General features: G+C 66.1%; 101 protein-coding genes, 1 tRNA gene and 1 pseudogene (2 of these 103 only partly in view). 56 read left to right on the top strand and 47 right to left on the bottom strand.

Going from position 1 to position 114376, the window contains the following annotated elements:
- From glpD to DYI37_RS10500, 6 genes are all read right to left on the bottom strand, one after another.
- Positions 1-1492, bottom strand: partial view of a glycerol-3-phosphate dehydrogenase gene (glpD, locus tag DYI37_RS10525; RefSeq protein ID WP_116683191.1) — the 5' portion only. The gene continues 14 nt to the left of window position 1, outside the view; 1492 of the gene's 1506 nt are visible here — the first part of the coding sequence; its start codon is at positions 1490-1492; its stop codon lies off the left edge, out of view.
- An 80-nt stretch (positions 1493-1572) separates the two neighbouring features.
- Entirely contained in the window at positions 1573-2382 is an 810-nt protein-coding gene (locus DYI37_RS10520; protein ID WP_116683190.1) for a DeoR/GlpR family DNA-binding transcription regulator, read from the bottom strand.
- Positions 2383-2487: 105 nt separating this feature from the next.
- Entirely contained in the window at positions 2488-3798 is a 1311-nt protein-coding gene (gene xylA, locus DYI37_RS10515) for a xylose isomerase (protein WP_199520136.1), read from the bottom strand.
- A 23-nt stretch (positions 3799-3821) separates the two neighbouring features.
- Positions 3822-5528, bottom strand: a complete 1707-nt coding sequence (locus DYI37_RS10510) for an FG-GAP-like repeat-containing protein (protein ID WP_245413869.1) — start codon at positions 5526-5528, stop codon at positions 3822-3824.
- Entirely contained in the window at positions 5525-6955 is a 1431-nt protein-coding gene (locus DYI37_RS10505) for a di-heme oxidoredictase family protein (RefSeq protein WP_199520135.1), read from the bottom strand. The genes DYI37_RS10510 and DYI37_RS10505 overlap by 4 nt, the downstream gene beginning before the upstream one ends.
- Positions 6956-6987: 32 nt before the next feature.
- Positions 6988-8244: an ROK family protein gene (locus DYI37_RS10500; RefSeq protein WP_116683188.1), complete on the bottom strand. Its 1257-nt coding sequence runs from the start codon at positions 8242-8244 to the stop codon at positions 6988-6990.
- A gap of 188 nt (positions 8245-8432) precedes the next feature.
- Here DYI37_RS10500 and xylF point away from each other — a divergent pair, with 188 nt between their 5' ends.
- The 3 genes from xylF (at position 8433) to DYI37_RS10485 (ending at position 11763) form a co-directional block, all read left to right on the top strand.
- On the top strand, positions 8433-9473 hold the full coding sequence (gene xylF / locus DYI37_RS10495) for a D-xylose ABC transporter substrate-binding protein (RefSeq protein ID WP_116683187.1): 1041 nt from the start codon (positions 8433-8435) through the stop codon (positions 9471-9473).
- A 137-nt stretch (positions 9474-9610) separates the two neighbouring features.
- Positions 9611-10924 (top strand): sugar ABC transporter permease, encoded by a 1314-nt coding sequence (locus DYI37_RS10490; RefSeq protein WP_116683186.1) that lies wholly within the window; start codon positions 9611-9613, stop codon positions 10922-10924.
- Between the two features lie 86 nt (positions 10925-11010).
- On the top strand, positions 11011-11763 hold the full coding sequence (locus DYI37_RS10485) for an ATP-binding cassette domain-containing protein (RefSeq protein ID WP_116683490.1): 753 nt from the start codon (positions 11011-11013) through the stop codon (positions 11761-11763).
- A gap of 160 nt (positions 11764-11923) precedes the next feature.
- On the opposite strand, the gene DYI37_RS10480 is transcribed toward DYI37_RS10485, so the two are convergent.
- The 7 genes from DYI37_RS10480 to DYI37_RS10450 all read right to left on the bottom strand — a co-directional run bounded on the left by DYI37_RS10480 (position 11924) and on the right by DYI37_RS10450 (position 18296).
- Positions 11924-12976 carry an HD domain-containing phosphohydrolase gene (locus DYI37_RS10480; protein WP_245413868.1) on the bottom strand — a complete coding sequence of 351 codons (1053 nt, stop codon included), beginning with the start codon at positions 12974-12976 and terminating at the stop codon, positions 11924-11926.
- Positions 12977-13174: 198 nt separating this feature from the next.
- Positions 13175-13864 (bottom strand): ABC transporter ATP-binding protein, encoded by a 690-nt coding sequence (locus DYI37_RS10475; protein WP_199520134.1) that lies wholly within the window; start codon positions 13862-13864, stop codon positions 13175-13177.
- Complete coding sequence (locus DYI37_RS10470) at positions 13861-14613, bottom strand: ABC transporter ATP-binding protein (RefSeq protein ID WP_116683184.1); 753 nt, start codon at positions 14611-14613, stop codon at positions 13861-13863. The genes DYI37_RS10475 and DYI37_RS10470 overlap by 4 nt, the downstream gene beginning before the upstream one ends.
- Positions 14606-15601, bottom strand: coding sequence for a branched-chain amino acid ABC transporter permease (locus DYI37_RS10465; RefSeq protein ID WP_116683183.1), 996 nt, complete (start codon positions 15599-15601; stop codon positions 14606-14608). Before DYI37_RS10465 ends, DYI37_RS10470 begins: the two co-directional genes overlap by 8 nt.
- Positions 15594-16514 carry a branched-chain amino acid ABC transporter permease gene (locus DYI37_RS10460; protein WP_116683182.1) on the bottom strand — a complete coding sequence of 307 codons (921 nt, stop codon included), beginning with the start codon at positions 16512-16514 and terminating at the stop codon, positions 15594-15596. Before DYI37_RS10460 ends, DYI37_RS10465 begins: the two co-directional genes overlap by 8 nt.
- A 13-nt stretch (positions 16515-16527) precedes the next feature.
- Entirely contained in the window at positions 16528-17664 is a 1137-nt protein-coding gene (locus DYI37_RS10455; protein WP_116683181.1) for an ABC transporter substrate-binding protein, read from the bottom strand.
- 152 nt (positions 17665-17816) lie between these two features.
- Positions 17817-18296 (bottom strand): Lrp/AsnC family transcriptional regulator, encoded by a 480-nt coding sequence (locus tag DYI37_RS10450; RefSeq protein WP_116683180.1) that lies wholly within the window; start codon positions 18294-18296, stop codon positions 17817-17819.
- 142 nt (positions 18297-18438) lie between these two features.
- On the opposite strand from DYI37_RS10450, the gene ald reads away from it, so the two are divergent.
- On the top strand, positions 18439-19554 hold the full coding sequence (ald, locus tag DYI37_RS10445; protein WP_116683179.1) for an alanine dehydrogenase: 1116 nt from the start codon (positions 18439-18441) through the stop codon (positions 19552-19554).
- Between the two features lie 21 nt (positions 19555-19575).
- Here the strand turns inward: ald and DYI37_RS10440 are convergent, their stop codons facing one another.
- Positions 19576-20400 (bottom strand): alpha/beta hydrolase, encoded by an 825-nt coding sequence (locus tag DYI37_RS10440; protein WP_116683178.1) that lies wholly within the window; start codon positions 20398-20400, stop codon positions 19576-19578.
- 426 nt (positions 20401-20826) lie between these two features.
- Here DYI37_RS10440 and DYI37_RS10435 point away from each other — a divergent pair, with 426 nt between their 5' ends.
- Together DYI37_RS10435 and DYI37_RS10430 are read left to right on the top strand one after the other, a co-directional pair.
- Positions 20827-22401, top strand: a complete 1575-nt coding sequence (locus tag DYI37_RS10435; protein WP_116683488.1) for a Re/Si-specific NAD(P)(+) transhydrogenase subunit alpha — start codon at positions 20827-20829, stop codon at positions 22399-22401.
- A gap of 19 nt (positions 22402-22420) precedes the next feature.
- Positions 22421-23857: an NAD(P)(+) transhydrogenase (Re/Si-specific) subunit beta gene (locus tag DYI37_RS10430; protein WP_116683177.1), complete on the top strand. Its 1437-nt coding sequence runs from the start codon at positions 22421-22423 to the stop codon at positions 23855-23857.
- Positions 23858-24073: 216 nt separating this feature from the next.
- On the opposite strand, the gene galE is transcribed toward DYI37_RS10430, so the two are convergent.
- Positions 24074-25060, bottom strand: a complete 987-nt coding sequence (gene galE / locus DYI37_RS10425) for a UDP-glucose 4-epimerase GalE (RefSeq protein ID WP_116683176.1) — start codon at positions 25058-25060, stop codon at positions 24074-24076.
- 505 nt (positions 25061-25565) lie between these two features.
- On the opposite strand from galE, the gene DYI37_RS10420 reads away from it, so the two are divergent.
- The 8 genes from DYI37_RS10420 to DYI37_RS10385 are packed head-to-tail and all read left to right on the top strand — an operon-like array spanning position 25566 to position 36221.
- Positions 25566-27842: a polysaccharide deacetylase family protein gene (locus DYI37_RS10420; protein WP_116683175.1), complete on the top strand. Its 2277-nt coding sequence runs from the start codon at positions 25566-25568 to the stop codon at positions 27840-27842.
- On the top strand, positions 27842-29221 hold the full coding sequence (locus DYI37_RS10415) for a tetratricopeptide repeat protein (protein WP_116683174.1): 1380 nt from the start codon (positions 27842-27844) through the stop codon (positions 29219-29221). The genes DYI37_RS10420 and DYI37_RS10415 overlap by 1 nt, the downstream gene beginning before the upstream one ends.
- The gene (locus DYI37_RS10410) at positions 29218-30261 is read left to right on the top strand and encodes a hypothetical protein (protein ID WP_116683173.1); all 1044 of its coding nucleotides are present in this window, start codon (positions 29218-29220) and stop codon (positions 30259-30261) included. Before DYI37_RS10415 ends, DYI37_RS10410 begins: the two co-directional genes overlap by 4 nt.
- Positions 30258-30956: a YybS family protein gene (locus DYI37_RS10405; protein WP_116683172.1), complete on the top strand. Its 699-nt coding sequence runs from the start codon at positions 30258-30260 to the stop codon at positions 30954-30956. Before DYI37_RS10410 ends, DYI37_RS10405 begins: the two co-directional genes overlap by 4 nt.
- A gap of 4 nt (positions 30957-30960) precedes the next feature.
- Positions 30961-32460, top strand: coding sequence for a GT4 family glycosyltransferase PelF (gene pelF, locus DYI37_RS10400; protein WP_199520133.1), 1500 nt, complete (start codon positions 30961-30963; stop codon positions 32458-32460).
- Positions 32460-33932 carry an exopolysaccharide Pel transporter PelG gene (gene pelG, locus DYI37_RS10395; protein WP_116683170.1) on the top strand — a complete coding sequence of 491 codons (1473 nt, stop codon included), beginning with the start codon at positions 32460-32462 and terminating at the stop codon, positions 33930-33932. The genes pelF and pelG overlap by 1 nt, the downstream gene beginning before the upstream one ends.
- The gene (locus tag DYI37_RS10390; RefSeq protein WP_116683169.1) at positions 33929-35272 is read left to right on the top strand and encodes a polysaccharide biosynthesis/export family protein; all 1344 of its coding nucleotides are present in this window, start codon (positions 33929-33931) and stop codon (positions 35270-35272) included. The genes pelG and DYI37_RS10390 overlap by 4 nt, the downstream gene beginning before the upstream one ends.
- A 34-nt stretch (positions 35273-35306) precedes the next feature.
- Positions 35307-36221: a glycoside hydrolase family 191 protein gene (locus DYI37_RS10385; RefSeq protein WP_158555140.1), complete on the top strand. Its 915-nt coding sequence runs from the start codon at positions 35307-35309 to the stop codon at positions 36219-36221.
- A 36-nt stretch (positions 36222-36257) separates the two neighbouring features.
- Here DYI37_RS10385 and DYI37_RS10380 read toward each other — a convergent pair whose 3' ends face one another.
- The 10 genes from DYI37_RS10380 to DYI37_RS10335 all read right to left on the bottom strand — a co-directional run bounded on the left by DYI37_RS10380 (position 36258) and on the right by DYI37_RS10335 (position 47175).
- The gene (locus DYI37_RS10380; RefSeq protein WP_116683167.1) at positions 36258-37607 is read right to left on the bottom strand and encodes a cation:proton antiporter; all 1350 of its coding nucleotides are present in this window, start codon (positions 37605-37607) and stop codon (positions 36258-36260) included.
- Between the two features lie 287 nt (positions 37608-37894).
- Complete coding sequence (locus tag DYI37_RS10375; protein WP_116683166.1) at positions 37895-38623, bottom strand: SDR family oxidoreductase; 729 nt, start codon at positions 38621-38623, stop codon at positions 37895-37897.
- A gap of 97 nt (positions 38624-38720) precedes the next feature.
- On the bottom strand, positions 38721-39449 hold the full coding sequence (locus DYI37_RS10370; RefSeq protein WP_116683165.1) for an SDR family oxidoreductase: 729 nt from the start codon (positions 39447-39449) through the stop codon (positions 38721-38723).
- A gap of 106 nt (positions 39450-39555) precedes the next feature.
- Positions 39556-41214: an FGGY-family carbohydrate kinase gene (locus DYI37_RS10365; RefSeq protein WP_116683164.1), complete on the bottom strand. Its 1659-nt coding sequence runs from the start codon at positions 41212-41214 to the stop codon at positions 39556-39558.
- 8 nt (positions 41215-41222) lie between these two features.
- The gene (locus DYI37_RS10360) at positions 41223-42188 is read right to left on the bottom strand and encodes an ABC transporter permease (RefSeq protein WP_116683163.1); all 966 of its coding nucleotides are present in this window, start codon (positions 42186-42188) and stop codon (positions 41223-41225) included.
- Complete coding sequence (locus DYI37_RS10355) at positions 42178-43680, bottom strand: sugar ABC transporter ATP-binding protein (protein WP_116683487.1); 1503 nt, start codon at positions 43678-43680, stop codon at positions 42178-42180. Before DYI37_RS10355 ends, DYI37_RS10360 begins: the two co-directional genes overlap by 11 nt.
- Positions 43681-43812: 132 nt before the next feature.
- A complete protein-coding gene (locus DYI37_RS10350; RefSeq protein ID WP_116683162.1) occupies positions 43813-44742 on the bottom strand; it encodes an ABC transporter substrate-binding protein in 930 nt (309 codons plus the stop codon).
- Between the two features lie 79 nt (positions 44743-44821).
- A complete protein-coding gene (locus DYI37_RS10345; protein WP_116683161.1) occupies positions 44822-45706 on the bottom strand; it encodes an AraC family transcriptional regulator in 885 nt (294 codons plus the stop codon).
- 26 nt (positions 45707-45732) lie between these two features.
- The gene (locus tag DYI37_RS10340) at positions 45733-46122 is read right to left on the bottom strand and encodes a hypothetical protein (protein WP_147307910.1); all 390 of its coding nucleotides are present in this window, start codon (positions 46120-46122) and stop codon (positions 45733-45735) included.
- Between the two features lie 9 nt (positions 46123-46131).
- The gene (locus DYI37_RS10335; protein WP_116683486.1) at positions 46132-47175 is read right to left on the bottom strand and encodes an NAD(P)-dependent alcohol dehydrogenase; all 1044 of its coding nucleotides are present in this window, start codon (positions 47173-47175) and stop codon (positions 46132-46134) included.
- 346 nt (positions 47176-47521) lie between these two features.
- Between DYI37_RS10335 and DYI37_RS10330 the strand changes: the two genes are divergently transcribed.
- The 5 genes from DYI37_RS10330 to DYI37_RS10310 all read left to right on the top strand — a co-directional run bounded on the left by DYI37_RS10330 (position 47522) and on the right by DYI37_RS10310 (position 53245).
- Positions 47522-48970 carry a sensor histidine kinase gene (locus DYI37_RS10330; protein WP_158555139.1) on the top strand — a complete coding sequence of 483 codons (1449 nt, stop codon included), beginning with the start codon at positions 47522-47524 and terminating at the stop codon, positions 48968-48970.
- The gene (locus DYI37_RS10325; protein ID WP_116683158.1) at positions 48967-49356 is read left to right on the top strand and encodes a response regulator; all 390 of its coding nucleotides are present in this window, start codon (positions 48967-48969) and stop codon (positions 49354-49356) included. The genes DYI37_RS10330 and DYI37_RS10325 overlap by 4 nt, the downstream gene beginning before the upstream one ends.
- 167 nt (positions 49357-49523) lie before the next feature.
- Positions 49524-50744, top strand: a complete 1221-nt coding sequence (locus DYI37_RS10320) for an ABC transporter substrate-binding protein (protein WP_116683157.1) — start codon at positions 49524-49526, stop codon at positions 50742-50744.
- Positions 50745-50867: 123 nt separating this feature from the next.
- Complete coding sequence (locus DYI37_RS10315; RefSeq protein ID WP_245413866.1) at positions 50868-52583, top strand: ABC transporter permease; 1716 nt, start codon at positions 50868-50870, stop codon at positions 52581-52583.
- Positions 52580-53245, top strand: a complete 666-nt coding sequence (locus tag DYI37_RS10310; protein WP_116683155.1) for an ATP-binding cassette domain-containing protein — start codon at positions 52580-52582, stop codon at positions 53243-53245. Before DYI37_RS10315 ends, DYI37_RS10310 begins: the two co-directional genes overlap by 4 nt.
- A 42-nt stretch (positions 53246-53287) precedes the next feature.
- On the opposite strand, the gene DYI37_RS10305 is transcribed toward DYI37_RS10310, so the two are convergent.
- A complete protein-coding gene (locus DYI37_RS10305) occupies positions 53288-54724 on the bottom strand; it encodes a PepSY-associated TM helix domain-containing protein (RefSeq protein ID WP_116683154.1) in 1437 nt (478 codons plus the stop codon).
- Positions 54725-54862: 138 nt separating this feature from the next.
- The gene (locus DYI37_RS10300) at positions 54863-55267 is read right to left on the bottom strand and encodes a hypothetical protein (RefSeq protein WP_147307909.1); all 405 of its coding nucleotides are present in this window, start codon (positions 55265-55267) and stop codon (positions 54863-54865) included.
- A 183-nt stretch (positions 55268-55450) separates the two neighbouring features.
- Here DYI37_RS10300 and hglS point away from each other — a divergent pair, with 183 nt between their 5' ends.
- Positions 55451-56830 carry a 2-oxoadipate dioxygenase/decarboxylase HglS gene (gene hglS, locus DYI37_RS10295; RefSeq protein ID WP_116683152.1) on the top strand — a complete coding sequence of 460 codons (1380 nt, stop codon included), beginning with the start codon at positions 55451-55453 and terminating at the stop codon, positions 56828-56830.
- 121 nt (positions 56831-56951) lie between these two features.
- Here the strand turns inward: hglS and DYI37_RS10290 are convergent, their stop codons facing one another.
- The 9 genes from DYI37_RS10290 to DYI37_RS10250 form a co-directional block, all read right to left on the bottom strand.
- On the bottom strand, positions 56952-58016 hold the full coding sequence (locus tag DYI37_RS10290; protein ID WP_116683151.1) for an ABC transporter ATP-binding protein: 1065 nt from the start codon (positions 58014-58016) through the stop codon (positions 56952-56954).
- Positions 58013-58867 (bottom strand): ABC transporter permease, encoded by an 855-nt coding sequence (locus DYI37_RS10285; protein WP_116683150.1) that lies wholly within the window; start codon positions 58865-58867, stop codon positions 58013-58015. Before DYI37_RS10285 ends, DYI37_RS10290 begins: the two co-directional genes overlap by 4 nt.
- Positions 58864-59775, bottom strand: coding sequence for an ABC transporter permease (locus DYI37_RS10280; RefSeq protein WP_116683149.1), 912 nt, complete (start codon positions 59773-59775; stop codon positions 58864-58866). Before DYI37_RS10280 ends, DYI37_RS10285 begins: the two co-directional genes overlap by 4 nt.
- Before the next feature lie 96 nt (positions 59776-59871).
- The gene (locus tag DYI37_RS10275) at positions 59872-60993 is read right to left on the bottom strand and encodes an ABC transporter substrate-binding protein (protein WP_116683148.1); all 1122 of its coding nucleotides are present in this window, start codon (positions 60991-60993) and stop codon (positions 59872-59874) included.
- A 295-nt stretch (positions 60994-61288) separates the two neighbouring features.
- Positions 61289-62110 (bottom strand): class I SAM-dependent methyltransferase, encoded by an 822-nt coding sequence (locus DYI37_RS10270; protein WP_116683147.1) that lies wholly within the window; start codon positions 62108-62110, stop codon positions 61289-61291.
- 142 nt (positions 62111-62252) lie between these two features.
- Positions 62253-62792, bottom strand: coding sequence for a cytochrome b (locus DYI37_RS10265; protein WP_116683146.1), 540 nt, complete (start codon positions 62790-62792; stop codon positions 62253-62255).
- Positions 62793-62964: 172 nt separating this feature from the next.
- On the bottom strand, positions 62965-64536 hold the full coding sequence (locus DYI37_RS10260) for a peptidoglycan D,D-transpeptidase FtsI family protein (protein WP_158555138.1): 1572 nt from the start codon (positions 64534-64536) through the stop codon (positions 62965-62967).
- Between the two features lie 212 nt (positions 64537-64748).
- Positions 64749-65279, bottom strand: a complete 531-nt coding sequence (locus DYI37_RS10255) for an antibiotic biosynthesis monooxygenase (RefSeq protein WP_116683144.1) — start codon at positions 65277-65279, stop codon at positions 64749-64751.
- Between the two features lies 1 nt (position 65280).
- Positions 65281-65580 (bottom strand): DUF3861 domain-containing protein, encoded by a 300-nt coding sequence (locus DYI37_RS10250; RefSeq protein ID WP_158555137.1) that lies wholly within the window; start codon positions 65578-65580, stop codon positions 65281-65283.
- Between the two features lie 79 nt (positions 65581-65659).
- On the opposite strand from DYI37_RS10250, the gene DYI37_RS10245 reads away from it, so the two are divergent.
- On the top strand, positions 65660-66103 hold the full coding sequence (locus DYI37_RS10245; RefSeq protein WP_158555136.1) for a MarR family winged helix-turn-helix transcriptional regulator: 444 nt from the start codon (positions 65660-65662) through the stop codon (positions 66101-66103).
- Between the two features lie 141 nt (positions 66104-66244).
- Here the strand turns inward: DYI37_RS10245 and DYI37_RS10240 are convergent, their stop codons facing one another.
- The gene (locus tag DYI37_RS10240) at positions 66245-67108 is read right to left on the bottom strand and encodes a LysR family transcriptional regulator (RefSeq protein WP_158555135.1); all 864 of its coding nucleotides are present in this window, start codon (positions 67106-67108) and stop codon (positions 66245-66247) included.
- A 95-nt stretch (positions 67109-67203) separates the two neighbouring features.
- Between DYI37_RS10240 and DYI37_RS10235 the strand changes: the two genes are divergently transcribed.
- Positions 67204-67722: a phenolic acid decarboxylase gene (locus DYI37_RS10235; RefSeq protein WP_116683141.1), complete on the top strand. Its 519-nt coding sequence runs from the start codon at positions 67204-67206 to the stop codon at positions 67720-67722.
- Between the two features lie 49 nt (positions 67723-67771).
- A complete protein-coding gene (locus DYI37_RS10230) occupies positions 67772-69322 on the top strand; it encodes a carboxylesterase/lipase family protein (RefSeq protein ID WP_116683140.1) in 1551 nt (516 codons plus the stop codon).
- A 198-nt stretch (positions 69323-69520) separates the two neighbouring features.
- On the opposite strand, the gene DYI37_RS10225 is transcribed toward DYI37_RS10230, so the two are convergent.
- A complete protein-coding gene (locus DYI37_RS10225; protein ID WP_116683484.1) occupies positions 69521-69850 on the bottom strand; it encodes an L-rhamnose mutarotase in 330 nt (109 codons plus the stop codon).
- A gap of 172 nt (positions 69851-70022) precedes the next feature.
- On the opposite strand from DYI37_RS10225, the gene DYI37_RS10220 reads away from it, so the two are divergent.
- Both DYI37_RS10220 and DYI37_RS10215 read left to right on the top strand, forming a co-directional pair.
- Positions 70023-71129 carry a mannitol dehydrogenase family protein gene (locus DYI37_RS10220; protein WP_245413865.1) on the top strand — a complete coding sequence of 369 codons (1107 nt, stop codon included), beginning with the start codon at positions 70023-70025 and terminating at the stop codon, positions 71127-71129.
- The gene (locus DYI37_RS10215) at positions 71126-72103 is read left to right on the top strand and encodes an aldo/keto reductase (RefSeq protein WP_116683138.1); all 978 of its coding nucleotides are present in this window, start codon (positions 71126-71128) and stop codon (positions 72101-72103) included. Before DYI37_RS10220 ends, DYI37_RS10215 begins: the two co-directional genes overlap by 4 nt.
- A 22-nt stretch (positions 72104-72125) precedes the next feature.
- Here DYI37_RS10215 and DYI37_RS10210 read toward each other — a convergent pair whose 3' ends face one another.
- Positions 72126-73028, bottom strand: coding sequence for a GntR family transcriptional regulator (locus DYI37_RS10210; protein WP_116683137.1), 903 nt, complete (start codon positions 73026-73028; stop codon positions 72126-72128).
- A gap of 135 nt (positions 73029-73163) precedes the next feature.
- On the opposite strand from DYI37_RS10210, the gene DYI37_RS10205 reads away from it, so the two are divergent.
- The 11 genes and pseudogenes from DYI37_RS10205 (at position 73164) to DYI37_RS10155 (ending at position 84910) form a co-directional block, all read left to right on the top strand.
- Complete coding sequence (locus DYI37_RS10205) at positions 73164-74189, top strand: ABC transporter permease (RefSeq protein WP_116683136.1); 1026 nt, start codon at positions 73164-73166, stop codon at positions 74187-74189.
- 46 nt (positions 74190-74235) lie between these two features.
- The gene (locus tag DYI37_RS10200) at positions 74236-75177 is read left to right on the top strand and encodes an ABC transporter substrate-binding protein (protein WP_116683135.1); all 942 of its coding nucleotides are present in this window, start codon (positions 74236-74238) and stop codon (positions 75175-75177) included.
- A 100-nt stretch (positions 75178-75277) separates the two neighbouring features.
- The gene (locus tag DYI37_RS10195) at positions 75278-76063 is read left to right on the top strand and encodes an ATP-binding cassette domain-containing protein (RefSeq protein ID WP_116683134.1); all 786 of its coding nucleotides are present in this window, start codon (positions 75278-75280) and stop codon (positions 76061-76063) included.
- Positions 76064-76083: 20 nt separating this feature from the next.
- Positions 76084-77070 carry a zinc-binding alcohol dehydrogenase family protein gene (locus DYI37_RS10190; protein ID WP_116683483.1) on the top strand — a complete coding sequence of 329 codons (987 nt, stop codon included), beginning with the start codon at positions 76084-76086 and terminating at the stop codon, positions 77068-77070.
- Positions 77067-78590 (top strand): UxaA family hydrolase, encoded by a 1524-nt coding sequence (locus DYI37_RS10185; RefSeq protein ID WP_116683133.1) that lies wholly within the window; start codon positions 77067-77069, stop codon positions 78588-78590. Before DYI37_RS10190 ends, DYI37_RS10185 begins: the two co-directional genes overlap by 4 nt.
- 110 nt (positions 78591-78700) lie before the next feature.
- Entirely contained in the window at positions 78701-79615 is a 915-nt protein-coding gene (locus DYI37_RS10180; protein WP_116683482.1) for an SMP-30/gluconolactonase/LRE family protein, read from the top strand.
- 140 nt (positions 79616-79755) lie between these two features.
- Positions 79756-80508: an SDR family oxidoreductase gene (locus DYI37_RS10175; RefSeq protein ID WP_116683132.1), complete on the top strand. Its 753-nt coding sequence runs from the start codon at positions 79756-79758 to the stop codon at positions 80506-80508.
- Positions 80509-80530: 22 nt separating this feature from the next.
- Positions 80531-81349: a GntR family transcriptional regulator gene (locus tag DYI37_RS10170; RefSeq protein WP_116683131.1), complete on the top strand. Its 819-nt coding sequence runs from the start codon at positions 80531-80533 to the stop codon at positions 81347-81349.
- Positions 81350-81666: 317 nt separating this feature from the next.
- A complete protein-coding gene (locus tag DYI37_RS10165; protein ID WP_116683130.1) occupies positions 81667-82515 on the top strand; it encodes a fumarylacetoacetate hydrolase family protein in 849 nt (282 codons plus the stop codon).
- Between the two features lie 109 nt (positions 82516-82624).
- Positions 82625-83086, top strand: a pseudogene (locus DYI37_RS10160) (aldolase); the annotation flags it as partial.
- Positions 83087-83290: 204 nt separating this feature from the next.
- On the top strand, positions 83291-84910 hold the full coding sequence (locus tag DYI37_RS10155) for a GMC family oxidoreductase (protein WP_116683128.1): 1620 nt from the start codon (positions 83291-83293) through the stop codon (positions 84908-84910).
- Between the two features lie 181 nt (positions 84911-85091).
- Here the strand turns inward: DYI37_RS10155 and DYI37_RS10150 are convergent, their stop codons facing one another.
- The gene (locus DYI37_RS10150) at positions 85092-85397 is read right to left on the bottom strand and encodes a hypothetical protein (RefSeq protein ID WP_147307907.1); all 306 of its coding nucleotides are present in this window, start codon (positions 85395-85397) and stop codon (positions 85092-85094) included.
- Positions 85398-86253: 856 nt separating this feature from the next.
- Here DYI37_RS10150 and DYI37_RS10145 point away from each other — a divergent pair.
- Positions 86254-87759, top strand: a complete 1506-nt coding sequence (locus DYI37_RS10145) for a nucleobase:cation symporter-2 family protein (RefSeq protein WP_116683126.1) — start codon at positions 86254-86256, stop codon at positions 87757-87759.
- A gap of 114 nt (positions 87760-87873) precedes the next feature.
- On the opposite strand, the gene DYI37_RS10140 is transcribed toward DYI37_RS10145, so the two are convergent.
- The 3 genes from DYI37_RS10140 to DYI37_RS10130 form a co-directional block, all read right to left on the bottom strand.
- Entirely contained in the window at positions 87874-89007 is a 1134-nt protein-coding gene (locus tag DYI37_RS10140) for a GGDEF domain-containing protein (protein ID WP_116683481.1), read from the bottom strand.
- Between the two features lie 456 nt (positions 89008-89463).
- Positions 89464-89538, bottom strand: a tRNA-Gln gene (locus DYI37_RS10135).
- Positions 89539-89754: 216 nt separating this feature from the next.
- The gene (locus DYI37_RS10130) at positions 89755-90219 is read right to left on the bottom strand and encodes a phasin (RefSeq protein ID WP_116683125.1); all 465 of its coding nucleotides are present in this window, start codon (positions 90217-90219) and stop codon (positions 89755-89757) included.
- Positions 90220-90494: 275 nt separating this feature from the next.
- Between DYI37_RS10130 and DYI37_RS10125 the strand changes: the two genes are divergently transcribed.
- The 4 genes from DYI37_RS10125 (at position 90495) to DYI37_RS10110 (ending at position 98597) form a co-directional block, all read left to right on the top strand.
- Entirely contained in the window at positions 90495-94193 is a 3699-nt protein-coding gene (locus DYI37_RS10125; RefSeq protein WP_158555134.1) for a histidine kinase dimerization/phospho-acceptor domain-containing protein, read from the top strand.
- A gap of 300 nt (positions 94194-94493) precedes the next feature.
- A complete protein-coding gene (locus tag DYI37_RS10120) occupies positions 94494-95537 on the top strand; it encodes an extracellular solute-binding protein (protein WP_116683123.1) in 1044 nt (347 codons plus the stop codon).
- Between the two features lie 233 nt (positions 95538-95770).
- Complete coding sequence (locus tag DYI37_RS10115; RefSeq protein ID WP_116683122.1) at positions 95771-97459, top strand: ABC transporter permease; 1689 nt, start codon at positions 95771-95773, stop codon at positions 97457-97459.
- An 85-nt stretch (positions 97460-97544) separates the two neighbouring features.
- The gene (locus tag DYI37_RS10110; RefSeq protein WP_116683121.1) at positions 97545-98597 is read left to right on the top strand and encodes a serine hydrolase domain-containing protein; all 1053 of its coding nucleotides are present in this window, start codon (positions 97545-97547) and stop codon (positions 98595-98597) included.
- Positions 98598-98625: 28 nt separating this feature from the next.
- Here the strand turns inward: DYI37_RS10110 and DYI37_RS10105 are convergent, their stop codons facing one another.
- Together DYI37_RS10105 and DYI37_RS10100 are read right to left on the bottom strand one after the other, a co-directional pair.
- A complete protein-coding gene (locus tag DYI37_RS10105; RefSeq protein ID WP_158555133.1) occupies positions 98626-99219 on the bottom strand; it encodes a TadE/TadG family type IV pilus assembly protein in 594 nt (197 codons plus the stop codon).
- 2 nt (positions 99220-99221) lie between these two features.
- The gene (locus DYI37_RS10100; RefSeq protein WP_116683119.1) at positions 99222-99755 is read right to left on the bottom strand and encodes a TadE/TadG family type IV pilus assembly protein; all 534 of its coding nucleotides are present in this window, start codon (positions 99753-99755) and stop codon (positions 99222-99224) included.
- 433 nt (positions 99756-100188) lie between these two features.
- Between DYI37_RS10100 and rplU the strand changes: the two genes are divergently transcribed.
- The 9 genes from rplU (at position 100189) to DYI37_RS10055 (ending at position 107104) form a co-directional block, all read left to right on the top strand.
- Complete coding sequence (gene rplU / locus DYI37_RS10095) at positions 100189-100491, top strand: 50S ribosomal protein L21 (protein ID WP_116683118.1); 303 nt, start codon at positions 100189-100191, stop codon at positions 100489-100491.
- Between the two features lie 115 nt (positions 100492-100606).
- Positions 100607-100876, top strand: a complete 270-nt coding sequence (rpmA, locus tag DYI37_RS10090) for a 50S ribosomal protein L27 (RefSeq protein ID WP_116683117.1) — start codon at positions 100607-100609, stop codon at positions 100874-100876.
- A gap of 121 nt (positions 100877-100997) precedes the next feature.
- On the top strand, positions 100998-101585 hold the full coding sequence (locus DYI37_RS19985; RefSeq protein WP_342634940.1) for a GNAT family N-acetyltransferase: 588 nt from the start codon (positions 100998-101000) through the stop codon (positions 101583-101585).
- A gap of 4 nt (positions 101586-101589) precedes the next feature.
- A complete protein-coding gene (locus tag DYI37_RS10080; protein WP_116683115.1) occupies positions 101590-102144 on the top strand; it encodes a DUF3833 family protein in 555 nt (184 codons plus the stop codon).
- A gap of 43 nt (positions 102145-102187) precedes the next feature.
- A complete protein-coding gene (obgE, locus tag DYI37_RS10075) occupies positions 102188-103228 on the top strand; it encodes a GTPase ObgE (RefSeq protein WP_116683114.1) in 1041 nt (346 codons plus the stop codon).
- A gap of 10 nt (positions 103229-103238) precedes the next feature.
- The gene (gene proB, locus DYI37_RS10070; RefSeq protein ID WP_116683113.1) at positions 103239-104351 is read left to right on the top strand and encodes a glutamate 5-kinase; all 1113 of its coding nucleotides are present in this window, start codon (positions 103239-103241) and stop codon (positions 104349-104351) included.
- A 115-nt stretch (positions 104352-104466) separates the two neighbouring features.
- A complete protein-coding gene (locus DYI37_RS10065) occupies positions 104467-105042 on the top strand; it encodes an HdeD family acid-resistance protein (protein WP_158555131.1) in 576 nt (191 codons plus the stop codon).
- Positions 105043-105140: 98 nt separating this feature from the next.
- Positions 105141-106454: a glutamate-5-semialdehyde dehydrogenase gene (locus DYI37_RS10060; RefSeq protein WP_116683111.1), complete on the top strand. Its 1314-nt coding sequence runs from the start codon at positions 105141-105143 to the stop codon at positions 106452-106454.
- A gap of 26 nt (positions 106455-106480) precedes the next feature.
- A complete protein-coding gene (locus DYI37_RS10055; protein ID WP_116683110.1) occupies positions 106481-107104 on the top strand; it encodes a nicotinate-nucleotide adenylyltransferase in 624 nt (207 codons plus the stop codon).
- Positions 107105-107270: 166 nt separating this feature from the next.
- Here DYI37_RS10055 and DYI37_RS10050 read toward each other — a convergent pair whose 3' ends face one another.
- Complete coding sequence (locus tag DYI37_RS10050) at positions 107271-107870, bottom strand: GcrA family cell cycle regulator (protein ID WP_116683109.1); 600 nt, start codon at positions 107868-107870, stop codon at positions 107271-107273.
- 420 nt (positions 107871-108290) lie between these two features.
- Between DYI37_RS10050 and DYI37_RS10045 the strand changes: the two genes are divergently transcribed.
- From DYI37_RS10045 to DYI37_RS10035, 3 genes are read left to right on the top strand one after another with little or no spacing between them, the layout of a single operon-like run.
- Complete coding sequence (locus DYI37_RS10045) at positions 108291-109505, top strand: aspartate aminotransferase family protein (RefSeq protein WP_116683480.1); 1215 nt, start codon at positions 108291-108293, stop codon at positions 109503-109505.
- Between the two features lie 31 nt (positions 109506-109536).
- Positions 109537-110481, top strand: coding sequence for an ornithine carbamoyltransferase (gene argF / locus DYI37_RS10040; protein WP_116683108.1), 945 nt, complete (start codon positions 109537-109539; stop codon positions 110479-110481).
- A 4-nt stretch (positions 110482-110485) separates the two neighbouring features.
- Positions 110486-111526, top strand: a complete 1041-nt coding sequence (locus tag DYI37_RS10035) for an Hsp33 family molecular chaperone (RefSeq protein ID WP_116683107.1) — start codon at positions 110486-110488, stop codon at positions 111524-111526.
- Between the two features lie 67 nt (positions 111527-111593).
- On the opposite strand, the gene apaG is transcribed toward DYI37_RS10035, so the two are convergent.
- Complete coding sequence (gene apaG, locus DYI37_RS10030) at positions 111594-111989, bottom strand: Co2+/Mg2+ efflux protein ApaG (RefSeq protein ID WP_116683106.1); 396 nt, start codon at positions 111987-111989, stop codon at positions 111594-111596.
- Between the two features lie 218 nt (positions 111990-112207).
- Here apaG and DYI37_RS10025 point away from each other — a divergent pair, with 218 nt between their 5' ends.
- From DYI37_RS10025 to DYI37_RS19980, 3 genes are all read left to right on the top strand, one after another.
- Positions 112208-112813, top strand: coding sequence for a CDP-alcohol phosphatidyltransferase family protein (locus tag DYI37_RS10025; protein WP_116683105.1), 606 nt, complete (start codon positions 112208-112210; stop codon positions 112811-112813).
- An 80-nt stretch (positions 112814-112893) separates the two neighbouring features.
- On the top strand, positions 112894-113829 hold the full coding sequence (locus tag DYI37_RS10020) for an extensin-like domain-containing protein (RefSeq protein WP_116683104.1): 936 nt from the start codon (positions 112894-112896) through the stop codon (positions 113827-113829).
- Positions 113830-114248: 419 nt separating this feature from the next.
- Positions 114249-114376: the 5' portion of a hypothetical protein gene (locus tag DYI37_RS19980; RefSeq protein WP_158555130.1), read on the top strand. It continues 10 nt past the right edge of the window; 128 of the gene's 138 nt are visible here — the first part of the coding sequence; it begins with the start codon at positions 114249-114251; its stop codon lies beyond the right edge, outside the window.

The following is a 114376-nucleotide window of genomic DNA, read 5'->3' as shown; positions in this document are numbered from 1 at the left end:
CCCTCATGCCTTCTGTCTTTTCGCCCACATAAGTCTCCAGCGCGGCCGCCTCCTCCCTGGAGAAGCGCAGGCCCAGCTTGGAGCGCCGCCACAGGACGTCCTCGGCGTCCCTGGCCCATTCCCGTTCGATCATCCAGTCGACCTCCGATTGGAAGAGGCCGTGGCCGAAATCGCGGCCGAGCGTGCCGGACCCGACGATCGTCAGCGCATCGGTGCCGTAGGAGCGCACCAGGCGCCGCACCGTGCGCTCGCCGAGCGAAGGTGCGGCTTTGCCGATCCGTCTTTCGAGATCGGCGACGCCGTCCACCGGAAAATCGCCGCCCGGCAGCGGCTCGTCCGCCGTCCATTTGGGCTTGGACACGCGCAACTTGTCCTCGATCAGGCCGAGCACTTCCTCGGACAGGACGCGATAGGTGGTGATCTTGCCGCCGAAGCCATTGACGAGGGGCGCCTCGCCCTTCTGCGCTTCCACCTTCAGCACGTAGTCGCGGGTGGTCTCCTGCGCCTTCGAGGCGCCGTCGTCGAACAGCGGCCGCACGCCGGAATAGGTCCAGACGATGTCGTCCCGCGTCACTGTGCGCTTCAGATATTCGCTCGCGGCGTCGAGGAGATAGCGCGTCTCGGCCTCCGAGATCGAAACCTTCGAGGGATCGCCTTCGTAATCCTCGTCGGTGGTGCCGACCAGCGTGAAATCGTCCTCGTAGGGGATCGTGAAGATGATCCGCCCGTCGGCGTTCTGGAAGATATAGGCGCGGTCGTGATCGTAGAGCTTCTTCGTGACGATATGCGAGCCCTGGACGAGGCGGATATGGTTCGCCTCGTTGCGGCCGATGGCGCCGCGAATGACGTCGTCGACCCAGGGGCCGCCCATGTTGACGAGGGCTTTCGCCGTCACGCTCCGCCGCGCGCCGGTGCTGCGGTTCTCCAGCGTGACATGCCAGATCATGCCCTCGCGCCTCGCCTCGACGACCTTGGTGCGAACCATGATGTCGGCGCCGCGCTCGGCCGCGTCCCGGGCGTTCAGCACCACGAGCCGCGCATCGTCGACCCGTGCGTCGGAATATTCGAAACCCTTGCGAAACTCGTCCTTCAGGGGGGCGCCCAGCGGATCCTTCGACAGATCGACGCTGACCGTCTTCTTCAGCTTCTTGCGGCCGCCGATATGGTCGTAGAGGAAGAGGCCGATCCTGAGGATGAAGGCGGGGCGAAGCCCTTCGTGATGGGGCAGGATGAAGCGTAGCGGCCGGATGATGTGCGGGGCGATGGCCCAGAGCTTCTCGCGCTCCTGCAGGGCGTGACGCACGAGACCGAACTCGTAGTGCTCGAGATAGCGCAAGCCGCCATGGATGAGCTTCGTCGACCAGGAGGACGTCCCGGAGGCGAGATCGTTCATCTCGGCAAGGCCGACGGAAAACCCGCGTCCGGCCGCATCGCGCGCGATGCCGCAACCGTTGATTCCGCCGCCAATGATGAAGATGTCGTAGTCCGCCATGGCCTCCCCACCACGATCGGGCACCCCTCGAAGATCATGTCTTCGTTGAAAGGGAAGGTAAAACGAAAGAAAAGCGAGCGTCAAGCGAAATTTCGATCCGCTTCGTCCCGGCTGTGGATCGCCGTATCGTCCCGGTGATTGGTTTCGACGAGACGGGTCTCGCCCTCGGCGCAGACCGCTTCGATCGCCTTCGGCGCATGATCCGTGACGAAGACGTCGACCTGGGAGAGATGCCCGACGCGCACGGGCGCCGAGCGCTCGAATTTCGAGGCGTCGGCGGCGAGAATCACGTGCCGGGCGTTCTCCATGATGGCCTGGGTCACGCGCACCTCACGATAGTCGTAGTCGAGGAGCGAGCCGTCGAGGTCGATCGCCGAGGCGCCGATGACCGCATAATCCACCTTGAACTGCCGGATGAAGTCGACGGCGGTTTCGCCGACGATGCCGCCATCCGAGCGCCGCACGACGCCGCCCGCGATGACGACCTCGATCTCCGGATAGGGCCGCATGAGGCTGGCGACGTTGATATTGTTGGTGATGATCATCAGCTCGCCGCGATTGAGGAGCGCCTGCGCGACGGCTTCCGTGGTCGTGCCGATATTGACGAAGAGGGAGGAGGCGTCGGGGATGAGATCGGCGACGGCGCGCCCGATCGCGTTCTTCTCCTCCACCGCGATGAGGCGCCTCGCATCATAGCCCACGTTTTCGAGGGAGGAGGAAAGAACCGCGCCGCCATGGATGCGCGAGAGCAGCCGGCGCTGGCACAGATCGTTGAGGTCCTTGCGGATCGTTTGAACCGAGACCTGGAAATGGGCGGCGAGACCGTCGACCGAGACGCGTCCGGTCCGTTTCACGGTTTCGAGGATCTCGCTCTGGCGATCCGTCAGCATGGTATGGTCCTCCCCGCTTTCGGTTTTGACGAAAGCGAAAGCCAAGCGCAAGTGCGTGGGAGAACGGGTCGGCCTGCCGGGACGAGCCCGGCAGGCCTTCATCACTCAGCCGACATAGCGATTGACGAGGTTTTCAAGCCGCTCCTGACGGCCCGAGCGCGGCTGGGGGTCGAGATTCTCGGCCTCGACGCGGGCGGCCGCCTGTTCGAGGTCGCCGGAGAGCATGGTCTTCGCGGCCTCGCCGTCCCAGCCCGCATAGCGCTCGGTGAGCGCCTTTTCGAGTTCGCCGTCCTTAAGCATCGCAGCGGCAGCCTTCAGACCCGCCGCGCAGACATCCATGCCGCCCACATGGGAGAGGATCAGGTCCTCCGGGTCGATCGACTGGCGGCGAACCTTGGCGTCGAAATTCGTGCCGCCGGTGCCCAAGCCCCCATTCTTCAGGATCTCGTAATAGGCGAGCGCCACCTCCGGCACGTTGTTCGGGAACTGGTCGGTGTCCCAGCCGGACTGGTAGTCGTTGCGGTTCATGTCGATCGAGCCGAGAATGCCGAGCTGGCGGGCGAGATGCAGCTCGTGCTCGAAGGAATGGCCGGCGAGAATCGCATGGCCCTGCTCGATATTGAGCTTGACCTCGCCCTCGAGGCCGAAATCCTTCAGGAAGCCGTATATCGTGCCGACATCGTAGTCGTACTGGTGCTTGGACGGCTCCTGGGGCTTGGGCTCGATCAGGATCGTGCCGGCAAATCCGATCTTCTTCGCGTATTCGACGACCATCTGCAGGAAGCGACCGTAATGCTGGCGCTCGCGGCCCATATCGGTGTTGAGCAGCGTCTCGTAGCCTTCGCGCCCGCCCCACAACACGTAGTTCTCGCCGCCGAGCCGGTGCGTGGCGTCGATGCAGCTCTTCACGGTCGCGGCGGCATAGGCGAAGACGTCCGGGTCCGGATTGGTCGCTGCGCCCGACATGAAGCGCTTGTGGGTGAACATGTTGGCAGTGCCCCAGAGGCACTTCACGCCGGTCTCTTTCATCTTCGGCTGGACGTAATCGACCCATTCGAAGAGCCGGTCGCGGCTTTCCGCGAAGCTCGCGCCTTCGGGGCGCACGTCGAGGTCGTGCCAGCAGAAATAGGGCGCGCCGAGAATGCGGAACATCTCGAAGGCCGCATCGGCCTTCACGCGCATCGCCTCCATCGTATCCTGCGGATACCACGGACGATCGAAGGTGCGCCCGCCGAACGGGTCGCCGCCCTCCCAGGCGAAGGAATGCCAGTAGGCGACCGCGAAGCGCAGGTGCTCGCGCATGGTCTTGCCGGCGATCACGGCATCCGCGTCGTAGTGGCGGAACGCGAACTCGTTGCGGCTGTCGGGGCCTTCATAGCGGATCGGGGCGATATCGCCGAAGAAATCGGTCATCATGGGTCCTGTTGCGTGGGGTGAAGTCAGGGGGTGGCGGGGTACCAGTAGCGGGCCTCGTCAGCACCGCGATCGATGAGGACGAAGGTGTCGGCGAAGACGCGGTAGGGGTGGCTCCATTCGCCGTCCGGCCACTGGACGCGGATCTGCGCCCGCTCGCCGACGCCGAGACCGAGATGGACGAAGCCGCTGGTGCCCGAGGCGTGGCCTCCGCCGACATGGACCGTGCGCATCAGCGTCTTCGTGCCGACCCGGATCGCGAGCCTGGCGCCGATGGCGTCGACGTTCTCGCCGGTCTGTTTCAGCGCCACCTGAAGGAAGTTGCCGAGCGGGCGCGTGCCGTGCGGCGCGATCGCGCCGGTATTGCGGAAGAGGCTTGCGGGGCCGCCGCGATTGACGACGAGGAGATCGAGCGCGCCGTCGAGATTGAAATCGGCGACGAGCGCGCCGCGCCCCTTGGTGTGCCGGGCAAGGCCAGCCTCCCTGCCGCGTTCGGTGAATATTCCGTCGAAGCCGCCCATCAGCAGATTGTCGGGGTCGAAGGCGGCGAAATCCGGCATCGCCTCCACATTGCCCTTCGCGATGAAGAGATCGAGGTTCATGTCGTTGTTGAAGTCGGCGAACTCGGCATGCCAGCCGGTGGACGGCTTGCCCTCGTCCCCGTCATAGGGCCGGTGAGCGGTCGCGCCGCGATCATAGGCCTCGTCACGATAGGCGGGCAGGTCCTCGATTTCCCGGTCGAGCACCTGAAGCTTGGTATCGCCCATGGAGGTGAGCGCGTATTCCGGCCAGCCGTCGCCGTCGAGATCGGCCTCGGCGATGCCCATTCCCCAGATGGACAGATGCTGCCAGCCATCGGCCTTGCGATAGGGGCGGGCGGGCCGGCCGGGCTCCACGCGCCAGAGCTGCTCCTCACCGCCGCGATAATATTGCCGGTCATTGGTGATGCGCAGCGCCGGCTCGCCGGTGCGGTTCCAGTCGGTAAAAAGCATCGAGAGCGCGCAGTAACCCGGAGAGAGCTTCTGGGGCTCCGAATAGTCGGGCGTCTCGGCGCCCTTCGCCGGGCGCATCAGGAGATTGTCGGAACAGGTGCCCCAGGGCGAGCCGGGCGCTGAACGGTCGACGTAATTGCCGAAGGCGAGCGTCGGGAAGCGGTTGCCGGGCTCGAAGGTCGCGGAGAAGGCCGTCGTCCATTCGCGCCCCGGCTCGATGTTCCAGGCCCGCGTCGCGTCCTCGAACCGGCAGGCATCGAGGCCCCTGAGAACGAGATTGGCGCCGACCCTCAGGAGAACGAGATCCTGCCGCCCGTCCTGATCGATGTCGAGCGCATAGGCGCCGGTGACGTTTTCGAGATCGGCCTTCTCGATGCCGATATCGTCGACGGCCTCGAAGGCGAGACTCCCGCCCGTCTCGGAGAGGTTGCGATAGAGCGTGCCCGCATTCTTGCCGCCGGCGAGAAAGACGTCCTGCCTGCGGTCGCCGTCGCAATCGAAGGCCGCGCCGCCGCCGCCCACGAAGAACTCCCAGGGCCCGTCATAGCTGTGGAGAATGCCCGCCGCCTCGGCCTCCTCGACGAAGAGGGGCGTATCGGCGCCGAAGACGGCCGACGGGCTGCCCGCTTCGGACTGGGCGAGGGCGGCGGATGCGAGGCCGAGCAGGGCGGCGAGCGATCCGGCGATGCGGCAGAGGGGGCGCCGTCCGCGCCCGCGCATCCGTCTCAGTGCCGCGTTCATGGCTCCACCTTCAGCGTCTTCAGCCAAGCGACGAGGGCCGAGCGTTCCTCTTCGGGCAGCTTGCGATAGGCCGTGGCGCTCGCCTTCGCATCGCCGCCATGGGCGAGGATCGCCTCGTCGAGCGTCGTCACGTCGCCGCGATGGCCGTAGGGTGCGGTATCGGCGAGGCCCCAGAGTTCGGCGGTCATGAAGACGTCGCGCTCGACGAAGCGCTGGGCGAGCGTCTCGTTGCCGAAGCGCGGGCTCGCCTGATCGGCGATCCGGTGGCGCTTGAGATCGCCGAACAAGGGCACGAGGACGCGGCCCTTCTCGTCGCGCGGCAGGGCCTTCGCCCATTCCAGAAGGCCGAGATCGTAGATCGCGGGTTCTGCGACATCCTGCGTCCGCAGCGTGCCGGCCGTATCGACGGGGCCCGGATCGGCGAAGGCGAGGCTGTCGAGGGGCAGGGAGGGCTTGTGGCAGGTGGCGCAGCCAAGATCGGCGAACACCGCGCGGCCCGCCTTCGCCGCCTTCCGCCACTCCGGGTCTTCGGGCGCCGTTTCCAGCGGCGCGGGAAGGCTCGCCTGGAACGCGACCATGGCCGAGACCTCGCCCGGGCCGATCTCGTCGGCCATGCCGTCGCCGTCGAAATCGCCGGTTCCCGTCCAGCGGGCGCCGAAGCGCTCGGAGGCCTGCATGCCGTGATGGGAATTCAGCGTGTTCACCGTGAACTGGCGCAGCGAGGTCATCACGCCCTTCTGGCTGAAGGGCCGCAAGACCAGATCGGGATCGATCCCGTCGAGCTCGGAGAAATCGACCGAGCCGTCGGGAAGCGCGGTAATCGATCCGAAGGAGACGCCCTTGGAGGCGAGCGGCGCCGCGACCGGTTCGCCCGATGCGCGCGCCGCCTTCAGCGCTTCGGTGCGCTGGGCTTTGAGATCGGCCGTCATCTCGCGGGCGAGAAGCTCGACGAGGCCCGAGCCGAACAGGTGATTGGTGCCGCGCTCGTTGGAGAACTGCGGATCGATCGTATCGAAATCGGCGCTCTCGAAGCCCTCCGAAACGAAGACGTTTCCGACGAAGCCGCCCGCGCCGCCGGTCGCCGGCTCGTTGTGACAGGAGGAGCAGGCGTTCGCATCGGGCCCCGCGAGCCGCTGGAAGCCGTGCTCGGCGGGCCTTCGGTGCCGGGTCGGAATGATCGCCTGGGTGGAATGGGGCCGGCCCGCCCCGTCGAGCGTGGTGAAGCGGGCCTCGAAGAGGTCGCGGCCGGCCGCGATCAGGGTCTGGAGCGCGTCTGCATCGAGCGTTCCGGCAAGCCTGTCCTGATCGATGCGGTGCTTGACGGCATGTTCCGACCAGGCCGGCCGCTCCATCTCTGCCGAAGAGGCGCCGGGCGATACAGCCATGATGCAGGAGGCGAGGCAGGCGCCCGCGGCAAGCCGGAGCATGAATGCGCCCCTTGAGCGAGATCTCGTTCGGTTCATTCGGCCGCATCCCTCGTTTCGCGCTCGCTGGCTGCGAAGACCTGGTCGAGATCCCCGAGCGCCCGGTTGGTCGCGGCGTCGAAGATCAGCGCATCGGCATCCTCGACCACGGTGAAGGGCACGTCCGCGCCTTCGCCCGCGACCGCACTCTCGGCGATACCGCGCCGAATGGAGGGTTCGAGAAGATCCATGGCGTGAGACCCGGACCCGGTGAAGACCAGCGGCAGCGGGTCGATGAGGGTGAAGACCCGGCCGAGCCCGTAGCCGAGCGCGAGCCCGGCGGTCTCGAACGCGCCTGCGGCCTGTGCCTCGCCGGCGCGTGCCCGGTCGGCGATCGCGTGCATCAGGCTCTCGTCGATCCGCCTTGCGATGATCTCGTCCGGCGGTGCGCCACCCGCCGATCTGAGGATCGCGTAGTCGGCGGCATAGGCTTCCACGCAGCCGCGATTGCCGCAGCGGCACAGCGCCCCGCCGGGATAGTGGTTGATATGGCCGAATTCGGTCGATGCCCGCTGGCGGGCGGTGAACGGATCGCCGGCGACGGCGATCCCCATTCCGACACCGAAGCCGATGAGGATCGTCGCAAGGCCGCTGCGTACCGAGGAGCCGTCCCAGCGGAAGCCCTCGGGCATCAGCGAGCAGTCGTTCTCGACGCCGACCCCGATCCCGGTCCTTGCCTCGATCGCCGGGCCGATCTCGATATTGCGGGTCTTCAGCGCCGGCGACCAGACGATCGATCCGCGTGACGTGTCGACCTTGCCCTGGACCGCGACGACGATCCGGCCGATCCGGCCGATCCGGTCGCAAGAGGCGAGGCGGGCCTCGCTGGCGACGGTTTCGATGAGCGCGGCGATGACGCCCGCGATCGCATCCGCATCGAAACCGGCAATGGAGGTCTCGCGGGTCGCCTCGGCCAGAGAGGTGCCGGCATAATCGGAGAGACGGACGGCGATCTCGCCGACGGCGACACGGGCGGCGATCACGTAAGCGGCCTCGCCGAGGAGGGCGATGCGGCGCTCGGGCCGGCCGCGCCGCCCGACGCGGGCGAGGGGGGCGTCTTCCTCGGCCTCGGGAATCTCGCGCACGAGACCGTTGCGGATGAGGGCGCTGGTGATGGCGGCGGCCGAGGACAGGGAAAGGCCGGTCGCGTCCGCGGCGGCGCGGCGGGTCGTGCGCCGCCTGACGCGCAGGTGCTCGATGACGATCCGGCGATTATGGGCGCGCACGCCTTCCGCGTCGGTTTTCGACAGCATGTCCGGTTCAGATCCTCCCGCCGCGGACCCGACGTTTCCTCCCGTCCGGTTCCGCTCCTCACGCCTATGTTGACAGACATATTTTTTGATGTCACCATTTTTTACGAGGCTTGGAAAAAGTCTTGGTCGAGAGCCGACGGGCTGTCGGCAAGGGAGTTCAGGCGCTTATCGCGCCAGGGAGGAAATCGATGAAGACTTTGAAGATCGCGCTCGCCGGCGCGGTGTTTTCGCTCGGCATGACGGCACTCGCAGCGGCCCAGGACGGCCCGACCGTGGGCGTCTCCTGGTCGAACTTCCAGGAAGAACGCTGGAAGACCGACGAGGCCGCGATCAAGGAGGCTCTCGAGGCCGCCGGCGCCAGCTACATTTCCGCCGATGCGCAGTCCTCGGCCGCCAAGCAGCTGACCGATGTCGAATCCCTGATCAGCCAGGGCGCCGACGCGCTGATCATCCTCGCGCAGGATTCCGCCGCGATCGGCCCCGCCGTTCAGACCGCCGTCAACAACGGCATCCCGGTCGTCGGCTATGATCGCCTGATCGAGAACCCGGACGCGTTCTACATCACCTTCGACAACAAGGAAGTCGGCCGCATCCAGGCCCGCGAAGTCCAGAAGGTGAAGCCGGAAGGCAACTACGCCTTCATCAAGGGCTCGTCCTCCGATCCGAACGCCGACTTCCTGTTCTCCGGCCAGATGGAAGTCCTCAAGGACGCGATCGATTCCGGCAAGATCAAGAATGTCGGCGAGGCCTATACGGATGCCTGGCTTCCGGCGAACGCCCAGCAGAACATGGAACAGATCCTGACCGCCAACAACAACGAGGTCGACGCGGTCGTCGCCTCGAACGACGGCACGGCGGGCGGTGCGATCGCGGCTCTGGAGGCCCAGGGTCTCGCCGGTTCGGTCCCCGTCTCCGGGCAGGACGCCGACCATGCGGCGCTCAACCGCATCGCGCGCGGAACCCAGACAGTCTCGGTCTGGAAGGACTCGCGCGAACTCGGCAAGCGCGCGGCCGAGATCGCTCTCGATCTCGCCAAGGGCACGCAGATGGCCGAGGTCGAGGGTGCGGAGAGCTGGGACAGCCCGGGCGGCATGCAGCTGTCCTCGATCTTCCTGAAGCCCGTCGCGATCACCAAGGACAATCTCCAGACGATCATCGATTCGGGCTGGGTGTCCAAGGACACCGTCTGCCAGGGCGTCGAGCCGGGCTCGGTTCCGGCCTGCAACTGATCCATCCGTGATCATCGCTTGCCGGGACGGTGAAACCCGTCCCGGCAAGCCCCCTTCCGGCAAAGCCGGGAGCGGCCGGTCCGACGCAGCGCGAGAACCCGCCTCGTCTGGCCCTTCGAATTTCCTGGGAGGCGATCATGAGTGACGTGGCATCGGGTGGTGCCGTGCGGCCGAAGACGGCCGGCGGTGGCTCCGGGTTCAAGAATTTCCTGCGCGCGACCGAAATCGACACGCGCATGCTCGGCATGGTCGGCGCGCTGCTGGTCATCTGGGTCGGCTTCCACATCCTGTCGGGCGGCACCTTCCTGACCCCGCGAAACCTGTGGAACCTGTCGGTGCAGACGGCATCGGTCGGCGTGATGGCGACCGGCATGGTGCTCGTCATCGTCACCCGCAATATCGACCTGTCGGTCGGCTCGGTCCTCGGCGTCACCGGCATGATCATGGCGATCGCGCAGACCACCTGGTTCACGCCGATGTTCGGCTTCGACAACCCCATGGTCTGGATCGCGACGATCGGGCTCGGCCTTCTTTCGGGCCTTGCGATCGGCGGTCTCCAGGGCTTCGTCATCGCCTATATGGGCGTGCCCTCCTTCATCGTGACGCTGGGCGGCCTGCTCGTCTGGCGTGGCGCTGCATGGTGGGTCGCCTCGGGCCGCACCATCCCGATCACCGACGACACGTTCAAGATCCTCGGCGGCGGCTCGGACGGCTCCATCGGCGCGACCTGGAGCTGGGTCATCGCGATCGTCGCCATCGCCTTCCTCGCGCTCGCCGCGGTCAATGCCCGGCGCCAGCGCAAGCGGTTCCATTTCCCGGTCAAGCCCATGTGGGCCGAGTATCTGACCTTCGCTCTCTCGGCCGGCGCGGTCGTCGTCGCGACCCTCATCGTCAACGCCTATCTCCTGCCCGGTCCGCTCGCCGCCCGCTATGCCCAGGCGAACGGCATCGCGGTGCCGGAAGGCGGTCTGGCGATCTCCTTCGGCTATGCGGTTCCGGTGCTTCTCTTCATCGGCGTCGGCATCGTCATGACCTTCGTCGCGCGGCGCACCCGCTTCGGCCGCTACGTCTTCGCGATCGGTGGCAACCCGGAAGCCGCAGAGCTTGCCGGCATCAACACCAAGCGCGTCACCATGATGGTCTTTGCCCTCATGGGCATGCTGGCGGCGATCGCGGCCGCGATCTCCACGGCGCGCCTCACCTCCGCCACCAATGCCCAGGGCACGCTCGACGAGCTCTACACCATCGCCGCCGCCGTCATCGGCGGAACCTCGCTCGCGGGCGGCGCCGGCACGATCGCCGGAGCCATGCTCGGCGCGCTGGTCATGCAGAGCCTGCAATCGGGCATGGTTCTGCTCGGCATGGATACGCCGCTTCAGAACATCGTCGTCGGGGCCGTGCTCGTCGTGGCCGTCTGGCTCGACACCGTCTACCGCAAGAGGGCCGCATGATGAGCACCACGATGGACGATATCCGCGACGGCGGCACCACCGGTCATACGGACAACATCGACCGCGCCGGGCCACCCCTCGTCGCGATGGAAGACATCTCGATCTCCTTCGGCGGCATCCATGCCGTCGACGGGGCCTCGCTCGATCTCTATCCGGGGGAGGTCGTCGCTCTGCTCGGCCATAACGGGGCGGGCAAGTCGACGCTGATCAAGATCCTGTCGGGCGCCTACAAGCGCGACAGCGGCGAGATCATGGTGCGCGGCGAGAGGGCGACGATCTCGAACCCGCGCGACGCCAAGGCCTATGGCATCGAGACGATCTACCAGACCCTCGCGCTCGCCGACAATGTGGACGCGGCCGCCAACCTCTTCCTCGGGCGCGAGATCATGACGCCCTTCGGCACGCTCGACGATGCCGCGATGGAGGCCGAGGCTCGCAAGGTGATGGGCCGCCTCAACCCGAACTTCAAGCGCTTCAAGGAGCCGGTCCGGGCCCTGTCCGGCGGCCAGCGCCAGTCAGTTGCGATCGCCAGAGCGATCCTCTTCAACGCCAAGATCCTGATCATGGACGAGCCGACCGCCGCGCTCGGGCCGCAGGAGACCGCGCAGGTCGCGGACCTCATCAAGGAGCTGAAGAAGGAGGAGATCGGCATCTTCCTCATCAGCCACGACATCCACGATGTCTTCGACCTGTCGGATCGCGTGGTGGTGATGAAGAACGGCCAGGTGGTGGGAAGCGCGAAGACGAGCGACGTGACCAAGGACGAAGTCCTCGGCATGATCATTCTCGGCAAGTGCCCCGCCGGCGCAACGCCCGGGCCGGGCGCGATGAAGGACTGAACGCGGCGCCGGCACCGACCCGGCTGGACGACTTGTCTGGCTCCGGTTCGCGGAAGATCCGGCTTCGTTCGAAGGCCGCGACGATCAGGGCCCGATCCCCACGGATCGGGCCTTTCTCTATGCCGGCATCCCGGCAAGGTTATGGCCGCATCTGCCCCGGTCAGGCGACCTTTGCGACCGTCTCGGCGTGCCCGGCATCCATCAGTGGACGGATGCGCGTCCAGGCCGCCACGAAGGCCTCGACGCAGCCGGGATCGAAGTGACTACCGCTGCAGGCGAGAATCTCGTCATAGGCCTTTTCGATCGGCCATGCCGCCTTGTAGGGACGCTCCGAGCACAGGGCGTCGAAGACGTCGGCGAGAGCGACGATGCGCCCTTCGATCGGGATGGCGTCGCCCGCAAGACCCGCCGGATAGCCGTTGCCATCCCATTTCTCGTGATGCGTTTTGGCGACGACGCTCGCGACGTGGACGACTTCGGTCGAGGCCTCCCCGAGGATCGCGGCGCCGATATCGACATGCCTGCGCATGACGGACATCTCTTCGGCGCTCAGCCGCCCCGGTTTCTGAAGGACGGCGTCCGGGATGCCGATCTTGCCGATATCGTGCAGGGGCGCGGCGAGGTAGAGGATGCGCGCACGCTCCTCGCCGAGGCCGAGGGTTTCCGCCAGAATGCGGCAGATCTCGGCGACGCGCGAGACGTGGTCGCCGGTCGTGCCGTCGCGATATTCGATGGCCCGCGCGAGGCGCCAGATGATCTCCTCCTCACGTGCGACGAGGCTCGCCGTCGCCTGCTCGACTTCGGCCGCAAGCTCCCTTGCCCGGTCCGTCTGCTCGCATTGCACCTGTCTGAGGGCGAGCAGGTTGCGCACGCGGGACTGAAGTTCGATCCAGTCGAAGGGCTTGTTGAGAAAGTCCGTGGCCCCGGCCTGGATGGCCTGGCGCTTCAGGGCCGGATCAAGGGTCGCGGCGATCATGATCATCGGCACGTGCCGGTAGGCGGCCCGCTCGCGCAGGGCCGTCAGCACTTCGATGCCGTCGAGTTTCGGCATGATGTAGTCGACGAGGACGAGGTCGAACTGGGACTGGTCACACTCCGTGATGGCCTGCTCCGGATCGAGGCAGATCCTCGTCTCGACGTCGCCGAGTTCCGCGACCTTGCCGGCGATGGCGGACGCGCTCGACCGACTGTCGTCGATGATCAAGACCCTCATGGACATCCTGCAAACCCCTAGGAGCATCCCGATCAGTAGTACATGGAACCGTTTCAACCTCTTTAAAAACACGGTTGCGGGTCGCTGCCGACTATCCTCGAAACGTGCGGAATGGATAGTCGGCTAATCTGACGCAGGGGCGGGATCCTCGCGCCTCGGCGCAGGTCCGCTTCCGAGGAACCCCTCCGGCGATCGGGATCAAAGTCCCAGAAAGCGTTCCTGAAGGCTCCGGTCGAGATCGGCCGGCCGTCCGGTCCAGACCGTGCGGCCATTGGACAGAACCGTGCAGCGATCCGCGACCGGAAGGAGTTCGGCGAGGCTCTTGTCGACGACCACGATGGAGAGGCGTTCGCTCTTCAGGGCTTTGATCGCGGACCAGATCTCCTGGCGGATCAGGGGCGCGAGGCCCTCCGTCGCCTCGTCGAGGACGAGGAGGCGGGGATTGGTCATCAAGGCGCGGCCGATCGCCACCATCTGCTGCTCGCCGCCCGAAAGAAGACCCGCCGACTGGTCGCGCCTCTCGGCAAGGCGCGGAAACAGGGCTTCGACCCGTTCGAGGGTCCATGGCCCCTTGCGGGCCGCAACGAGAAGGTTTTCCCGCACGCTCAGGGCGCGAAAGCAGCGGCGGCCTTCCGGCACGAGGCCGATGCCGAGGCGCGCGATGCGGAAGGACGCCATGCCCGAAATGTCCCGATCCGCGAAGCGAAGGCTTTCGGCCCTTGCCGCGACGAGGCCGCAGACGGCACGGATCGTCGTGGTCTTGCCCATGCCGTTCCGGCCCGCGAGCGCGACGACCTCCCCCTCCTCGACCGAGAGGTCGACGCCGAACAGGGCCTGGCTCGCCCCGTAGAAGGCCGACAGATCACGGACTTCGAGAATTCGGCTCATGCCGATGCCTCGCCGAGATAGGCTTCGCGCACGAGCCGGTCGCTCCGGATCTCGTCGGGCGTGCCGGTCGCGACGATCCTGCCGTAGACGAGGACGGAGATGCGGTCGGCGAGTGCGAAGACGGCGTCCATGTCGTGCTCCACCATGAGGATCGGCGTCTCGTGCCTCAGCTGCGAGAGGAGCGCGGTCAACTCCCGCGACCCCTCGCTTCCCATGCCGGCCATCGGCTCGTCCATCACGAGGGCCTTGGAGCCGAGCGCGAGAACGAGCGCCACTTCGAGCCGGCGGCGCTCGCCATGGGAGAGGCTGGCGGCCGGAATCTCCGCCCTGCCGTCGAGGCCGACCCGGGCAAGCGCCTGCATGGCCGGATCGCGCAGCGAGCGGTCGAGCGCTGTGGGTCTAAAGAAGCGGAAACTCGTGCCCTGACGCGCCTGGACGGCGAGCATCGTGTGGGCGAGGGCGGTGAATTCGGGCAGGATCGTCGAGATCTGGAAGGTGCGGCCGAGGCCGGCGCGGGCCCGCTCGGCCGTGTTCCACCGCGTGATGTCGCGGCCATCGAAGGAGACGCTTCCGGCGTCCGGCATCACCGAGCCGCAGATCTGGCCGATCAGCGTTGACTTGCCGGCCCCGTTCGGGCCGATCAGCGCATGGATCTCGCCGGGCCGAAGATCGAGGCTGACATCGTCGGTGACGGTCAGCCCGCCATAGGACTTCCTCAGGCCGGCGACGCGGAGGATCGGTTCAGCCATGTCCGGCACCCTTCGGTGCAAGAAGGCTCATCAGGCCGCCGCGCCCCATCAGAACCACGAGGAGGAGCGCGAGGCCGAGAAAGAACTGCCAGCGCTCGGTCACGCCGCCGAGGAAATGCTCGAGGAGAACGTAGAGGGTAGCGCCCGCCAGGGGGCCGGCGAGCCGTCCGACACCGCCCAGAACGACGAGGACGATGAGTTCGCCGGACATGTGCCAGGACAGCATCGAGGGGCTGACGAAGCGGTTGAGATCGGCGTAGAGCGCGCCGGCGAGGGCGGTGATCGCACCGGAGATGACGAAGGCGACGAGCTGGATGCGGTCAGGCCTGACGCCGAGGGCGGCGAGGCGGTCCGGGTTCTGCCGCGCCGCCTGGAGGGCCGCGCCGAAGCGTGAGGCCTTAATGATGGCGAAGGCGGCAAGGCCCGCGAGAAGCGCGCCGAAGGCGATCAGGAAGAAGGTCATCGGGCGCATGGTGGCAAGCCCGAAGAAGGGATTGCGCAGGATGAGCGCCATGCCGTCCTCGCCACCATAGCCCGGCCAGGCGATCGCCAGATAGAAGACGAGCTGGGCGAAGGCCAGGGTGATCATGATGAAGGCGACGCCGCTTGTGCGCAGGCTGATCGCCCCGACGACGAGGGCGAAGAGGCCTGCCGCGAGCATCGCGAGGGCCCAGACGCTCGCCATCTGCGCCGATGCGGGCAGGCCGAAGGGCAGCGGCTCTCCCCCCATCGCATGGGAGGCGACGATGCCCGCGACATAGCCTCCGATGCCGAAGAAGGCGGCATGGCCGAGGGAGACGAGCCCGCCGAGGCCGAGGGCGAGATTTAGGCCCGTCGCGGCAAGGCCGAGGATCGCGATGCGCGTTGCGAGCGTGACGTGGAAGGTCTCGCCCGAAAGGTTGGCGAGGAGCGCATAGGCGAGCGGGAAGAGGACGATCGCAAGGCTTGCGAGAAGGCTGCGGACCGGGATGGCATGACGCTCAGGCATGGGAGGCGAACAAACCCTTCGGGCGCAAAGCGAGGATCACCGCCATCACCGCATAGATCAGCATGGAGGCGAGACCGCTTCCCAGAAGTCCCGCATCGGCCGGCGGCAGGAAGAGACCAGCGATGCGCGGCAGGAAGAACCGGCCCGCCGTATCCACGAAACCGATGAGGAGCGCGCCGTAGAAGGCGCCCCTGACGGAGCCGATGCCGCCGATGACGATCACCACGAAGGCGAGAATGAGGACCGGCTCGCCCATGCCCACCTGCACCGATTGAAGGGCGCCGACGGTCGCTCCCGCAAGACCGGCAAGGGCCGCCCCGAGCGCGAAGACGATCGTGTTGAGGCTGCGGATGTCGACGCCGAGCGCGGCGATCATCTCGCGGTCGTTCTCGCCGGCACGGATGCGCATGCCGAGCCGCGTGCGCGCGATGAGGAGGTAGAGCCCGATGGCGACGGCGATGCCGAGGCCGATCACGGCGAGCCTGTAGGCCGGATACTGGACCCCGCCGGGCAGGGCGACCGCCCCCTGGAGGAGCGGCGGGACGTCGAGATAGAGCGGGAACGAGCCGAACAGCCAGCGCGTCCCTTCCGAGAAGATCAGGATGAGGGCGAAGGTCGCGAGCACCTGATCGAGGTGATCGCGGGCATAAAGCCGCCGGATGACGGTCGTCTCGACGAGAGCGCCCGCGACGGCCGCCGCCGCAAGGCTCGCCGCAAGACCCAGCCAGAAGGAGCCGCTCGCCGCCGCCACGGCCGCGCAGGCGAAGGCGCCCACCATGTAGAGGGAGCCGTGCGCCAGATTGATCACGCCCATCACGCCGAAGATCAGCGTCAGTCCGGCCGCCATCAGGAACAGCATGATGCCGAGTTGAAGGCCGTTCAGCGCCTGCTCGATCAGAAGTGGAAGGGACAAGCGGTCGGCCTTGTCACATCTGGCAGTCCGCGGCGTAGGCATCGCCGTGATCGGTGAAGATCGTCTCGACGGTGTGGTTCGTCAGGACGCCGTCCTCCTTCACCACCTCGGTCAGGTAGATGTCCTGGATCGGATGCTGGTTGGTGTTGAAGGAGAACTTGCCGCGCGGCGACTGGATGTCGGCCTTCAGAAGGGCCTGACGGAAGGCCTCTGTATCGGACGGCTCGGCGCTTTCATGGGCCGAGAGGATCAACTGGGCTGCGTCATAGGCCTGGACCGCATAGATCGAGGGAAGCCGGTCGTATTGGGCCTCGAAGGCTTCCACGAACCGCTTGCTGGCGGGATTGTCGAGATTCTTCGCCCACTGGCCGGAATTCTTCACGCCGAGGGCCGCATCGCCGATCGCCGGCAGGACGTCCTGGCTGAACGAGAAGCCGGGGCCGATCACGGGAATTTCCGAACCCGACTGGGCATACTGCTTCATGAAAGCGATGCCCATGCCGCCGGGCAGGAACATGAAGACGCCGTCGGCCCCGGAGGCGCGGATCTGGGCGATCTCGGCTGCGTAATCGGTCTGGCCGAGCTGGGTGTAGATCTCGCCGGCGAGCTCGCCCTTGTAGTAGCGCTTGAACCCGGTCAGCGAATCCTTCCCGGCGGGATAGTTCGGCGCCATGATGACCATGTTCTTGTATTCGCGATTGGCATATTCGCCCATCGCCTCGTGCAGATTGTCGTTCTGATAGGCGGCGTTGAAATAGAGCGGATGGCAGCCCGCGCCGGCAAGCGCTGCGGGGGCGGCATTGGTCGAGACGTAGAACTTGTCCTGCGCGGTGGCGGACGGGGCCACCGCCATCAGGATGTTGGAGAAGACGATCCCCGTCAGAACGTCGACATCCTCGCTCTGGATCATCCTGTCGGCGATCTGCACGGCAAGTTCGGGCTTCTGTCCGTCGTCCTCGACCAGAACCTCGACATCCTTCGCGCCCGACTGTTCGACCGCCAGCATGAACCCGTCGCGCGTATCGATGCCGAGCCCGGCTCCCGGACCCGAAAGGGTCGTGATCAGGCCGATCTTCAGGGGCTCGCTTAAGGCGGCGGTCGAGCCGGCGGCGAGCGCAAGGGCCGTGAGTGCGACGATCTTCAAGGTCATGGATGCGTTCTCTCGTTTGTCGTGGAAAATCGAGACCAGGGGACGGGGCGGGCGGTCGAAATGCGGCGCCCGACGGATGGAGCAGGATTCGCGTGCGCCCGCAAGTGTGCTCGCGCAAGAGCGGGCACCCGGTCCGCCTCCACCCATCGTCCTCACAGGCCGCCCGGCGCGATGGGCGGCACGGTCGCCGAGCGGTCCGTGATCTTGCGCAGCGCGAAGGAGGAATTCATCTTCGCCACATGGGGAAGGGAGGACAGGGCGGTCTTGTGGATGTGCTCGAAGTCCTGAAGATCGCGCGCGGCGACCCGCAGGATGTAGTCGTATTCTCCCGACATCAGGAAGCAGACCAGAACATTGGGACAGCGCCGCACCGCGGCCTCGAATTCGGCCAGCTGCTTCTCGCTCTGGCCCGCGAGCGTGATGTTCACCATCACCGTGACCGGATAGCCGAGCAGCTGGCTCGACAGGCGCGCGCTGTAGCCCTCGATCGCGCCGGTCGTCTCCAGCCGGTCCAGACGCCGGGAGCAGGCCGAGGGTGACAGTCCCACCCGTTCGGCGAGCGCCTGGTTGGAAAGGCGTCCGTCCCGTTGAAGCGCCTGCATGATGGCGAGATCGAAGCGGTCATAGGTCATGTGCGCACGATCCTTGCAGCCCGCCGGCCTCGGCGCAAGATCCTTGCGTTGGAACCGGCGAAAAGCGCTGGAAAAAGCGGGACATTGCGGCGCGAACGCTCTTCAATCCTCCCATGATCAGGGATAGGTGAGGACGTTCCCCATGCGCATCGGTTGCCCCAGGGAGATCAAGAACCACGAATACCGCGTCGGGCTGACGCCGGCCGCTGCCCGCGAATACGTGTCCCACGGCCATAGCGTCGTCGTGGAGACGGGGGCGGGCGCGGGCATCGGCGCCGGCGACGAGGACTATGTCGCGGCCGGTGCCGAGATCGTCGGTGCGGCCGAGGACGTCTTCTCGCGCGCCGACATGGTGGTGAAGGTCAAGGAGCCGCAGCCCGGCGAATGGGCGCAGCTGCGCGAGAACCAGATCCTCTACACCTATCTCCATCTCGCCCCGGACCCGGAGCAGACCAGGGGACTTCTGAATTCCGGCGTCACCGCCGTCGCCTATGAGACGGTGACGGATGCGCGCGGCGGCCTGCCGCTGCTCGCGCCGATGTCGGAGGTCGCGGGCCGGCTCTCCGTGCAGGCCGGCGCCCGGACGCTGGAAAAGGCCTGCGGCGGGCGCGGGGTTCTTCTGGGCGGCGTGCCCGGCGTCGCACCGGGCAAGGTGGCGATCGTCGGAGGCGGCGTCGTCGGCAAGGAAGCCGCCCGGATGGCGGTCGGCCTCGGCGCCGAAGTCACCATTCTCGATCGTTCGATCCCGCGCCTGCGCGAACTCGACGATCTCTTCGAGGGCCGGGTGATGACGCGTTTCTCGACGCCGACCGCCCTCGACGAATGCGTCTTCGCCGCCGACCTCGTGATCGGCGCTGTGCTCATCCCGGGCGCCTCGGCGCCCAAGCTCGTCACGCGCGCGATGCTCTCCTCGATGAAGCCCGGCGCGGTCCTCGTCGATGTCGCGATCGATCAGGGCGGCTGTTTCGAGACCTCCCGTGCCACGACCCATGCCGAACCCACCTTCGAGATCGACGGCATCATCCACTACTGCGTCGCCAACATGCCGGGCGCCGTTCCCGTGACCTCGACCTATGCGCTGAACAACGCGACGCTGCCCTTCGGCCTCGCGCTCGCCGATCACGGCCTCGACGCCTTGCGACGCGACCCGCACCTGATGGCCGGCCTCAACGTCCATCGGGGCCGGATCACCAATCGCGCCGTCGCCGACGCGCTGGGCCAGAGCCATGTCGAGGGAGCTTCGGCCCTTTCGGCCTGAACAGGCTGTCGCGGGGCGCCCTCAGACCCGGCCGATGAGGCGCTCGACGATCGGGCTTTCCGGCCGCTCCAGATCGTCGATCACGTCGAAATGGTGCTTGTCGGGCTCTTCCACGCACTCGGTCGCGGCGCCGAGGCCGCGCCAGATATTGGCGAGGAGACGGCTTTGGCGGACGAATTCGGACGTCTCCCTCGCACCCACCCATGCGGTGATGCGCGTTCCGGGCAGCGGCTCCAGAAGGGCGGGGCTCTCGGCGAGGGCTTCCGCCTCGTCGATCCGCAGATGTTCCTGCCGCGCGGTCCTTCGAAGCGGGCGAAGATCGTGAAGGCCCGAGATCGAGACGACCCCCGCGATCCGGCCGCGTGTCTCGCGCCCGAGCGGCGAGGTGTGGCTCACCATGCGCGAGACGAGATGGCCGCCCGCCGAGTGACCGGCAAGGCGGATCGGGCCGCCGACCATGGCCGCGGCGGTCTCGATGGCGCGGCCGATCTCGGCCGTGATGCCGGCGATGCGGATCTCGGAGCATAGGGTGTATTCGGGAATCGCGACCGCATGGCCGTGGGCGAGCGGCCCTCGTGCCAGATGGGACCAGTAGCTGCGGTCGAGCCCCGTCCAGAAGCCGCCATGGACGAAGACGACGAGTCCCTGCGGGCTCTCCTCCGGCAGGAAAAGGTCGAACCGGTTGCGGGTCCCCGGTCCATAGGGAAGGGCAAGCCGTGCCGATGAGCCCGCCTCGTCACGAAAGTCCGCGGCGGGCTTGGCCCAGCGTTCGGGCCATCTATCGCTCTGCGGGATGGCCGCCCTGTTGTCGTAGAGATCGTCCCACTCGGTCATCCTGATCAGCATCGGATGTCGTCTCCTGTTCGGGCAGCGGTGCCTGGCCTCGACGTTCGCCATATCGAAGGCCGGGCCGGTCTGTCGACGTCTTGCGAAGCGAACGCGCGGGCGGTCTTCTTTCCTTCACGCCTGCCGCGCCGATGGTCCCCGCCGCATGTCATGCGACCGCTAGAGGACCACTCTTCCGATCCTGTTCGATGTCCTGCCGATCCTGACTGCCGCAAGCGTCGTCGCGCCCTGTCCAAAGGCATCGGTCCCGCAGTTCTTCGATTGAATGTTGCGGAGGGATTTCCGGGGTGTTCTATATCGCATGCGGACTGGTCGACTCGCGCTTTGCCCCGTTGCGGAGCGCCGGGCTTGAGGTTTGCTGAACCATGCCGATACTCACGTCGTCCGTCAGACGTCTTCGGCATGGTCTTTGAGGAGGAAAACAGGTTGAAAATCGGCGCACCAAGGGAAACCCACAAGGGCGAGTCGCGGGTGGCGATGACGCCCAAATCCGCGCAGGAGCTCCGCAAGCTCGGCCATGAGTGCCTGATCGAGACCGGCGCCGGCACCAAGGCCGGCTTTACCGACGAGGCGTATCGGGAGGCGGGCGTCACGATCGTCGAGGATGCGGCCAAACTCTACGAAACGGCGGATATCGTCGTGAAGGTGAGGGAGCCGAAGGACGAGGAGATCGAGCGCCTCTCCAAGGGCAAGACCCTGATCTCCTTCTTCTATCCGGGCCAGAACGAGGCGCTTCTGGAGGCGGCCAAGACGTCCGGCGCGACGGTCATCGCCATGGACATGGTGCCGCGCATCTCGCGCGCCCAGAAGATGGATGCCCTGTCCTCCATGGCCAATATCGCCGGCTACCGCGCGGTGATCGAGGCCGGCAGCAATTTCGGCCGCTTCTTCACCGGACAGGTCACGGCGGCGGGCAAGGTGCCGCCGGCCAAGGTCCTCGTCGTCGGCGCGGGAGTCGCGGGCCTTGCGGCCATCGGCACCTCCACATCCCTCGGTGCGATCACCTACGCCTTCGACGTGCGCCCGGAAGTCGCCGAGCAGGTGGAGAGCATGGGCGCCGAGTTCGTCTATCTCGATTTCGCCGAGGAGACGAAGGACGGCGCGGAATCAGGCGGCTACGCCTCGGTGTCGAGCCCCGAATTCCGCGAAGCCCAGCTCGCCAAGTTCCGCGAGCTCGCGCCGGACATGGACATCGTCATCACGACGGCGCTCATTCCGGGCCGCGAGGCGCCGGAGCTCTGGACCCGCGACATGGTCGAGAGCATGAAGCCGGGCTCGGTGATCGTAGATCTCGCCGCCGAGAAGGGCGGCAACTGCAAGCTGACCGTCATGGACGAGAAGATCGTCACCGACAACGGCGTGACGATCGTCGGCTATACCGATTTCCCGAGCCGGATGGCGACCCAGTCCTCCACGCTCTACGCCACCAATATCCGCCACATGATGGCGGACCTGACGCCCGGGAAGGACGGCACGGTCGTCCACGACATGGAGGACGACGTCATCCGTGGCGCGACCGTCACCCATGACGGCGAGATCACCTATCCGCCGCCCAAGCCCAAGGTGAAGGCGATCGCGGCGCAAAAGCCCAAGGAGAAGGTGAAGGAGAAGACGCCGGAGGAGAAGCGGGCCGAGGAAAAGGCCGCCTTCGCGGCCCAGACCAAGTCTCAGGTGACGCTCCTGGCCGTTGGCGGCGGGCTCGTGCTGTTTGCCGGTCTGTTCGCGCCGGCCAGCTTCATGCAGCACCTCATCGTCTTCGTCCTGTCGGTCTTCGTCGGCTTCCAGGTGATCTGGGGCGTCGCCCACAGCCTGCACACGCCGCTGATGGCGGTGACCAACGCCATCTCCTCGATCATCATCCTCGGGGCGCTGATGCAGATCGGGTCCGGATCGGCCTTCGTGATCATCCTCGCCGCACTTGCGGTGTTCCTGGCGGCCATCAACATCTTCGGCGGCTTCCTCGTGACACGGCGCATGCTCGCCATGTTCCAGAAATCCTGACGGCGGGGGGCTTTCAGATATGGCATACGGATTCACGACGGCGGCCTATGTGGTCGCGGCGGTTCTCTTCATCCTCTCCCTCGGCGGGCTTTCGGGCCAGGAAAGCGCCAAGCGGGCGGTCTGGTACGGGATCGTGGGCATGGCGATCGCCGTTCTCGCGACCCTGGTCGGGCCGGGGGCGGGCCTCTGGCCGGTCTCGATCATTCTCATTCTCCTCGGCGCCGCCGTCGGCTATCAGCTGGCGACGCGCGTGCAGATGACGCAGATGCCCGAACTCGTCGCCGCCATGCACAGCCTCGTCGGCCTTGCGGCGGTGCTGGTCGGCTTCATCGCCCATATCGAGCTTCGGCGCGTGGCCGGCATGACGCCAGTCGAGCGCGAGGGGCTCGAGGGGTTCGCCGCGCTCATCGCCCACAAGGACCCGGCCGAACTCGCGATCCTCAGGATCGAACTCTTCCTCGGCATCTTCATCGGCGCGATCACCTTCACCGGCTCGGTCATCGCCTATGGCAAGCTCGCCGGAAAGGTCTCGTCCGCCGCGACGAAGCTGCCCGGCGGCCACTGGCTGAACATCGGGGCCGCCGCGCTCTCGGCGCTCTGCCTGATCTGGTATTTCAATACCGCCGGACTGTTCCCGCTGATCCTGATGACGCTCGCCGCGCTCTTCATCGGCTATCACCTGATCCGCGGCATCGGCGGGGCGGACATGCCCGTCGTCGTCTCCATGCTGAACAGCTATTCGGGCTGGGCGGCGGCGGCGATCGGCTTCTCCCTCGGCAACGATCTCCTCATCACCGTCGGCGCGCTCGTCGGCTCCTCCGGCGCGATCCTGTCCTACATCATGTGCAAGGCGATGAACCGCTCCTTCGTCTCGGTCATCCTCGGCGGCTTCGGCAGCACGGGCGGCGAGCAGATGGCGGTCGAGGGCGAGCAGGTGGCGATCGACGCGTCGGGTGTCGCCAATGCCCTGGAGGATGCCGACAGCATCATCATCATTCCGGGCTACGGCATGGCGGTGGCGCAGGCCCAGCAGGCGGTGAGCCAGCTGGTCACCAAGCTGCGCAACCAGGGCAAGACGGTGCGCTTCGCGATCCACCCCGTCGCCGGGCGTCTGCCGGGACACATGAACGTGCTCCTGGCCGAGGCCAAGGTGCCCTACGACATCGTTCTGGAGATGGACGAGATCAACGACGACTTCAAGGACACGGACGTCGTCATCGTCATCGGCTCCAACGACATCGTGAACCCGGCGGCCCAGGACGATCCCAACAGCCCGATCTCGGGCATGCCGGTGCTCGAATGCTGGAAGGCCAAGCAGGTCTTCGTGTCCAAGCGCGGCCAGGGAACCGGCTATTCGGGCATCGAGAACCCGCTCTTCTTCAAGGACAACACCCGCATGTTCTACGGCGATGCGAAGAAATCGCTGGAAGAGCTTCTCGGCAAGATCGAGGGCTAGCACGACGGACCCGGACCCGGCTTTCGGCCTTCGGGCCTCCGGTTTCGGATCGGGTGATCCGAACGACATGTCCGCGTCCTGATCGAACGCCCCGGGAGGCTTGACGCCACCCGGGGCTTTCTCATGCCCGATGCGGCGCGATCCATGGTGGGGTGGGGCGCGGCGAAGGCGCCGCCGCAAAAGGTCCGTCATCGCCGGACCCGCGCCGTCCTGTCTTCATCCCTGCTTTCGCTGGTCCAGCGCTTTCTGCCAGGCCAGCGCGTGTTTCACGATGAGATCGAGATCGTCGTATCGCGGCGTCCATTCGAGCACGTCCCGCGCGCGGCTTGCATCGGCGACGACGACGGCGGAATCGCCCGCGCGGCGTTCGCGCAGCTCGACCGGCATCGCGCCGGTCTGCCGCTCCACCGCCGCGACCACCTCCTTCACCGTGTAGCCGCGTCCGTATCCGACATTCGCCGTCAGGCTCTTCCCGCCATTTCTCAGATATCGCAGGGCCTGGACATGGGCCTCGATCAGGTCGCTCACATGGATGTAGTCGCGGATCGCCGTGCCGTCGCGCGTCTCGTAGTCCGTGCCGAAGATCGCCATGGACGAACGCTGGCCGAGCGCCGTCTCGCAGGCGACCTTGATGAGATGGGTCGCGCCGGCCGTGGATTGGCCCGTCCTGCCATCCGGATCGGCGCCCGCGACGTTGAAGTAGCGAAGGGCGACATGCTCGAGATCATGGGCGGCCGAGACGTCCCGCAGCATCCATTCCGTCATCAGTTTCGAGCGGCCATAGGGATTGATCGGCTGGGCGGCCGCATCCTCCGTCAGGGTCTCGGCGCTCACCTCCCCGTAGACGGCGGCGGTGGAGGAGAAGATGAAGCGGGGCACCCCATGGGCGACGCAGGCCTCGATCAGGAGGCGGGAGGCGGCCGTGTTGTTGTCGTAGTATTTCAACGGATCCCTGACGGATTCCGGAACGACGACCGAGCCGGCGAAATGAATGACCGCGTCGATCTCGTTCTCCCCCATGATGCGGTCGAGGAGGGACCGGTCGGCGATGTCGCCGCGCTCGAAACGGGCCGCCGGCGGAACGGCCCAGTCGAAACCCGTGACGAGATTGTCCACCACGACCACGTCCTCGCCGAGGGCGAGAAGCGCATGGACCATGTGACTGCCGATATAGCCGGCACCTCCGGTAACGAGAACCGTCATTCAGGGAGACTCCGTTGGAACGGCGGACAGGAAAGGGGCGGCTCGAGCCGGACCCCCGTTTATCAGGCCCTCATATGATGTGAGGGACGGAAGGGGCAATTCCCGTCCCGCTGCTTCCTTCGCCCAATCACGGCCCGGCCCTCTTCGATCTCACGGCAAGCATGCGTGCCGGACTGACGCAACGGTATCGGCATCGGGCTGCTTGGGTCCGCGAAGGACTGCCGCCTCGGTATCGCGGAAGAGCGGACACTGAACCGGCGCAAGACCTTCCGGCACTCGGATCGTCTTCATGAATGCCTTTGTTCGCGAGGTCCAGATTCTGGCGGGCGCGATTCGTCACCCGCCGCGCGAAGACCAGGTTTCGGTGAGAACCAAGCACAAGTGCGGGTTTCCTTCGAATCTGGGGACCGGTTCCCCGCGCCGGTTGTCTCGGCAACCGATCCGTGCGAAAATAGTTATCATCGTGTTAACAATCGTTTTTTTAGTTGCGTAGTGAGTTGTTGGCATGCCCTTCGCCTTTCGTGCGAGTTGCGTTCTCGGGCTGCTTCTGGGCGTTCTCCTGTCTTGCGTCGGCGCCGCGTCGGCCGCACGGGTGGATCGCACGGTCATTGCGCTTTACGACAGCACGCTCGAGCCGACCCCCTCCGATACGCTGATCCACACCAATGCCGAGATGCCCCTGAACCATCTCGGCTTCGTCCTCGACTATTACGACGTCTCGCAGGATCTTCCCTCGCGCGACGCCCTTGGCGAGGCGGACGGGGTGCTGACGATGTTTCCGGGCAATCTGCGGCATCAGTCCGCCTATTTCCGGTGGCTTCGGCAGAACGCGGACGTCATCCGCAAGCTGATCGTGCTCGGAGAGGTGGGCGGCGATCTCACCGACGAGAACCGTGATTCGATCAATGCCCTCTTCGAGCGCATCGGTCTTCGCGTGATGCCGCAATTCGTCGAGCGCGGCACGAGCGCCGAGCGCCTTGCGACGGACGAGACCGTGATCGGCTTCGAAGTCCCGCCCGATCCGATCCTGCCCGCCCATCCGCTCGTCGAGCCGCGCGGCGAGGGGGCCGAGATCGCGCTCTCCTACGAGGTGAACGCGGGGCGCCGTGTGCGCACCGATGCCGTCGTCGCCTTCGGCGAGGGCGGGGCCTATGCCGCGCCGGGCTTCTTTCTCTATTACGACGACGCGCTCAACATGAAGCGATGGATCGTCGATCCCTTCGTCTTCTTCCACCGCGCCCTCGACGTTCCGGTCTTTCCTGTTCCCGATACGACCACCGTCCTCGGCCGGCGCCTCTACTTCAGCCATGTGGACGGCGACGGCTGGAACAGCGTCTCCCAGATCGAGCGCTATCGGGGAACCGATACGAGCGCCGCCGAGGTGATGATCGCGGAACTCTTCGAGGCCTATCCCGACATGCCGGTATCGCTGGGCTTCGTGCTGGGTGACCTCGATCCGGATTTCGGCGCGCGTCCCGACAGCGAAGCTTTGGTTCGGCGCGCCTTCGCTCTGCCCCAGGTGGAGGTGGCCAGCCACAGCCGCACGCATCCCTTCGTATGGGGATTCTTCGAGCATTACGACCGGGCGCGTGAGCTCGAACTCATGGCGAGCGCCCGCGGCGAACAGGCCGAAACCGTCATCGATCGCCTGTCGCGCCTTGCCGGGATCGGGCCGTCGCAGGACGCGGTCGTCGCGGCCTATCACGACCTGCCGCGCGCCTATATGCGCGATCCGTTCGACCTCGAGAACGAGATCGGCGGGGCGCTTGCCGAAACCGAGGCGCTTGCGCCCGAGGGAAAGCCGATCGCCCTCTTCCAGTGGACCGGCAATGCCAAGCCCTTCGAGGCGGCGATCGCCGCGACGCGCGCTGCCGGCGTGCGCAACATCAATGGCGGCGATATCCGCTTCGACGACCAGCGACCCTCGACCGGCTATATCGCTCCGATCTCGCGCTTCGTCGGCGGTGAGCGCCAGATCTACGCGGTGAACGCCAACGAGAACATCTTCACCGATCTGTGGACGGACCGGTTCAGCGGCTTCGTGCAGATGCGCGAGACCTTCGAGCGCACCGGCGCCCCCTTACGCCTCAGGGGCATCAATCTCTATTACCACACCTATTCGGCCGAGCGTGCGGCCTCGCTCGACGCGATCAAGTCCCATCTCGACTGGGTGCGCACGCAGGATGTCATCGCCATCCACGCGTCCCGCTATGCCGCGATCGCCGATGGCTTCTTCTCGACCCGGATCGAGGCGATCGGGCCGATGGAATGGCGGGTGAGCGACCGGGATGGCCTCGACACGCTCCGCTTCGACGCTGCCGGGGACAGGGAGGTCGATATCGCCCGCAGCCGCGGTGTCCTCGGCTCCTCGCGCTTCAACAAGTCTCTCTATGTCGCTCTGGACCCCGCCGAGCGGCAAGCCGTCGTCGCGCTCGCACCTTTCTCTGGGAACGGCGGCGAGCCCTCAGGGCTTGCCGAGGCGAACCTTTCGGAAGGCAGCTGGATCGTGTCCGCCTTCTCGCGAGGCGAGGATGAGATTTCCTTCGATGCGACCGGCTTCGGCCCGGGCGAGTTCGCGTTCCGCGACGTTCCGCAAGGAAGGTACCGGCTGGACGCCACCGGGCCGGCCGGGGCTGCCGAAGATCTCGAAGTCGACGTCGGGGCGGACGGCCTGATGCGGATCGAACTGGATATGGATGCCCGCCAGGACAGCGTTCGGGTCTCGATCGTGCCCCTTTCGGCGCAGGAGCCGGTCCCGTCCGGTGTCGAGGAGCGCGCCTGATGCTCCTCAGGAACACGTTCTGGGCCGGTGCCGGCGTCGGGTTTGCGGCGCTTCTCGCGGTCCTCGTCATCGCGCCGGGCCCGTTCGAGGCGATCTCGATGCTCGATCGCGATCAGCGCGGGGAGGCCGCCGCAGATCTCGGCAATACCATCTTCTCCGATGGCGAGGGCGATGTGCGGTTCGTCGAGAAGCTCGCCGATCTCAACCGGTCCTTCGGCGATGCGAAGATGCAGGAACGGGCGATCGACACGCTCCTCGACGAGGACCCGGACAGCGAGCTGGCGCTGCGCCGGGCGGCCGAGTACCTTTCCCATACGCAGGATATCGACGCCTATATCGAGATCCTGACGCGTCTCGCCGATGTCACGTCGAAGCCCAAGGATGTGGAACTGCTTGCGAGAACCCTGAGGCTCTGGGGCGAATTCGACGCCGAGGAAGAGATTCTGGCCTCCTTCGTCGACGTGCCGCTTTCGCCCGAATTGTCGCTTCGCCAGGCCGAAATCCTCGCGAGGGCAGATCGCGGCGAAGACGCCTATCGCGTCCTCTCCCGCACGGTGGTCAAGAACGGTCCCGAGAAATGGGCGACCCAGAGCCTCCTCTTCGACACCATGCTCGATCTCGGCCGCACGCAGGAGGCGACCCGGGACGCCGAGACATGGGTGCGGGCGGGCCTTTCGGAGGAGCGTCAGGCCGATCTCGCAACACGTCTCGCCAATCAGGGGCTGACCGAGGAGGCCATGGCTCTCGCCGGGGCCGACCGGGCATCGGGAAAGCTGCCGCAAGCCCTTGCCTGGAGCCTCGGTAACCAAGGGCATGTCGACCTTGCGCGCGAGGCGGTCCACGCCTGGATCGATCGCGTGCCTGAGGACAAGGCGATCGACGGATTGCGGCTCTACGGCCGCATCGCCGTCTCGCTCAACAGCATGCGCCCCCTTTACGGCGATCTCTATACGCTCCTTTCCAGCGACCGCCCGGACGACCGCCGCACCGGCACAGATCTTGCGAGCGTCGTCTACGGCCTGCAGGGCTTTGCCGCGATCGCCGGGATCCGCCATCTCCTCGATGCGGAGACGGTGGCGAAGCGGCCGCTCTTCGCCGCCTCGCTCGCAAAGGCCGACGGCCGCGCGAATGCGATCCGCCAATACCTCCAGGCGGTCGACATCGACCACCTGACCAAGGACGAGGCGATCGAATGGCGCAGTCTTGCCGAAGTGTCCCTTACCCCGTCGGAGATCGCGACGATCCTGCGCCAGTCCTTCGCCCGCAACGCACTTCCGCCGCCGCTGGTGCCGGTGCTGCGACAGGCGGCGGAACAGGCCGGTTTCGTCGACCCCATCTTTGATCCTCGCCTGAGAGACGAGCGGAGCCGCCGATCATGAGACAGGCCTCGAACGAGAACGCTCCGAATGGAGCGCTGCCGGCCTCGCCGGGCGATCGGCTGATCGTGCCGACCCGGCATTCGCGTCTGCGCCGCCTGTTCGAACTCGCCTGTGCCGGTGCGATCTGGGCCGGCATAGCCTGGCTTCTGCCGCCGCAGGCCTTAGCTGACAGGACGCTTTTCATCCTCGCGCTGGCCTTCACGGCCGTCTTCAGCGTGGCCTACGGAAAGGCGTTCGCGGCGCTCGCGGTCGCGCTCTTTGCGTCCCTTCTGATCGCATCTGCCCCGCCTGCGCCCTCCACCGGCCTCGATTACTACGACCTCGTCTACGGAAAGCTGATCGATCCGCTGATCCTCGCCGTCTGCGGTCTCTTCCTCGGCGAGATGCGGGACCGCTGGCGCGGGCAGTTCGAGGACGCCGTCAGGCTCGGCGAGTTCAGGGAGCATCAGCGCGACGTCATCGCGGGGCATGCGCGCGAGTTGCGCGAGCATGTGGACCAGCTCGAATTTCATCTTGCGACCACCACCGGGCGGGGCGAGCCTCGCACGCTCGCGGGCTTCGTCGAGACCGTCCGCAGCGGCGGGCCGGTCGCCCCCGCGCTTGCTGAACTCGATTTCGCATCCCTCGGCCTCTCCGAGCCGCTGCTCTACTGGAGCCGGGACGGGCAATGGGTCCAGGCCGGCCCGGGCGCTTCCAGGGCCCTGTCCTCCGCCGTCAGGGCGCGGATCGAGAAGACACACGGCGCCGTCTTCATCGAACAACCGGCCATGTCCGGCGGCCGGCCGGCCCATGTGATCGCCGCGGCGATCCGCCATCCCGAAACGAAGGCGCTGAAGGGCGTACTCGTCTTCGCCGAGTGGGCGCCGGCGCTGCAGCCGCCATCGGCGCGGCGGCTCGCCCAGGTGATCGGCGACGAGATCGGCGAGACGTTCCGCGAGGCGGCGGAACCGGCCAAGGCAACGGCCGCAGACCCGTCCGCGCTGAGAAAGGCGCTCGACATCGCGCTGGCATCCCGTGCCCGGTCTGGACGTGCGGGATGAGCGCTGCCGCGATCGGACGGGCCCGCCGGGGCCGGCGCATCTCCGCACGCTTGACCGCGAGGCGCCTCGGCGTTCGCAGGATCGGCGCGATCGCCGGCTTCGGGCTTCTCGATGCGGTCCTGTGCCTTGCGACCGCTTACGGCGCCCTGCCAGTCGGCCCGGCGATCCTCGTTCATTTCGGGCTCGCCGGACTTCTCTTCGCATATCTTTTGAAGACGAAGGCGGAGGGGGCGATCGCGGCGCTCTCGGCCATCAATCTGGCGGTCATGGCCTTTGCCGGAACGGTTGTGACGCTTCTCCAGATCCTCGTCCTCAGCCGTGCGGCCGCGCCCGCCTCGCGGGCCGAATGGAACAGGGACGCCCGACGCGAGGGAGACGACGACGCGACCCGGCTCTACGAGGCGATCGTCCAGAACCAGGCCTATCAGGGGCGAAAGGCGCCCGAGCGCTTCGATCGCGTGATGTCCGAGGGCTCGATCGCCGATCGCCAATGGGTTCTCGCGCAGATCGTACGCTCCGACCGAACCTATCCGTTCGCCCTCGTGGAGGCGGGCCTGAAAAGCCGGGATATCGCCGTGCGCGCATCCGCTGCGGCCGTCTATGCGCGGCTTCGCGAAAAGACGATCGACAGGCAGAAGGCTAGCGAGGCACAGAAGGCCGGCGAGGCGCCGCGTCCGAAGGATCGCGGAGCGTGACCCCGTGATCCGCCCCTTCGATCTCGAACCCGGCCTCGATGCCGATATCTGCGTCGTCGTGGAGGGCTGCTATCCTCATGTTTCGGGGGGCGTCTCCACCTGGGTCGACTGGCTGTTGCGGAATTCCCCGTCCTACCGGTTCGCGGTCACCTCGATCGTGCCGGGGCATGGGGAGCGGCAGGCGCGCTACGGGTTTCCGCCGAACCTCGTCCGGTTCCGCGAGCTGGAACTGGGGAAGGGGCCGGCGGTGCGCTCGCGCTTCCGCAGGCGGCCCGTCGCCGATATCGAGGACCTGGTCGAGAGACTGACCGGCTTCCTGAAGACCGGGTCTCTGGGCGAGTTCACCCGCCTCGAGGCCCTCGTCAACGATCGCGAGCGGCCCTTGTCCTTCGACGATCTCATGCGCGGCGAGACCGGCTGGGCCTTGTGCGTCGCGACCTATGAACGGCTGATGCCGCACACCGCGTTCAAGGACTTCTTCTGGGCCTATCAGGCGCTGGTCGGCGGGCTCTTTTCCGTTCTGACGACGCCGCTCTCCCATGCGCGGACCTATCATACGATCTCGACCGGTTATGCCGGCCTTCTCGCCGCGCGGGCCGCCCTCAACGGCGCGCCCAACGTGATCCTGACGGAGCACGGCATCTACACGAACGAGCGCCGGATCGAGATCCTGATGTCGGAATGGATCGGCGGCACGATCGACAAGGGGCTCGCCGACGGCGACGGCCGGGACGACGTGCGCGATTTCTGGGTGATGGCCTTCGAATCCTTCGCGCGCGTCTGCTACGAGACCTGCAGCTCGATCACCACTCTCTTCGGCGACAACCAGTCGATGCAGCGCCTTCTCGGGGCCGAGGACGCCCGCCTCCAGGTGATCGCCAACGGCATCGACGTGGAGCGCTTCGTCTCGATCGCGCAGCCGCCCGGGGACGCGCCGCCGACGGTCTCCCTGATCGGCCGCGTCGTGCCGATCAAGGACATCAAGACCTTCCTCCAGGCCTCTCGCCGCATCGCGGATGCGGTCGGCTCCGTCCGCATCCTGATCGGTGGATCGATGGACGAGGATCCGCGCTATGCGTCCGAATGTCAGGCTCTCTCGGCGACGCTCGGTCTTGGAGGGATCGTCCAGTTCCTGGGGCAGGTCGATGTGCGGGACCTCGTCGCCAAGACCCATGTGGCGGTTCTGACGAGCCTCAGCGAGGCGCAGCCGCTGACCGTTCTGGAGGCGGGCGCGGCGGGCCGGCCTTGCGTGACGACCGATGTCGGGGCCTGCCGCGAGATGATCGAGGTGCCCGGCGCGCCCGGCGGCGTCGTCACCGACCTCCTGAATGCCGAACAGATCGCCGATGCGGTCGTCGGGCTCCTCACGGACGAGGCGCGGCGGCTCGCATATGGCCGCAACCTGCAGGAGCGGGTCTGCCGCCTCTACACCTCCGAGCGTTCGGCCGCGCGCTATCACGCCCTCTACGAACCCGCCGCGACGGTGAAGAGGCGGGCGGGCTGATGGCGAATATCGGTTTCGAGCTCCGTTTTCCCTCCCGCGACAGGTCGCTGTCCGGCGCCCTCGCGGACGGTCTCTTCGGGGCGAGCGTCGTCGCGGGGCCCTGGATCCTGACGGTCCTTGCGATGGGCCTCCTGCAGGCGACCCGGCAGGACGACGGGGACGCGTTCGCGCTCCAGTCGATCATCATCTACATCTTCTTCATCACGCTTCTCGCCACCGCCCCGGTGATCGCCCTGTGCGGACGGCTCCTTGCGGACGATCTTTACCGGAACGATCCGAGCGAGATCGCCGATGCCTATGTGACCTGCCTCTTCCTGTCCTGGCTCTCGACGACGGTCATCGCCGCGCTCCTCCTGTTTTCCCGGATGTCCGTAGAGCCGGTCGATATCCTGATAGCGGTCCAGGCCTGCGGTCTGGCATCGCTGATGTGGCCAAGCTTCGCCTTCGCCTCCTCGGTCAAGCGATACGGGCTGATCGGGGCGAGCTTCGCCATCGCGCTCGTCGTCTCGGTCGGCGCCAGTCTGGCATTGCGGGAGGCGGGCTTCGGGGCACCCGTGCAGGCCGTCGGGTTCTCGTTCGGTCTGGCGCTCGGCTCGTCCATCATCGGTGGCTTCCTGTTGAGGGCGTTCGGCGGGGCCTCGGTCGGCGCCCCGCGCATCGGGGCGCGATTGTCGCAGGCATGGCGCGATCACCGGCCGCTGGTTCTCGGGGCCGCCTTCGCGGTGGCGGCGATCTGGATCGATTCCGTCGTGATGTGGCTGGGGCCCCTCGGCATCGCCGCTGCCAACGGACTGGAAACGGCGCCTACCTATGACAGCGCGATGTTCGTCGCGCGGCTCGCAATGGTGCCGGGCCTCGCCTTCAACTTCCTCGCGATCGATCCGGCGAGCTACGGGGCGATCCGCCGGTATCTGCAGGGGATCGAGGAGCGCGACACGCTGGTCGCCATCCAGTCCCGCCTGTCGAATGTCGAGACCCTGATCGATCTCCAGCTTCGCGGGCTCCTCGTCCTCCAGACCGGTCTGACCGGATTGTTCGTGGTCCTCGTGCCGTTCGCCATTCCCTTCGTCGGCCTTGCCCATGTCCAGATCGCGACGCTCCAGTTCGGCATTCTCGGCGCGCTGTTCCACGTGATCTTCTTCGCGGCGACCGCCCTCGTTCTCAACTGCGGTGCGGAGCGGGACTTCATGCGCCTTCAGGTGCTCTTCTTCGTGCTGAACGGAGGCGGAGCCGCCCTCAGCCTCCTCCTGCCGTCCGCATATCTGGGCGTCGGTTATTTTCTGGCCGCGCTCGTCTCGGGTCTCGCATCCCTCTATGTCCTGCAATCGGTCCTCCAGAGGCTGACGCGACTGACCTTCGAGCGGGGGCTGACCCTCGCTTCGGGCGCAAGGAGGCGGGGCGGGACGACGGCGGCTCTCTTGGGCCGCATCCACGCCCTCATCCGGACATTCTCAAAGGAAGGAAGATCATGAAACGCTTCGCCTTTCTCTCCGCGGTCGCAGCGGCCTGCGTCCTCGCGGCCCCCGGCCTCGCCTTGATGCCGCAGGCGCATGCCCAGACTGCCGCATCCTCCTCCGAAAGTGCCAGTGAGGGGGAGGGCGAGGGGCGTGCGGCGGAGGCGGGCGTCGCCTACCACATCGGCGATACCGTCAAGATCAGCTTCTTCGAACAGCTGGCCTCGGGCACCGTTCCGGGCGATGAGGGCGCGCCGGCGGCCTATTACCAGCGTCTGGACCTCACCGGCGACTACCGGGTGCAGGAGGATGGAACGGTCGACATCCCGAGGCTCGGCTCGATTCCCTTCGCGGGCCGGGACCGCGCGGCGGTGCGGGACGACATCCTCGCCGCCTACGAAGATGCGATCGGCCAGTCGGGCGATGTCCATGTGGCGGTCGTCTCCAGCCAGCCGATCTACGTTCTCGGACCCGTGGGCACACCCGGACAGTTCGCCTATTCCTCCGGTCTCATCGTCATCCAGGCGATCGCTCTCGCAGGTGGGCTCGGCGAGGATCGGGTGCCGAACGTCTCGCGGCTGGAAGGCGAGCGCGAGGCCGAGCGGGCCGACGGAGCCATGAGCCGGCTCGCAAGTCTCCTCGCACGGCGCGAGCGCCTCGATGCCGAAAGCTCGGGGCAGCCGCTCGACATCCCTTCCGAGCTGACCGTTCTCGTGGGTCCGGCGAACGCCGCCGAGATGATCGAGCGCGAACGCGCGGCGCAAGGCAGTTCAGACGAGGCGCGCGAGCAGGCGATCGGTTCCTATCGCGACCTCATCGCCGGTCTCGAGCGCGAGCGCGCCGAACTCTCCCGCTCGGCGCAGGAGGCGATGGACCGGGCGCAATCGGGCCGCGCCGATCTCTCCCGGATCGAACAGCCCGATCCCCGGCTGACCGACGAGACCGAGGCCCGCGAATATCGCACCATCATCGCCCAGTCCGAGCAGAGACACGACGATCTCCAGCGCGAATTGCAGCGCCTGTCCCGGGAGATCGACGCCTATCGCAATGCGAGCGACAAGGTCGACGTGGACTATGCGGCCCGCCTGCGTCAGGACCTGTTGCAGGTCAACGACGAGATCGCTCTCGCCCGCGCGGCGATGAAGGGCGCGAGCCGGATGTCGCTTTCCTCCGATCCGGCCGAAACCCGCAAGGCCCTCTCCGACTTCAGGATCGAGATCGTGCGCCGGGACAGCGAGGGGACGCGGACCTTCGAGGCCGAGCCGACGACGGAGCTTTATCCGGGGGATGTTGTGAATCTCGAGCCGCGATCCGAGGAAAGCGCCATGCGCGTCGGCTCCGACGCTGCCAGCCGGTAGCCGGCGACGTATCATGCGGCTCCCGAGGCGAACCATGCTCAAACTTCTCTCGGCGTCCCTCGCCGTCCTCTCCGGCAGGCCCGGATGGGCGAGGGCCGCGCCGAACGGTGAGCGCCGCAGGCTCCTCGACGAGGTCTCGTTCTGGGGATGCCAGTACCAGAACATCGACATCGAGGCGCTTGCCGCCTCGGCGCTCGACCTCATCGTCGTGGAGCCGAGCCTCAGCGACGATCTCGGCCTCTTCATCTCCGCCGAAGAGGTCGAGCGGCTGAAGCGCAAGCCCGATGGGGGGCGAAGGCTCGTCCTCGCCTATCTGTCGATCGGGGAGGCCGATACGAAGCGCTGGTTCTGGCCCGAGCGCTGGCGCCGCGAGGCGCCGGACTGGCTCGGCCCGGAGAATACGGCATGGCCGGGCTCGCACCCCGTGAAATACTGGGACGAGGCCTGGGCGGAGCTTCTCCTCGGCGAAGAGCCGGGTCTTCTGAGGCAGATCCTCGATCGCGGCTATGACGGCGCCCTTCTCGATCGCGTCGACGCATTCGCCGACTGGACCGCGACGGTTCCCGATGCGGACGAGAGGATGGTGTCGCTGGTGCGGGAGATCGGCGAGACGGCGCGCCAAAGGGACGGCGACTTCCTCCTCCTGCCCCAGAACGCCGAGCCGCTCCTGCGCTATCGTGGCTATGTGGACGCGATCGATGCGGTGAACAAGGAATCGCTCCTGACGGGGCTCGAATGCCAGAACTGCCTGAACAGCCCTTCGGACGTCGACTGGAGCCTCGATTATTTTCGTCTCGTCGACAGCGGAGAGATCAAGCGGCTCGCGACGGAGTATGTGAGCGATCCGGCGATGATCCCGTCCCTGTCGCGCGAACTGAACCGCCTCGGCTTCACGCCGTTCTTCGGCGTCCGAGCGCTCGACGCGACGCCGGTCGCTCGCGCGCCCTGATAAGGTAGGACCCAGCGGACGCCACGCCGCGATCTCTCAGTTCGCCCCCCGGCCGCCCGGACCTGCGGCCTCTCCTTCGGCGGTCGCCCGCGATCCCTCTTCGGTCCGCCCGTCGCGATCCTGCGTGCTCTCCTTGGCGGCCACCCGCCGGATCAGCGGCGAGAGGGACATGCCCTGCACGAGGACCGAGAAGACGACGATCGCATAGGTCGCCGTGACGATGATGTCGCGCTCGCCGCCATCAGGAAGCGAAAGCGCGAGCGCCACCGAGATGCCGCCGCGAATGCCGCCCCAGGTCAGCACGGCGACAATGCCGGGCGAGAAATGCTCGCGCAGGCGCACGATCTGGAACGGCAGGTAGACCGATGCGAGGCGCGAGAACAGGAGGAGCGGGATTGCCGCGATCGCGACGAGGACATGGGCCCAGTCGAAGTCGATCACCAGGAATTCGAGCCCGATCAGCATGAACAGGACGGCGTTGAGGATATCGTCGATCAGCGTCCAGAAGCCGTGGAGATAGCGCTGGGTCGTGTCGCTCATGGCATAGGTGACGCCGCGCTCGCCGATGAGGAGGCCGGCGACGACGACGGCGATCGGCCCCGACATGCCGAGGGCATGGGCCGCCGCATAGGTGCCCATCACGAGCCCGATCGAGATCAGCACTTCGACCGGATAGTCGTCGATGGCGAGCATCATGCGATAGGCGACGTAGCCCGTGAGCGCGCCGAAGGCCGCGCCGCCAAGGGCCTCGATGGCGAAATCGCCGAAGGCGACCGCGTAATCGATCCCACCGGCGCCCGAGGAGCCGGTCGCGGCGGCAAGCAGGATCGTGAAGACGACGACCCCGACGCCGTCGTTGAAAAGGGATTCGCCCGCCATGTCGATCTCGAGGCGCTTGGGAACGCCGGTCATGGTCTTCAGGGTCGCCAGCACCGCCACCGGATCGGTCGGCGAAATCAGGGCGCCGAAGACGAGCGCCCAGCTGAAGGCGAGGGGAATGCCGGCGAACTGGCACAGATAATAGAAGCCGGCCCCGCTGATCAGCGTCGAGAGGAGGACGCCGAGGGTCGCCATCAGCCCCACCGAAAGGCTGCGCGACTTCAGCGCCTGCCAGTCCACATGCAGGGCCCCCGCAAAGAGCAGGAAGCCCAGCATGCCTTCCATCAGCGTCTCGTTGAAATCGATCGATCCGACGGTGTCACGGATCTGGCTGGCGAAGGCGAGGCCCGGCACGAGATGGGAGGCGGCGATGACGAGGATCGAGGAGACAAGCGCCAGCACCAGGAGGCCCGCATTGCTGGGCAGGCCGATATAGCGCTTGTTGAGATAGCCGAAGGTGCCGGACAGCACCATCAGGATGGCCGCGAGATCGAACAGCGTCGGCATGGCGGGATATGGCTCCTTGAACGAGACCCGTTCGATCGGCGCCGATGCTTCGCCTGCGGACCGGGCGTGACCCGCTCCATCACGGCCCGCTCGTTTCCACTGAACTGCGCTCCGGCACCTTTCGTGGTTCGCGCCGGCGGGCTCTCCCCTTCGCCGTCGGCCTGCCTTCCCAAATCGGAGCGGCATGGCCGAAGGCAAGGCCCGTGGTCTTCCCGGTCGAAACGAGGCATCGCGTAGGACGCCTCGAACGGGACCGGGTGGGAAAATGGATTACGGGCCGAAGCGCCTCAGATGTCGAAGGCCGAGGGCAGCACGATCACGTCGCGGATGGTGACGGTGCGCTTGCGCGACAGCATGAAGAGGATCGCATCGGACACCTCCTCGGCCTCCATCAGCGCGCCTTCCTTCTTCATGCGCTCCAGGCGCTCGGGCTCCCAGTCGGAGAGAAGCGCCGAGATGACCGGTCCCGGCGAGACCTGGCCGACGCGGATGCCGTGGCCCATCAACTGGCGGCGCATGGTCTGCACGAAGCTGGTGACCGCCCATTTGGAGGCCGAATAGACCGGCTCCACGTGGATCGCGCTGTGGCCCGCGATGGAACAGGTGACGACGATGTCGCCGGTGCCGCGCTCGATCATGTGAGGGGCCACCGCGAGGACGTTCTTCATCACCGTGTTGACGTTGAGATTGACCATCCGGTCGATCGCCTCGGGCGTCGTGTCGACGAGATCGCCGCCGATATAGCTGCCCGCATTGCACAGGAGGATGTCGATGTGATCGACCTTGCCGAGGATCTCCGGCACCATGGCCTTGCAGCTTTCGGCATCGAGGAGATCGGTTTTTTGGATGAGCGCCCGCTCGCGGAGTTCTTCCGACAGGCGGGCGAGGGCGTCCGCGTCGCGGTCGACGAGGACGACCGTCGCGCCGGCATCGAGCAGCGCCTTCGTGCTGGCAAGGCCGATGCCGGATGCGGCTCCGGTCACCGCCGCGATCTGTCCTTGAAGGAATTGCGCCATGTCGTCGTCTCCTGTGGATGGCCGGCGCCCCTTCCGGGCATCCGGCCTCTGGCTATGATCGTGTTCGAAGAAAAGAGCGGTCCGGCGCGGATGCGACTCAGACCGAAAGGAAGCCGCCGTCGACGGCGAGCGAGGAGCCGGTCAGCATGACCGCATCCTCGGACAGGAGAAGCGCGACCGCACGCGCCACGTCCTCGACCTCGGCGAAGCGGCCCACGGGATGGCGGGCCATCATCGGTCCGCTCTTGGCGGGGTCTTCCCAGGCGGCGGCCGCAAGCTCGGTCATGGTCACCGTCGGCGCCAGCGCCATGGCGCGAATGCCGTGGGGCCCGAGTTCCTTCGCCATCACCCGGGTCGCCGCCTCGAGACCGGCCTTGGAGGCCGCGTAGCACAGGTGATCGGGAAAGCCGCGATAGCCGGCGATGGAGGTGATGTTGACGATCGCCCCGCCCCCTCCGGCCGCGATACGGGCCCTCGCAAATTCCTGCGAGCAGATCAGCGCCGATCGCAGATTGATGTCCATCACGGTGTCGTAGCCGTCATCGGTCATGTCGAGGAGGCTCTGAAGGACGTTCGTGCCCGCGCAGTTGACGAGGAAGTCTGAGGGTCCGGCCTCGGCCATCGCCTCGCGGGCAGCTTTGCCGTCCGACAGATCGGCGACGATCGCCCGTCCGCCGCCCATCTCGGCAACCAGCGCATCGAGATCGGACTGCGTCCGGCTGATCGCCACCACCTCGGCGCCGCGCTCTGCCAGAAGCCGCGCCGTCGCACGGCCGATGCCCTTGCCGGCGCCGGTGACGATCACCGATTGTCCGCTGAAATCCATGGGTGTTTCCTTCGTTGTTCGATAGCATGGCGACGGGGGAGGGGACGCGCGTCCCCGGGTTCGCTCGCCGGCGGTCGCGGCCCCGGTTCGAGGAGCCGGTCCGCCTCTAATCGCTTGCGCGGATCTCGCGCGCCGTCTTCTGCAAAGCGAGAAAGGCCCGGTATCGGCGCTCGTGGGTCTCGCGGATCGGTCCGCCGGCGGGCGCATAGCTGCGCCCGACCCTCGACATGGCCGGCATCGCCGCCTCGATCGTCTCGTAGGCGCCGGCTGCGACCGCGCCGAGAATGGCCGAGCCGGAAAGCACGGGTTCCTCGCATTCGACCGCCCTCAACGGAAGGCCGGTCGCGTCGGCGAGAAGCTGGCGGATGAGTTCGTGCTGGCCGGCGCCGCCGCTGATCGCGATCTCCTCGACAGGCGCGCCGTTGGCGGCCTGGGTCTCGACGATCTGGCGAAGCCCGTATCCGAGGCCGCAGATCCCCGCGACATAGAGGGCGAGAAGCGAGGCCGCGTCATGCTCCATGCCGATCCCCGCGACGAGGGCGCGGGCATGGGGGTCGGCGAAGGGCGCGCGATTGCCGAGGAATTCGGGAACCACGTGGACCGCGCCTGCGAGCGTGACGGCGGCCGACGCCTCGCCGGCCTCGCCGAGCGCGCGATCGGCGAGAAGCACGGGAGCGGGCTTGCCTGCCGCCTTCGCCTCGGCCGCGACGTCCGTATAGGCGCGATGCATCGTCACCAGATGATCGATCGCGGCGCCGGCGGCCGACTGTCCGCCCTCGTTCAGCCATGCGCCGGGGACCATCGCCGAATAATAGGGTCCCCAGACCCCCGGCACGAAGGCCGGTTCGCGCGTGGTCGTCATGGTGCAGGAGGAGGTGCCGAACACGTAGGCGAGGCTGCGCGTCGCGTCGCCCGAGCCGCCGGCGGCACCGACGGTGCCGATGCCCCCGGCATGGGCGTCGATGAGGCCGGCGCCGACCGCCGTTCCCGGTTTCAGGCCCAGCCGTTCGGCGGCTTCCTCCGTCAGGCCGCGCCCGAGCGGCGTGCCCGGCTCGACGATCGTGGTGCCGATGCGGGCAAAGTCCTGGTCGGCGAGGTCGCTAAGGCCGATGGCGCGGAAGTAGGACGGATCCCAGCGGCCCTCATGGGCAAGATAGGTCCATTTGCAGGTGACGGTGCAGACCGAGCGCGCGAGGCTGCCGGTCGCCTTCCAGCCGAGAAAATCGCTGAGGTCGAAGAAGGCCTCGGCCGCGTCGTAGACGCTCCGCCGGTTCTCCTTCAGCCAGAGAAGTTTGGGCGTCTGCATTTCCGGCGAGATGCGCCCGCCCACGTAATCCAGAACCGGGTGAGCGAGTTCGTTGATCCGCGCGGCCTGGTCGAGGGCCCGGTGATCCATCCAGACGATGACGTCGCGTTCGGGATGGGCCGCATCGCCGACGGGGAGCGGCGCGCCGCCACGGCCTCGAACGACCAGCGAACAGGTCGCGTCGAAGCCGATGCCCGCGATCGCCTCGCGGTCGATCCCGCTGCGTCTCACCGCCTCGCGCACGCAGAGGCAGACCGCCTCCCAGATCTGTTCGCTCGACTGCTCGACGATGTTGCCGGGCTCGCGATGGATCTCGATATCGGCCTTGGCGGTCGCGACAAGCGTCCCGCCGGCGTCGAACAGGCCGGCCCGCGCCGAGCCTGTGCCCACATCGACGCCGAGAAAGAAGCGCCGGGCCGCGGCGCTGTCGCCGGGATGGGAATGGGTGGTGCTCGTCATGACCGGTCCTATCGCCGTTCGCGGCTGATATAGATGGCGAGGAGGATGATGAGGCCCTTGATGACGTCCTGGAGATAGGGGTTGATGCCGATGAGGTTCAGCCCGTTGTTGATGATGCCGAGGAGGACCGCGCCGATCAGGGTTCCGAGGATGAGGCCGCGTCCGCCGGAGATCGCCGCGCCGCCCAGAACCACCATGGCGATGGCGTCGAGCTCGAAGGCGACGCCCGCGCCCGGCTGGCCGCTCATCAGGCGACCGGAGAGGACGATCGCGGCCATGGCGGCGGTGAAGCCGGAAATGGCGAAGACCATGAGCTTCACGCGCTTGACGTTGACGCCCGACAGATGCGCCGCCGTCTCGTTGCCGCCGATCGCGTAGACATGGCGGCCGAACGAGGTGCGCTGCAGGATCACCCAGGCAAGCGCGTAGAGGACGAGCATGATGATGATCGGCACCGGAATGCCGCCGAGCCGGCCGACGCCGAACCAGGAAATCCAGCCCGGCATGCCGGAGATCGGATAGCCGCCGGAATAGACGAGGCCGAGGCCGCGGGCGATCAGCATGGTGGCGAGCGTCACGATGATCGCCGGCATCTTGCCCCAGGCGGTCAGGAAGCCGTTGAACAGGCCGAACAGGACGCCGACGGCGATCATTCCGAGAAGGCCGATCTCGGCCGGCATTCCCATATTGACCATGATGCCGGCGCCGATGGTGCCGGCGAGCGCCATCACCGCGCCGACCGACAGATCGATGCCGCCCGTCAGGATGACGAAGGTCATGCCGATCGCCAGGATGCCGATGATCGACTGCTGGCGCAGGATGTTGAGGATGTTGTCGAGGCTGAAGAAGTTGTCGCTCGCAAAGCCCATCGCGATGGAGACGATGACGAGGCCGACGAGCGGCAGGATCAGCGGCGAGCGGGTGATCGATTTCAGGAGCGAGCCGGAGGTCTCGGTGGTGGTGTCATGCGACATAGTTGAGCTCTCCAGTCGTCGCCTGTGTCATGATCTTTTCGGAGGTGATGTCGCCTGCCTCGAGCGTCGCGACGATCGCGCCGCTGCGGAAGACGCAGACCCTGTCCGCCATGCCGATGACCTCGGGAAGCTCCGACGAGATCATGATGATGGCGTAGCCGTCCGCGGTGAGATCGCGCATCAGCTGGTAGATTTCGGCCTTCGCGCCGACATCGATGCCGCGCGTCGGCTCGTCGAAGATGAGGATCGGCGTGTCGTGGTTCAGCCAGCGTGCGATGACGACCTTCTGCTGGTTGCCGCCCGACAGCGTATCGCAGGCCGCATGGGCGCTCGGCGCCTTGACCCTGACCGCCTTCATCGCCTTGCGGGTATGGTCGAGTTCACTCTTGAGGTCGATGAACAGCTTCAGCGTCTCGTATTTCCCGTAATTGTTGAGGGAAATGTTCTGAAGGATCGAGAACGAGGTGATCAGCCCCTGTTCCTTGCGGCTTTCCGGCAGGAGGCCGATGCCGCGTGCCAGAGCCTCGCTCGGGCTCGCCGGTGCCTTGTCGACACCGTTGATCGAGGCGTCCACTTTGGCCGCCGGATAGGCGCCGAGAAGCGAGAGCGCGGTCTCGGTGCGGCCGGAGCCGACGAGGCCGGCAAAGCCGAGGATCTCGCCTCGCCGCAGCTGGAACCGGCTGACCGGACCGTTCTTGCGAAGCTGGACCGTTCTCGCATCGACGACGACTTCGGCATCGGGTTGCGCGCGAGGCTTTTCGGGAAAGCTCGCTTCGAGGCGCCGCCCGACCATCATCTCGATCAGTTCGTCGATGCCGATCCCGGCCGTCTCGCGCGTGCCCACATATTCGCCGTCGCGCAGGACCGTGATCCGGTCGCAGATCTCGAAGATCTCCTCGAGGTGGTGGGAGATGAAGACGATCGCGACGCCCTGCTGGCGCAGTTCGCGCATCACCGCGAACAGATGCTCCACCTCGCCGGGGGTGAGCGTCGCGGTCGGCTCGTCGAGGACGAGGATGCGGGCGTCGAGCGCCAGCGCCTTGGCGATCTCGACGAATTGCTGCTGGGCGACGCTGAGGTCGGCGATCGGCCGGTCGAGGGGAACGTCGACGCCAAGACGGCCGAGCACGTCTGCGGCGCGCCGGCGCATCGCCTTGCGGTCGAGAAGGCCGAGGCGCGTCGTCATTTCGCGGGCGAGAAAGATGTTCTCGACGGCGGTCAGATAGGGAATGAGGCTGAATTCCTGGAAGACGATGCCGATGCCGGCCGCGATCGCCTCGTCGTAATGGGAGAAGTCGTGCTGCTTGCCGTCGATCCGGATCGAGCCCTGATCGGCCGAGACGATGCCGCACAGGATCTTCATCATGGTGGACTTGCCGGCGCCGTTCTCGCCGAGAAGCGCGTGCACTTCGCCGGCCCGCACCTCCAGATCGACGCCGTGCAGGACTTCGATCGGACCGAAGGATTTGCGGATATCCGTCATCTGCAGCATGGAACCGGTCTCCACCGCATCGCCTCGCATCTGCTTTTTTTCCGGGGCCCCGAGCATTGCGCGAGGGCCCTTCATGGACGCCCCGCCGGGCCGGAGCCGGGCGGGGCGCTGTTTCACGTGAAGCCTCGCCGCTTACCAGGCGAAGTCTTCGGCGTTCTCGCTGTCGACGACGCGCACGTCGATCGGGATCTCGGACGGAACCACCTGGGCGCCCCAATACTGGGCGAGCGCCATTCCGAGGCCGACGCGGACCTGATCGCGCGGGAACTGCGCCGTGGTCTCGATGAAGGGTCCGCCGTTCGCGATCGCATCCACGGCTTCCGGCGCACCGTCGACCGAGGTCAGCTTGATGTCCTTGCCCGATCCCTGGATCGCGGCGAGGGCGCCCATGGCGCCGCCGTCGTTGACCGAGAAGATGCCGGCGAGATTCGGATGGGCCTGGATCATGTTCTCGGTGACGCCGAGGGCGACCGAGCGGTCCTGGCGGCCGTTCTGGGTATCGACCAGCGTGATGCCGTCGAACTCGTCGAGCGCGGCCTTGCAGCCTTCGACGCGCTGCAGGATCGGAACCACCGGAATGCCGTCGAGGATCGCGACCTCGCCTTCGCCGTTCAGGGCCTCGCCGAGATATTTGCAGGACATGTAGCCGGCATCGCGGTTCTTGGAGCCGACGAAGCTGTCGACCGGGCCGTTGGCATTGGCGTCGACGGCGACGACGATGACGCCGCGATCCTTGGCCATGCGCACCGCGCTCTCGATGCCGGCGCTGTCGGTCGGATTGAGGAGCAGGATGTCGATGTCCTGCTGGAGCATGTCCTCTACATCGCTGATCTGCTTGGCGACGTCATGGCCCGCATCGGTGACGACGACCTCGGAGCCGATCGTCTTCGCCGCCTCCATCAGGGCCTCGCGCATGGAGACGAAATAGGGATTGTTCATCTCCTGGAAGGTCATGCCGATCTTCGGCGGACCGTCGGGGGCGCTGTCCTGCGCGGATGCGAGGGAGACGGACGCGGCCAGCGTGATGGCGGCGGCCGAGACGGTTGTGATGAGCTTCTTCATGGTTCCTCCTTGTTGAAGAATGGTGACGCGCCTCGAGGGAGCGCGCGCCCTGGTGAATGCGTCCTTGGGACCGGTTCGGTCAGGCGTGGAGACGAGCGGCCTCGTTCTCGATGAAGCGGGCGCGGAATTCGCTCGGCGACATGCCCTTCAGCCTCAGGAACTGGCGGTTGAAGTTGGAGAGGTTCGAGAAGCCGACCTCGAAGCAGAGATCGGCGATCCGGGCAGCGGGATCGCTCAGCAGCACCTTGCAGGCGAGATCGATGCGCAACTGGTTGCGGAAGCGCACGAGCGGTGCGCCGGTATGGCGCTTGAAGGAGCGCGAGAAGGCGCTGAGGCTCTGGCCGGTCATCTCGGCGAGCTCGCTCTCGCTGATCGGCGCGGTCAGGTTGTCTCGCAGATGGGCGATCACCCGGTTCATCGCCGAGCTTCCGGGATCGTGCTGGTCGGGATCGTAGCTGAGGCTGGCGAGCTGCTGGACGTTGCGGGCATTGGAGAGAATGCCGAGGATTTCGAAGAAAAGGCCGAGGCGGGCGACGCCGCGCGCTTCTGCGATCCGGGCCATCAGCGGGCGCACCGCCTCGCTCGTGCGTTCGTCGAAGAGCAGCCCGCGCCGGCTCATTTCGAACAGGTCCTCGGCCTCCGCCATCTCCGGGAAGGTCGCGCTCGCCCGGTCGATGAAGCCCTGCGGAAACTGGATGACCTCGGTGCGGCAGGCGACCGTCTCCTCCGGGCCGAGATCGCTGATCCAGTTCTGCGGAAGATTGGGGCCGGTCATGATCAGCTGCCCGGGACCGAATTCGCCGACATAGTCGCCGATATAGAAGGTGCCCGACGTGTTCACGACGAGATGGATCTCGTATTCGGGATGGTAGTGCCAGCGCACCGTGCGGAAGGGATAGCCGTGCCGCCATGCGGCAAAGGATTCGCCCTCGCGAATATGAACCAGTTCGAGATGAAGTTGCATGTCTTCCTCCCCGACGGCCTGCCTGTTCAGTCGTCCGGGACCTCCCGTCCCATCGCGTCGACCGCTGCCGGCTTGTCTTGGGCGAGAATACCGGCCCGCTCGCCCGCGCTCCACATCCTGACGCGCAAACGAACGATACTTTTTTGACCGATGCGTGACGATTTCAGGCGTTCGGACGCCGATGTGGCGCTCGTTTCGTCCGGGATCGACACCTCGAGACACAGGTTTATCGGCGAAAACAGCTGTTGCGGTGCAAAAATCGGGCGATCGGAACCGGAAGGCGGCAGGGCGCGACCGCGAATGGCAGATCTGCGCGTCGCGCAGTCGCCCATACTATTTCGAGCCGCCCGTCGGCCTTGCTCGAACCGATGAGGGCCTTCGCGGAACCGGTCGCGAAGGCCCTTCACAGTCTGCAATTTCCGTCCTCAGGTCCCGGACGGCATCGCGATCTGGAGCTTGACGTCGCTGGAGCGCGCCTCCACCGCACGGTCGAAGGCGGCGATGCTGTCCTCGAACGCGATCGTGTCGGAGATCAGCGGTTTGAGATCCACCTTGCCCGAGCCGATGAGGGCGATCGCCCGGTCGTAGACATTGGCATAGCGGAACACCGTCTCGATCCTCAGCTCCTTGGCCTGGAGGGAGACGATGTCGACCGGTACGGGCTCCACCGGCATGCCGACGAGGACGACGCAGCCGCCGGGGCGTGCGAGGCCGGCAAGGCCGATGATGGCGGGCGCGGCGCCGGAGCATTCGAAGACCACGTCGGCACCCCAGCCATCGGTGGCCTGCGAGATCGCCGATGCGAGATTTCTCTCGCCGAGATCGACGGTCTCGATCCCGTCATAGGCCGCGATGATGTCGAGCTTCGGCCGGGCGAAGTCGGCGACATAGACCTTCGCGCAGCCCCCGGCGAGGGCGGCGAGGGCCGTCATCATGCCGATGGGTCCCGCGCCGGTCACGACGGCGATGTCGCCCGCCTTGATGCCGGCGCGGATGGCCGCCTGCATGCCGATGGCGAAGGGCTCCACCATCGCGCCCTCGGCAAAGCTCACACTGTCCGGGAGCTTGTAGGTGAAGGCGGCGGGATGGACGACCTCGCCCGTCAGGCAGCCGTGGACCGGGGGCGTTGCCCAGAACGTCACCGCCGGGTCGACATTGTAGATGCCGAGCTTGGAGGCCCGCGATGTCGGGTTCGGAATGCCGGGCTCCATGCAGACGCGGTCGCCGACCTTCAGGCCGGTGACGTTCGCGCCGGCTTCGATCACCGTGCCCGAGGCCTCGTGCCCGAGCACCATCGGCTCCTCGACGACGAAGGGGCCGATGCGGCCATGGGTGTAGTAGTGGACATCCGAGCCGCAGATGCCGACCGTGTGCACGCGGATGCGGACATCGTCCGGTCCGACGTCGCCTGGGATGTCGAAATCACGGAGGGACAGGCGTCCCTTTTCTTCCAGTACGAGAGCTTTCACGGGCGTGAACCTTTCCATCGATGGGACTTCGCGTGCCGACGGGCGCCGAATCTCGCCGGCTGCGTTACAGAAATCGATCGCGGGTGCAAAGGGGCGGTGCGAGCCTTCCTTCAAGTCGCTCCCGAGCCTGCGGCAGGCCTCCAAGGAGGCGGAGACGGCGCCATATCGTGACGCGACAGATGGCGAATTTGCGCCTCGGCGAGAAATAAGATCGATCGCCACCTGATCGAATCCGTGGTCGTGACCTAGCTCTCCAACGCGAATGCTATCTGCCGATGGCACTTTTTCGTCCGACGAGCCGTTATGCGATGAATGCCGCTCCTGATGTGTCTGACCGATGAAGCCGATGATTTTCGATCCTGACGCGACCGACCATGCGGCGATCTTTGCCGGTCTGCCGCAACCCTTTCTCGTGCTCGATACCGCGCTGACGATCGTCGCGGCGACCGACGCCTATCTGAGGACGACGGACCGCACGCGCGAGGACATCGTCGGGCGCCATATTCTCGAGGCGTTTCCGGAAAATCCGGAGGAAGCCGGCACGGTTGAGCAGGGGCCGCTCGAGGTCTCGCTCCGCCATGTGCTGCGCACGGGCGAGTCGCACGAGATGGCGGTCATCCAGTACGATATTCCGCGTCCCCAGAGCGAAGGCGGCGGGTTCTCGCAGCGCTACTGGACGCCGGTTCACACGCCGGTCAAAGGCGCGGACGGGGCGGTGCGCTACATCGTCCAGGACCCCATGGACGTGACCGAGAGCGTGCAGCGCACCCGCGAGGCCGATGCGCGATTGCGCGTGGCTCTCCATGCCGCCGATCTCGGCTCCTGGGAATACGAGCCGGAAACCGATATCTGGCGGCGGAACGCCACCGTCGACGCCTTCTTCGGCTTCGGTCCGGGTGAGGGCGGCCCGGTCGCCGCGCCGTTCTTCGCCCTGATGCATCCCGACGATCTGCCGGTCGTCAACAAGGCGGTGCAGGATGCGCTGGACAGTCCCGATCAGACACGGGTGCGCTTCGACTACCGCGTCGTCGATCGCGCGACGGGCGAGACCCGGCATCTCGCCTCGCGCGGCGAGGTGCTTCGCACGTCGAACGGCAAGCCACGCCTCATCGGCGTCATCATGGACGTCTCGGCCGATCGCGAGCGGGAGACCGCTCTCGCCGAGGCGGTGAAGGCGCAGGAAAGCCTTCTCGACCAGAAGGATCTGCTCCTCGCCGAAGTCAATCACCGGGTGAAGAACAGCCTCCAGCTGGTGGTCAGCGCATTGAGCCTTCAGGCGCGGCGCCTCAGGGACCCGGGTTCGAAGGAGGCATTCGAACAGGCGATTTCCCGGGTCAGGGCCATCACCTCCGTCCACGAGCGGCTCTATCGCACCGAGAACCCCCTCGTCGTCGACATGGCGGATTATCTCGAAGGCCTCTGCGCCGATCTGGCGGCCAATACAGAACAGCGCGAGGATCTTCGGGTGGAGGTCGAACCGCTCCACCTGAAGACCGAGCGGGCGATCCCGATCGCGCTCATCGTCAACGAGCTCGTGACCAATTCCTTGAAATACGCCTATCCGGACGGGCGCCACGGACCGATCCTTCTCTCGCTCCGGCGCATCGACGGCGACATGATCGAACTTGCCGTCGCCGATGAAGGGGTCGGCACGACGAGCCAGACGCGCCCGGACGGGCTCGGCACCCGTCTCGTCAAGACCATGGCCGCGCAGATCGAGGGATATGTCGAGGCCCAGTCCGAAACCGGCGGCTACCGAACGGCGGTCGTCTTCCCGAAGGATGCTTCGCTGTGAGCCTGTCGATCATGATCGTCGAGGACGAGATGCTTCTGGCCATGGACCTGGAGGACATCCTCGTCGATGCGGGCCATAAGGTGGTGGGGCAGGCATCGGACATGAAGCAGGCCTTGGCGCTCGCCGAGAAATCGGGGGACATGATCGATATCGCGATCATGGACGTCAATCTCGCCCGGGGTCCGAACGGCGTCGAGACGGCCGCGGCCCTGCGCCAGCGCTGGGACATTCCCTCGCTCTTCGTCAGCGGCAATCTCGACGAGAAGACGCGGGCGCTCGCCTCGGAATGGGACCCCGTCGGCTTCATCGGCAAGCCCTTCTCCGAGCGCGAGGTCCTTGCGGCGGTGGCCTCGGCGCCGCAAAGGGCGCAACCGGGTTCCGAATAGGACGCGGCTCCCTTCGCGCCGATCGCGAAAAGGCCATCGGCCGACCAGGATGGAGCCTTGCGTGCCGTGTTCGTGCACCCGCGAGGTAACGGTTCCGGCAATCCCGGCGAAGATAAAGGCAGATGGCGGTGCATGGACGGCCACGCGCGGGGGAAGGAACGAGTGGAATGAAGCTTTTGAGATCGGCGCTGGCCTCCGTGGTCTTGCTGGCGATCGCCGGGGGACCTGCGACCGCACAAGAGCCGTCCTCCGACGAATGGAGCGCCACCGTCGAGGCTGCCAAAGGGCAAACCGTCTACTTCAACGCCTGGGGTGGCTCCCAGAACATCAACGATTACATCCAGTGGGTCGCAGACGAGGTGTCCGAGCGTTACGATATCACGCTCGAACACGTGAAGCTGGAGGACACCGCGAACGCAGTCGCGCAGGTCTTGGCCGAGAAGGCGGCCGGGCGAAACGAGGACGGCGGCATCGATCTCATCTGGATCAACGGCGAGAACTTCGCTTCCATGAAGGAGCAGGGGCTGCTCGCCGACGGGTTCGCGACCGATCTGCCGAACTGGTCCCTCGTCGACGCCGACAATCCCTCCGTGACGACCGATTTCACCGTTCCGACCGACGGGCGGGAAAGCCCTTGGGGCGGGGCGAAATTCGTCTTCTTCACCGATCCGGCCCGGTTCGGCGATCTCGACACGATGCCCCGGACGGCGGACGAACTCCTGCAATGGGCCAAGGATCATCCCGGCCGCTTCTCCTATCCGGCGCCGCCCGATTTCATGGGCTCGAGCTTCCTCAAGCAGATCCTGTCCGAGAAGATCGCCGATCCGAGCCTTCTTCAGGAGCCGGTGGACGAGGCGAAGTTCGAGGAGGCCGCCCGGCCGCTCTGGGATTATCTCGACGCGCTCCAGCCGGTCCTCTGGCGTTCCGGACGCGACTATCCCCAGAACTACCCGGCGATGAAGCAGCTTCTGGCCGATGGCGAACTCGGCATCATCTTCGCCTTCAATCCGGCGGAGGCCTCGAGCGCGATCGCCAATTTCGAACTCCCGGACACGGTGCGGTCCTTCGTCTTTCCCGGCGGGACCCTCGGCAACACCCATTTCGTGGCGATCCCCTATAATTCGGGTTCGAAACCCGCCGCCAAGGTCGTCGCCGACTTTCTCCTGTCGCCCGAGGCCCAGCTTCGCAAGGAGCGGCCCGAGATCTGGGGCGATCCGACGGTTCTCGACATGGAAAAGCTCGAACCGGCCGACCGGCAGGCGTTCGAGGCGATCGATCGGGGCGTCGCGACCCTCGGCCCCGACGAACTCGGCCCGGTCCTGCCCGAACCCCATCCCTCATGGATGACGCGGATCGAGGAGGAGTGGAAGGCGCGCTACGGAAGTTGACCCGGGGGCCTGTTCGAGGATCGACGCGCAGGTGCCCGAAGAGGACCGACACGGCGCTCTTCTGGCGACGAATGGATGCCCGACGGGCGAAAGACCGCCCGCAATGGTTCGAATGACGACGACGTGAGTGCCAGCCCCCGCCTTCTTCGAGCCATTCCCTGGTCGATCGCCGGACTTCTGGCCGCGCCCGTCGCGGTCGGTCTCGCCGGCGTGGTGCTGCCCGCCTTCGGCTATCTGCCGGCGCTCGGGGGCACGAGCCTTTCGCTCGGGCCCTTTCGCGAACTCCTCGCGCAGCCGGGTCTCTTCGCGTCGAGCCTCCTGTCCTTCGCCTCCGGTCTGGTGACCACCGCGCTCTCGGTCCTCGCCGTCTCCTTGTTCCTCGCCGCATTTCATGGAACGGGCGCCATGCGGATCGCACGGCGAGCGCTCGGACCGCTGCTTGCGATTCCCCATGCGGCGGCGGCCTTCGGTCTCGCCTTCCTCATCGCGCCGTCCGGCCTTCTCTTCCGTCTTGCCGCAGCGCCCCTCGGGCTGGACCGCCCGCCCGATCTCCTGATCGTCGGCGATCCCCTGGGGCTTTCCATGATGGCCGGTCTCATCGCCAAGGAAATCCCCTTCCTCATGCTCGTCGCCTTCGCCGCGCTGCCCCAGGCCGAGCCGCAACGGCGGACCATGCTGGCCCGCTCGCTCGGATACGGACGGATGGCGGCCTTCCTCCACACCGTCTGGCCCTCGGTCTATCGCCAGATCCGCCTGCCGGTGCTCGCGGTCGTCGCCTTCGCATCCTCCGTGGTCGACGTGGCGCTGATCCTCGGGCCGTCCGTTCCGCCGACGCTCGCGGTCCGCCTCCTGCAGTGGATGGGCGACCCGGATCTGTCCCTGCGCTTTCTCGCCTCCGCCGGCGCTCTCCTGCAGCTTGCCGTCACCGCCGGCGCGCTGCTCGTCTGGCTGGGACTGGAGCGCCTCTGCGCGCGCCTGGGGGCGGCGATCGCGGCGCGGGGCCGGCGCGGAACCAATGACGGCGCCGCGCGAGGCCTTGCGATGCTCCCGGTCGCGCTGGCGGGTCTCTCGCTCGCCCTCGGTCTTCTCGTTCTGGCGATCTGGTCGTTCGCGGGGCTCTGGTCCTTTCCCGATCCGCTGCCCCAGGCCTTCACCACCCAGACCCTCGAGCGCGCTTTGCCGCGTGCCGAGGGGCCGATCGTGACGACCGCTATGGTTGCCGGACTGTCGGGGGTGATCGCCCTTCTTGCGGTCGTTGCGATGCTGGAAAGCCATCGGCGCGCCGTCCCGAGGCTTGCCGGCGAGCGGCCGGTCCTGCCCTCCCTCATCGCGGGGCTCCTCTACCTGCCACTCATCGTGCCGCAGATCGCCTTCGTGTTCGGCCTGCAGATCCTCGTCGTCGCGAGCGGCTTCGAGCCCTCGCTCGCTTTTCTCGTCGCCGTTCATCTGGTCTTCGTCGCGCCCTATGTGGCGCTCGCCCTCGTCGGGCCCTGGTTCGCGCTCGATCCACGTTACGACGGGGTGGCGGCCAGCCTGCGCCATGGCCCGGTCGCAACGCTCCTTCGGATCCGCATCCCCTTGCTTCTCGCCCCCATCCTCACCGCGTTCGCCATCGGCTTCGCGGTCTCCGTCGGCCAGTATCTGCCGACGGTCCTAATCGGGGCGGGACGCCTCACCACCATCACGACCGAAGCCGTGGCCCTCGCCTCGGGCGGCAATCGGCGCATCGTCGGCGTCTATGCGCTGCTGCAGACGATCGTCCCCGCACTCGTCTTCCTTGCGGCAAGCCTCGTTCCGGTCCTCGTCTATCGCCGCAGGCGCGGCATGGAGGGCGCATGAACCATCCGCGACCGCACGAGCCGGGCCTTCGCCTGAAGAATGTCGCGATCGGCCTCGACGGCCGGACATTGCTCGCGATCGACCGGCATATTCCGCCGGGACACGTGCTGACGGTGATGGGGCCGTCCGGCTCCGGCAAGTCGACCCTCTTCGCGCTGATCGCGGGCTTTCTAGATTCCGCCTTCACGGCGGAGGGCGAGGTTCTCCTCGACGGCGCGCGCATCGACCGCACCCGCCCCGAAAAGCGGGCCGTCGGCCTCCTCTTTCAGGATGCGCTGCTCTATCCGCACATGTCGGTGGGTGCCAACCTTCTCTTCGCGCTTACCTTCGCCTTGCGAGGGGCGCGCGAGCGCCGGGCGGCCGCGGCCGCGATGCTGGAACGGGTCGGCCTTCCGGATATGTTCGATCGCGATCCGGCGACGCTGTCCGGCGGTCAGGCCGCCCGGGTCGCGCTCGCCCGCACGCTTCTCGCGCGGCCGCGTGCGCTTCTCCTCGACGAGCCGTTCTCCCGCCTCGATGCCCCGCTTCGCCGGTCCATGCGCGACCTCGTCTTCTCGCTGGTGCGCGAGCGCGCGATTCCCGCGCTTCTCGTCACCCACGACCGGGAGGATGCCGAGGCCGCCGGCGGGCCGATCGTCGAGATCGAACCCCCGGCCGGCTGAGGCAGGGGCGATCCTCTTCGGCCGCCCCCGCTTCGTTCGTGTTCAGCCCGCGGCCGATTGCGGCCTGCCGAGGCCGCGCCGGGCAAGACCCCAGCGCAGGAGGTCGATGGCGAGGAAGGCGAGGAGGCTCGCGCCGAGAACCGGCAAGGCCCATCCGAGCGCTGCCGCGACGGCGAGGACCGCAATCCTCGTGGCAGGCCTCATCCGCATCCAGGCATCCGTCAGCGTCCTCGACGCATTGCCCGGAGCCGGACGCTGCCGCCACCAGATCCGGTAGCCGTAGACGGTGAGCGCCATCGTGCCGATGCCGAGGGCGACCACCGCGATCTGGTTCGCGAGCCCGAAGAGAATGCCCATATGCGCGGCCACTCCCCATTGCACGAGCTTGGCGACGAGGCCGAAATCGGCGAAGTCCGCCCGGCTGGTGATCGCCATCGTGGCAGGATCGACCGCGACCGTGTCGACCTGGGAGGGCCAGGACCGATCGATCTCGCGCACCACATAGGCCTCCCCCGGATCGGAGGGACGGATCTCGACGAGCGAAGCATCGATGCCCCCGGCCTGTGCGGCCGACAGCACGCCGTCGAGCCGCCCGGCCGGATCGACCGCAGGTTCGGAAGCGCCTGCCGGCATCGTCATGCCCATCGCGCCGTGATGGGCGTGATCCCCGACCATTCCGCGACCCTGCGATCCTTCGAGGGCGAGCGTCACGCTCGGCGTCGTCCAGCCGAGAGCCCCGCGCAATTCGCCGATCCGGTCTCCGGCCCATTGCGACCAGGTGAGACCCGTCGCCGAGAGGAAGAGGAGGCCGACGGACAGGACGACCCCCGTGATCCCGTGCAGGCGGCGCACGCGAAGGCTCGTGTTGGCCGGGTTCGCGTGCGCGGCCCGTCCGGTGCGACGCCGGGCCCACAGGACGATGCCGCCGAGCGCGAGGAGCCACAGCCAGGAGGCGGCGAGTTCGCTATAGGCGCGGCCCCAGTCACCGAGCATGAGACTGCGGTGGAGATAGTCGAGGGTGATGCGGAAAGGCAGGATGCCGCTCGTTCCGTAGGCGGTGAGATCGCCGCGCACGTCCAGCGTCACCGGATCGACGAAGATCGCCCGGGTCTCCGATGGCCCGAGCGCCGGATCGGCGAACATCACCCGCGTCGTCGTACCGGGCTCGGGGGCCGGGCGCACGGCGAAGAGGCGCAGGTCCTCGCCCACCACGCGGCGCGCGGCCTCGGCCTGGGCACTGAGGGGCTGGGCGGTGCCCGTCGAGGGCGTCGTCAACTGGTCGCTGTAGATCAATCTCTCGATCTGGGGCGTGAGGGCGTAGAGCGTGCCCGTCAACGCGGCCACGAACAGGAACGGCCCGACGAAGAGGCCGATATAGAAGTGCAGCCGGGCGACGAAGCCCATGAGGCCAGTCGTCGAAACGGACGCGGCGGCCTTGCGCGAAGGCTCGCGCGCGGAAGCGGAAAGGGCCTTGCTCATCGCGGGCACCCCGGTGTCAAGAGGCAGGGCGAGGAGGGGCGGACAGGGACGGAGCGCGGACGCCAAGCGTCGCGCATCCGCCCGGCGGATGAAATGGGCATGATGAATGTCTCCGGAAAACGGTCTTGGTTTCGAGCGTCAGACGGAGAGGGCAGGAGGGCCGGTGGGGAACGGGGGCGCTTCGTTCGCGCAGGCATCGCGGCAGGAATCGTCACCGGACGAAAAATCGAGATCGATGGCGCCGGCCAGGCTGTAGGCCGCGCCGAGATCGATCTCGGCGACGGGAAGCGCCGAGCCGCCGCCCATGGCGCAAAGGGCGCCGCAGGGGCATCCGTGGGCCGATTGCGGCTTTTCAGGTCCGGGAGCGGGGACTTCGACGTTTTCGAAGCCTGAACCGTGACAGATCACGACGGATACGGTGTGAGGCGCCGACAGCGATACCGAGCAGGCATAGGATGAGGCCGCCATATGGAAGAAGACGCACGCAGCCGTGACGACGGCCAGAAGGCCGCCCGACCAGGCATCGCCGAGAAGGAGGCGCATCTTGTCCACGAGGAGCGACGATGCCAGAAACGCCGATCCTTGTCACCTGCCGCCGCAGATCGGCCCGGCTCGTCTGCTCATCGTCCGGTTCGTGAACGAGGACAATGGCAGAACTCGCTGGCAAGGGCGGCCCGGCGGCGGTTAAATGACTGTAGACGCTGAACAGCCGATCGGTCCTGCCCCATGTCGCATTCCCATATCTCCTCCGACGAGATCCGCGCCCGCTTCGCCCGCGCCATGTCGGCGATGTACCGTGCCGAGGTCCCCGCCTACGGAACGCTCGTCTCCCTGGTGGAACGGGTGAACGGCGAGGTGCTCGCCGCCGACGAGGCCGAAGCGTCGCGCCTGTCGCGCACGAACGAACTCGACCGCATCAACGAGGAGCGTCATGGCGCGATCCGGCTCGGAACCGCGGCCGAGCTCTCCACCATACGCCGGCTCTTCGCCGTGATGGGCATGGTGCCGGTGGGCTATTACGATCTCTCCGTCGCGGGCGTGCCGGTTCATTCCACGGCCTTCCGTCCGGTCGATCCGGCCGCGCTCTCGGCCAATCCGTTCCGGGTCTTCACCTCGCTCCTGCGGCTGGACCTCATCGAGGACGAAGCCCTCAGAGCCGAGGCATCCGCCGTTCTGGAGACACGCGAGATCTTCACCCCGGCCTGCCGCGATCTCATCGCGAGGGCCGAGACGGAGGGCGGGCTCGGCGAAGCGGAGGCGGATGCCTTCGTCGAGGAAGCGCTCGAGACGTTCCGCTGGCATGACACCGCCAATGTCGACGGCGCGCTATATCGCCGGCTCGACCATGCCCACCGGCTTCTCGCCGACGTCGTCGCGTTCAAGGGGCCGCATATCAACCATCTGACGCCGCGCACGCTGGATATCGACACGGTGCAGGCGCGCATGCCGCAGGACGGCATCGCACCCAAGGCCGTGATCGAAGGGCCGCCCTCGCGCCGCGTGCCCATCCTGTTGCGCCAGACCTCGTTCAAGGCGCTGGAGGAGCCGGTCGCCTTCCTCGGCGACGAAGAGAGGGAAGGGCGCCACACGGCGCGGTTCGGCGAGATCGAACAGCGCGGGCTGGCGCTGACGCCGAAGGGGCAGGCGCTCTACGACCGGCTTCTCGCCGAAGCGCGCGCCAGGGTGACGCCCGCCGCCGACGGCTCCAATGCCGATGCCTATATGGCGGCGCTCTGCGATGTCTTCTCCGTCTTTCCCGACGATCTCGACCGGCTGAGGACCGAAGGCCTCGGCTATTTCCGCTATGCCGCGACCGGAACGCCTGGCGGGATCGACGCCGGTCTCAGCGCCGACGAACTCGTTGCCGCCGGCATGCTGCGCGCCGATCCGATCACCTACGAGGATTTCCTGCCGGTTTCGGCCGCGGGGATCTTCCAGTCCAATCTCGGCGACGACGCCGCGCGCTCCTTTGAGGCCAATCCCAGCCAGGCCCGCTTCGAGGCCGATCTCGGCGCTCCGGTCGCAGATTTTCATGCGCTTTATGCCGAGGCGCAGGCCGCCTCGCTCGCAAGGGCGCGCGCCGATCTCGCCAGCCGGGCCGGATAGGGTATTGGACCGAAAAGCGGACCTTGGTTGTTCCGGCCATCCCACCTGTCGGCGGGAAACCGGAGCACGAAGCGGATTTTCGAGACGAGTTGGAGGCTTAGGGCCGCCGGATGGCCGTCCGTCAAGTCTGCGGCCGGTCCGCGAGAAGGCCCACATCGGCGGGCGCGAAATAGAGATCGATGCGTTCGCCCCGGGCCGGTGGCGGCACGGCCGACCGGTTGAAGGTATCGACGAGGACGCTCGATCCGGCGACGTGGACGTCGAGCCGGACGACCGATCCCATGAAATGGGCGTCGCGCACCTCACCCGTCAGGCGATTGGGCCGATCGGAGGAGGGCTCGAGCTTGACCGCTTCGGGACGCAGGGTGAGCGTGAGCGGCGCGCCTTCCGCGACGGGCGGCGTTTCGGACAATTCGATCCGCGTTCCGTCGACGATCGCGCCGGCCCCCTCCGCGCGCACGCCGTCGATGAGGCTCAGCGTCCCGACGAACCCGGCGACGAAGCGGGTCGAGGGTCGGTTGTAGATCTCGAACGGCGTCGCGCATTGCTGGATCCGGCCCTCGCTCATCACCGCGATCCGGTCAGACATCGACAGGGCTTCCTCCTGGTCGTGCGTCACGAAGATCGTCGTGATGCCGAGCTCGCGCTGAAGGGCGCGGATCTGTTCGCGCAGCGAGACGCGGATCTTGGCGTCGAGGGCCGAAAGCGGCTCGTCGAGAAGGAGAACGCGGGGGCTCGGCGCCAGCGCCCGGGCTAGGGCGACGCGTTGCTGCTGGCCGCCCGACAGCTGGTAGGGGTATCGGTTCGAAAGATGCGGCAGGCCGACGAGGGTCAGCATCTCCTCGACGCGCGGCCCGATCTCGCGCTTGGGCCGCCCCGCGACCTTCAGCCCGAAGGCGACGTTGTCGTGGACCGAAAGATTGGGGAAGAGGGCATAGGCCTGGAACACCATGCCGATACGGCGCCGGCTCGCGGCCAGATCCGTCACGTCCTCGCCGTCGATGACGATGCGCCCGGCGCTCGGCCGCTCGAAGCCCGCGATCATGCGCAGCATCGTCGTCTTGCCGCAGCCGGACGGCCCGAGAAAGGAGACGAACTCGCCACGTTCCACCCGAAGATCGAAATCCTTGACGACGGTGGTCGGCCCGAAGCTTTTGACGACGCCGTCGATCGACAGGAAGCTCATGCTTGCGATCCTTGATTGGGTTTGACGGCGAGGGGCGCTGCGACCCGCCTCGCGGTCCGCTTACGGCCGGCGAGCTGTAAGAGGCCCATGCAGGCCCAGGTGACCGCGAACGCGATCATCGCCAGCGCCGAGGGCTCATAGGCCTTGTGGGTGCCGACGAGCGCCAGATAGGGGCCGAAGGCCGGCTGGTTGAGGAGGCTCGCCAGCACGAATTCGCCGATGACGATGGCAAAGGACAGGAACGCGCCGGAAAGGACCGCAGCCCTGACATTCGGCAGGATCACCTTGAAGAGCACCGTGATGCGGTTCGCGCCGAGACTTTCGCCCGCTTCCGTCAGCGTGCGGATATCGATCGCCGCCATGCCGGTGTCGACCGCCCGGTACATGTAGGGCATCGACAGGACCACATAGCCGAAGATGAGGAGGACATAGGTGCCGTTCGCCGATCCGGTGAAGGGCAGGAAGGAGGAGGAGTTGTAGAGCCGCAGATAGCCGAAGACGAGGACGATCGGCGGAATGACCAGCGGCAGCAGCGTGATGAACTCGACGAGCGGGCGCAGTTTCGGGAATTTGAGGCGCACCCAATAGGCCGTCGGGACGATGAGCAGCGAGCCGACGATGATGGTCACCAGCGCGGCGATCACCGAGAAGGTGAAGGTCTCGCGGAAGCGCGTATCGGAGAACACCGACTTGTAGGCCTCGAAGCTCCAGACCCCGCGCAGCATCGACAGGGAGAACTCGAAGGTCGCGACGAGCGGCAAGAGGAAATAGAGGATGGCGAGGACGACGACGATCCACGGTCCCGCCCTGGAAGCCCGCCGCCCGCCGGGGGTGGTCGCGGGCGCGCTCATCGCTGCCACCGTTCGGCGCGCGCCCGCAGCCAGAGATAGAGGATGTTGGAGCAGCCGGTGATGGCGATCATGCCGAAGGCGAGGGCGTAGCCGAGATTGGGATTGTAAAGCACGTCGCCGCGGATCTGCGCGTAGAGAAGGATCGGCACGATGTTGAGGGACGAGCCGGTGAGGGCGTAGGCGGTGGCGATGGCACCGAAGGAATTGGCGAAGAGGAGAAGGAAGCAGCCGAGGATCGAGGGCGCGAGGACGGGGATGCCCACATGGCGCCAGTACTGCCAGGTCGAGGCACCGAGGATCGAGGCCGCTTCCCGCCATTCCTTCTTCAGCCCGTCGAGGGCCGGCGTGATAATGAGGATCATCAACGGGATCTGGAAGTAGAGATAGGTGATGGTCAGCCCCCAGAAGGACAGGAGGTTGAAGCCGTAGCGGTAGATGTTGACGTCGAACGTGTCCTTCAGGAACAGGGTGACGAGCCCGATCCGGCCGAGCGTCGCGATGAAGGCGAAGGCGAGGGGAATGCCGGCGAAGTTCGAGGCGACGCCCGAGAAGGTGACGATCAAGGGTCTCAGCGAGCCCGGCAATCCGCCATGGACGATGGCATAGGCGATGAAGAAGCCCAGAAAGGCGCCAAGCCCGGCCGAGGCGAGGCTCACTTCGATCGATATGCGATAGGCCGCGATGATCTGCGGCGTGAAGAGGCCGATGATGTTCTGGAAGGTGAAGTCGCCGGCGGGTGTCTGGAACGCGCCGGCGATCAGCGTCAGGGTCGGAAGGATGAGAAAGAGGGCCGCGAAGAGAAAGAAGGGGGCGGTGCCGAGCCAGGCGAAGGACCGTGGCGCACGGCCGCGCACGGGGCCTGTCCGTGCCCCGTCCGTCGCCAAGTCCGCCTCATGCGCCGCCGCCATCGCCGCTTCCTGTTTTCTGCTTGTCCGGGTGAGGTTTCAAAACCCGCCGAGGAGCCCGGGCAAGCCGCTCACGGCCGGCCCGGGAGGGGGCGAATGCTACTGGACGGTCGCGCCGACCACGCTGTCCCACTGTTCGGTGATCACCGCCTTGGCTGCATCCTGATCCTGAAGGCTCGGGAATTTCGCCGTCTCGTAGGCCTCGGCCGGCGGCAGCTTGTCGAGAAGATCCTGCGGGATCTTGCCGGCCTTCGACATGGCGTTGAAGCGGATCGGGTGGCAGTAGCCCTTCAGATAGGTGAGCTGGCCTTCGTCGGAATAAAGATACTCCATCCACAGCTTGGCGGCGTTCGGATGCGGTGCATAGGCCGAGATCGCCTGGACGTAGACGCCCGCGACGACACCCGATTTGGGGATCACGACCTCTGTCGCCGGATTGCCTGCCAGGGTGTCGCGCGAGGCGAGCGCGTTATAGTCCCAGTGGATGAGGATCGGCGTCGTGCCCTGTGCGAGCGTCGCGGTGAGCCCGACGACCGGCACGAAATTGCCCGCTTCGTTGAGCTTCTTGAAGAAGTCGAGGCCGGCCTCGCCGATCGCCTTGGCATCGCCGTCCGGCTTTGCGGACAGTCCGGCGGCGTAGACCGACTGGATCGCCTGCGCCGAGGAGCGCGGGTCGCCGGCGAGAGAGACCGCATTGGCATATTCGGAGTTCATCAGATCCGGCCAGTCCTGCGGGACGGTGTCGATGATATCGGTGTTCACCTGGAAGGCGAGGACGCCGTAATAGTCGCCGTACCAGTAGCCCTCGGGGTCCTTGGCGTCGTCCGGGATCTCGTCCCAGGTCGCGACCTTGTAGGGGGCGATCAGGTTCTCGGCCTTGGCGGAGGGGCCGAAGGAGAGGCCGACATCGATCACGTCGGGCGCCTGCGGACCGGTATTGCCCTGATTGGCCTTGATCGCCTGGATTTCGTCGCCGGAGCCGGCATTGGGGTTCAGCTCGTTGACGGCAATGCCGTACTTCTTCTTGAAGCCTTCGATCATCTCGCCGTAATTGCACCAGTCGTGCGGCAGCGCGATCGTCGTCAGCTGGCCTTCCTTCTTGGCGGCGGCGACGAGTTCGTCCATCGACTGGGACGACCCGCTGTCCTGCGCGAAGGCCATGCTCGTCGAGAGCGAGAGGGTCGCGGCGAGAAGACCTGCGACCGGGCGGGATGATGTCATGGAAAAAGCCCTCCAGAGCCGCGGCAAGGCGCACGGCCGTTTTTCATGGGAACGCCAGCGAACGGGTGCGGCGGTGCCGGCCGTTAGCACCGGTCCGTGACAGTGGCGTGTCGCGCCCTCCCGGTCGGTAAGGCAAGGTTACTCCGTGTTCCTGACGAACTGCAATCTCTCGCAGGTAGAGGCATGTGGGAAACCTCAGAAGACCCGGACCGCCGAAGGCCGCCGTCGTTCCTCTTCTGAGCAATGGGTGGCCCGTCGAACCGGTCGACCCGTCTCCTCGACCGTATACGCGCGTCTACCGCCCGGCGCCGATCCTCGCCGATACGAGGAATGCCAGATCCCAGACGATGGTCCCTCCCGCCGCGAGATGCTCGGCTTCGAGCCTCTGCGCCAGCGTGTCGGGGTCCATGTCCTCGGCCGTCGCCACGCCGTGTGCCTGCATGCGGGGCAGCATGACGCGAGCCAGCGTCGGCAGAAACGAGGGCTCGCCGGCCTCGAGCAGGATGCCCTCGCTGCGCGCCGTCTCGACCCGGTGCCCCGCCGCCCGCATCAGGCTCGCAAGCCGCAGCGCGAGCCCCGTATCGCCGCCTTCCGCCGCGACCGTCGTCCACATCCAGTCGTAGAGCCGGCCATGCAGGGGCAAGTCGCCCAGTCCCGCAGGGAGTCCGGCCCGTCCATGCTCCTGGAACGCCATGATCGATCCGGGCCTTGCGAGATCCGAGAGACGGGCGATCGTGGCCGCCGCATCGGGCAGATACATGAGCACGCGGCGCCCGACGATCGCATCGAACCGTCCGAGATCGGGCAGCACGCCCGCAAGGTCAGCTGTGCGATAGCGGATAGGTGCGGCCCGAGGGTCGGCCTTCGCCGCACGGGCCGAGGCCAGCACGTCGTCGCTGCGGTCCAGCGCGACGACCTCGCCGCCAGGTCCCGCAAGGCCTGCGACGAACCGGCTGAGATCGCCGTTCCCGCAGCCGATGTCGAGGACGCGCATGCCGGGGACGATGCCCACCGCCGCGAAGAAGCGGGAACTCGGCCCGTTGGCCGGGTTCTCCGGTACGGCATCGGCCCCGGAGCCAGGTTCCGGCGCGGCGTCTCGGTCATCTGGGCACATCATAGGGTCTGCGTCCGTTTGTCTGCGCGGATCGTCGAACCGGCATCGCCGGCCGAGAGATCGCGGCCGGCTTGCTTTGGTTGATTTCGCCGGGACAGGGCGATCGACAGCCGCTGAACGCCGAGCATCCCGACCCTGCCGGGGCTTACCCCGCCATGCGCTTCAGGACACCGTCCCGGTTGATGAGATGATGCCAGATCGTCGCCATGGCGATATGGCCGAGGATCAGAAGCGCCAGGATCCAGCCCATCTCGCCATGCCACTCGGCGGGAACCTGCGTCCAGGCGATTTCGGTCTCGCGCGGCGGAAAAATCGTGAGCCCCAGATAGGTGAGACCGCGCTCGCCGCCGGCGGCGGCGAGGAGCCTGACCGAGGGAACGAGGATCATCAGGGCATAGAGGGCGACATGGCCTGCGACCGCCGCCTGACCCATCGCCCCGGAATGGGGCGGACGGGACGGAATGTTCAGAAGGCCCCAGATCCCCCGCAGGAAAACCAGAATGAAGAGCGTCACCCCGAGGGTCACGTGATAGCTCCAGAGCGTCTCGCGCAGGGCATTTTCGCGCGGCAGCGCCCAATGAGCGGCCGCCGAGGCGAACTGCGCCGCGAAGAGAACCGCCATACCCCAGTGAAGGAAGCGCGTGATCGGCCCGTAGCGCTCGGGCGTGTCTTTGTAGGTTGTCATGGGATCGTTCTGCCGGTCTCTGATTTGAGGACTTGATTGAAAATATCGAGGATCGGCGTGCGGCGGGCCGATCGATTGGAAATGCCTTCGAAGCGCCGTAGCGTCATCGCGTCTTGAGCGACTTTACCGCCGGAGATCCCGCATAGGAACGACACGAATGTGTCATTCCCGCCTATTGCGAGATCTGGATGGGCTCGAATTCCGGAGCCACGCCGAGCATCGCCGCGACACGCGTGATCACCTTCGCGGCGACCGGCGCCGCGGTATAGGATGCCGTCCGCAGATAGGTGGGAACGCCGCCCTGCGGATCGTCGATGATCGTCATCACGAGATAGCGCGGATCGTCCATGGGAAAGGCCGCGGAAAAGACGTTGAAGTTGTGGTGCCGGGCATAGCGTCCATCGATCACCTTCTCCGCCGTCCCGGTCTTTCCGCCGACCCGGTATCCTTCGATATCGGCCTTCTTCCCGGTGCCGGACATCACGTTGAGCCGGTAGAGGCGGCGCATGGATCGGCTGGTGGCCGGCGATACGAGCTCCCGGCTCGGCAGCGCGTCCACGGAACCCTCGCGCTTCAGAAAGGTCGGCTCGACGAGCTTGCCACCGTTCAGGATGCCGCCGATGCCGACCGCGGTCTGGAGCGGCGTCGTGGCGAAGCCGTGGCCGAAGGCGGCGGTGACCGTCGTCGCGCGGCTCCAGCGGGATGGAACCTGCGGGCTCGCAACCTCCGGAAGCTCGACCTGAAGCTTCGACAGAAGCCCCATCCGGCGCAGGAAGCTCTCGTGCTTCTCGACACCGACATCGAGCGCCTCGCGGGCGGATCCGATATTCGACGAGCGCACGAAGATCTCCTGAACCGTCATCGGCCGGTCCTGCAGATGCCCTTCGTCGCGGATCCGCCGGTTACCCACCATCACCGCTTCGGTCGTGTCGAACTCGGTCTGAAGATTGGCGCCCTTCATCTCCAGCGCCATCGCGGTGGTGAAAACCTTGATGGTCGAGCCCATTTCGGAAGTGCCGCCGCTGATCCGGTTCAATCGGTCCGGTCGTCCCGCCTCGACGGGATCGTTCGGATCGAAGTCCGGAAGCGATGCGAGCGCCATGATCTCACCGGTCTTGATATCGAGGATCAGGCCCTCCGTCGCCGTTGCCGCGAACGTCTCGCGTGCATTGGCGAGTTCGTCGCGCAGCGCGTGCTGAACGCGCAGATCGAGGGACAGTCGGACCGGCGCCAGCGCGTCCGCCTCTGCAAGACCGGCATTGCGCAGATCCAGAAGCCCCTCCTGATCGATCCAGCGTTCGATCCCCGACAATCCCTTGTTGTCGATATCGGTGAAGCCCAGAATGTGGGCCGCCGTCCGGCCGCCCGGATAGAAGCGGTTGATCTCGGGCCGGAACCCGAGGGCCGGAATACCGGCATCGGCGACGACCTGCCTTTGGCGGGGCGTCAGCTTGCGCTTGATCCAGACGAAGCCGGCCTTGGAGGACAGCGAGCGGAAGAGCTCGGCCGCGTCGAGGTCCGGCATGATCGCCGTGAGCCTCTCCACGGCCTCGTCCACATCGACGATCTTGCGCGGTTCGGCAAAGAGCGAGAAGGTCTGAAGGTCCGTGGCAAGCACGCTGCCATTGCGGTCGACGATGTCGGGCCGTGACGTCGTGGCCCGCCCTGCGCTCGCTTCGGCCTCAGCCACGGGCGCGCGCGCGAAGACGACGAGCCGCGCGCCGATCGCGAGGTAGATCCCCATGAAGACAAGACTCGTGATGAGGATGCGGGGCTTGAATCGCGGAGCGCGGACGAAGGACGCGTCATGGCGTTCAGCGGGACGAGGGGCGCGTTGGCGTCGGCGCATGGAGGCAGGGTCCGATCCAGTGTAGGCGTCCGGGATGCGCTCGGGAGCACCCGAAGGCAGACGCTCGAAAAGGCGGGAATGATGGGCGCGTAAAGGCGGACGGATGGTTATCGCGCGAGGAAGCGTGCCATCCGGCGCAGAAGAACCGGCAAGACGAAATAGAACATCGTCGCGACGATCAGGGCCGTGAGGACGACCATGCGCGGCAGGAACGGAAGATCCATCAGATAGGGGGAGAGGAACCAGATATAGGCCGAGGCGATCGGAAAGATGCCCATCCAGACGACGAAAGCCATACGCCAGCGCGCCGGCTGGCGGGGAACGAGGCCCGCTGCGGAAAACCAGAGATCCGACGTGTTGTAGGTTCTGTATTGCGGTCGGTGATCGGAGACCTGCGCGATGCGCGCATGCCACTCATCCGCCACCGGGGAATGTCGCCAGGCATCGAGATCGTCCTGCGTCGCAAAGCATTGCACGACGTGAAACTCCTCCCCGTCGACCCGCGGAGGAATGAGGGTGGAGAAGAGAGAACCCCTGGCCTTCGACGAGGCTTCCAGCATCCCGCGCGCCAGAGCCTCATACTCCTTCTCGAAGCCGGAATTGGCACGGCGATGAACGATCCGGGTCACCTGCGACATCTCAGGCGGCCTCCTCGGAGCGCGGCGCCTTGATGCTGCGGATGAAGGCTCCGAGATGGGGAAAGAAGGACGCGAAGGCGGGCTCGCTGCGGTGCCTCATGGCGATTTCGGTGAGCAGCTTGAGGCCGACGCAGAACTCGGCGACCTCGTCCTCCGGAACGATCCCGTTCGAGCGCGCACGCTCGATGATCGCCGCCAGATCGTCGTGGTTCCGGACTTCGATGTCGCAGATTTCAGCCCCGACAGGCCTGTCCCGCTGATCGGACAAATGGGTGAGAGACAAGCGGTAGGTGTGAGCCATCGGAGCGCCTTCCTGCTGACAGACCGACAAATAGATGATAAAGTCAACTAATTCGGGATGGGGGACTTCGTCAACTAAAATGTCAGGCAGTGGTACGACCGACGACGTCATCGTCGAACTCATGAGTTCGATCTCCCGCCAGTTCCGCAGCGAGTTGCGGCAGGCCTCCGCGAGCGTCGGCGGGCCGGCCACGCCGGTGCAGCACGAAATGCTCGCTTATGTCGGCCGCCATCCGGGAACCGGCATCATGGGCCTTGCCGAATTGGCGCGCCGGGACAAGGCGCAGGTGACACGCACCATCTCCGAGCTCGAAGACCTCGAACTCGTCATCCGCGAGCGGTCCGCCAGCGACCGTCGCGCGACGAGGGTGAGACTGTCCGAAAGCGGGGAAGCCGTGTTCCGAGAGGTTCTGGAAAAGCGCCGGAGCCTTGCTGCGGCGATGCTCGGCCCGCTCCGGTCCGATGAGCGGGACACCCTTAGCGCAATGCTCGCGAAGATGCGCTCCGCTCTGGCTGACAGTTAGACCTGAGGGCCGAGACCGGCCGGATCGTCACTTCGGGTGCCGGGATCGCGAGGCCTTTGCGAGGGGGCGCCCGTGAGGGGATCGTCGCCTCAGCCGGCAGGGTGGCTTGTCCCTCTTCGAATATCCAGCCGAGAAGGCCGGTCACCCGGTTCTCAGCAGTTCGGCGAAACGGGCGAGCGCCCGATCCTGCCCGAGGCCGGGATCAGGCGCGCTGAGAGCCAGACGATAGGTTCGGATATCCGGTTTCTCCAGCACGAGCCGGACGAGCCGACCCTCCGCCAGATCCGCTTCGACGAGATGCAGAGGCAGCCAGCCGAAGCAGTGACCCCGGCGCACCGCATCGAGCGCGGCCTCGACGGTGTTCATCCGCCAGATCCTCGCCCGGCCCCGGCGAACCTCGCTCGCCCTGTCGAAGGAGGAGATCTCGAACCGGTGGTGGCGGGCGAGCATCGCCGCCGTGAGGGGGCGACCGGCTTTGGCCAGCGGATGATGCGGATGGGCGACCGCGACGAGATCGACCTGCGCGACGATCTGCGCCGAAGCGGCGCCCGGTGCTGCGACGAGAATGGCGAGATCATAATTCGCCCAGGCAACGGTTTCGACCGGCTGGCGGACGGTCTCGTGCAGATCGATCGAGATATGAGGCCAATCGTCAGCGAAGGTTTCGATGGCGCCCAGCAACCGGTCCCTCGGAAAGAGCGTGTCGAAGAGCAGCCTGATTTGAAGTCGTTCCCCTCGAAGGGCCGCCGCGCCCCGGCGCTCGATCCGGCGAAAGTCCTCGATCAGCGGCGTGACGTCGGCAAGAAGGGTCGCGCCTTCGGGGGTCAGGACGGCGCGTCGTCCGTCGAGGCGGAGGAGATCGACGCCGATGGCGTCCCGCAATCTCGCAAGGGCATAGCTGATCGTCGACTGGCTCCGGTTCAGCGCGGCTGCCGCTGCCGAAAAGCTCCCGGTATCGACGACCATCCGCAGGACGATCCATTGCTCGAGGGTCGAACGCGGCACGGACCAATCGGATTTTTCGATCATATCCCCCGAATATCACGACGGGAAATCCGATACAAATGTGCCTAGATCGGAGTCAGCAAAGGAGTTTCCCCATGTCCGATCCCTTCGAATCCACCCGTCCGGAAGAGCTGACGAGCGTCGTCGGCAAGCACTTCATCTATACCTACGACAATGGCTGGCAGTACGAGATGTACGTCAAGAACCCGCGGACGATCGACTACCGCATCCATAGCGGAATGGTCGGCGGGCGCTGGGTCCGCGACCAGGAGGCGCACATCGTCCGCCTGTCCGACGACGTCTTCAAGATTTCGTGGAACGAGCCGACCGGCACGAATGTCAGCGTGGCCGTGAATCTGGCGACGAGGATCATCCATGGCGTGATCTTCTTTCCGCAATGGGTGGCCCGGGATCCGAAGAAGACCGTGTGCTTCCAGAACGACCATCTCGACGAGATGCGCTCCCTTCGCGATGCCGGCCCGACCTATCCCCCGCTGGTGGTCGACGAATTTGCGAAGATCACGTTCAGCGAAACCTGCGGTGCCGACGACGAGACCGTGATCTGCTGCGCGCCTTCGGACCTGCCGGAGGGTTACGCCGCGCGGCGGAACTGATCCGGTCCCATGTTCGAGAGTTTCGCTCGACACAATTCATGAGCTCGATATGTCATATCCCTTAACCCGCCGCGCCGTGCTCGGCGCGGGACTGGCTTCGGTTCTTGCCATGACCCTTCGCTCGACGCCATCCATCGCCGCCGGGGAACCCGTCGTGTCCCTGCGCTCCGGCGATGTGCGGGGCGCGCGAAGGGGCGGTGTCGCATCCTTCAAGCGCATTCCCTATGCCGCCGATCCGTTCATGGCTGAAACGCGCTTTCAGGCGCCCCAGCCGGTCGCGCCCTGGACGGGCCTGCGCGATGCCACCGCCTTCGGCCCGCCGCCGCCCCAGCCGAGCCGTAATCCGCAATCGGCCTTGTTCGGCGGTGCCGACGACCTGACGCTGAATGTCTGGACGCCCGATCCCGGGGCAGAGGGGCTGCCCGTCATGGTGTGGATCCCCGGCGGCGCCTTCGTGCGCGTCGATGCGGGCGAGGCGGCCTATGACGGTACGCGGTTCGCTGCCGACGGCATCGTGGTCGTGACGGTCAATTACCGCGTCGGTGTCGACGGCTTCATGGCGATCGAGGGCGCGCCTGCCAATCGCGGCCTTCTCGACCAGATCGCCGCGCTGGAATGGGTGCGCGACAACATCGCGGCCTTCGGCGGTGACGCCACCAATGTCACTCTCTTCGGCCAGTCGGCCGGAGCGGAGAGCATCGCCGTGCTTCTCGCCTCCCCGAAAGCCGAGGGGCTGTTCAAGCGCGCGATCCTTCAAAGCCCACCCATGCAGGCGATGACCGCCGACGACGCCACGCGCCTCGCGGACATCTTCGCCAGAGGGCTGGGTGCCGAGCCGACGGTCGCCGGGCTCGGCGGTGTCGCCTTCGAAAATCTCATCGCCGCCATTCCGGACCTTTCGGCGGAACTGAAGGATCGCGCCGAATGGGGCAAGCTGTCGCTTGGCGGGACCGCCTTCCTGCCGGTGATCGACGGGGATGTCGTCGATGCCTCGCCGATCGACATGCTGTCGCGAGCGCAAGAGGCCGGCGTTCCGGTGATCGTCGGCAGCACGGATGAGGAAGCCCGGATCTACATGGTGCCCGGGGGCGCCATCGATCGCGTCTCGCCGGAGGACATCGACGCCTTCGTCGACGAGTTGAACCTCTCCGCCGAGACGCTCGACATCTACCGGGCCCGAATGCCCGATGCGACCACCGGCGATCTCCTCACGGCGCTCCAGTCCGACTATACGTTCCGCATGCCGGCACTCAGGATCGCGGAATTGCGAAGCGGTAACCGGCAGACCTGGCATTACAATTTTTCCTGGCGCTCGCCCGCCTATGGAGGCCGGCTCGGCGCGGCTCACTTCGTCGATGTGCCGTTCAGCTTCGACAACTTGTCGTCCGATCAGGCAAAAACCTTCGTCGGCGAAAATCCGCCTCACTCGCTGGCCGAAGCCATGCACGGGGCCTGGGTCGCCTTCGCGAAAACCGGCGATCCCGGTTGGCCCACCTATGATCTCGCCACGCGGAAGACGATGCGCTTCGACACGGTGTCGAAGACCGTCAATGATCCGGAAGAATCCGTGCGCGGCCTTTGGACGGATGTCGCGTTCTGACGGGAAGGCGAGGGGGCCGAGCCGGATTTTCTCGACATAACACTAGGCGGCGAGATCGAAGATCGTGCGACCCTGCCGGACGGTCTCGTCCGGGTCCCGACACTTTCCACTCCTGCTTATCGCGCGAGAGAGGCGAGCCGCAGCTCTTGGCTGTGACTCGACCATCGGCCGGGACGCAGCCCGTTCGGCCGTCGGCGATCAGTCGAGGTGGAAGACTTCCGTCATCGGCGCCCACCACTCGCCGTCCGATCGGGTCTCGAGCGGGCGCTGCATCGGGCCGCAGAGCTTCCACCAGTCCTTCGTGACCGGGTCGTCCGCGATGGCGGCGTCGTCCGCGGCAAAATCGGTGCCCGTATATTCCCAATAGCCGAACATGAGGTTCTCGGGCTCGCGCAGGAAGATCGAGTAGTTCGTGATGTTCGAGCGTCTCAACCGATCGAGAACATCCGGCCATACATCGGCATGGAGCCTCTTGTACGCGTCGATCCGTTCCGGATCCACGCCGATGACGAACGCCATTCGTGTCATGGCCCGCATGTCCCCAAGGTTCGCTTCTCCCGCTCGGCCACATCACCGCTCATCCAGTCGCAGTCGCCGCGATCGTTCCGCCGAGATTGCTGGTTGGCGTCGGTTGCCATTCCGCGCTTGTGTCCGTGTTTTGTTTTTTATAATTATGGACCATAAGCGCGGAGGGAAAATCTTGTCAACGACGCCGATCGTGCAGTTCGGGACCAGCCGGTTCCTGCAGGCCCATGCCGCCCTCTTCATTTCGCAGGCTCTTCAAGCCGGGGAGGGTCTCGGGCCGGTCACTGTCGTGCAGTCGAGCGGCGATCCCGCAAGGGCAGGGCGCGTTTCGGCACTCGCGAAGGGCTACGATGTCCGCATTCGGGGCCTCGAGGACGGTGAGGCCGTGGATCGGGTCGCGCGCGTATCGAGCATCGCCCGGGGCCTTTCGCTCGCCGGCGACCAGGCCGAGGTGACGCGCATCCTCACTGAAGAGGCGCTTATCGTGATCTCGAACGTCTCGGAAGCCGGGCTGATGCGCCGTCCGGCCGATCGCTCCCCGGGCTACGATGCGGCGATGTCCTATCCCGCAAAGCTCGCTCATCTCCTTCGCGCGCGATACGAGGCCGGCATGGGGCCTCTCCAGATGATGCCGACGGAACTCGTCCGCGACAACGGGCGGGTTCTGAGGGATCTGGTTCTGGAAGCTGCGGGCGGGATGGAGGCGGACTATCGTCGATGGCTCGGCGAGGAGGTCGTCTGGGTCAATTCCCTGGTCGACCGGATCGTGTCCGAGCCGATCGAGCCGGCCGGTGCGGTCGCCGAGCCCTACGCGCTCTGGGCGATCGAGGACCGGCCGGATCTCGTCCTGCCCTGTCGTCACGCCGCGATCGACGTCGTCGCCGATCTCGGGCCGATCGAGCGGCGCAAGCTCTTCATCCTCAATCTCGGTCACACCGTCATGGTCTCCCAGTGGCTGAAACGCCGCCGGCAAGGGCCTCAACTCGTCCGCGAGGTGATGGCGGAGGCGGCGATGTCGCGCGAGCTCGCCGCGCTCTATGCCGAAGAGGTCCTGCCCGGCTTTGCCGCCGGCGGGGAGGGAGAGGGAGCCGAGGCCTATGTCGCCATCACGCTCGAACGGTTCGCGAACCCCTATCTGGACCACCGCCTCGCCGATATCGCCCAGAACCACGCCGAAAAACTGGATCGGCGGATCGGCGCCTTTCTCGACTGGGCACGGACAAACGGCGATGGCTCGGCGAAGCCGCGCCTCGAAGCGGCGATGAAGGAGCGTTCGTCATGAAGACGAGACCGATCGGGCAGACCGGGCTTAAGGTGACGGAGGTCGCCTTCGGATGCGCGAGCATCGGCAATCTCTATGCCGCCGTGACGGACGAGGCGGCCGAGGCCGTGCTTTCGGCCGCTTACGCAGCCGGCATCCGCTATTTCGATACCGCACCCCATTACGGTCGCGGCCTGTCCGAAATGCGTCTGAAGCGCTTCCTCGCGGGCCATGACGACGTCATCCTCTCGACCAAGGTGGGCCGGGTTCTGTCGCCGGCCAGGCACCCCATCGAGGCGGTGGACGGCTATGTGCAGCCGGCGCAGAACGATGCCCGCTACGATTATTCCGGCGATGGCATCGAGGAGAGTTTCGAGCAGAGCCTCGAACTGCTGGGCCGCTCCAGCATCGATATCCTCTATGTCCACGACCTTGGCCGCTGCACCCACGGGGCCGCAGCCGACAGGCATATGGAGGCCTTTCTCGGCTCGGGCTACGAGCGGCTGGCGAGGCTGAAGGAGCGCGGCCGCATCCGCGCCTTCGGTCTCGGCGTCAACGAGTGCGAGGTCTGCCTCGACGTCCTGGGGCATGGTCCACTGGACGTGATCCTCATCGCCGGCCGCCTCACGCTACTCGATCGGTCCGCGGAAGCGGGTCTGGTGCCGCTCTGCCGGGAGCGCGGCACGAGCCTCGTTCTCGGCGGCATCTTCAACTCCGGGATTCTCGCGACCGGGCCGGTGGAGGGGGCGACCTACGACTACCGTCCCGCCTCGATCGAGGTGCGCGAACGCGCCGCGAACCTCGAACGCCAGGCCGAGGCCCACGGCATCGGGCTCGCAGCGGCCGCCCTGCATTTTGCGCACCGTCATCCCGCCGCCGCCTCGGTCCTCCTCGGTACGGCAAACCCGCTCATGCTGAAGCGCAATCTGGAGATGCTCGCCGAGGAGCCGTCGCAGGCCGCGAAAGCCTTTCTGGACCGGTCGCCCGACGCCTGAATGGCGACGCGGGACAAAGCCTTCAGGCAAGATCGTGGTAGCGCAGCGAGGACAGAAGCGTCGTCTTCGACGTTTTCAGATGGCGCCGCGCGGCCGCGACGGCGGCCTCCTCGTCGCGCGCTTCGAGCGCGTCGATGATCGCCAGATGCTCGCCGATCGCAGCTTCGTTGCGATCCTTTTCATGGGTCTTGTCCCACAGATAGTGGTAGTGAAAGATCAGCGAGACGACCTTCTGGAACTCGGCGACGAAGCGGTTCTTGACGACCGAATTGAGGGCCGCGTGAAAGGCTTCGTCGAGCTTGGAAAAGGCGTGGAAATCGGTCTCGATCCGAGCCTTCAGCGTCAGGTGCTCGGCTCGCAGCGCCTCGAGGCGTGCCCAGATCGGGTGGTCGACCGGCGCCTCGACGAGATGACGCACGGCATCGAGTTCGAGCACGGCCCGGAAGTCGGACAGTTCGACCGCGAAGCCACGCGTGAAGCCCAGAAGCATCCAGCCACCCTGGCGACGCCGCGCGACGAGGCCGAACCGGCTGAGGCCGGCCAGAAATTCCTTGAGTTCGTGCTGGGGCACCTCGAACGAACGGGCGAGTTCGGCGACCGAAAGCGGCGTGTTGGCGGGAACGTCGAATTTGAGGATCCATTCGAGGAAGCGCTGCTCCAGATCGGCCGAGCCCTGCAGGCCATCGGGGCGGGCGATGCGGTCGGCCTCTGCCGGTCGGCGCAGCAGTCGCTTGTCGCGGCCTTCCCATGCGATGATGCCGCGCTCCTTGAGCCGCCCGAGGCAGCGGCGCACGACGGTCCGGCTCACGCCCGCGATCTCGCAGAGCCTGCTCTCGGCCGGAAGCCTCGCTTCGGGCTCGAGTTCCGCGCAGAAGTCGAGAAGCACGTTATAGGCGTCCCGATACCGCATGTCGGTTCTCGCCATCGCACGTCTCCCCGCACGTCCAATGCCCGTTCGGGCGAAACTGTATTTTGTCTAGAATAATTAAAAACCGTTGACAAGCGGCGCGACCGGGTGAGACGGTCTTTAATAATTAAATGCGGGACATGAGGGAGGCACATGTCGAACGCGACCAAAACGGGTGGAGGGTTCGCCCTGTCCGCCATCGCGCCGGCGAATGCTTCGCTGCACCGGCTGTCCGCTCTGCTGACGCTCTTTCTCCTGGTCCTCGGCTTTGCCGCGACGAGCCCGGCCTTCTTCACGGTCAATAACGGCCTGACGATCCTGCTCCAGACCTCGGTCGTCGGACTGCTCGGCATCGGCATGACCATGGTCATCGTGACCGGCGGGATCGACCTGTCGGTCGGCTCGGTGCTCGCGCTTTCGGGCGTCGTCTCCGCCATGGCGGTCAAGGCGGGTCTTCCTGTCCTTCCCGCGATGAGCATGGGGATCCTGGCAGGCGCGATATGCGGGGCCTTCAACGGCCTGGTCATCACGAAGCTGCGCATTCCGCCCTTCGTCGCGACCCTCGGCATGATGCTGATCGCCCGGGGCATCGCCCTTCAGCTGACGGGGGCAATCCCGATCTCGGGGCTCGGCGACGCCTTCGGCGCTCTCGGCAACGGCGCACTCTTTCGAATGGTCGAATTGCGGCCCAACGGCTTTCCGAACGTGGTCTTCCCCGGCGTGCCCTATCCGGCGATCCTGCTTCTCGTCGTCGCGCTGGCCGCCGCCTACCTCCTGAAGAAGCGGCAGATCGGCCGCCATATCTTCGCGACGGGCTCGAACGAGGAAGCCGCACGCCTGTCGGGCGTGCGCGTCGATCGCACCAAGCTCTATGCCTATGTCATGTCCGGAGCGCTGGCCGGTCTTGCGGGCAATGTGCTGATGTCCCGCCTCGTCACCGCCCAGCCGAGCGAGGGCGTGATGTACGAACTCGACGCCATCGCGGCCGCCGTGATCGGCGGTGCCTCGCTCTCCGGCGGCGTCGGAACGATCTCGGGCACGATGATCGGCGCCTTCATCATCGGCATCCTGCGCAACGGCCTGAACATGGCGGGCGTCTCAGCCTTCATCCAGCAGATCGTCATCGGCTTCGTCGTCATCGGCGCCGTCTGGATCGATCAGATCCGCAATCGCCCGTGAGGAGCGGGCAGTCCGAAACCAGCTTGTCAACATGGGAGGAAATGGCATGAACATCGTGAGGCAGACACTCGCAACCTCGCTCATCGCGCTTGCGAGCATGGGCGCCGCCGAGGCCGGGGAGATCGCGGTCATCGTCAAGACCACGAATTCGAACTTCTGGCAGAACGTGAACAAGGGTGCGCAGGCCGCGATCGACGGTCAGTCCGAGCACACGATGAGCTTCGACGGGCCCGCCTCCGAAAGCGCCATCGCCGATGAGGTCAACCTCGTCGAGAACGCGATCAATCGCGGCGTTTCGGGCATCGTTCTCGCTCCCTCCGATCCCGAGGCGCTGGCCCCGACGGTGAAGCGCGCCTTCGAGAGCGGCATTCCCGTCGTGATCGTCGACAGTGCGCTCGCCGACGGCGCCAAGGGGAGCTACCAGGCGTTTCTGTCGACCGACAACTGCGCCGCCGGCGAGGAGGTCGCCAAGCGGATGATCGAGAAGGCCGGCGACAGCGGCAAGGTCGCCGTGATGTCCTATGTCGCGGGTGTCGGATCCGAGATCGGCCGCGTGGGCTGCTTCAGCGATTATCTGAAGAAGAATTCCAAGCTCGAGATCGTCGGTCCCTATTATTCCCAGAGCCAGATGGCGACGGCACTCAACCAGACGACCGACGTGCTCTCGGCCAACCCCGATCTCGTCGGAATCTTCGGGGCCAACGAGCCGACCGCCGTCGGCATGGGGCGCGCGATCGTCCAGGCGGGCAAGGCCGGACAGCTCGTCGCCCTCGGCTTCGACGGCAACGAGGACCTTCAGCAATTCGTTCGCGACGGCGTCCTCGATGCCATCGCCGTCCAGGGGTCCTTCGCGATGGGCGAGAAGGGCGTCGAGACCGTGATCAAGGTGATCGACGGGGAAGAGGTGGGCGAGTTCATCAATACGGGCGTCGTGATGGTCGATAAGGACAATATCGACAGCCCGGACGCTCAGAACGTTCTCTACTGACCCGATCGGGCAGCATGATCGCTGCGGTGATCGTGCTGCCCACGCCGGTCGCCGGATCTTTTCCGGCAGCCGGTCCGTGACGAAGACTTGTCGGAAGGCGATGGATATGGGCAAGGCGCCGCTGGTCGAACTGATCGGCATCCAGAAACATTTCGGCGGCATCCGCGCCGTCGAGGACGTCTCGATCGATCTTCGGGCGGGCGAGGTCGTCGGCCTCCTCGGACACAACGGCGCGGGCAAATCCTGCCTGATGCGTATCCTGTCCGGCGCCATGGTTCCGAGCGGCGGCGAGATCCGCATCAATGGCGAGACGGTCGCGTTCAGCGATCCGAACGATGCGCGTAAGGCCGGCATCGAGACGATCTATCAGACGCTCGCGCTCGCCGACCATCTCGATGCGCCCGCCAACCTGTTTCTCGGCCGCGAACTGAAGACCCGGTTCGGCAATCTCGACGACCGTGCCATGCTGAAGGCCGCGCGCGAAGTCCTGGCGCGGCTCAATCCGAACTTCAAGAATCTCGGCGATCCGGTCTCCAGCCTTTCGGGCGGACAAAGGCAGGTCATCGCGATCGCACGGGCAATCTATTTCGACACCAAGGTGCTCATCATGGACGAGCCGACCGCGGCGCTGGGTCCCTCCGAAACCGCGATGGTCGCCGGTCTGATCAAGGAGTTGAGGGCCGAGGGGATCGGCATCTTCCTCGTCAGCCACGACATGCACGACGTCTTCGAACTCTGCGACAGGGTCGTCGTGATGAACAAGGGCCGCCTCGTCGGCTCCCATGCGATCGACGAGGTGACGAAGGACGATGTCCTGAGCCTCATCGTCAAGGGCGACCTTCCCGCGGACTGGTCCGCCCGCAATCTGGAGACTGTGCCGGCATGATCGATCGCGATGCGGAGAGGATGGACTGCGGGGTCTGCGTCGAGCCCGGCCGGTTCGAGCTGGAGAGCCGCCCGGTGCCGGGAATAGCGCCGGAGGGCTGGGTTCTCGTCGATATCGCCGCGATCGGCATCTGCGGCACCGACTACCACATCTTCGAGGGCAAGCACCCGTTCCTCGCCTATCCACGCGTGATCGGCCACGAACTGTCGGGTCATGTGGCCGAGGGGCCGGACGCCGGACGGCTCGTCACGATCAATCCCTATCTGTCCTGTGGAACCTGCCGCGCGTGCCGGCGCGGCAAGCCGAATTGTTGTGCGGCGATCGAGGTTCTCGGGGTCCACCGCGATGGCGGCATGTGCCGGCGGATCGCGGTGCCCCGGGACAATCTCTACCCGGCGGACGGGCTTGATCCGATCCAGGCCGCGATGGTCGAGTTTCTCGCCATCGGCGCCCATGCGGTGGCGCGCTCGCGGGTTGGAAGCGGCGATCTCGTTCTCGTCGCGGGGGCGGGGCCGATCGGGCTCGGCACGGCGATCTTCGCACGGCTCGCCGGCGCGAAGGTGCACCTCCTCGACCGCAGTGCGGCGCGGTTGAAGCTGATGGCCGACCGCTTCGGTTTCACCGAGAGCCATCTCGTCGGCGAGAACCCCCTGCATGGGCCTGCGGCGGAGGGGTTCGACGCGGTCTTCGACGCGACCGGAAACGCCGCGGCCATCGAGGCCGGCTTTCCGCTCGTCGCCCATGGCGGCAGTACGATCCTCGTCAGTGTCGTCAAGGACGACATCACCTTCAAGGATTCGGAGTTTCACAAGCGGGAATCGTGCATTATCGGTTCGCGCAATGCGCTCGCCTCGGATTTCGAGCGCGTGATGCAGGCCATCAGAGACGGTCACGTTCCGACGGACGCGATCGCCTCCGAAGTGCTGCCGCTCGCCGAGATGCCCGACCGCTTCCCGAAGCTCGCCCAGAACCGGGAGCATATCGTCAAAGTGCTGGTGACCCCATGACCGAAACTCGCCCTCCGCTCGCCCTGAGATTGCACGATGCCGACAATGTCGTCGTCGCGCTGAGGGAGATCCCTGCCGGTGCTGCGATCATGGACGGGATCTCGGCGAGCGTGCGGATACCCTCGGGGCACAAGGTCGCGATCATGCCGATCGCTTCGGGGGCGCCGGTGATCAAATACGGCCAGGTCATCGGCGCCGCGAGCCTCGCGATCGCGCCGGGAGACCATGTTCACGTGCACAATCTCGGAATGGGCGAGCACCGCCAGGACTATGCCTTCGCGAGCGCCGCGACACGCCTCGATCCCGTTACCGTGCCAGCGACGTTCAGGGGCTTCCATCGCCCGTCCGGCCGGGTCGGCACGCGCAACTATCTGGGCATCCTCACCTCGGTGAACTGTTCGGGCTCTGTCGCCCGCTTCGTCGCCCACGAGGTCGCGCGCCGGTGCCTTCTCGACGAATTTCCGAATGTCGACGGGATCGTGCCGATCGTCCACGGAACGGGTTGCGGTATGTCGGGCGAGGGCGAGGGATACGAAACGCTCTTTCGCACGCTCGCGGGCTACGGCCACAACGCCAATTTCGGCGGCATCCTGATGCTCGGGCTCGGCTGCGAGGTCATGCAGATCGGCGACCTCGTCGACCGGAAGGTGCTGAACGACAAGGCCCGCTTCCGCTACATGACGATCCAGGAGAGCGGAGGGACGAAGGCGACGATCGAGCGGGCGATCGCCGCGATCCGCGAGCTTGCCGCCGAGGCTGACAAGGCGGTGCGCGAGGAGGCCTCGGCTTCCCACCTCGTCCTCGGCATGCAGTGCGGCGGCTCGGACGGCTATTCCGGGATCACCGCGAACCCGGCTCTCGGCTATGCGTCCGATCTTCTCGTGCGCCATGGCGGCACCTCGATCCTGTCGGAGACCCCCGAGATCTACGGCGCCGAACATCTCCTCACCCGCCGTGCGGCGGACGAGGCGACCGGCCGACGGATCGTCGATCTCATCGAATGGTGGGAGGATTATACGGCGCGCAATTTCGGCGAGATGGACAACAACCCGTCCCCCGGCAACAAGCGCGGCGGACTGACGACGATTCTCGAAAAGAGCCTCGGCGCGGTCGCCAAGGGCGGCACCGCACCGCTTGCCGGCGTCTACAAATATGCCGAGCCGATCGACCGGCGGGGCTTCGTCTACATGGACAGCCCCGGTTACGATCCCTGCTCGGTCACGGGGCAGGTGGCCTCCGGCGCCAATCTCATCGCCTTCACCACGGGCCGCGGCAGCGTGTCGGGCTACCAGCCGGTGCCGGGCATCAAGATCGCCTCCAATCCCGATCTCTGGAAGCGGATGGAGCCGGACATGGACGTCAACTGCGGCGCGATCCTGACCGGTTCGAGCCTTGCCGAGAAGGGCGAGGAGATCTTCCGCCTTCTCCTTCGGGTCGCCTCCGGCGAGAAGAGCAAGAGCGAGGCCCAGGGCTTCGGCACGGTCGAATTCGTGCCCTGGCAGATCGGCGCCGTCATGTAGCGGCGGCGCGTCACCCGATCCGGGCGAGGACGATCCATCCCCCCTCGCTCGCCGTCATCATCCCGGTGGGCAGCCGCCTCGAGACCCGTCATTAGGCCATGTCGAACATCATGCGAATCCGCGAACCCTACGAGATCCGCGACGAGCGGTTCCGCTCGATCTGCCTTGCCAATGTCGATCTTCACCGGCTCGACGATACGAGCCACTGGGCGGAGGGGCCGGTCTGGTTCGGCGATGCCGATTGCCTGCTCTGGAGCGACATCCCGCAAAACCGGATCATGCGCTGGACGCCGAGCGGCGGGGTCTCGGTCTATCGCACGGCGTCGAACTTCGCGAACGGTCACACCCGCGACCGGGACGGGCACCTCGTCTCCTGCGAACACCTGACGCGGCGCGTCACCCGCACCGAGCGGGACGGCCGCATCACGGTGCTGGCCGACGCCTTCGAGGGGCGGCGGCTGAATTCGCCCAACGATGTGGTGGTCAAACGCGACGGCACCGTCTGGTTCACCGATCCGACCTACGGAATCCTGACCGATTACGAGGGCGACCGGGCCGAGCCCGAACAGGACGCGCGGGCCGTCTACCGGCTCGATCCCGCATCTGGCTCGCTCACCCGCGTCGCATCGGATTTCGCCCAGCCGAACGGCCTTGCCTTCTCGCCCGACGAAACCGTTCTCTACGTCGCCGAATCGGGCGCCTCCCACGACCCGGATATCCCTCGGATCATCCGCGCCTTCGACGTGCGCGAAGACGGCAGCCTCTCTGCAGGGCGAAGCTTCGCGGCCGTGGACTGCGGCCTTCCCGACGGAATTCGTGTGGACACGCAAGGCCGCGTCTGGTCCAGCGCGGCGGACGGCGTCCATTGCTTCGCGCCCGACGGAACGTTGATCGGCAAGATCCTCGTGCCGGAGGTCGTCGCCAATCTCTGCTTCGGCGGCATCAGGCGCAATCGGCTCTTCATCGCGGCGACCCGATCGATCTACGCAATCTACGTGAACGCGGAAGGACTGCCGGTCGTCTGAGCGGGACATCGCCCGATTTTGACGCCGGACGACTTCTATGTATACGTTGCCGAAAACGCGCTCCAGCATCCGGTCCCGTCTCTGCGGTTCCGCCGAAGCGACCCTTGCGAGCGCCTGAAACAGGTAAGGAAAGATACGAGATGGCAGGACGTTTGGACGGCAAGGTCGCGGTGTGTACGGCTGCCGGACAGGGAATCGGCCGCAGGGTCGCGGAAGCGTTCCTGTCCGAGGGAGCGAAAGTTTTCGCGAGCGATCTCGACGCCGGCAAGCTCGAGGGTCTCGACAGGTTCGGAACCGTCGAAACCTCCGGGCTCGACGTCACCGACAGCAAGGCGGTCTCGGCCTATCTCGCCTCGCTTCCGGCCCCCGACATCCTCTTCAACTGCGCCGGCTACGTGCACCACGGAACCGTTCTCGACTGCGACGAGGCGGCCTGGGACTTCTCCTTCGATCTCAACGTCAAGGCGATGCACCGCACGATCTCCGGTCTCCTTCCGCGAATGCTGGAGAAGGGCGGCGGCTCGATCATCAACATGTCCTCGGCTGCGAGTTCCCTGAAAGCCGCACCGAACCGCTATGTCTATATGGCGACCAAGGCCGCGGTGATCGGGCTCACCCGCTCAGTCGCCATCGATTTCATCAAGCATGGCATTCGCTGCAACGCGATCTGTCCGGGCACCATCGAATCGCCGTCCCTCGAGGGCCGGATCGCCGATCTCGGCAAGTCCGTCGGCGGGACCGACAAGGCCAAGACGATGTTCGTCGAGCGCCAGCCCATGGGGCGCCTCGGCACGCCCGACGAGATCGCGAGCCTCGCTCTCTATCTCGCCTCGGACGAAAGCGCGTTCACGACCGGGACGACGCAGCTGATCGACGGCGGCTGGTCGCTCTGACGCGGAAGGGTTGCCGCAGGTGATGGCGACACGCACCGGGAGTTCTGACGGGGAGAAGTCGGGGCGCCGGCCCGAGGCCGGGAAGCCCGGCGCGGTATCGGCTGGGACCCGAGAGCGCCCGCCGCAAAAGGGTGAACAGGGCTCGCGTCCGCGCCCGAGCCTTCGCGGTGTCGATGCGATGCCGGCGCGCGAGAGAGCCTATCACGAACTGAAGTTCAGGATTCTCGAGGGGCGGCTTCCCCCGGGAACCTCGCTTCTCGAAGCGGAGGTTGCCAGTCTCCTGTCCATGAGCCGGACGCCCGTGCGCGAAGCCCTGATCAAGCTCGAGGAGGAAGGTCTGGTCGAGGTCCGGCCGCGCCACGGCATCACGGTGCGTGCCCAGACGATCGAGGAGATCGCCGAAATCTACGAAGTGTTCTCGACGCTTGAGGTCAAGGCGGCCCAGCTTGCGGCCCGCCGTGGCCTGACGGCCGAGGACGCAGCCCGGCTCGATCAGCTGATGACCCGGATGGAACTTGCGACCGGCCGCGACGACATTGACCACTGGTCGCATCTCGACGACCAGTTCCATTCCGAGATCGTCGCCTTGTGCGGCAATGCGCGGCTGCAGGCGACGCTGCGCCAGTATTGGGATCAGCAGTACCGGGCGCGCATGTCGATCACCGGCCTCAGGCCGAAGCCGACACAGTCCGATATCGAGCATCGCCGGATCGTCGAAGCGATCCTCGCGCGAAACGAGGCGGAGGCCCTGCGGCTTCACCAGGAACATCGCGACCGGACCGACCGTCAGCTCCTGGCATTGCTGGAAGGGGCGGCCGGGCGGATGCCGGGACGCCCTTGACGACCGGAGCCGAACCCGTCGTTTTCGCTGACGTATACGTTGTGCCGAAGCAGCCGTTCTGTCATGAGCGTCCGGAAGGCGGGGCGGAGCTCGCGCATTCGTCGCAGCGATCCCGAGGCTCGGGACGGGGCCGACCATCGGTGGACGGGATCGATCCGCAGGAACGACCGGCTTCTGCCGCAACGGGAGCGAACCGCATGGGCTTCGGGATCGCGGCGCGAGCGTCGCTCCCCGAGGCCTCGGCGGCGACCCGATCCCGGCATCTGCGGCGGACGTGCCGTCCCATCAATTCACGCAAGCTCGAAAGGACCTGAACATTGAAACTTCTTCGTTACGGACCGGCAGGTCGGGAAAAGCCCGGCATTATGGACGCGAACGGACAGATCCGTGATCTTTCCGGCGTGGTCGCGGACATTTCCGGCGACGTTCTGTCACCGGCAGGTCTCGAACGCATCGCCGGGACGGATCCCGAGAGCCTGCCGGTCGTCGACGGCAAGCCGCGCCTCGGCCCCTGCGTCGGTGCCATGCAGAAGATCCTCTGCATCGGCCTCAACTATTCCGACCACGCCGCCGAAACGGGCGCCACGCCGCCGACGGAGCCGATCGTCTTCACCAAGCAGCTGAACGCGCTTTGCGGGCCGAACGACGATGTCGAGAAGCCGCGCGGTTCCCAGGCGCTCGACTGGGAGGTGGAGCTTGCCGTGATCATCGGCAGCCGCGCGAAATATGTGTCCGAGGCGGACGCCATGGATCACGTGGCGGGCTTTGCGGTGATGAACGACGTCTCCGAGCGCGACTTCCAGACCCAGCGCCAGGGCCAGTGGACGAAGGGCAAGAGCCACGACACGTTCGGGCCGCTCGGTCCATGGCTCGTCACGAAGGACGAGGTCGCAGATCCGCACGCGCTCGGCATGTGGCTCGACGTCAATGGCGAGCGCCGGCAGACCGGCAATACTTCGACGCTCATCTTCGACGTGCCCCATGTCGTCTCCTACCTGTCGCAGTTCATGACGCTGATGCCCGGCGACGTGATCTCGACGGGCACACCTCCCGGTGTCGGCATGGGCATGAAGCCGCCCCGGTATCTGAATGTCGGCGACGTCATGACGCTCGGGATCGACGGGCTGGGAGAGCAGCGGCAGACGGTCGTCGAGGCGCGCGCCTGAGAGGCCCGAACCTCGAGCTGAAAGCGAACCCGGTCGGCGAGACATTCGATGCGCGACCGGGACATACGAGCCCCGGAATCGGGTCCAGGGCTCGAAGCTCTGCCGGCAGGGCGAGGCGGACATCCTTCAGTCGCGCCTCGCGAAGGACAAGCCGGCGCGGGTCATGCGCATCGACATGGGCAATCCCTGCAATGCCGAGCGCCACCGCATCATGTGGTCGATGCTGCAGAACCATGAGGAGCCGATCATCGTTGCTCTGGAGATGGACGCGGCCTGCGTGGTCGTGAGCCTCTTCATGCTGCCGGACGAGCCGGAACTCTTCCGCCAATGCGTCGAGAACATCAGCCGCGTGCGCGCCGCCTGCCACAAATACGGCATGCCGCTGATGATCGAGCCCCTGGTGATGCTGCCCAACGATGTGCGCGGTGGCTATCAGGTGGATGGCGATGCCGAGAAGATCGTCACCCTCCTGCGCCAGGGCGCCAAGGGTCTCGTCTATGGCCGCAGCATCTATAATCACGAGAACACTAATGTCGCCGTCACGGCGCTGATGGCGATGATCCATCAGGGCATCGATGCGATGACGCGTGCGAAGGCCTCCTGCGAGCCCGATCCGGCCATGACGCAACACTACGATCGGCGCTACCGGGTCTATCTTGCCATCCGCGATGCGCTCGGGTTCTTCTGGTCCGAACAGGGCTCAAACGATAAGTCTGCCTGAGGCAGCCCCCCCGCCGCCGATTAGAAAGGGCGCCCCGCGCCGGAATGGACGAGCATGAAAACTGCATCCGCCGACGAACGCCGGCATCTCGGCCGATACAGCCACATCGTCGTCGGCGCCGGTTCGGCGGGCTGCGTCCTCGCCAATCGCCTGAGCGCCGATCCGAGGAATTCCGTCCTGCTTCTCGAAGCCGGCGGCTCCGACCGCTATCACTGGATCCACATCCCGGTCGGCTATCTCTACTGCATGGGCAATCCGCGCACGGATTGGGGCTATTCCACCGAGGCGGAAACCGGCCTCAACGGACGCAAGCTCGCCTATCCGCGAGGCCGGGTAATGGGGGGCTGCTCCTCCATCAACGGCATGATCTACATGCGCGGTCAGGCCGCCGACTATGACGGCTGGCGCCAGCTCGGCAATGTGGGCTGGGGCTGGGACGACGTCCTGCCCCTGTTCCGCCGATCGGAAAACCATCACGGGCTGGGGTGGCCGTTTCACGGCCAGGACGGCGAATTGCGCGTCGAGCAGCAGCGCCTGTCCTGGCCGATCCTCGACGCCATCCGCGAGGCGGCCGAGGAACTCGGCGTGCCGCAGATCGAGGATTTCAACGACGGCGACAATTTCGGCTCCTCCTATTTCGAGGTGACCCAGAAATCCGGCTTCCGCTTCAACGCCGTGCGCGCCTTCATCGGGCCGGCCAGGCATCGCAAGAACCTGCGCATCCTCACCGGCGCACAGGCCGAGCGCATCCGCATTGAGGCCGGACGGGCGACGGGGATCGAGCTGCGCCTCGACGGTCGCCCGGCCCGGGCCGACGGGCCCGTGATCCTGTCGGCGGGCGCGATCGGCACGCCCCAGCTTCTGCAGCTTTCGGGCATCGGCCCCGGCGCGCTTCTCAAGCGCCACGGCATCGATGTCGTGCTCGACGCCCCGGGCGTCGGCGAGAACCTGCAGGACCATCTCCAGATCCGCACCGCCTTCCGCATCGAGGGCGCACGCACCTTGAACGAATGGCAGTCGACGCTCCTCGGCAAGGCCCAGATCGGCCTGCAATATCTCCTGAAGCGCTCAGGGCCAATGGCGATGGCGCCGAGCCAGCTCGGCATCTTCATGAAATCCGATCCGCGCTTCGAAACCGCCAATATCGAATTCCACGTTCAGCCCCTGTCGCTCGACCGCTTCGGCGAGCCTCTGCATCCCTATCCGGCGATCACGGTCTCGGTCTGCAATCTGCGGCCTGAATCGCGCGGAAGCGTCCACATCACCAGCGCCGATCCGCTCGCCCATCCCGCGATCGCGCCGAATTACCTGTCGACCGAGGGAGACCGCGAGGTCGCCGCCGCCTCGATCCGCGCCGCCCGCCGCCTGATGGCCACGAAGCGCCTCGCGCGCCACCGGCCGCAAGAGGTCAAGCCCGGCGCCCATCTGCAAAGCGATGCGGAGCTGGCCGAGGCCGCAGGCGACATCGCCACGACGATCTTCCATCCCGTCGGCACCGCCCGCATGGGAACCGACGCCGGGGCGGTCGTCGATCCGCAGCTGCGCCTGCGCGGCATCGAGGGTCTTCGCATCGCGGACTGCTCGATCATGCCGACCATCGTCTCCGGCAACACCCACGCCCCCGCCGTCATGATCGCGGAAAAAGCCGCCGAGATGATCCGCGCGGCCTCGTGAAATCCGAGGGGCTACACCGGCCGAGTTATCGAGGCAGGCGTGAGCGGGAGCCGCAACGCGGTATAACAGGCGGCATTCGCCCAAGCGCTGCCCGGCATCTCCAAACCGATCAGCCCGCCGCCGCCGGCAGGCTGGTTCTCAACGAATGAACCGCTCGTCGAAGCCCCAGATCATCGGTCACTCATCCCCGGGATACGAAGGAGCCGCTCTCCGCCGGGTCGGTGAAGCGACCGGTTCGAGCTGCGATCGCCGCAAACCATTCGCTGGCCTCTTGCGGATCCTGGAAACTCGGTGGTTCCTTCGCGGCCGTCTCGCATGGACCGCATCCCACCTTGAGGAGCCACTTGCCAGAGCGGGCACCGGAGTGTTCCGCGCCGATATGCGTGAGCACGGCCACGAATACGTCGTCGAGGAAAACGAGACGGCTTTCGAGGCGCTGCGAACCGTTATCGAACATCGTTGGTTGCATCGTGACGACTGGAGGCATGCGAACCGAAACCCTCTACGTGGACTCTCGGGGCGAGATACGCGTTCGGTGGAAGATAAGCTTCACATATTCTTCGACCCGGCCGGGAGCGAGGTTGGTCGGCGTTTCGAAGGCTGGAGCGTTCGCAAGTGCTTGAAGGTGCTGCGGGATCGGCGTGTGATTGGAGACGGGGCCGTCTCACCGGCACAGTGAAAATCTGCCTGCCTTGGGCTCTTGCGGTCATCATAATCGGCTGCACTGGACCATGGGCCTTTGGATGCCCCAACGGCGGCAAGCTCCATTCTTCGGAAATTTCATAAGCTGCTTCGCTGCCAACGACAGATCTCCGGCAAGAACAGTATATCGTCCTGTTTTTGCTCTATGTTTGCCGATCTCGCGTCGGAGGGGGCGTTCTGCCTGCCGCTGGTCAAGCATAGGTCCCTGACCATAGCATGGCGTCGAATTCAGCCGCGAGGGACGCCATGAGCTCTGCGAACCCGGTTTGGGTGCCCTGTCCGACCAGGATGTCGCGGGTCTCGTGCAAGACCTACGAGATGCCAGCCATCGACGACCGGCGAAACCTCTTCCCCAGGATCATCGCTCCCGGCTTCGACGGCGTGCGCGGAAGATCGAGATCGCGGAGGGTCTGTCTCGGCATCTTGCCGTCCGCCCAAATCTTGCGTCTCGGAAACCGCGATCCCCGAAACGCTTTCGCAGACCGACCGAGGCAGTCGCCGTGCGCGCATCACGGCGCGCTCCGCACCCTTCAGCGCGCGTCCCCACATTGCTTCGCGCGCCGCTTTACCGGTGCCGAGCCCGGGCTGACGCCGGGCCCGCTCCACAGATCGATCATGAACCCTCAGGGAGGAGGCCTATCATGTTTGCAGGCAAGAGGAGCGAGGCCGCGGCGCATCCCGTCGACGAGCGTCTGCCCCACGCAAAGCTGTTCGTGCTGGGGCTCCAGCACGTGCTCGTCATGTATGCCGGGGCGATCGCCGTTCCGCTCATCGTCGGGCGTGTGCTGAACCTTTCGCCCGAGGATGTCGCCTTCCTCATCTCGGCCGACCTCTTCGTCTGCGGCGTCGTCTCGATCATCCAGTCGCTCGGCGCGACGCCCTGGTTCGGGGTCAAGCTGCCGGTGATGATGGGCGTGACCTTCGCATCCGTCGGACCGATGGTGTCCATCGCGCTCGCCAATCCTGGTCCCGACGGCGCGCGCATGATCTTCGGCGCTATCATCGGGGCGGGGATCATCGCGATGCTGATCGCCCCGCTGGTGAGCCGGCTCCTGCGCTTCTTTCCGCCGATTGTCACGGGAACGATCATCCTCGTCATCGGCGTCACCCTCATGCGGATCGGCATCAACTGGATCTTCGGCCAGCCCGTCGGGCCGACCGCGCCCAAGGTCGTCGATCCCGCCTATGCCGCCTGGCTGGATCAGATGCGCCAGCTCAACGCGGCAGCCGGTGTCCCCGAAGTTCCCGCAGGGCTGACGATCGCCCCGACGCTCGACAATCCGCTCTATGCCGCGCCGCAGAACATTCTCGTCTCGGCCGTGGTCCTCGTCGCCATCATCCTCGTCATGAAATTCGCGAAGGGCTTCTGGTCGAATATCGCGGTCCTCGTCGGCATCGTCGTCGGCGCCGTCTTCGCCGCGAGCCTCGGCATGATGCATTTCGAAAGCATCGGCAATGCCGACTGGTTCTCGCTGATCACGCCCTTCCATTTCGGCCTGCCGATCTTCGATCCCATCATGATCCTGACGATGGCACTCGTCATGGTCGTCGTGATGATCGAGTCGACCGGCATGTTCCTGGCGCTCGGCGAGATTTGCGGCAAGACGATCGAGCGCACGGCCCTCTGCGCCGGCCTTCGCACCGACGGCCTCGGCACCCTCATCGGCGGGCTGTTCAACACCTTTCCCTACACCTCGTTCAGCCAGAATGTCGGGCTCGTCGGGGTCACCGGCATCCGCTCGCGATATGTGTGCGTCGCGGGTGGGGCGATCATGATCGTCCTCGGGCTGATCCCGAAGATGGGCGCGCTCGTCGAGGCGCTTCCCGTCGCGGTCCTCGGCGGCGCCGGGCTCGTCATGTTCGGCATGGTCGCGGCAACGGGCGTGCGCATCCTCGGCAATGTCGACTTCAAGACCAATCGCTACAACGGCTTCATCGTCGCGATCTCGCTCGGCATGGGAATGATCCCGCTGGTCGCGCCGGACTTCAAGGTTTGGGTTCCCCACGAACTCCAGCCCTTGATCGATTCGGGCATCCTTCTCGCATCGGTCTCGGCCGTCGCCCTCAACGCGATTTTCAACGGATCGACGCGGGACGCGATGGCCGAGGCGCGCACCACCGCAATGGCATCGGACGGCGGCCACTGAGGGCGGCGGATCACCCCCGGCGGATGGTCGAGCCTCTTGCTGGAAGCGGGAGGCTCGACGCCCATTCCTTCGCAACTCGCTTCAGAGCGTCCACGGAATAGATCGTCCGAATCCTCAGGCTGCTTCGCCCATATCGGCGAAGGTTCTGTTCCTGCCTGCACGCTTCGACCGGTACAGAGACTCGTCGGCGCGCGCATAAGCTTGCTGGAACGTCTCCTCCGGCTTGAGCCGAACGATGCCGAAGCTCGCCGTTATCGGGTCCGGCATGTCGATGTCCGTAAAACGGCCCGGCACTTCGTTGCGCAGGGTTTCGATGCGGCTCAATGTCTCCCGGCCATCGCGTGAAGCGAGGAAGATCGCGAATTCTTCGCCGCCCATACGGCCTGCGAGATCGTCCGGCCCGAGGTAGGATCTGATGTGTTCGGCGAAGCGGCGGATCACCTCGTCACCCGTGGCATGGCCGAATCGATCGTTGACCGATTTGAAGCGGTCGAGATCCGTGGCGACGATGAAGCCGGCTTTGTTCGTCGCCGCGTATTTGACGGCAAGTTCCTCCTCGAAGCCACGCCGGTTCAGAAGTCCGGTCAGATAGTCGTATTGCGCCTGTTTCCGCAGGTCACCCGCGAGATCGGCCGCGAGGATGAACAGCGTCAGAACGCCTGTCGCGATCATCCCGGTGGGCGTTCCGAGTGAAAGAAGGATCACGAACGCGTCTTCGGATATCGTCCCGCCCGGTCGCGCGAGCCAGCCCGCGACGCCGACGCTGAGGACGTAGAGCCCATAGAGCGACAGCGCGGCCCGTATCGAAGGCGACAGGCGTCCGCCTCGTGGCATCAGCACGATGAGGGAGACGAGGGCGGCGTCGGCCGCGCCCGTCACGAAACGGGACCCATATCGCCATTCGACGGGCTGCAAGATCCACAAGGCGAGCACCGCAGCCGAAGTCAGGATCCACAAGAATGCGGTCAGGCGATTGTCCATGCCGGCACGGGCGCGAAAGCCCATCGCCAGGAGGGCGAAACTCCCGATGGACGCGTGACAGGCCAGCATCGCGTTGACGCTCTGGTACTCCGGCGCCATCACGCCGATGATCCGAACGCCGTGGCCGACTGCCGAAAACATGAACGACAGCGCCCAGAGCGGGGCATGAGCCCTCAATCCGAACTGCCGCCAGGCAACCAGCAGAGCCGCGCCGAACATCAGGCTGACGGTGATGATGCTGAGCGATGTGACGATAGGAGAGAGCATGGTGAAGACGACTGACGACAAAGAGGCCAGACCACCCCTACCGCCGGGTGTTTAAGCAATTCGCCGCCTCGGCGAAATAGCTGACGGGACGAATATCAAATCCTTAAACCTGTATCCCTACACACTCCTTGTGGTGGGCACGCCTCACAGGCTACCTTCCCCTAGAAATGGTAGGCATCATTCAAGGCAGCGGGCCAGGCAGACGATGTATGCGGTGTGGCTGGGGGGGGGCTTCATCCGCAGGCTGAAGCGGGGATCGCTCATGCGCATTTCCCGTGTGAGAAACTCTGGAAGCCGTTTTCCCGGCAAAAGACGGCACCGCGACAACGGAGACCTGATCAGGCGTCCATCTCCGACGCGCCGTGTCTTCGCAGCATGTCGCAAGCCTGTATCTCGCTCGACGCAGAGCCGCTGCGCAAAGACGTGGTCGGCAGCGTTATCGAAAAACGGGAGAACTGGCTGGGGCGGCAGGATTCGAACCTGCGGATGGCGGCACCAAAAGCCGCTGCCTTACCACTTGGCGACGCCCCAACTGAACTGTCCGGGCATCGCGACGCCCGGAAGGGCTTTCTATAGACAGGCCATGGGGCCTTTGTAAATCGCCGCGGTTCGGCAAGGCGAGACCGCCGGAGGCGCGACGTCTTCGTCCATAAAAAAATCCCGGCTTGCAAGCCGGGATCGATAACGGGTGGGCGCGGGAGTGCGCGTCTGCCGCGCTTCTCCCGCTTGCCGTCCCGTGCAGTCTGATTACTTGCCGGCCTGCTTGGTCGCCTTTTCCATGGCGTCCTTGCCCGGCTTCATCATTTCCTGCGCGACGTTCTGCGACAGGCTCTGAAGCTCCTTGGCATGGGTCGTGTTCAGCTCGGCCTGCTGGCGCAGGAAGCCGGTCTGCAGCTCGATCACCTCGGAGAAGGACTTCGCGCCCATCATGGCGTCGAGGTGCTTGAAGCCGAGATCGGCATTGGCGCGCATCGCCTCGAGTGCCTTCTTCGAGATCTGGAGCGATCCCTGATGGGCGTTTTCCATGGTCGATTCCAGGGCGCGGGTCGCCTCGTCGGCAGCCGTGCGCATGCGGCCATAGGCCTCCTTGGACTGCTCCATGGACTTCTCGGTCATTGCCCGGAACGTCTCGGTCATCTTGGAGGGGTCCATGCCCATCATTGCCTGTGCGTCACCGAGGCCGAACGGGTCGTTCTTCTTCGTGTCTGCCATGATTTTCTCCTGTGCTTGCGAAGCGTTGTATCGTCTTGTTGTAGGTCGGACATTCCGTTCCTCCAACTTTCTGCCCAATTATGTAGCAGAAAATTTTGTGCAGTGCAACATGGATCGCGATTTCCGTAAAATGCCGGCCATTAAGTCTACGGGGAGAATGATGCGCTGTCGCGACGCCACGCGTGGCCTTCCGCGCGTTCGGACATTATGAATGAAGTCTTAAACGACTGCGCCGATCGAAGTCGGACGACATGACTAGCAGGGGCGAAACTGCCGTGACCGTTGGAGATCCGACCATCGAGACCTTGCCCGACATCCTCGCCCTTCTCGCCGACCGGTGGGTGAGGGAGGGACGCAGGAGCGGTGACGCAGTCCTTGCGGCCAGCGCCGATCTCGGCAGGGTCGTCTGGGCCAATGGCGCGGCTTCCGCTCTCTTCTCCATCGCGCCCGGACCGCAGGCCGAGGCCGACGGCGATCTGGCGAAGCGACTTCGGGACGTTGTCGGCGAGGCCGGCCGCACCGGGGAAGCCGGCGAGGCCGTCACCGACGGGCGGGGCGCGCTGGCATCGGGTGAGCCGGTGTCGTGGCGCAGGCTCGTCCTCGGCACGCCCGGTCGCGAATGCTTGGTGGTGCGGGTCGCGACCGGCAGGGATCCCCGTTTCGAACGGGAGGCTCTGGCGACCCTTGCGGAGATCGGGGCGCAGCCCGTCGCCATCTGGTCGCCAGACCGCTCCTGGGCCGATGCCGGTTTCGGCGCCATGACCGATGTCCACCTCGAGGATCTCTACGATCTGAGGGATAGCGATGCGATCCTCGATCGTAGCTTCCTGCCTGGCGGCCGGTCGATCGGACTTTTGAAACTGTCGCGCGGGACGATCGCGGTCTGGCATCTCGGCGACGAGGGGTTCCTGCGCTTCGATCTCGAACCGCAACGAGCCGCGGCAGTCCACCCGGAACGCGCGGATCGAAATGAAGAGCCCGTCGGGTCGCCAGAGGATGCCCACTCCTTCGAACGCGAGATCCGGGATCTGAAGACGGTCGGCGGGTCGCTTCTCTCCGCGGCGGGCGCGGCGCTCGGCGCCGGTCTTCTCGGGCGTCTCGCGGGCAGGACGGAGGCGGTGACGGATCGTGCGGAGGCCCGCGAAGACGAAGCCCTGCCGAACGAAGAGGTTAAACCGCCTCTGGACGAGCGCGCCTCGCAGGCCGGCCCGGACGACGGGAAGGAGCTGGATGAGCGCGACCATTACGAAGATGGCGAAACCCATCCGGCCGACCGGACCGTCGCCGACACGGGCCACGCGGGCGAGGGGTTGCGCGACGATCCCGAAGGAGCATCGCCGGACGAGAATCCGCCTTCTGCCGCGAGCCAGATGCCCCGGGCTCTCGAAGTCATGGGCGCGGGCTTCGGCGCCGCCGCGAGTGAGGCGTTCGCGCTGAAGCGAGGCGATGAAGAGCACGAGGCCGATGATGCGCAGGATCTCGCTCTGCCGGGTTCCGGCGAAGCGAAGGAGCATCCGCCCTTCGTCGCCAGTCTAGCGGGTCAGCCCATCCGCTTCGTCTGGCGTCTCGATCAGAACGGGCGCTTCCGCACGCTGTCGTCCGAGTTCGCCCGTGCCGTCGGGCCTCGGGCAGCCGACGTGCTCGACCTGTCCTTTGCCGATCTCGCCGAAGCGCTGGATCTCGATCCCTCGGGTGCGATCGCCTCGCTCATCGAGCGACGCGACACCTGGTCGGACCGTATGGTGCTCTGGCCGGTGCAGGGAACCGCGAAGCGGATCCCCGTCGATCTGGCGGCTCTGCCCGTCTATTCACGTGAACGCGTCTTCGACGGTTTTCGCGGCTTCGGCGTCCTGCGTCCGGCGGATGCGGAATACGATCCCCATTGCACCGGCCTGGTTCTCGCCGACGGCGCCACGATGAAGGCCGTCGTCGAAGCGGCTCTCGAAGAAAAGCGTGCGAGCGAAATGGGTACGATCGAGGACGATGTCGCGGACGCGGACGAGATCGGGATCGAGGCCGAAGAGGACCCGTCGCCGGTTCTTGTCGGCGCAGATACCGGCGAGGAGAAGTCCCCCGAAGCGCTTGACGAGAATGCGTCCGGATCGGACATCGTCACGCCCGGCGACAGGGTCGTTCACCTCTCCGAGCGCCGTCAGCGCCGTGAAACGCCCCTCAGCGACGAGGAGGCGGCCGCCTTCCGGTCCATCGGCGCCGCCCTTTCGAGAGCCGACGACCAGCAGAATTTCGAAAGCGCCATTCGTTCGGCCAAGGAGAGGATCGCCGAATTCGCAGGCCAGGAGGCTCGCAAGTCGCAGGAGGATCGCGAAAGGTCGCAGACCCCGAGCGACATCGACATGGGCGGCGCTCCCGAACCGGCGCGCCGGTCCTATCGCAAGGATGCCTCGGTCTTTGCCGATCTCGCCGGCTATTACGGGCGTCTTCCGGTTCCGATCCTCGTCCAGAGCGGCGACAAGACGGTCTTCGTCAACGAGGAGTTTTCCGACCTCACCGGTTACCGTGATGCGAGCGAACTCGCCGCGGCCGGGGGCATCGATCATCTCTTCGTCGAGCGCTCTCCCGGCGAGAGCGTGCGCCTTCGCCGCGTCAACGGCGGCACCATCGATGTGCGAGCGCGGATGCAGCGGATCGCCGTTGCCGGCCGCTCCTTCCTCGTCATCTCCTTCTTCGCCTCGCCGCGCCTGACCGTTGGCGATCTCTCGGGGATCGTGTCGGGTCCTGCGGGCGACGGTTCGGAGGCCGCGGCCTCCGCCGCCGCGGACACGATGGACAATCGCCTTCGCGACCTCATGGCGGAAATGGACGGTGCGGGCGAAGCCGTGCTGGTCCTCGACGGCACCGGCGTGGTCGAGGCCGCCAACAGGCGCGCGCGCCGGCTCTTCGCCGGCGAGCGTGCGGAGGGTACGGCGTCACCGGACGGGGCAGGTCCCGTCGGCGCGTCGTTCATCGATCTTTTCGCGCCGGAGGACACAGGCAGCGCCCGTGAACTCCTTCGTGCGGCCCAAGGGCCGGCAGCGCCCGAAGAGCCCGGCGAGGCGGATCTCTCGATCCGTTCCCCCGGCCGATCTGACAAGCCGGTGACCGCCATCAGCCAGCCCTTGGAGACGGGCGGCTGGTGCGTGGTTCTGCGAGAAGGCGATGCGGGCGGTGTTGAGGGCGAGCCCCCGTTTCGCGCCCATGGCGAAGAGGCGAGCGAGGCCATCGACAGGGCGCGGCTGCAGGCGGAGGAGGAATCCTTGCGCAAAACCCAGTTCCTTGCCTCCGTCGCCCACGAGATCCGCACGCCGATGACCGCGATCCTCGGCTTTTCCGACGCGATCGAGGGTGAAGCCTTCGGGCCGATCGGGAATGGCCGCTATCTCGATTACATCCGGGATATCAAACGCTCGGCCCGCCACGTGCTGGACCTCGTGGGCGACCTTCTCGATCTCTCCAAGGCGGAAGCGGGCATGCTGAACCTCGCTTCCTCGCCGGTCCCGCTCAACCTGTCGGTGGGCGAGGTCGTCTCCATGATGCAGCCGGTCGCGGGCGCGGCGCGCGTCGTCCTGCGCTCCAATCTCCCGCCTTCCGTCCCCCCGGTTCTGGGCGACGAGCGGTCCATCCGGCAGATCGTGACCAACCTCGTCCAGAATGCCATCGCCTCGACGCCGCCTGGCGGTCAGGTGATCCTGTCGAGCCAGTATCGCGAGGATGGGGGCGTGACGCTCAAATGCCGCGATACGGGTGTCGGCATGAGCGAGGCCGAACTCGAGATCGCCCGACGGCCTGATGGCCGGATCCGGCGCAGCGGCGGGCGTACGGGGTCCTCGGGAACCGGTCTCGGCCTGCCGCTCGCGCTTGCCATGGCGGACGCGAACGGCGCCGAACTCGCCTTCGATACGGGTCCGCATGGCGGCACCCTGGTCGAACTGCGCTTCGGCCCGGACCGGGTGGTAGGCGCGCAGACGCGCGACTGAGACATGGGGCGGCTGAAATCGGGCTGCCGATAACATGAATGTGTTCGTCCGATTTTGTTAGGGGCCCACCGGGCTAGGCCCTTCAAACGACTTCGGAATTTTTCGCGTGAGCGAGGAATTCCGACTTTAGAATTATTCTAAATACTTGTTTTTGCTGAGCTTTTTCGAAATCCGGCTTGTGCGTGTGAAAATCCTCGGGCACATGGACCAGGCACGGCGCCGGTGAGCCTTCCGGCCACCATCCGCCCCATCCACGCCGATCGACCGGCTTTCGCCCTTCATGGAGTCCGAAAACACCCGATGACCCGAACGACGATTTCAGCCGCCACAATCCTGGCAGCCGGCGGGCTTGCCGCTTTCAGCCCGGCAATCGCCTCCGCTGCCGATGTCAATATCTACACCTCGCGTCAGCCCGAGCTGATCCAGCCGGTGCTCGATGCCTTCACCGAGGAGACGGGTCTTTCCACGGCGACGATCTTCATCGACAAGGGCCTGGAGCAGCGCATTTCCGCCGAGGGTGCGAATTCTCCCGCCGACGTCATCATGACCGTCGATGTCGGCGCTCTCGACGCCGCCAAGCAGGCGGGCGTGACGCAGGCCGTGACCGGCGAGGAGATCAACGAGCTCATTCCGGCCGAGTTTCAGGATGCCGACCACCAGTGGTTCGGCCTGACGGCCCGCGGCCGCGTCGTCTATGCCTCGAAGGATCGCGTGGACACCGACCAGATTAGCTACAAGGATCTCGCATCGGACGAGTGGAAGGGGCGCCTTTGCACCCGCTCGGGCCAGCATCAGTACAATGTCGCGCTGATCGCGGCCTATATCGAGCATTACGGCGAGGATGCCGCGCGCGAATGGGTCACGGGACTTCGGGACAATCTGGCACGGCGTCCCGAAGGCGGCGACCGCGACCAGGCCAAGGCGATCTTCGCCGGTGAATGCGATATCGCTCTCGGCAACACCTATTACGTCGGCAAGATGGCGACCAATGAGGAAGAGCCCGAGCAGAAGGAGTGGGCGAACGCCATCAAGGTGATCATGCCGACCTTCGACAACGGCAAGACCCATGCGAACATCTCCGGCGTCGCTCTCGCCAAGAACGCGCCTAATCGGGAGAATGCCGTCAAGCTGATGAACTTCCTCGCATCCGACGAGGCCCAGCGCATCTATGCGGAAATCAACTTCGAGTATCCGCTCGAGCAGGGCATCCCGACTTCGGATCTCGTGAAGAGCTTCGGCGACTTCCAGATGGACGACATCTCCCTGTCCGACGTCGCGAGCCATCGCGGCGAGGCCTCGCGCATCGTCGACGAGGTGTCCTACGACGGCGGCCCGCAGAGCTGATCCTTCGAGACCGGCCGTCCTCTTCGGTGGACGGCCGGTCACTTGCTGCAGAAGGCAGCCTTTGACGCCTTGACGATCGTTTCCCGCCTGCGCACTCCCTGCCGGTGCGGGCAATCCGGTCCCGCTGGCTTCGAAGATCGGCCCGCGATCATCCTGCACCCGGTCGCCGGATCGATCGAGCCCGATGAGCGAGCCGGTGCAGATCCTGCCGGCATGAGAGTTTCTCCATACGAATGTCCGCGACAGCCTCCTTCCTGAAGCCCGATCTGAAGCCCCGGCGCCGGTTGCGTCGCGGCGTCGATCTGCGCTGGCTTCTCGTTGCAGGCCTCGTCGCGCTTCTGACCGTCATGCCCATCCTCTCCCTCGTGGTCATCGCGGTCTCCTCGGGGCCGAGCGAGAGCTGGTCCCATCTTCTATCGACCGTCTTGCCCGATGCGACGCGGGTGACGATCCTCCTGATGATCGGCGTCGCGATCACCACCGGCATCGTCGGCGTCGTCACGGCGTGGCTCACCGCGAGCTTCGAATTTCCGGGGCGCCGCTTCTTCTCCTGGGCTCTCGTCCTGCCGCTCGCGGTGCCGACCTATATCGCAGCCTATTGCGTCACCGAGTTCCTGCACTTCACGGGGCCGGTCCAGACGGCGATCCGCGACGTCTTCGGCTTCACCTCCCGGCGCGACTACTGGTTCCCCGAAATCCGCTCCTTGCCCGGCGCGGTGCTCATCCTCTCCTCGGTCCTCTACCCTTACGTCTTCCTCACGGTCCGCATGGTCTTTCTGATGCAGGGCCGCCGGGCGGCGGATGTCGCGCGCACGCTCGGGGCAGGGCCCCTCGGCGCGTTCCTCAAGGTTCTGCTTCCCATGGCGCGACCGGCGATCGCGGTGGGGGTCGCGCTCGCGCTGATGGAGACGGTCAACGACATCGGTGCGGTCGAGTTTCTGGGCGTGCGCACGCTCACCTTCTCGGTCTATTCCACCTGGCTCAATCGCGGCGATCTCGCCGGGGCGACGCAACTCGCGCTTGCGATGCTCGTCGTCATCGTCGGTCTCGTCCTTTTGGAGAGGATGGCGCGGCGCGAGCAGCGCTACACGCTCTCGCGCGGCGACAAGGCAGAGGCGAGCCGCCTGCCGCTGCGACCCGCACAGGCCGGGCTCGCCAGTCTCGCCTGCTTCCTCCCGGTCGCTTTCGGCTTCGGAATTCCGGCCTACATCCTCGGCGACTACGCCTCGCGCAGGCTCTCCCAGTTCCAGAACCCGGCGCTCTGGGATGCGGTCGGTAACACCGCACTCGTCGCCTCTGCTGCAGGTCTCGTGACGGTCGCCGCCGCCTTTCTGATGAGCTACGGCGTCCGCCTCACGCGATCGGGCAGGTTGACCGCTCTCGTCCGCCTCGGCGCTCTCGGCTATGCCGTCCCAGGAACGGTGCTGGCGATCGGCGTGCTCATTCCGCTGGCAGCCTTCGACAATGCTCTCGATGCGTTTCTGCGCGCCCATTTCGGCGTTTCAACCGGGCTTCTTCTTTCCGGTTCCGGCGCTGCGATCGTCTATGCCTGCTGCGTGCGGTTCATGGCCATGGGATACGGGGCGATGGAGTCGGGCTTCTCCAAGCTCTCTCCCAATCTCGACCACGCGGCGAGAACGCTCGGCCACGGCCCGGGCCGGATCCTCGGATCCGTTCTCCTGCCTTTGATGAGGCCCGCGATTCTCACCGGCTTCATGCTGGTCTTCGTGGATTCGGTGAAGGAGTTGTCGGCGACGATCCTCCTGCGCCCGTTCGACTTCGAGACGCTCGCGACCTTCGTCTATACCAGCGCCTCGCGCTCCGCCTTCGACGATGGCGCGGTCGCCGCGCTGCTGATCGTCCTCATCGGCATCCTGCCGGTTATCGCCCTGACGCGGACGATTTTGAAGCAGGCGGCATGAAGCTGGCGGCCTGGATCGGGCCGGCGGGATTTGTCGCACTCCCTCGGGTATAACGATCCGTCCGTTTCGTTCCTAGATCAGGGCGATGAACAGACGACATCTCCTTCAGATGGCGGCCGCCTCGGCTGCCGGCCTCTGCCTTCCGGCCTTTGCTCAGGATCGGGCATCCGGGCCATTCGCCGATGCCATCGCCCGGGCCGGATCGTTTGCGAACCTGCGCACCATGCTCGTCGCCGTGAACGGCGAGACCCTCGTCGACGAAGGCTTCGGCGGCTATGCGACGAACCGGCCCGCCAACATCAAGTCCGCGTCGAAATCGCTGATCTCGCTTCTCGTCGGCATCGCCATCGACAAAGGCCTGATCGAGAATGCGGACCAGCCCATCGCCGATTTCCTCGAGGCGAAGTTTCCCCCTGATCCCGATCCGCGCCTCGAAGAGATCACGATCGGCAATCTTCTCTCCATGCAGGCAGGGCTCGAACGCACCTCGGGTGCCAATTACGGTGCCTGGATCGCCAGCCGGGACTGGGTCGCCGATGCGCTTTCGCGGCCCTTCGTGGACGAGCCGGGCGGCTCGATGCTCTACTCCACCGGCTCGACGCATCTTCTTTCGGCGGTCCTGACAAGGGCGAGCGGGCGCCCCACACGCGAGATCGCCCGAGACTGGCTGGCGGGCTCCGGGATCGGGCCGATCGACTTCGAACGCGACCCGCAAGGCATCGATCTTGGGGGCAACCAGACCGCGATGACGCCGCGCTCCCTGCTCAATCTGGGAGAGCTCTACCGGCGCGGAGGGGTCGTTGCCGACGGGACGCGCATTGTGTCGCAAGACTGGATCGAGGCGAGCTGGACACCGCGCACGCGGTCGCGCTTCCATGCTGGTCGCTACGGCTATGGTTGGTTCATCGAGAGATTCGCAGGCGAGGACGCCTATTACGGATGGGGCTATGGCGGCCAGATGATCTATGTCGTTCCGTCGCTCGAACTTACGGTGGCCATCACCTCCGACGAAACCGTGCCGTCCGGACGCACCGGCTACCGGGAGGATCTCCACGCCCTCGTATCGCAGGAGATCATTCCCGCGGCCCGTGCCACTCTGGACGCCCGAGCGGGCGGCGATGCCGGCAGCGAAGGATAGACCCGGCCTCGCATGCCGGGGCTCGTGCCTAGTTGCAGTCGGTGCAGGGGATCGTCGCGGAGAGGCGCGGGAGGATCGCGTACTGCTTTTTGAGCTGCAGGCTGGACGGGGCCAGTGTCTGGCTGAGCGTCGACTCGTACTTGTAGGTCGTGTCGACCATGATGAAGAACGCGTTTCGACTGTCCTTGAGGTCGTTCGGCAGGGCATAGGCGACACCGCGCGGACGCCCGGAAAGGCTCTTGCCGCCCGGTGCGCCCTTCTTGCGGGACCAGGCCACCGTTGCGGTGCCGTTACTGTCGACATTGACGGCCGTGATCTCCATCGCGAGCGGCTTCTCCTCGAAGGGCACCATGATCGCCTTCGCGATGTTGAAGATGTTGTCCAGCTCGGCGACGTTGACCGTCTTCGTGCGTCCGACGAGATCGCCGATCGTCTCCGATGTCGAGTTCGTCTTGCGCGAAACCTCGTAGAACCGGCTCGCCTCGAACGATCCCACGTAAAGCAGGATGAGGACCGGAGCGATCAGTGCGAATTCAACGATCGCGACACCGTCGCGGGCGTTCGCGAAGGCGGCGATCTTGCGGCGCAAGCTTGCGAGATCGGGCATGGGGTTGGACCTCATCGTCAGAAGGGCTCGTTGCGGAACGCGGCCACGGCCGAGAGAATGTTGGCCTGCTCGCCGTCCTCCGGGATCGAATGCAGCAGCGAGACGATCCATTCCCACTCGTAGAATACGCGCAGCACGGTGATCTCGTCACCCGACCCCATCTCGTATCTCAGATCCTTGGGATCGTAGTTGAGCGCGATCTGATCGTAGGTCGAGAAGGTGCGCAGATCGATCTTGAGGTTCTCGCATTTGAGAAGAACCGGGATCTCGTCGCAGACGAGCTGCTGGAACTGTTCTCGCGAGGGCTGCCCGCCGGGTCCGGCGAACTCGCCCGTGAGGATCTTGCGGCCGACCCGGTGAACGCCGTTTTCCAGGACGACGCTCGCCGCGAGCGTGATTCCGGTTTCGAGGATGGCGAAGAGCAAAACGAGGAAGGGGAGCAGGAGAAAGGCGTTCTCGACGGCGACCACGCCCCTGCGGTCGTCGCGAAGGCGCTTCAGCGGCCCGCGCGCCCAGGTCCGGGTCGGGACAGTCTCCTTGGTCTGCGACATTGCTTCTCACTCCATTCCACGATCCGAGAAATGGCGCCAACGCATCAAGAAGCGGTGAATCGGACGGGGAGGAGCGATCGGATCGCTCGGGATGATTAACAGGGTCTGAAATCGCCCGAGGCGGGCAGCTGTCATCCGCCTTCGAAGCCAGCGATTCAGCGGCCCTGTCGCCCTCGCTGTCGCGGCGGTGGGTTCGCCATGCGAAATTCGTATCGTCCACCGGCCCGAAGGGGCTTGAAGCCCATGCGTTCTGCCCGTTCGCGACTTGACGCGAGGGCGCGTGCTGCCTATAGGAAACCTGATCGAAAGGCTGGGGCGACATGCGCCTTCCAGCCTTTCAGTGTCTTAAACGAAACCCGACTGAACAAGAAGACGGCCCGAGACGGTCCCGGTGGGATGCGTCGAAAGAGCCGATCAGACGAACGGAGATAAAATGTTCGCAGTCATCAAAACCGGCGGCAAGCAGTACCGCGTCACCGCCGACGATCAGTTCGTGATCGAGCGCATCCCCGGCGAAGCCGGCGACAAGGTGGAACTGGCCGAAGTCCTCATGGTCGGCTCCAAGATCGGAACGCCGTTCGTGGACGGCGCCAAGGTCACGCTGGAGATCGTCGAGCACACGCGCGGCAAGAAGGTCATCTCCTTCAAGAAGCGTCGTCGCCAGAATTCCAAGCGCACCCGCGGTCATCGCCAGGACCTCACCAAGGTTCGCGTCGCCGATATCGCCGGAGCGTAAGGGTTCGCCGAACGGAGCGCGCGCCGGAAAACGGGTCGCGCCTTCGTGGAAGTTCGATAGTTTGGGCGTCGGAAACGCCCTTTGGCCCCGACAGACGGGGTAAGGAGAGTTCAAGATGGCACATAAGAAAGCTGGCGGTTCGTCGCGCAACGGTCGCGATTCGGAATCCAAGCGTCTCGGCGTGAAGAAGTTCGGCAACGAGCACGTTCTTGCGGGCAATATCCTCGTGCGTCAGCGCGGCACGCGCTGGCATCCGGGCGCCAATGTGGGAATCGGTCGCGACCATACCCTCTTCGCTACCGCCGAAGGCACGGTGGTGTTCCAGAAGAAAGCCAATAAACGCACGTTCATTTCCGTTATCCCGGCGGCCGCTGCCGCCGAATGACCGGTGTCTTCCTGAACGCCGGTGTCCCATCGACCCGGCGCACAGGAAAGAACCCGCGATAGACGGGCTCCGGTGCGAAACGAAAAGGGGAGATGGGCCGCCATCTCCCCTTGTTTCGTCTATGCTGGAGGCTCCTATGAGCGGCGAAGTGATCTGTGAATGCGAAGACGGCGAGTGTCCGGCAACGAGACGACTCGTCCTGCGGCAGCCCGTCATGGCCGATGTTCCGGCGATCACGAGCCACCTCTCGGACTATGCGGTGGTCTCCATGCTCTCGCGGGTGCCCTGGCCCTACGATGCCGAGGATGCCGAAGATTTCGTCCGTGATCTGGCCGCCCGCAGCGATAACCGCATCTTCGCGGTGACCCTGCGCGACACCGGCGAACTCATCGGCGTCGTGGGGCTCCATGGCATCAGCGAGGGCCGGGCCGAGCTCGGTTACTGGCTCGCGCGCAAGTTCTGGGGCTTGGGCTACGGGACCGAAGCCGTGCAGCGGATGATCGATTTCGGATTCGGGCCCATGGAGTTGTCGCGCATCGACGTCTCCTGCCGGGTGGTCAACGACGCCTCGCGGCACATCATCCGCAAATGCGGTTTCTTCTTCGTCGGACCCGGCATGACGAACACCGTCGCGGCCGGTCGCGTGGCCAGCGAGCATTACATGCTCGACGAATGCTCCTGGCGCTCGATCAGGATGTGGGGACGATGACATCATGATCGGTCAACGAAGCATCGGCCTCGGCTTTGCCGCTTGGCTTCTCGCCGCCGGATCCGTGGGCGCCGAAACGGTGCGCGCGGTCCCGGACGATCTTGCGGGAACGCCCATCGCCTTCTTCGATGGGCGGGCGCGCTCGACCGGCACGATCACCACGCTTTTCGTGTCGACCGAGGCGTTCACCGCGCGGTTCGAGGGCGATCTTGCGAAGCGCGAACTGACGCTCGACGAAGAGTTCACCTTCGCCGACGGGAAGGCTCTGCAACGCTGGGCGCTGTTCGCCCATCGCGACGGTTCGGTTTCGGGAACGGTCCAAACCGAGATCGCGGACGGCACCTTGATGCCGCCGGTTCGCGTGGTCGGAGAATACGCGCCGGACCGTCTCGTCCTGTCCTATGACGGCTATGCACCGAACGGATCGGACATGGTGCTCCATTTCCATCACGTGATGCGAAGCCAGAACGATGGCACGGTGACGAACAGGGTCACCGTCTCGAAATTCTATCTCCCGCTCGCCACCTCCAGCGTCACGTTCTATAAGCCGGGTCGCTGAGAAGAGGCCCAACCAGACTTCCGCTAGGGACGCAGTCATCGTCATGAAATTTCTCGACCAAGCCAAGGTCTATGTCCGCTCCGGCGATGGCGGGGCGGGGTCCGTGTCCTTCCGCCGCGAGGCCCATGTGGAGTTCGGCGGGCCCGACGGCGGCGATGGCGGGCGCGGCGGCGATGTCTGGATCGAGGCCGTTTCGGGCCTCAACACGCTCATCGACTATCGCTACCAGCAGCACTTCAAGGCCGAGACCGGCATTCACGGCATGGGGCGCAACCGGCACGGGGCTAACGGGTCCGATATCGTGCTGAAGGTGCCGGCGGGCACGCAGGTCTTCGCCGAGGACAACGAAACGCTGATCTGCGACCTCGATACGGTCGGCGACCGGCGTAAGATCGCGTCCGGCGGCAATGGCGGCTTCGGCAACGATCGGTTCAAGTCTTCGACCAACCAGGCGCCGCGCCATGCCAATCCCGGCCAGCCGGGCCAGGAACTGACCATCTGGCTGCGTCTCAAGCTGATCGCCGATGCCGGCCTCGTCGGCCTTCCGAATGCCGGCAAGTCCACCTTCCTGTCGACGGTGACCCGGGCGCGCCCGAAGATCGCCGACTACCCGTTCACGACGCTTCATCCCGGTCTCGGCGTCGCCAAGATCGATGCGACCGAATTCGTCATCGCCGACATTCCGGGCCTCATCGAGGGCGCCCATCGCGGCGTCGGTATCGGCGACCGCTTCCTCGGGCATGTGGAGCGCACGAGCATCCTCCTCCATCTCGTTTCCGGCAACGAGGAGGATGTGGCGCAGGCCTATCGCACCGTTCGCGGCGAACTCGAAGCTTATGGCAACGGCCTTGCCGAAAAGGCGGAACTGCTCTGCCTCAGCCAGGTCGACAGCCTCGACGAGGAGACCCGAGCCGAGAAACTCGCGGCGCTTCGGGAGGCTTCCTGCAAGACAGTCATCGAACTGTCCGCCGTCAGCCGCGAAGGCTTGATCGAAACCCTGCGCGGTCTCGCAAAGGCGATCGCGGCGGACAAGGACCCGGCACCCGCAGACGACGGTGAATGGCGTCCCGAGGCTTCGCACTGAGGAGAGGTCGATGGGCTTCACGCTATCCTCCTACAAGCGCATTACGATCAAGATCGGCTCGGCGCTGCTCGTGGAACGCGGCAAGGGGCTGCGAAGGGTCTGGCTAGAATCCTTCTGCCAGGACGTCGCGCGCCTCGCCGAGGCCGGCCACGAGATCCTCATTGTCTCCTCGGGGGCGATCGCCATGGGGCGCACGCTCCTGAAGCTTGGGCCGGGGCCCCTGAAGCTCGAGGAGAGCCAAGCCGCAGCGGCGGTTGGTCAGATCGCCCTGTCGCGGACCTATTCGGAGATGCTGGCCCGCCACGGCTTCGAGGCCGGGCAGGTGCTTCTCACGCTCAACGACACGGAGAGCCGGCGCTCCTACCTCAACGCGCGCGCCACCGTCGGCACGCTTCTCGCCATGCGCGCGATCCCGGTCATCAACGAGAACGACACCGTGGCGACCACGGAAATCCGCTATGGCGACAATGATCGCCTCGCAGCCCGCGTCGCGACGATGGTCGAGGCCGATCTCCTGATCCTCCTCTCGGATGTCGACGGGCTCTATACGGCCCCGCCCGCCCTCGACCCCGACGCCTCGCATGTTCCGCTGGTGGAACGGGTGACGCCGGAAATCGAGGCCATGGCGGGGGCGGCTGGATCCGAACTGTCGCGCGGTGGCATGAAGACCAAAGTCGACGCCGCCCGCATCGCGACCGATGCGGGAACCGAGATGATCATCACCCTCGGAAACCGGCTCTGGCCCCTCCATGCGATCGAACAGGGGGAGCGGCTCACCCGGTTCCTGCCGAGGGGAACGCCGACCACCGCGCGCAAGCGCTGGATCTCGGGGCACCTGTCGACCAGCGGGTCGCTGACCGTCGATGCGGGCGCGGCCAAGGCCCTGCGCGCCGGAAAGAGCCTTCTGCCGAAGGGGATCGTCAAGGTCGGCGGCGCATTTCGGCGCGGCGATGCCGTCTCCGTCGTCGACGAGGCGGGACGGGACGTCGCCTGCGGCCTGATCGCCTACGACTTCGAGGAAGCCGCTAGGATCGCCGGTCTCCATTCCGACGAGATCGAGGCGGCCCTCGGCTATGAAGGCCGAAGCGCCGTCATCCACAGGGACGACATGGTGGTCACCTGAACTCTTCCGTCGACGTGAATGGAATTTAACACGGCCGGGCCGTCGGAGCCCGGAACCGCCCCCTCCTCATGACGCTTCCCCCCGAAAGAGAACGAAGCAGGGAAAGGGGTATGCCATGTCCGCCGATCGACCGCTCGCGAATGCGCCATTCTCCGGAGGCATGCCGGTCCGAAACCTCGGCTGGGGCTGGCAGCTCGCCTACGGCATCGTCATGCTCGTCGGCGGCCTTCTCGCGCTCCTGAATCCGTTCGCGGCCTCGGTCGCTGCCACCCTCGTCGCCTCCTTCGTCTTCTTCATGGTCGGTCTCCTGCAGATCTTCCTCGCCGTGCGCGACCTGCACGGGACGGCCAGCCGGAGCGTGACCGGACTCTTCGGTCTCGCGCTCTGCCTGTTCGGCATCCTCCTCGCCTTCGATCCGCTCGGTGGCATCGTCTCGCTGACGCTTCTTATCGGCTTCTTCTTCGTCACCTTCGGCAGCGCCCGTCTCTGGATCGCGCTGAAGATGCGCGATCGCCGGGGATGGGGCTGGCTGGCGGCTGCCGGCACGATCTCGATCATCCTCGGAGTGGGAGCGATGCTCTTTGCGGCCGCCGGCGATGTCGGGCTCCTGGGGCTGTTCCTTGCGGTGGAACTCGTCCTGTCGGGCGCGGCCTCCATCGCCCAGAGCCTGTCGAGCCGCCGGAGCGCATGAGAGCGATCTTTGCTCGCGCTGCTTGATGCGAAGGGCCCGCGGCTTTAAACCTCGGGTCCGCCGGCCTTCCGGCGCAGGACAAAGCAAGGACGCCCATCATGGATACGGTCTACAGCCCGGACACCGAAGCGCAGAATTCCGACGCATCGCCTGCTTCGATCCCGGCTCTGATGGAGGAAATCGGCAAGCGCGCACGCGCGGCCGCGCGCCATCTGTCGACCGCCCCGACCGAGACGAAGAACCGCGCGCTGCATGGAATGGCCGATGCGCTCGTCGCCTCCATGGGATCGATCCTCGCAGAGAACGAGATCGACGTCGCAACGGCCCAGGAGAAGGGCTATCCGGCATCTTCGATCGATCGTCTCACGCTCAACGCCGCGCGGATCGTCGCGATGTCCGAGGGCCTGCGCACCATCGCCGACCTTCCCGATCCGGTCGGCGCCGAAATCGCGTCCTGGACGAGGCCGAACGGCCTTCAGATCAGCCGTGTGCGAACGCCGCTCGGCGTCATCGGGGTCATCTATGAGAGCCGCCCCAATGTCACCGCCGATGCCGGCGCGCTATGCCTGAAATCCGGCAATGCCGTCATTCTGCGCGGCGGATCGGACTCTACTCGCTCGTCGGCGGCGATCCATGCGGCTCTGCGCGCGGGGCTCGTGCAGGCGGGCCTGCCCGAGGATGCGATCCAGATCGTTCCCTCGACCGATCGGGCGGCCGTCGGCGAGATGCTGAAGGGTCTCGGCGGCAATGTCGACGTCATCGTGCCGCGAGGCGGCAAGAGCCTCGTCGCACGCGTCCAGTCCGAGGCGCGCGTCCCGGTCTTCGCCCATCTCGAAGGCCTCTGTCACCTCTATGTGGACCGTTCGGCGGATCTCGAAATGGCGGTGTCGATCGCCGTCAACGCCAAGATGCGCCGGACCGGCGTCTGCGGCGCGGCCGAAACCCTCCTCGTCGATCGCGCCGTGAAGGACACCCATCTCGTCCCGATCCTCAGTGCGCTCTCGGAGAAAGGCTGCGAGATCCGGGGAACGACGGAGGTGTGCGAGCTCTTCGCCGGGGCCGTCCCTGCATCGGATCAGGACTTCGCCACCGAATATCTCGACGCGATCCTGTCCGTCGCGCTCGTCGACGGGGTCGGGGATGCCGTCGACTTCATCGAGGCCCATTCGTCCCACCACACCGAGGCGATCGTCGCGGAGGATCCGGCCGCCGTGGAGCGCTTCATGACCGGCATCGATTCCGCCATCCTTCTCCACAACGCCTCGACCCAGTTCGCCGATGGCGGCGAATTCGGCATGGGCGCCGAGATCGGGATCGCCACCGGCAAGATGCATGCGCGCGGGCCCGTCGGCCTCGAACAGCTGACGAGCTTCAACTACCGGGTGCGCGGCAGCGGGCAGACGCGTCCCTGACCGTCCCCGCGCTTGCGCCTGCCGGCATGGCCGGTCTGTCCGAAGATCCGTCCTGCCGCGACCTGCGCCTGCCGGCTGCCGGGCGCGGTCAGGCGATCGGCCTTTACGGCGGCTCGTTCAATCCGCCCCATGAGGGACATTTGCTCGTCGCGGAGCGGGCGATCAAGCGGCTGGGGCTCGACGCGGTCTGGTGGCTGGTCACGCCCGGAAATCCGCTGAAGGATCACGGCGAACTCAAACCTCTCGGGGAGAGGATCGATGCCGTCCGCGGGCTCGCGAGAGGCCCGAGACACCGCGCTACAGGTCTCGAGGCGGCGTTCGACGTGCGCTACACCGCCGATACCATCCGCATCCTGCGCGAACGCGCCCCGCATCTACGCTTCGTCTGGGTGATGGGCGCCGACGGGCTCGCCAGCTTTCATCGCTGGCAGGACTGGCAGACGATCGCGGAGACCGTACCGATCGCGATCGTCGATCGACCGGGCGACACGCTCGCGACCCTCTCCTCGAAATTCGCGCTGCGCTATCGCCGCTTCCGCCTGCCCGAGAACGAGGCGGGCGACCTTCCCGGCCGGTCCGCACCCGCCTGGGTCTTCCTGCACGGGGCCCGCAAGGCGATCTCGTCGACCGCCATGCGAAACAGGTCCTGACATTTCCCGGACCGCACCACGGGGCGAGCCATCGAACCCGTCTTCCCAAACGATCGCGCGCCGGGACAGGCCCACGACTGGGTAGCTCTCCTCAAACATGCAGAAAGGGCGGACGCGTCGCCCGCATCCGCCCTTTCTGAAATTCCGTCCTGGAAGATCGCCAGCCTCAGCGAATCCGCCGGCGATCGACCGCTTGGAAAGCGAGCTTGGCATGGAACTCGCAATAGGGGGAGCTGTCGCGCGAGGGGTTTCCGCAGAAGTGGAAATCGTCCTGCATGGGATCGCCGACCGGCCATTTGCAGGTGCGCTCCGTCAGCTGGACGAGGGTCAGCTTGCGCGCGATCGGCAGAACCTCCCCGGTTTCGCTCTCGGCGCTTTCCTCGATCTCCGGCTGGGGATCGAAGGACTCTTCGGGTTCCATCTTCAGCGCCGTCGCCCCGAAGGACTGAGGACGCGGTGCGGATGCGGCGCTCGCTGCCGCGAAGCGACCCGCGACGACCGTCTCCTCGACGATCTCCACGCGGGGTGCGAGGCGAACCTCCTCGACTTCCACCTCGACCGCTCTCGCGGTCACGGTCTCGTCCTCGACGCCAGCCTCGGCTCCGCCATTCGCGGTCTTTCCGCGCGATTCGAGCTTCAGCCGATGCGCCTTGCCGATCACCGCATTGCGCGTGACGCCGCCCAGTCGATCCGCGATCTGACTGGCGCTATGGCCCTCGGTCCAGAGCTGCCTCAGAGTGCTGACGCGTTCGTCGGTCCAACTCATCGATCTATCCTTTCGCCGCTTTCGGCCGGACGTCTGGAGAAGAGGCGCTATCGGAGCGCTCCAACCCACAGCATGTTGAGTGATGGCCGAGCTTGACTACGAAATATCGTGTCGTTCCGTCCAATCTATAATGCGCTGCAACTGCGTTACAAGACTTGAGGCGCAGGCGGCCCGCCTGGCGCCTTCTTTTCCCCAACCTTTGCCGCCAAACGCCCGTCACTTCGCGGGTTCCGCGCCGATGCGCCGCCCGGATCGCCCGTTTCCTGCGGTTTCGTTGACATAATCGGTGGTCTTGATGGTATAGATCATGCCGAGAGGTCGCGATCCCCTCTCGATGAGGAGCCTGCCCATGCGGCAGGCTCAATGTATTTTGAGGGATCACGTCGCCGACCGTTCTTCCTCTGGGACCCCGTGACGATCATGCCTGCCGCAACTGCCGAGTCCGCCTCGCCGATCTACCCCACCTATAATCGCGCCCCGCTCTCCTTCGACAAAGGCGAGGGCGTGTGGCTGACCGGGTCGGACGGCAAGCGATATCTCGACTGCGCGGGCGGCGTCGCGGTCAATTCCCTCGGCCATGCCCATCCGCATCTGGTGGAGGCGCTGAAGGCGCAGGCCGAGAAGCTCTGGCATGTCTCGAACCTCTTCGAGATCCCGGGCCAGAAGCGCCTCGCCGCGCGCCTGTGCGAGGCCAGCTTCGCGGATCGTGTCTTCTTCACCAATTCCGGTGCCGAGGCGCTGGAATGCGCGATCAAGTCGGCTCGCCGCTATCACTATGCGAACGGCGCGCCCGAGCGCATCGACATTCTCACCTTCGAAGGCGCCTTCCACGGGCGGACCCTCGGCACGATCGCGGCCGGGGGGCAGGCGAAGTACATGGAGGGCTTCGGCCCGAAGGCGCCCGGCTTCGTCCAGCTGCCCTTCGGCGATCACGATGCCCTGCGCGAGGCGGCGGGCGGGCCGACCGTCGCTGCGATCCTGATCGAGCCGGTTCAAGGCGAGGGCGGCGTGCGCCCGGTGCCGCTGCCCTGCCTCACCGGTCTTCGCGAATTGTGCGACGAGCTCGGCATTCTCCTCATCTATGACGAGGTCCAGACGGGGATCGGCCGCACCGGCCGTTTCTTCGCCCATCAGAACGCGGGCGGCGCCGAGCCGGATATCCTCGCCTCCGCCAAGGGCATCGGCGGCGGCTTTCCACTGGGCGCCTGCCTTGCCACCGAGGCGGTCGCGAGCGCGATGGTCGCCGGCACCCATGGCTCGACCTATGGCGGAAACCCGCTTGCGATGGCGGTCGGCAATGCCGTTCTCGACGTGGTCCTCGAGGAGGATTTCCTCGTCGCCGTCCGCGACAAGGCGATCCTCTTCAAGCAGGCTCTCGAGTCGGTGAAGGATCGCTTCCCCGACGTCATCGCCGATATCCGCGGGTCCGGTCTCCTCATCGGCTTGAAGGCCGTCGGCGCCAATACCGAACTCGTCGCCGCGCTGCGGGAGCATGGCCTGCTCTCGGTTCCGGCGGGCGACAATGTGGTCCGCCTCCTGCCGCCGCTGACGATCACCGCCGAAGAGATCCGTGAGGCCGTCCAGCGTCTCGAAGCCGGCGCGGCGACGCTTTCGCGCCAAGACAGGAACGCCTGAGGCGTTCGTCCCCGAACCGATCGACCGATAGATGACCCATCCGAAGCACTTTCTCGATATCGCGGCCGTTCCCGCTGCCGACCTCAAGGCGATGATCGCGGACGCCGCCCATCGCAAGACGCTGAAGGGCCGGGAGCCCAAGCCGCTCGCCGGCAAGATGCTGGCGATGATCTTCGACAAGCCTTCCACCCGTACGCGCGTCTCCTTCGACGTGGGCATGCGCCAGCTCGGCGGCGAGACGCTGTTCCTGTCCGGCACCGAAATGCAGCTCGGCCGCTCCGAGACGATCGCCGATACCGCACGGGTGATGTCGCGCTACGTGGATGCGATCATGATCCGCACCACCGAACATGCGCGCCTTCTGGAGCTCGCGGAGAACGCGACCGTCCCGGTCATCAACGGTCTGACGGACGATACCCATCCCTGCCAGATCATGGCCGACATCCTCACCTTCGAGGAGAAGCGCGGCTCGGTGAAGGGCAAGACTTTCGCCTGGGTCGGCGACGGCAACAATGTCACGGCGTCCTGGATCGAGGCTGCGGCCCGGTTCGGGTTCAAGATGACCATCGCGACGCCCGAAGGCTCGGAGGCCGATCCCCGCTATGTCGACTGGGCTCGCAACGAGGGCGCGGAGATCCTAACTACCAATGACCCGGTCGAGGCGGTGAGCGGCGCGGACTGCGTCATCACCGATACCTGGGTATCCATGGGCCGCGAGGCCGAAGCACGCGGCCATACGATCTTCATGCCCTATCAGGTGAACGAGAGCCTGATGGCGCATGCCAAATCCGAAGCCCTCTTCATGCATTGCCTTCCGGCGCACCGGGGCGAGGAGGTCACCGACGCGGTCATGGACGGCCCGCAATCGGTGGTCTTCGACGAAGCCGAAAATCGGCTCCACGCCCAGAAGTCCATCATGGCCTGGGTGTTCGGTGCGGTCGGCGGCGATGGAATGGGGCTCGCACAGGAGACCTGACTTCATGGCGCAGGAAGAGACTACGCTCGCCGAGATGACGCTGGCGGGCGACGACGCGGTCGTGCCGTTTCACGTGGAACCGCTCGATGCGCGCGGGCGTGCGGTCCAGCTCGGACCGATGCTCGACTCCATTCTGGATCGACACGACTATCCCGAACCCGTCGCGCGCCTCCTCGCGGAAATGATCGTGCTGACGGTTCTCCTGGGCACGTCCCTCAAGTTCGACGGCAAGTTCATCTCCCAGACCCAGACCGATGGCGCGGTGGACCTTCTCGTCGTGGACTTCACGACGCCGTCCTCCGTGCGGGCCTATGCCCGCTTCGACGAGGAGAAGCTCGCCAGGGCGATCGAGGCGAACGCCACGACGCCCGAAGCGCTACTGGGCGCCGGCATTCTCGCCCTCACGGTGGATCAGGGCGAGTACACCCAGCGCTATCAGGGCATCGTCGAACTCAATGGCTCCTCCATGGAGGAGGTGGCCGAATCCTATTTCCGCCAGTCCGAGCAGATTCCGACGACCGTGAAGCTCGCGGTGGCGCGGATCGCCCAGCGTGGCGAGGACGGGTTCAAGGAGAGCTGGCGCGCCGGCGGGATGGTGGTTCAGTTCCTTCCTGATTCACCCGACCGCATGCGCATGCCGGACCTGCCGGGCGGGGACGGGCCGGAGGATGCGGATGTCGAGGATACGGTCGAATTCGACGACACCTGGCTGGAGACCCGCGCCCTCGTCGATACGGTCGACGCCTCGGAGCTCACGGATCCGAAGGTCGGCGTCGAAAGGCTGCTCTACCGCCTCTTCCACGAACGCGGGGTCAGCGTCTTCCCGTCCAATCCCGTTGCCGACGACTGTTCCTGTTCGCGCGAACGCATCCGCTCGGTGCTCGAGAGCTTCTCAAGGGAAGAGTTCGCCGAGAGCATCGAGGACGGCAAGGTCGAGGTGACGTGCGAATTCTGCTCGACCGAATACGTCTTCTCGCCGGACGAGTTCGAGCCGAGTGCGGCTGCGGACACCGACGAGACCGGGCAGGGCGGCTCTCACGCCTGAGCGCTTGGGAGAGTGACGGTCGCCGGTGCTCGAGCGGGATCGGCGGCCGCAGCTTCGACGCGTCCGCTCAGTTCAGCGTGCGGCGTCCCGTCTGCGGCATGTCGAGGGAGAAGGGCGGCACCGCGACCTTGAAGCGGGCGCCCTTGTCGTCGCGCATGCCGTAATGGCCCTGCATGATGCCCGAGGGCGTCGGTAGGGGGCATCCGGAGGTGTAGGTGTAGCTGTCGCCGGGCGCGATCACCGGCTGGTCGCCGACGACACCGGGACCGGAGACCTCCTGCACGTTCCCCTTAGCATCGGTGATATGCCAGTAGCGGTCCACAAGCTGAACCGTCTCCTCGCCCAGATTCTCGATCGAGATCGTATAGGCCCAGATATAGCGGCCTTCGCTCGGTTCGGACTGTTCCTCGAGATAGACCGGCGTCACCGATACGAGGATATCCTGGGTCTTCAACTGATACACGCGACCCTCCTCGGGCAGGTTTGGCGATTGTCTCTCGTGCCGGGAACATAGGCTCGCCACATCCCATGGCGAGGCGCGAAGCCGGTGCCTGCCCAACCGTTCATGTTCATCCCCGCATGATAATCGTGCCGGACAGGCTCGGGGGCGTGACGCGGGCTCAGCGCCGGTCCTATACTCGGCCCCTCTTCGCCGTGTCTTTCAGGAACGCTCCGCTTCAAATGCTCGATGCACGGCTCAGACCCAGGATCGATCCCCTCGTCAATCTCATCGCGGGCGGGCTCGCAGCGATGGGCGTGACGGCAAACGGGGTCAGTCTCGCTGGCTTCGCGATCGGGCTCCTTGCTGCATGGCAGATCGCCGAAGGGGCATTCATCGCAGGTCTTCTCCTCGGCATCCTGTCGCGCCTCTGCGACGCGCTGGACGGCGCCGTGGCGCGGCGCTCCGGGCCCACGGACTTCGGTGGCCTTCTCGATATCGTCCTCGATTTCGGCTTCTACGGGGCGATCCCACTCGCCTTCGTTCTCGCGGATCCGCAAGCGAACGGGCTAGCGGGCGCCATTCTCCTTCTCGCCTTCTACGTCAATGGCGGCAGCGTGCTCGCCTTCGCTCTCATGCTGGAGAAGCAGGGGCGGGCGGAAGACCTTCGCGGCGGCAAGGCGCTCGCCTTCACGCAAGGCCTGATGGAGGGAACGGAGACCTTCGTCTTCTTCGCGCTCTTCTGTCTGTTCCCCACCTGGTTTCCTTTTCTCGCCGTCATCTTCGCGCTTCTGACCGCCGTCACGACGACGGCCCGCCTGATCCGGGCCCGCGCCACACTCCGCTGATCGGCGTCGTCGGATCCGGTCGCAATACGGCCACGGGTCGGGCGGAGGTTCGAGGACTGACCGGTGAGGAGGAAGCCGCCATGGGAAAAGTGCTTGGATCGTATGTTCTTGCGGGAATGGTCCTCTGGTCGCTCGGTGCGATCGCGCAGGAAGCGTCCGGCGATATTCCTCTGCCCGATGCCCGGCCCGACGAGGCATCCGGCGCGCCCGGCACGGGGCAGGCGGCGCAAACCAGCCGCGCCGGGGGCCCCGAGGCACCCGGCACAGAAGCTGCCGATGCCTCCATCGATCCCCCGATCCCGCAGCCGCGTGACCCGGCGGATGTGCCTCAGGTAAACCCGCAGACCTCCAGAACGACCGTCGAGAGTGATGGGCCGCCACCGGAGACGGAATCACCGGCGGTGGTCCCGGCTCTTGCTGCTCCTGCCGAGCGGGCCCGGCCGCCGGTCTCCTCGGCCGATGCCGCGCGGGCTGCCTCGGCCATTGCCGCCTCGCTGTCCTGCGAAGCGGCACTCGAGGCGAAGGGCGTGCGCTTCGAGACATCACCCTCCGTCAGCGAAGGCCGCTGCGGCGTCCTGAGGCCTGTGTCGCTCGATCGATTCTCCAACGGTCTCGCCTTGGAGACGCGCACGCAGATGTGGTGCCCCACCGCCGATGCACTCGACGCCTGGATGATCGAGACCGTCGTGCCGGCCGCCAAGGCGATCTATCCCGATCGCGAGCTCACCGGCATTGCCCAAGTCTCCACCTATGTCTGCCGTAACCGGAACTCCAATGCGAAGATCTCGGAACATGCGCGGGGATCGGCGGTCGATATCGGCGCGTTCGTCTTCAGCGACGGCGAGGTCGCTGTCGCGCCGGCCAAGGAGGGGTCCACCGAACGGCGCTTTCTCGATGTCCTTCGCAAGGGTGCCTGCGGTCCCTTCACGACCGTCCTCGGACCCGGGACCGATGCCGATCACGCCCATCACTTCCACTTCGATCTCGCGGCCCGGAAAAACCCCTACTGCAAGTGACCGCCGGTCGCGCCGACCCGGCGAGTACGAAGGCCGTTTCGCCTGTCTTCGGACCGGTGGAAAAGCTGAAGGCAGGCCACCCCATTCGCATGCGTTTCGAAGACAGTCCGGCACCCCATTCAGCCCCAGCCGGAACCCACCCCGAACCGCTTGAAAAACCGTCGACGACCCCCGAAATCCAGGGGGTCGGGCAGCGATCGTCATCTTCGCGAAACCATTGCGACATAAGGGATGCAGGAAATCGCGGCTTTGTGTTTCCCAGCCTCTGGCGCCGCGGATCGACGTGTGACACAGGGGCGGCGAAATGAGCATGCGCAGTCAGGAGTTCAGCGATGTGGTTCAATCATAAAACGGTTATTTTCGGCGGCCTGAAGGCGTCGTCCAAGAAGGCGGGTGCGGCTTCGAGGAAGACGCGCACCATGATCAGGCTCGGTCATGCCCTGCAGGGCGACTCCGCGACGGAGCCGGCCCTCAGCGTGGCGCGCGCATCCGCGCTTGCGGCGGCCGTCATGTACGAGAGCCGTTTCACCGGTTATCGCGGCGAAGT

Source organism: Fulvimarina endophytica, from assembly GCF_003403015.1.
Lineage (GTDB): Bacteria > Pseudomonadota > Alphaproteobacteria > Rhizobiales > Rhizobiaceae > Fulvimarina > Fulvimarina endophytica.
This window is presented reverse-complemented; position numbering and strand designations above follow the sequence as displayed.

Coding starts and splice junctions, on each gene's coding strand:
- DYI37_RS10520 (WP_116683190.1), bottom strand. CDS start 2,382: ATGCTGACGGATCGCCAGAGCGAGATCCTCGAAACCGTGAAACGGACC.
- xylA (WP_199520136.1), bottom strand. CDS start 3,798: ATGATGACCGATTTCTTCGGCGATATCGCCCCGATCCGCTATGAAGGC.
- DYI37_RS10510 (WP_245413869.1), bottom strand. CDS start 5,528: ATGAACGCGGCACTGAGACGGATGCGCGGGCGCGGACGGCGCCCCCTC.
- DYI37_RS10505 (WP_199520135.1), bottom strand. CDS start 6,955: ATGCTCCGGCTTGCCGCGGGCGCCTGCCTCGCCTCCTGCATCATGGCT.
- DYI37_RS10500 (WP_116683188.1), bottom strand. CDS start 8,244: ATGCTGTCGAAAACCGACGCGGAAGGCGTGCGCGCCCATAATCGCCGG.
- xylF (WP_116683187.1), top strand. CDS start 8,433: ATGAAGACTTTGAAGATCGCGCTCGCCGGCGCGGTGTTTTCGCTCGGC.
- DYI37_RS10490 (WP_116683186.1), top strand. CDS start 9,611: ATGAGTGACGTGGCATCGGGTGGTGCCGTGCGGCCGAAGACGGCCGGC.
- DYI37_RS10485 (WP_116683490.1), top strand. CDS start 11,011: ATGGAAGACATCTCGATCTCCTTCGGCGGCATCCATGCCGTCGACGGG.
- DYI37_RS10480 (WP_245413868.1), bottom strand. CDS start 12,976: ATGAGGGTCTTGATCATCGACGACAGTCGGTCGAGCGCGTCCGCCATC.
- DYI37_RS10475 (WP_199520134.1), bottom strand. CDS start 13,864: ATGAGCCGAATTCTCGAAGTCCGTGATCTGTCGGCCTTCTACGGGGCG.
- DYI37_RS10470 (WP_116683184.1), bottom strand. CDS start 14,613: ATGGCTGAACCGATCCTCCGCGTCGCCGGCCTGAGGAAGTCCTATGGC.
- DYI37_RS10465 (WP_116683183.1), bottom strand. CDS start 15,601: ATGCCTGAGCGTCATGCCATCCCGGTCCGCAGCCTTCTCGCAAGCCTT.
- DYI37_RS10455 (WP_116683181.1), bottom strand. CDS start 17,664: ATGACCTTGAAGATCGTCGCACTCACGGCCCTTGCGCTCGCCGCCGGC.
- DYI37_RS10450 (WP_116683180.1), bottom strand. CDS start 18,296: ATGACCTATGACCGCTTCGATCTCGCCATCATGCAGGCGCTTCAACGG.
- ald (WP_116683179.1), top strand. CDS start 18,439: ATGCGCATCGGTTGCCCCAGGGAGATCAAGAACCACGAATACCGCGTC.
- DYI37_RS10440 (WP_116683178.1), bottom strand. CDS start 20,400: ATGCTGATCAGGATGACCGAGTGGGACGATCTCTACGACAACAGGGCG.
- DYI37_RS10430 (WP_116683177.1), top strand. CDS start 22,421: ATGGCATACGGATTCACGACGGCGGCCTATGTGGTCGCGGCGGTTCTC.
- galE (WP_116683176.1), bottom strand. CDS start 25,060: ATGACGGTTCTCGTTACCGGAGGTGCCGGCTATATCGGCAGTCACATG.
- DYI37_RS10420 (WP_116683175.1), top strand. CDS start 25,566: ATGCCCTTCGCCTTTCGTGCGAGTTGCGTTCTCGGGCTGCTTCTGGGC.
- DYI37_RS10415 (WP_116683174.1), top strand. CDS start 27,842: ATGCTCCTCAGGAACACGTTCTGGGCCGGTGCCGGCGTCGGGTTTGCG.
- DYI37_RS10410 (WP_116683173.1), top strand. CDS start 29,218: ATGAGACAGGCCTCGAACGAGAACGCTCCGAATGGAGCGCTGCCGGCC.
- DYI37_RS10405 (WP_116683172.1), top strand. CDS start 30,258: ATGAGCGCTGCCGCGATCGGACGGGCCCGCCGGGGCCGGCGCATCTCC.
- pelG (WP_116683170.1), top strand. CDS start 32,460: ATGGCGAATATCGGTTTCGAGCTCCGTTTTCCCTCCCGCGACAGGTCG.
- DYI37_RS10390 (WP_116683169.1), top strand. CDS start 33,929: ATGAAACGCTTCGCCTTTCTCTCCGCGGTCGCAGCGGCCTGCGTCCTC.
- DYI37_RS10385 (WP_158555140.1), top strand. CDS start 35,307: ATGCTCAAACTTCTCTCGGCGTCCCTCGCCGTCCTCTCCGGCAGGCCC.
- DYI37_RS10380 (WP_116683167.1), bottom strand. CDS start 37,607: ATGCCGACGCTGTTCGATCTCGCGGCCATCCTGATGGTGCTGTCCGGC.
- DYI37_RS10375 (WP_116683166.1), bottom strand. CDS start 38,623: ATGGCGCAATTCCTTCAAGGACAGATCGCGGCGGTGACCGGAGCCGCA.
- DYI37_RS10370 (WP_116683165.1), bottom strand. CDS start 39,449: ATGGATTTCAGCGGACAATCGGTGATCGTCACCGGCGCCGGCAAGGGC.
- DYI37_RS10365 (WP_116683164.1), bottom strand. CDS start 41,214: ATGACGAGCACCACCCATTCCCATCCCGGCGACAGCGCCGCGGCCCGG.
- DYI37_RS10360 (WP_116683163.1), bottom strand. CDS start 42,188: ATGTCGCATGACACCACCACCGAGACCTCCGGCTCGCTCCTGAAATCG.
- DYI37_RS10355 (WP_116683487.1), bottom strand. CDS start 43,680: ATGCTGCAGATGACGGATATCCGCAAATCCTTCGGTCCGATCGAAGTC.
- DYI37_RS10350 (WP_116683162.1), bottom strand. CDS start 44,742: ATGAAGAAGCTCATCACAACCGTCTCGGCCGCCGCCATCACGCTGGCC.
- DYI37_RS10345 (WP_116683161.1), bottom strand. CDS start 45,706: ATGCAACTTCATCTCGAACTGGTTCATATTCGCGAGGGCGAATCCTTT.
- DYI37_RS10330 (WP_158555139.1), top strand. CDS start 47,522: ATGATTTTCGATCCTGACGCGACCGACCATGCGGCGATCTTTGCCGGT.
- DYI37_RS10320 (WP_116683157.1), top strand. CDS start 49,524: ATGAAGCTTTTGAGATCGGCGCTGGCCTCCGTGGTCTTGCTGGCGATC.
- DYI37_RS10310 (WP_116683155.1), top strand. CDS start 52,580: ATGAACCATCCGCGACCGCACGAGCCGGGCCTTCGCCTGAAGAATGTC.
- DYI37_RS10305 (WP_116683154.1), bottom strand. CDS start 54,724: ATGAGCAAGGCCCTTTCCGCTTCCGCGCGCGAGCCTTCGCGCAAGGCC.
- DYI37_RS10300 (WP_147307909.1), bottom strand. CDS start 55,267: ATGCGCCTCCTTCTCGGCGATGCCTGGTCGGGCGGCCTTCTGGCCGTC.
- hglS (WP_116683152.1), top strand. CDS start 55,451: ATGTCGCATTCCCATATCTCCTCCGACGAGATCCGCGCCCGCTTCGCC.
- DYI37_RS10290 (WP_116683151.1), bottom strand. CDS start 58,016: ATGAGCTTCCTGTCGATCGACGGCGTCGTCAAAAGCTTCGGGCCGACC.
- DYI37_RS10285 (WP_116683150.1), bottom strand. CDS start 58,867: ATGAGCGCGCCCGCGACCACCCCCGGCGGGCGGCGGGCTTCCAGGGCG.
- DYI37_RS10280 (WP_116683149.1), bottom strand. CDS start 59,775: ATGGCGGCGGCGCATGAGGCGGACTTGGCGACGGACGGGGCACGGACA.
- DYI37_RS10275 (WP_116683148.1), bottom strand. CDS start 60,993: ATGACATCATCCCGCCCGGTCGCAGGTCTTCTCGCCGCGACCCTCTCG.
- DYI37_RS10270 (WP_116683147.1), bottom strand. CDS start 62,110: ATGATGTGCCCAGATGACCGAGACGCCGCGCCGGAACCTGGCTCCGGG.
- DYI37_RS10265 (WP_116683146.1), bottom strand. CDS start 62,792: ATGACAACCTACAAAGACACGCCCGAGCGCTACGGGCCGATCACGCGC.
- DYI37_RS10260 (WP_158555138.1), bottom strand. CDS start 64,536: ATGGGGATCTACCTCGCGATCGGCGCGCGGCTCGTCGTCTTCGCGCGC.
- DYI37_RS10255 (WP_116683144.1), bottom strand. CDS start 65,279: ATGTCGCAGGTGACCCGGATCGTTCATCGCCGTGCCAATTCCGGCTTC.
- DYI37_RS10250 (WP_158555137.1), bottom strand. CDS start 65,580: ATGGCTCACACCTACCGCTTGTCTCTCACCCATTTGTCCGATCAGCGG.
- DYI37_RS10245 (WP_158555136.1), top strand. CDS start 65,660: ATGTCAGGCAGTGGTACGACCGACGACGTCATCGTCGAACTCATGAGT.
- DYI37_RS10235 (WP_116683141.1), top strand. CDS start 67,204: ATGTCCGATCCCTTCGAATCCACCCGTCCGGAAGAGCTGACGAGCGTC.
- DYI37_RS10230 (WP_116683140.1), top strand. CDS start 67,772: ATGTCATATCCCTTAACCCGCCGCGCCGTGCTCGGCGCGGGACTGGCT.
- DYI37_RS10225 (WP_116683484.1), bottom strand. CDS start 69,850: ATGACACGAATGGCGTTCGTCATCGGCGTGGATCCGGAACGGATCGAC.
- DYI37_RS10215 (WP_116683138.1), top strand. CDS start 71,126: ATGAAGACGAGACCGATCGGGCAGACCGGGCTTAAGGTGACGGAGGTC.
- DYI37_RS10210 (WP_116683137.1), bottom strand. CDS start 73,028: ATGGCGAGAACCGACATGCGGTATCGGGACGCCTATAACGTGCTTCTC.
- DYI37_RS10205 (WP_116683136.1), top strand. CDS start 73,164: ATGTCGAACGCGACCAAAACGGGTGGAGGGTTCGCCCTGTCCGCCATC.
- DYI37_RS10200 (WP_116683135.1), top strand. CDS start 74,236: ATGAACATCGTGAGGCAGACACTCGCAACCTCGCTCATCGCGCTTGCG.
- DYI37_RS10195 (WP_116683134.1), top strand. CDS start 75,278: ATGGATATGGGCAAGGCGCCGCTGGTCGAACTGATCGGCATCCAGAAA.
- DYI37_RS10190 (WP_116683483.1), top strand. CDS start 76,084: ATGGACTGCGGGGTCTGCGTCGAGCCCGGCCGGTTCGAGCTGGAGAGC.
- DYI37_RS10185 (WP_116683133.1), top strand. CDS start 77,067: ATGACCGAAACTCGCCCTCCGCTCGCCCTGAGATTGCACGATGCCGAC.
- DYI37_RS10180 (WP_116683482.1), top strand. CDS start 78,701: ATGCGAATCCGCGAACCCTACGAGATCCGCGACGAGCGGTTCCGCTCG.
- DYI37_RS10175 (WP_116683132.1), top strand. CDS start 79,756: ATGGCAGGACGTTTGGACGGCAAGGTCGCGGTGTGTACGGCTGCCGGA.
- DYI37_RS10170 (WP_116683131.1), top strand. CDS start 80,531: ATGGCGACACGCACCGGGAGTTCTGACGGGGAGAAGTCGGGGCGCCGG.
- DYI37_RS10155 (WP_116683128.1), top strand. CDS start 83,291: ATGAAAACTGCATCCGCCGACGAACGCCGGCATCTCGGCCGATACAGC.
- DYI37_RS10150 (WP_147307907.1), bottom strand. CDS start 85,397: ATGCCTCCAGTCGTCACGATGCAACCAACGATGTTCGATAACGGTTCG.
- DYI37_RS10145 (WP_116683126.1), top strand. CDS start 86,254: ATGTTTGCAGGCAAGAGGAGCGAGGCCGCGGCGCATCCCGTCGACGAG.
- DYI37_RS10140 (WP_116683481.1), bottom strand. CDS start 89,007: ATGCTCTCTCCTATCGTCACATCGCTCAGCATCATCACCGTCAGCCTG.
- DYI37_RS10130 (WP_116683125.1), bottom strand. CDS start 90,219: ATGGCAGACACGAAGAAGAACGACCCGTTCGGCCTCGGTGACGCACAG.
- DYI37_RS10120 (WP_116683123.1), top strand. CDS start 94,494: ATGACCCGAACGACGATTTCAGCCGCCACAATCCTGGCAGCCGGCGGG.
- DYI37_RS10115 (WP_116683122.1), top strand. CDS start 95,771: ATGTCCGCGACAGCCTCCTTCCTGAAGCCCGATCTGAAGCCCCGGCGC.
- DYI37_RS10110 (WP_116683121.1), top strand. CDS start 97,545: ATGAACAGACGACATCTCCTTCAGATGGCGGCCGCCTCGGCTGCCGGC.
- DYI37_RS10105 (WP_158555133.1), bottom strand. CDS start 99,219: ATGAGGTCCAACCCCATGCCCGATCTCGCAAGCTTGCGCCGCAAGATC.
- DYI37_RS10100 (WP_116683119.1), bottom strand. CDS start 99,755: ATGTCGCAGACCAAGGAGACTGTCCCGACCCGGACCTGGGCGCGCGGG.
- rplU (WP_116683118.1), top strand. CDS start 100,189: ATGTTCGCAGTCATCAAAACCGGCGGCAAGCAGTACCGCGTCACCGCC.
- rpmA (WP_116683117.1), top strand. CDS start 100,607: ATGGCACATAAGAAAGCTGGCGGTTCGTCGCGCAACGGTCGCGATTCG.
- DYI37_RS19985 (WP_342634940.1), top strand. CDS start 100,998: ATGCTGGAGGCTCCTATGAGCGGCGAAGTGATCTGTGAATGCGAAGAC.
- DYI37_RS10080 (WP_116683115.1), top strand. CDS start 101,590: ATGATCGGTCAACGAAGCATCGGCCTCGGCTTTGCCGCTTGGCTTCTC.
- obgE (WP_116683114.1), top strand. CDS start 102,188: ATGAAATTTCTCGACCAAGCCAAGGTCTATGTCCGCTCCGGCGATGGC.
- proB (WP_116683113.1), top strand. CDS start 103,239: ATGGGCTTCACGCTATCCTCCTACAAGCGCATTACGATCAAGATCGGC.
- DYI37_RS10065 (WP_158555131.1), top strand. CDS start 104,467: ATGTCCGCCGATCGACCGCTCGCGAATGCGCCATTCTCCGGAGGCATG.
- DYI37_RS10060 (WP_116683111.1), top strand. CDS start 105,141: ATGGATACGGTCTACAGCCCGGACACCGAAGCGCAGAATTCCGACGCA.
- DYI37_RS10055 (WP_116683110.1), top strand. CDS start 106,481: ATGGCCGGTCTGTCCGAAGATCCGTCCTGCCGCGACCTGCGCCTGCCG.
- DYI37_RS10050 (WP_116683109.1), bottom strand. CDS start 107,870: ATGAGTTGGACCGACGAACGCGTCAGCACTCTGAGGCAGCTCTGGACC.
- DYI37_RS10045 (WP_116683480.1), top strand. CDS start 108,291: ATGCCTGCCGCAACTGCCGAGTCCGCCTCGCCGATCTACCCCACCTAT.
- argF (WP_116683108.1), top strand. CDS start 109,537: ATGACCCATCCGAAGCACTTTCTCGATATCGCGGCCGTTCCCGCTGCC.
- DYI37_RS10035 (WP_116683107.1), top strand. CDS start 110,486: ATGGCGCAGGAAGAGACTACGCTCGCCGAGATGACGCTGGCGGGCGAC.
- DYI37_RS10025 (WP_116683105.1), top strand. CDS start 112,208: ATGCTCGATGCACGGCTCAGACCCAGGATCGATCCCCTCGTCAATCTC.
- DYI37_RS10020 (WP_116683104.1), top strand. CDS start 112,894: ATGGGAAAAGTGCTTGGATCGTATGTTCTTGCGGGAATGGTCCTCTGG.